Here is a 115,343-nt window from a genome sequence, read left to right as displayed (position 1 = left end):
ACGCGGAATGCCCCGACCGTCCCGCCACAATGCCCGCGGCCGATACAGCCGCTTCGCAGCGAGAACAGCGATCGCGGACCATCCCCGCAGCCGTGCGGCGCGAAGTATGGCGACGCGACTCCGGACGCTGCTGCTACGTAGACGCACGAGGACGTCGCTGCCGCGAGACGGGCAACATCGAGTTCCACCACAGAGCTCCCTTCGCGAAGGGCGGACCTCCTACGCTGGAGAACATCGAGCTGCGCTGCGCGGCACACAACCAGTATCAGGCGGACCTCGACTTCGGACATGCCTTCATGGACGCGAGGCGCGGCAATCTCACCGATGCGGGAACATTCCCCGGGGAATGTCGGGGGATGGCGGCTGCGCCGTAAAGGTGCGACGCGGCATCCGCACGCCGTCTCGAGGCTCCCATCGCCGGCGCAGTGGTCTGGGCCCGGAAAAACATGGACGCGAAGCGCGGCCATCTCGCTGAAACACGAACATTCCCCGGGGAATGTCGGGCGATGGCGGACGCGCCGTGAAAACGTCGTCAAAGGCTGGATGATCTTGGTCCGGGCCTGGAAATCAGGCTGGTTGCGCGCAGCTCACGACCTCGAAGCACCCGCACAAGCCCGCGAAGAGCCACAAAAAAAGCCCGCGCATGACGTATCATGCGCGGGCGACGAGAGTGGGTCAGATGCGAGGCGGATTCCGGCGTAGAGAGGGAGTCGTACTTCCCGTACGTCGACCGAACGAAGCCGGAATCCAACGAAGCAGATGGCCCGCTATCGTCGTCCGCCCCGCAATCGTGAAACTACCTACTTGAACTTGAAGAAGACGCTGAGGGTCATCGGGATCAGATCAAAACGATCCTTGCCGCCGATCACGCCGGTCATCGGCAGGATGTAGCCGGCTTCGAAGGAGACGCCTATGCGCTCGGTGATGAAGGCCGCGATTCCGAGGCCGAAGCGGCTCGCGAACGAGCTTTCATGGACCGATACGGACTGGCGGTCGGCCTGCACGTTGTACCAGCCGAGGCCGAACAGCGCGTAAGGCTGGAAGCGGCCGGTCAGCGGCGAAATTCGCCCGTTCAGGCTGAGCATGCGGGCTTCGACCGACGGCGCGCTGTTTCCGGTGACCGGGTCGAGCGCGTCGGTGTTGAAGTTGACCAGGGACTGCCATTCGACCTCGGCGGCGAACATCTTCGCGAAGCCATACCCCAGGCGCAGATCGTAACCCCCGCTGTTCTTGAGGTCGCCGTAATCAGGCTGGGCCGTGATGCCGCTGCGCAGGTCGCTGTCGTTCTGTTCGACGGCATAGACGGCGCCCGCGCTTACGTACGGCGCAGTTATGGCGAACGGCGATGCTTCATCGGCAGCTCCGGCTGTGGCGGTGGTCATGGCCGCGAATACCGCTGCCATTGCGAGTCCGAGGTGTCTTGAAGTCATGTCCTGGTTGCCTCCAGCCCGAGAGCCTACACGCTGAGGAAGCGCCACACAACGCAGCCGCCTGCGCACAACAATCGGGCACGAGTCCTGCGCCGGAGAGATTCTTCACGTCGCCTCGAGACCGTAACCGTGCATCCTCGCTCTCATTGCAATGATTCGCGGAGCTTTGGCAGGCATCGCGTGACATCCATGGAATCGGAGCCCGCGGCGATTCGATCCCGGCGACCCGCTGCAGTGACCAGGTCCGTCGGACCGCCGCTTGCCCGGCGTCGGCTGATCTTGCGGAGTCGCCCCGCACAGCACCCCGGTCGCATTGTCGAAGGATCCGGCCGAAGCCTGCGATGGGCCGAGGGCCGGTGCCGCCGCCCGGCAACGGGAAGCTCCTCGATCGGGGTGGAGGCAGCCTGTCCGGACGGCCGCGGGCCCTTGCAGAACGGCTGTTTTGGCCGGAAAGCGCAGGGAAAGTCTGTGGTGCCTCCCGGCGAACTCATATAGGTTTCGAGGCCTGCTGGGGGCAGGCGCCCGGATAGTTTGGTTGCTGATGGGGACGGGGGTCCTCCGTCGCGGGCGCAGACAGTGCAAAGCGGAGTGCGGATCGGTTCCGACAGGGAGGGATGATGAGACTTTTTGGCTCGAGGCTGTTCGTCGCCACATGGCTGGCGTTCGGACTGATCGCAATCTCGCCGCTCGACTCGCACGCCGTCGTCAAGTGCGACGTCCAGGGCGACGGTCAGATCACCGGCACCGAAGAATGCGATTCCGGAGCCTGCTGCAACCTCTCCAAGTGCCAGCTTCTCACTTCCACGTGCCGCGCGTCCGCCGGCATCTGCGATCCTCTCGAGTCGTGCGCAACCATTCCCGTCGGGACGATCGTTGCCGATTGTCCTGCCGATGTTTTTTCTACGGCGGTCTGCCGCTCCGCAGTCGGCGTCTGCGATCTCGCCGAAGTCTGTAACGGCTCGAGCGCGAACTGCCCTGCGAACGTGCTCGCACCGAACACGCTCGAATGCCGCGCTGCGGCGGGCGTGTGCGACGTTGCCGAGACCTGCACCGGCAGCACGACCACCTGTCCCGGAAACGCCCTGGCCACGACCTCTGTCGTCTGCCGTCCTTCGGGCGGCGTCTGCGATATCGCCGAGAGCTGCAACGGAACCGCGACGACGTGCCCCGGCGACACCAAGAGCAGCGCCGTCTGCCGCGGCGCGGCCGGCGTCTGCGATGCGATCGAAGCCTGCAACGGAACCAGCGACAACTGTCCGGCCGACGTGCTTTCGCCGACCACGGTGGTCTGCCGGGGCTCGACCGCGGTGTGCGATGCTGCCGAGACGTGTACCGGATCTTCGATCGCGTGCCCCGGCGACAGCTTCGCATCGACCGCGGTAGTCTGCCGCGCGTCGGGCGGCGTCTGCGACGTGGCCGAGAACTGTACCGGCGCATCGTCCGCGTGCCCGACCGACGTGGTCGTCGGCGCCGGCGTGCTGTGCCGATCCGCGAACGGCGTCTGTGACACCAGCGAAAGCTGCAACGGCACCGCCAAGTCGTGCCCGGTCGACGGTTTCCTTACCGGCACGCTGTGTCGCGAGTCGGCGGGCGTCTGCGATACCGCAGAAGTCTGCAGCGGCGCGAGCGCATCGTGCCCCGCCAATTCGCGCAGCACGTCGATCTGCCGCTCCGCCAACGGCATCTGCGATACGTCGGAGACGTGCACCGGCACGTCGGACAACTGTCCGGCCGACACGTTCGCGGGAACCACGCTGATCTGCCGCGGCTCGAACGGAGTCTGCGATGCGGTCGAGCGCTGCAGCGGCACCGCTCCGTTCTGCCCCGCGGATTCGTTCTCGGCGACGATCGTCTGCCGCAGCGCCGCCGGAATCTGCGACACCGCCGAAACCTGCAGCGGCACGGCGGCCACGTGTCCGGTCGACAGCGTGGCGCCGACGACGACGGTCTGCCGCGGCAGCGCAGGAGTATGCGACGCAATCGAGCGCTGCGACGGCACGACCAAGAACTGCGCCGCCGACAGCGTGCAGCCGAGCAACACGCCGTGCACCAGCGACGGCAACGTCTGTACCACCGACGTGTGCGACGGCACGCTCATCTCGTGCACGCATCCGGCCAACTCGAATACCTGCGACGACGGAGTCTTCTGCAACGGCACCGAGTCGTGCGGCGGCGGAACCTGCAACCACACCGGCACTCCGTGCGTCGGAGTCTGCAACAGCACCTGCGACGAAACCGCCGACACGTGCGCCGCACCGGCCGGAACGCCGTGCACGGACGACGGAAATCCGTGCACCGACGATACCTGCGACAGCTCCGGCACCTGCCAGCACACGTTCAACACCGCGCCGTGCGACGACGGAGCGTTCTGCACCGTGGATGAGCATTGCAGCCTCGGCACCTGCGGCGGCGGCGTCCCGAACCCGTGCAGCGACGGAAATCCGTGCACGACCGACGTCTGCAAGACCGCGGCCGGCGGAAGCTGCACGCACACCAACAACACCGGCTCGTGCGACGACGGCGTGTTCTGCAACGGCGCCGACACGTGCGCGAGCGGCGTCTGCGGCCACGCGGGCAACCCGTGCACGACCGAGTGCAACAACTCGTGCGACGAGCTGGCCGATTCGTGCGCGGTTGCTTCGGGAACTCCGTGCACGGCCGACACCAACCCGTGCACGCTCGACCAATGCAACGGCACCGGCTCGTGCGGCCATCCGGCCGGGAATGCGGGTACGGTCTGCCGCACCTCGGGCGGCATCTGCGACGTCGTCGAAACCTGCGACGGCGCAAGCACGGCCTGTCCGGCCGATGCGGTGGCGCCAACCGATGTGCTGTGCCGGGCGTCGGGCGGCATCTGCGACGCGAACGAGTTCTGCAGCGGCACGGCGAAGACGTGTCCGGCCAACACGTTCTTCACTTCGACGACGACCTGCCGCTCTTCGGCGGGCGTCTGCGATCTCGCCGAGCTCTGCACCGGAACGGCGGCCGGCTGCCCGTCCGATTCGAAGAGCACCGCGGTTTGCCGCTCTGCGGTCGGCTCGTGCGACGTCGTCGAAACCTGCAACGGCGTGACCGACGCCTGCCCGGCCGACGTGCTGTCGCCGACCACGGTGGTCTGCCGCGGCTCGGCCGGCGTCTGCGATACGTCGGAGATCTGCACCGGCAACAGCGGCGTCTGCCCGACGGATCTGTTCGCGTCGAGCGCGACTACGTGCCGCGGCTCGGGCGGCATCTGCGACGTGGTCGAGACCTGCACCGGAAGCTCGGCCGCGTGTCCTGCCGACACGTTCCTCAGTTCGACCACGGAGTGCCGCAGCTCGGCCGGCATCTGCGACGTCGCCGAAACCTGCAACGGCGCGGCGGCGACCTGCCCGGCGAACACTTTTGCGATTCTCGGCACGATCTGCCGCGGCGCGGCCGGCGTCTGCGACGCAGCCGAGACCTGCAGCGGCTCGACGTCGACGTGCCCGGCCGATGCCAAACGGACGACTTCGTTTGCCTGCCGCGCGACGGCCGGCAGCTGCGACACCGCCGAGGTCTGCAACGGCACGGCCGATGCCTGTCCGGCGGACGCATTCCTGGCGAGCACCGTCGTCTGCCGCGGTTCGATCGGCGTGTGCGACATTGCCGAGAACTGCACCGGAGCGGCGGCTGCTTGCCCGGCGAACGTATTCGTTCCCGCCAGCACCTCGTGCACGAGCGACAGCAATCTGTGCACGGACGATCTTTGCGACGGCGCGGGCACGTGCGCGCATCCGAACAACACGGCGCCGTGCGACGATGGTCTGTTCTGCACGGTCAACGATGCGTGCAGCGGCGGAACCTGTACCGGTGCAGCCAACTCGTGCACGGACGGCAACGTCTGCACGGACGACGTCTGCAAGGAAGCCAACGACAGCTGCACGCACACCAACAATACGGCGCCCTGCGACGACTCCCTGTTCTGCAACGGCGCCGACACGTGCGGCGGCGGCACGTGCGGTCACGCCGGCGACCCGTGCACGACCGAATGCAACAACTCATGCAATGAATCGACCGATTCGTGCGCGGTCTCGGCAGGCACCGCGTGCACCGCGGATGCCAACCCGTGCACGCTCGATCAGTGCAACGGATCCGGCGCGTGCGCGCATCCGGCGGGGAATTCCGGAACGCTTTGCCGGACGGCGTCCGGCGCATGCGACGTCAACGACTTCTGTGACGGCACGTCGACGGTCTGTACGAACGCATTCGTCGGAGCGGGCACACTTTGCCGCGGCGTGGCGGGCATCTGCGACGTCGCCGATTCCTGCAGCGGCACCTCGGCGGCCTGCCCCGACGTGTTCCTTACGTCGCTGACGACGTGTCGCGGATCGGCCGGAGTATGCGACACCGTCGAAACGTGTTCCGGCACTGCAGCCACGTGTCCGACGGATACCAAGCGCTCGACGACCTGCCGCTCGTCGACCGACGCGTGTGATGCGGTCGAAACCTGCACCGGTGTCGACAACGACTGTCCCGCAGATCTTGCGAAGACCGGCGGCACGCCGTGCCGCGCGTCCGGCGGCGGCTGCGACGTCGTCGAGACCTGCGACGGAACTTCGTTCGCGTGCCCGGCCAACCTCGTCGCGACGGCCGGAACACCGTGCCGCCTGGTGCAGGGCATCTGCGATCTCGAGGAAACCTGCAGCGGCACGTCGGCGGGATGTCCCGCCAATGCATTCGTCGCATCGGGCACCACATGCCGCGCGTCGTCCGACATCTGCGACGTTGCCGAAGCGTGCACGGGCACGTCCGCGGCGTGTCCCGTCAACGGATTCGCATCCACTTCGACGCCTTGCCGCTCCGCGGCCGGTGTCTGCGACGCAATCGAGACGTGCGACGGCGCGGGAAGCTGCCCGGCCGACGGCAAGAAGACTTCGGTCTGTCGCTCGGTCGCCGGAGTGTGCGACGTCGCCGAATCGTGCGACGGAACCTCCGACTCGTGCCCGGCCGATCTCGTCGCGAGCACCGCAACGACATGCCGGAGCGTGGCGGGCAGCTGCGACGTTGCCGAATCGTGCGACGGAACCGCCACGGCCTGTCCTTCCGACGCGTTCGTCGTTTCAGGTACCGAGTGCCGCGGAACTGCCGGCATCTGTGACGTCGCCGAATCGTGCACAGGCGCCGCCGCCGCATGTCCCACCGACAGCTTCGTGTCTTCGTCGACGACGTGCAGGGAATCGGCGGGAATCTGCGACACCCAGGAGAAATGCACCGGAGGCGCAGCCGCGTGTCCGTCCGATTCCAAGAGCACGGCCGTCTGCCGCGGCCTCGCCGACAGTTGCGACGCGGTCGAGACGTGCGACGGCACGTCGAACGACTGTCCGGCCAACGTTCCGGCGGCATTGGGAACGACCTGCCGCACAGCCGGCGGAGTCTGCGACGTGGCGGAGACCTGTGACGGGACCTCGATGGCCTGTCCGGCGGATGCCAAGAGCACGAGCGTCTGCCGTACGGTCGCGGGCGTCTGCGATACCCAGGAAACCTGCGACGGCACCAGCAACGCATGTCCGGCCGACGTGTTCCTGCCGACCAGCGCGCTCTGTCGGGCGACCGTCGACGTATGCGACGCCGCCGAGAGCTGCACCGGCCTGGCTGCCGCGTGTCCGGCGGAGACATTCGCTCCGAATACGACCACGTGCCGCAGCGCGGTCGCCATCTGCGACGCCGAAGAAAAGTGCACGGGCATGGCGACGGCCTGTCCAGCCGATCTGAAGAGCACCGCGGTCTGCCGCGGCGCAGCCGGTGTCTGCGACGTCGCCGAGACGTGCAGCGGCAGCTCCGACAACTGCCCGGCCAACGCGGTCGCGAGCGCGAGCACGACGTGCCGCGGATCGGGTGGAATCTGCGACATCGCGGAGAACTGCGACGGCTCGGCCGTCGACTGTCCGGCCGATGCCAAGAGCACGAGCCTGTGCCGCGCGGTGGCCGGCGTCTGCGATACTTCGGAGACATGCGACGGCGTCGCGAACGCGTGCCCGACCGACGTGTTCCGCCCGACGACGACTGCGTGCCGCACGACGGTCGACGTCTGCGACGTGACGGAAAACTGCAGCGGTGCGTCGGCGGCGTGTCCGGCGGACACGTTCGTTTCGAATACGGTCACGTGCCGAAGCGCGGTCGGCGTCTGCGACAGCGACGAAAAGTGCACTGGGTCGGGCGCGGCCTGTCCTGCGGACGCAAAGAGCACTGCAGTCTGCCGCGGCCTTGCCGGCGTGTGCGACGCCGTCGAGGCCTGTAACGGAATCTCCAACGACTGCCCGGCCAACGCCGTCGCGACGGGGAGCACGACGTGCCGCGGGTCCGCTGGAATCTGCGACATCGCAGAAACCTGCGATGGCTCGACCGTCGCCTGTCCGGCCGATGCGAAGAGCACGAGCACGTGCCGCCCGGCGGCCGGAGTCTGCGACACGGCCGAAGTCTGCGACGGTGTGGCCAACGCATGTCCGAGCAACCTGTTCGTCGCGTCGACCACTGTATGCCGCGGCACTACCGATGTCTGTGACGCGTCGGAGAACTGCACGGGCGCGTCCGCGGCATGTCCGGTCGATACGTTCCAGACGGTCGTGGTGATCTGCCGCGACAGTCTCGGAGTATGCGACCTTACCGAAACGTGCACGGGAAGCGGGGCGGCATGCCCTGCGGATGCGAAGAGCTCGGCAACTTGTCGCTCGTCCGCGGGCGGCTGCGACGTGGTCGAGACGTGCGACGGCGTGTCGGACGCATGCGGGTCCGACGTGGTTTCGAATTCGGGCACCACGTGCCGCGGCGTCGCGGGATCGTGCGACGTGGCAGAGACCTGTGACGGAACCGCGACGGCCTGTCCGCAGGACGATTTCGTTGCGGTGGAAACGCCGTGCCGGCCGTCCGCCGGCATCTGTGACCAGGGCGAATCGTGCACGGGGACCGCGGCGGCCTGCCCGACCGATGTCTTCGTTTCCTCGTCGACCACGTGCCGCGAGTCGGCGGGAGTCTGCGACAACATCGAGAACTGCACCGGCAGCACTGCCGCGTGTCCTTCGGATTCGAAGAGCACGTCGGTGTGCCGCCCGTCCACCGACTCGTGCGACGCGGTCGAGACCTGCAACGGTACACTCGACAACTGCCCCGCGGATCTCGCGCGCAGCGCCGCGACGACGTGCCGCTCGGCCGTCTCCATCTGTGACGTTGCGGAGAGCTGCGACGGAACCTCGTTCGCGTGCCCGTCGGACGGATTCGCAACCTCGACCACTGCGTGCCGCGGCTCGGGCGGCATCTGCGACGCCGTCGAGTTCTGCACCGGCGCCGGCACGGTGTGCCCGGCCAACGGGTTCCTCACATCCACCACGACGTGCCGTGCATCGGCCGGAGTCTGCGACGCGGCCGAGACGTGCAGCGGCACCGCTGCCGCGTGTCCCGTCCAGGCGTTCGTCCCGTCGACGACCGTCTGCCGCACGTCGGTCAGCATCTGCGACGTCGACGAGAGTTGCACCGGAACCTCGATCGCATGTCCGGGCGACGCGTTCGCCGCATCGTCGAAGTCGTGCCGCTCGTCGGCCGGCATCTGTGACAACGTGGAGAACTGCACCGGGACGTCGTCCGTCTGTCCGATCGACGCATTCCGCTCGGCGGCAACCACGTGCCGCGGCTCCGCCGGAGTCTGCGACACCGCTGAAACGTGCACGGGCACGTCGGCGCCGTGTCCGACCGACGCCTTCGTCGCCTCGACCGTAGCGTGCCGTTCGACGGCCGGGGTCTGTGACGTGGTCGAGCTCTGCACCGGATCGGCAGCGGCATGTCCGGCCGATACGTTCACCGCAACGACGACCACCTGCCGCAGCGCGGTCAGCACGTGCGACGTGGCCGAGACCTGCACCGGCACCGCCGCCGCCTGTCCGACGAATACGTTCGCCGTCTCGACGACGGTGTGCCGGACCTCGACCTCGGGATGCGATGCCGTCGAGAGATGCACCGGCTCGTCTTCGGTGTGCCCGGCCAACGGGGTTCTTGCGGGCGGAACGGTCTGCCGTGCGGTCGTCTCGGAGTGCGACAACGAAGAAGCCTGCGACGGTGTTTCGTCAGCGTGCCCGGCCGACGGCTTTACGAACGGCAACAAGATTTGTCGCATCGCGGTCAGCGTGTGCGACGTCGATGAACGCTGCACAGGCTCGCTGCCCACGTGCCCGACCGATGCGTTTTCCAGTTCGACGACGCCTTGCCGTTCGCTCAACGGACCATGCGATGTGGCCGAGAACTGCACCGGAACGGGTGCGGCCTGTCCTGTCGATTCGTTCCTGAGCAGCGCGACAGTCTGTCGCGGCACGTCCGGTATCTGCGACGTGGCGGAGAATTGCACCGGTACGTCGGGCGCATGTCCGGGCAACGCCTTCGTTGCCTCGACCACCGTCTGCCGTGAATCGGCCGGAGTGTGCGACGTCGCCGAAAACTGCACGGGGGGCGCCGCAGCCTGTCCGGCGAACACGTTCGTGAACTCGGCGATCATCTGTCGCAGCGCCGTCGACGTGTGCGACGCGCTCGAAACCTGCACCGGCACCGCTGCGGGTTGTCCGAGCGACCTGCTGCTGACTTCGGCCACGATCTGTCGCGGCGCGGCGGGCGTCTGCGATGCCGTCGAACGATGCACCGGCGGCAGCGTCGCGTGTCCGACCGATGTGCCTCTGACCTCCGCCACCGTGTGCCGCACGTCGGCCGGAGTCTGCGATCCTCTCGAAAGATGCACCGGCAACAGCAACACGTGTCCCGCGGATACGTTCGAGGCAACCACGACCGTCTGCCGCACCGCGAGCGGCGTTTGCGATGCGGCGGAGAACTGCACCGGTTCGACCGCTGCGTGTCCGGGCAACGGGTTCCTCCCGACGACGACGGAATGCCGCGCGGCTGCCGACATCTGTGACGCTGCCGAACGCTGCACCGGAACCGGTACGGCCTGCCCCGCAAACGCATTTGCCACGTCATCGACGGTCTGCCGCCCCGGCATCGGCGTGTGCGACGCGGTCGAGCTGTGCACCGGCTCATCCATCGCGTGTCCGGATGACCTGCTTCAGACGTCGGCCATCATCTGCCGCGGAACCGCAGGATCGTGCGACGTCGTCGAGCGATGCACCGGGATTGCCACGGATTGTCCGGCCGATGTGGTCGCGGCGTCGACGACCGTCTGCCGCACGTCGGCGGGCTCGTGCGACGTGGTCGAGAACTGCACCGGAGCGTCGCCTACGTGTCCAGCCGATGCGGTCCTGGATACCACCACGGTCTGCCGCGCCGCGATCGATGCGACGTGCGACTTCACGGAGTTCTGCACGGGGACGGCGGGGACCTGTCCGCCGAATTCGGTCGAGACGCAGGGCACCGCGTGCACCGACGATTCGGAAGTCTGCACGACCGACGTCTGTAACGGAGCCGGCGCGTGCGCGCACAACGCCAACACGCTTCCGTGCACCGACGACCTCTATTGCACAGGCGCCGACACCTGCGCCGGTGGCACGTGCAGTGCGCATGCCGGCAACCCGTGCCTCACCGGCACGAACTGCATCGAGGCGAGCGATACGTGCGATCCGTGCGCAGCGCTCACGCTGCCTGCCACGCAGAGCTGTTTCGTCGGACGCAGCTGCACCGTCTCGGTGGGGCTCGCCGCGGGCGGCCTGTCCGTGGGCGACGTTCAGACCGAGCTCGTCGGCGATCCGGCCTCGACATGTTCGACTTCGTGCACGGTTGGGACTGCGGCGTCGAACGGCACCTGCAGCATCGACGAGACGTGCTCGCTGCTCGTCGCCGACGTCACTCCTCCGCCGACCAATTTCTCCGACGGTGAGATCGCACGCGTGAACGTGCTCTGTTCGTCAGCCGGAAGCGGCACGCTCTGCATCGGCGACACGACGCTGGCTGCCGCCGACTCGAGTCCGGTCCCGGTCTGTACGGCTGCGGAGTGCGCCGACTACTCGTGCGCGGCCTGCGAGCCGGGTGATGCGAACACCACGCCGGGCATCGATGCCGGCGATCCGATCGCGGTCGTCCACTGCGTGGTCGGCGACGCCAATCCGCTGTTCGATTGCACGTGCGGCGGCGACTGCAACTGCCAGAACGGAACCGACGTCGCCGACGCGATCTGCGCGGTCAAACGCCTCGTCGGGACGTTCTCGCCGGATACGTGCGCGGGGGCAGGGCCGTCTTCGGCCCAGGACGTCGCCGCGTTCGTCGCGGTGCGCGAGCTGGCAGCGACCGAAGATGCCGACCGCTCCGTCGTGCGACTCAAAGGAGAGGAAGCGGGCGAGGTCGCAGGCCTGCATGTGACGCTCGACACAGGAACGGGTGCCGAGCAGGTGCGGCTCAGCCGCCGGCTCGTCAAGCGCGGCTTCCAGATCCATCAGATCGTTACCGATGGGCATGCCGGCGTCGTCGTGACGCCCGGGCTGCCTGACGAGAGCATCGGCAAGGGGCCGGTCCTCAGAATCCGTCATCACGGCGGCAACGTGCAGGTCGGCTCGACCGAATACGGTTCGACCGAAGGCCTGTCGCTGCGAGGCCAGGATCAGGCGCCACAGGATCAGCCGCAGGAAGAGGGACCGGCCGGAGACGGCACAGAATGATGACGAGCCGCGCCAATCTGCCGCCTTACGCATCGAACGCGGCAGTCGATCGTGCGTTTCCGCTGCGGCGGCACCGGGGTTCTTGGAGTACAGGCACGAAAGCTCGTATAGAAATCGGAGTCTGCGGGGAGCACAATTCTTGATTGCGCTGAATGCCGATCGGCGAGGGGGGCCCTCCGTCCGTGCGGGCACGCAGAAAAATGAGCCGGAACACGGGAGACCCGCTGGCCTGGGGAGCGGTTTCGACCGGGAGGGTGGATGAGAATTTTTGGCACCAAGCTGATCCTCTGCGCGTCGCTGTGCCTGGGGCTGGTCGTTCTCGACGGCTCCGCAGCGTTCGCCACATGTGTTGGCGGCGCTCCGGACGGCGTGCTGGCGGCCAGCGAGGAATGCGAGACGGGCCCGTGCTGTACCACCAACTGCACGTTCAAGGGGCAGAACATCGACTGCCGCGCCGCGGCCGATCCCACCTGCGACACCGTCGAGAAATGCGGCATTCAGAGCCGTGCGCTCGTGGCCAACTGTCCGACCGATGTCGTGACAACGGCAGGAACTCCTTGCGCATCCGATTCTTTCATCTGCACGGTTGATCAGTGCGACGGCTTCGGCAACTGCGCCCATTCCGCCAGTGCAGCCTCGGGCATCGTGTGCCGCACCAGCGCCGGTGTCTGCGATCCGGCCGAGAGCTGCGACGGTACAGCGACGACTTGTCCGGCCGACACCCTTTCCCCGACTTCGACGGTCTGTCGCAGTCAGTCGGGCGTCTGCGATGTTGCCGAGACCTGTACCGGTTCGTCGGCGGCGTGTCCCGGCAACAGTGTAGCGACCACCGCGGTCGTCTGCCGAACTTCCAACGGCATCTGCGATCCCGCCGAAACGTGCAACGGCGCAGCCGCGACCTGTCCGCTCGACGCGAAGAGCACAGCCGTCTGCCGCGCGTCGGCGGGCATCTGCGATCCGAGCGAAACCTGCAACGGGACCAGTGACACGTGCCCGGCCGACGTCCTGTCGGCAACGTCGGTAACCTGCCGCGCCTCGACCGCGATCTGCGATGCCGCAGAGAACTGTGACGGAACTTCGCCGGCATGTCCGGCCAACGGTTTCTCCTCGACGTCGGTGGCGTGCCGTGCGTCCGGCGGCGTCTGCGACGTCGTCGAAACCTGCACCGGCACGTCTTCGGTGTGTCCCGGCGATTCGTTCGCCACGTCTTCAGTTGTCTGCCGCGGTGTTGCCGACGTCTGCGACGTGGCCGAAGTCTGCAGCGGAACGGCGACCACCTGTCCCGCCAACGGTTTCGCGGCGTCGACGACGACCTGCCGCGGGGCGGCTGGAGTGTGCGATGCGGCGGAGAACTGTAATGGCACTGCCGCAGCGTGTCCCGCCGACGCCAAACGCACCACCTCGACGACGTGCCGCGCGTCGGGCGGCATCTGCGACGTAGCAGAGACCTGCAACGGCACCTCGGACAACTGTCCCACGGACGTGTTCGGCCCGACCACCGTGGTCTGCCGCGCATCGGGCGGAATCTGTGACACCGGCGAAACGTGCACCGGCGCTGCCGCCGCCTGTCCGGCCGACGCTTTTGTTGCGAGCACGACGGTCTGCCGCAGCTCGGGCGGTGTCTGCGATACCGCGGAGAGCTGCACCGGCAGCACGGCCACGTGCCCGGCCAACACGTTTCTCACCACGACGACCGAGTGCCGCGCGTCGGGCGGTGTCTGCGACGTCGCCGAAGTCTGCAACGGGACGGCTGCCGCCTGTCCGGCCGACGCGTTTGCGACGACGGCGACGAGCTGCCGCGCAGCCGGCGGCATCTGCGACGTAGCGGAGAGCTGCACGGGCAGCACTGCGACGTGTCCTGCTGACACCAAACGCACTACGGCAACGACTTGCCGTGCATCGGCAGGCGTCTGCGACCCGGCCGAAATCTGCAGCGGCACCTCCGACGCGTGTCCGGCGGATACGCTTTCCGGTACCACGGTCGTCTGCCGCACGGCGGCCGACGGCTGCGATGTCGCGGAAACCTGCACCGGCGCTGCTGCGTCGTGCCCGGCGAACGCTTTTGCTCCCACGACGACGAGCTGCGACGACGGCCAGTTCTGCACCATCAACGATGCCTGCAATGGCAGCGGGGCGTGCCTCGGCGGGCCGCCCAATCTGTGCAGCGACGACAACGTCTGCACCGACGACCTCTGCAAAGAGAACAACGACACGTGCACGCACAGCACCAACACGCTGCCGTGTGACGACGGCCTGTTCTGCAACGGCGCGGACACCTGCGGCGGCGGCACCTGCGGTCACGCCGGCAGTCCGTGCACCACCGAATGCAACAACTCGTGCAACGAATCCGTCGACAGCTGCGCAGTGGCGGCAGGCACGTCCTGCACGAGTGACGCGAACCCGTGCACGCTCGATGAATGCAACGGTTCCGGCACGTGCGCGCATCCGGCCGGCAATTCCGGCGCACTTTGCCGCGGCACGGCCGGCGTCTGCGACGTCGCCGAAGTCTGCACCGGAACGTCCACCACCTGTCCGGCGAACGGATTCGCCTCGACGACGACGAGCTGTCGTGCGGCCGCGGGGATCTGCGACGCCGAGGAGTTCTGCAACGGAACGGCGGCGGCCTGTCCGGCCAATGCGTTCCTCACTTCGGCAACGCTGTGCCGCGGATCGGCCGGCACCTGCGACGTTGCCGAGAGCTGTGCCGGCACCGCGGCCACGTGTCCGGCCGACGCGAAGCGAACGACGCTCTGCCGTCCGTCCGTCGACTCGTGCGACGCTGCGGAGACATGCAACGGCACCAGCAATGACTGTCCCACGGACGTCGTAGCGACCACGGCAACGACCTGCCGTTCGGCAGCGGGCGTCTGCGACGTTGCAGAGACGTGCGACGGGATCTCGACTTCCTGTCCGGCCAACGTTTTCGCCAGCACGTCGCTGACGTGTCGCGGCTCGGCCGGCGTCTGCGACGCTGCCGAATCGTGCACTGGAACCTCCGCGGCTTGTCCCGCCAATGGATTCGTCACGGCAGGTACCACCTGCCGCGGCGCCGCTTCGATCTGCGACGTGGCCGAATCGTGCACCGGTTCGGGCGCGGCCTGTCCGGCCAACGCCTTCGCATCGACGTCGACGCTCTGCCGGAGCTCGGTGGGAATCTGCGACAGCGCCGAGACCTGCAACGGTTCGGGAAGCTGTCCGGCGGATACGAAGAGCACGTCGCTGTGCCGCAATGCGGTCGGCGGCTGCGATGTGGCGGAAATCTGCGACGGTGCGTCCGACGAATGCCCGGCCGATCAGATCGCGGGCTCGGGTACGACGTGCCGCATCGAGGCCGGCAGTTGCGACGTCGCGGAGACGTGCGACGGCGCGTCCACCGATTGCCCGGCCGATGCTTTCGTTGCGTCGGGCACCGGATGCCGCGATTCCGCGGGAGTCTGCGATACCGCGGAAGCCTGCACGGGCGCCTCGGCCGCGTGTCCCGCGGACACATTCCTCGATTCGTCGACGACGTGCCGCGACTCGGCCGGCATCTGCGACAGCGTCGAAACATGCAGCGGAACCGCTGCAGCCTGTCCGGCCGATTCGAAGAGCACATCCGTGTGCCGCACGGCAACCGACGGCTGCGATGCGGTCGAGACGTGCGACGGATCCTCCGACAGCTGTCCGGCCGACGTCGTCTCGACGGTCGGCACCACGTGCCGCGGAGCGGGCGGCATCTGCGACGAAGCCGAAGTCTGCGACGGCACGGCCACGTCGTGTCCGTCCGATACAAAGAAGACCAGCCTTTGCCGCGCGTCGGCCGGCGTCTGCGATACCGAGGAAATCTGCGACGGATCGGCGAATGCCTGCCCGACCGACGCTTTCATCGCATCGGCAACGCCGTGCCGCCAGGCCGCCGACGTGTGCGACGTGACGGAAAACTGCACGGGATCATCGGCCGCATGTCCGACCGATGCGTTCGCGACGATCCTCGTCGTATGCCGCGACGGCGCCGGAGTCTGCGATCTTGCCGAGGCCTGCTCGGGCACGGCGGCCGCTTGTCCGACCGATGCCAAGAGCTCGGCCGTGTGCCGCGACGCCGCCGGCGGATGCGACGTTGCCGAGAGCTGCGACGGAACAACCGACGCGTGTCCCGCCGATGCGATCGCCGATTCGACAACCGTCTGTCGCAGCGCAGCCGGCGTCTGCGACGCCGCGGAGACCTGCGACGGCGCCGCGAAGGCGTGTCCGGCCGATTCGTTCGTCACATCGGGGACCACGTGTCGCGACGCTGCCGGAGTCTGCGATACGGCCGAAGCATGCACCGGCGCGTCGGCGAATTGTCCGACCGACGCATTCCTCGATTCGTCGACGACGTGCCGCGGCGCGGCCGGGATCTGCGATGCCGTCGAGACCTGCAGCGGCTCGGCCTCGACCTGTCCCGCGGATTCGAAACGCACGGCGGTGTGCCGCGCGTCGACCGACAGCTGCGATGCGCTCGAGACCTGCGACGGAACATCCGACAGCTGTCCGGCCAACGCCGCTTCCGCATCCGGAACGACGTGCCGGTCGGCGACCGGGGTCTGCGACGTTGCCGAAATGTGCGACGGCATCGCCTTCTCTTGTCCGGCCGATGATTTTGCGGCCGCATCGACGATCTGCCGCAGCGCCACCGGCATCTGCGACGCGGCCGAACAATGCAGCGGCACCGACGCGGTATGTCCGGGCGACACGTTCGAGCCGTCCGGCACGGTCTGCCGCTCATCGAACGGCGTCTGCGATACGGTCGAGAGCTGCACCGGCGCATCGGCCGCCTGTCCGACCGATGCGTTCCTCGACTCTTCGACCACGTGCCGCGACGCCGCCGGCGTTTGTGACTCTGCAGAGAGTTGCACCGGCTCCGCGGCCGCGTGTCCGACCGACACCAAGAGAACTTCTGTCTGCCGCTCCGCCACCGACAGCTGCGATGCGGTCGAAAGCTGCGACGGATCGTCCAACAGCTGCCCGGCGGACGGTGCAGCCACGACGGGTACGATCTGCCGTTCGGCAATCGCGATCTGCGATGTCGCCGAATCGTGCGACGGCACGGCATTCGCGTGTCCTGCGGACGGATTCGCTTCGTCATCGACGGTCTGCCGAAGCACGGCCGGCGTGTGCGATACGTCCGAGCAGTGCAACGGCACCGATGCCGTGTGTCCGGCCGACAGCTTCACGTCGACGGATACGGTGTGCCGCACCTCAGCCGGCGTCTGCGACACGGCGGAGAGCTGCAGCGGCAGCGCCGCGGCGTGTCCGACCGATCTGTTCCAGGGCTCGTCGACCACATGCCGCATCTCGGTCGACGTCTGCGACAGAGACGAGGTTTGCTCGGGCAGCGCGGCAGCGTGCCCGGCCGATACGATGGCTCCGACGTCGACGACCTGCCGCTCCGCGGCGGACGTCTGTGACGTCGCGGAAAACTGCACCGGAACGGCGATCGCGTGTCCGGCGGATTCGTTCCGGTCGTCGTCCACGACTTGCCGCTCGGTAGCCGGCGTCTGCGATACGGCGGAGAACTGCACCGGCACCGCGGCTTCGTGTCCGACCGATTCGTTCCGGTCGACCTCGGTGACGTGCCGATCCTCGGCAGGCATCTGCGACGTGATCGAGACATGCAGCGGTTCGGCGGCCGCATGCCCGGCCGATGCATTCGCTTCGACCAGCACGAACTGCCGCCTTTCCGTCAGCACGTGCGACGCAACCGAAACGTGCAGCGGCACCGGTGCTGCATGTCCGGCCAACACGTTCTCGGCATCGACGACAATCTGCCGCAACGCCGTCGACGTGTGCGACGCAGCCGAAAGATGCACCGGCACTTCGTCGGTCTGTCCTGGCGACTCGCTGCAGCCGAACACCACGGTGTGCCGTGCGGTCGTGTCGCCATGCGACAACGAAGAGACCTGCAGCGGCGCATCGACGGCGTGTCCGGCCGACTCGTTCACGAACGGCAACAAGGTCTGCCGCATTGCGGTCAGCGTCTGCGACGCGGACGAACGCTGCACCGGCACGGCGCCGTCGTGTCCCGGCGACGTATTCTCGGCATCGACGACGGCGTGCCGGCTCGCAGCCGGGGTGTGTGACGTGGCCGAGAACTGCACCGGCACTTCGTCGCTCTGTCCGGCCGATACGGTGCGCGATACGTCGACGCTCTGCCGCGGCGTCGCGGGCGTCTGCGACGTGGCCGAGAACTGCGACGGTTCGAACGCGGCATGTCCGGCCAATGCGTTCGCAGGGACGACAACCGGATGCCGTGCGTCTGCCGGCGTCTGCGACCCGGCCGAAGTGTGCACCGGAACCGCGGCGGCGTGCCCGGCAAACACGTTCGCATCGACGTCGACGACCTGTCGCGCAGCCGCGGACGTCTGCGACGCCGTCGAGAGCTGCACGGGCTCGACCGCGGCGTGCCCGACCGATGGATTCCGTTCGTCCGCAACGGTGTGTCGCAGCGCGGTCGATGTCTGCGATGCAGCCGAGAACTGCACGGGCGGCGCCGTCGCCTGCCCGAGCGATCTGCTGCGCACGTCGGCGACGGTCTGTCGCCCGGCTGGCGGGATCTGCGACGCGCTCGAGCGCTGCACCGGCAGTGACACGGCATGTCCGGCCGATGTTGTTCGCGACACGACGGTCGTCTGCCGCGCGAGCGCCGGAGTCTGCGACACCGGCGAGAATTGCGACGGGTCCACGAACAACTGTCCGGCCAATGCTTTCGTGGCTTCGGCGAGCGTATGCCGCGAGTCGACGGGCGTCTGCGACGCGACCGAGAGCTGCACGGGATCGACCGCCGCTTGCCCGGCCAACGCGTTCGTCTCGTCGTCGACGACCTGCCGCGATGCGATCGACGTCTGCGACGCCGCGGAGACCTGCACCGGCTCCGGGGCGGCATGTCCCGCCGATCTGCTCGAACCGACGACGACCGTCTGTCGCAGTGCCGCCGGCGTCTGCGACACGCGTGAGACCTGCACCGGTATCGCGGTCGAATGTCCGTCGGACTCCAAGAGCACGGGCGTGTGCCGTCCGTCGGCCGCCGGCTGCGATGCGGTCGAAACCTGCGACGGAACATCGGACAGCTGTCCGGCCGACGCCGTCGTTCCGTCCGGAGTCACCTGCCGCGTGGCAGCGTCGATCTGCGACGTCGCCGAATCGTGCGATGGAGAATCCTTCGCATGTCCGTCGAATGACTTCGCGTCTACGGCGACGGTCTGTCGCGGTGCAGCCGGCGTATGCGACATCGCCGAGAGTTGCAGCGGAACCGGCGCCGCGTGTCCGGGCGACGCATTCACGTCGACGGACACGGTCTGCCGCGGATCCGGCGGCGTCTGCGATGCAATCGAGAATTGTGACGGCAGCTCTGCGGCATGCCCGGTCGATGCGGTGCGCCCGACGACGTTCGCTTGCCGTCCGGGCGCCGGCGTCTGCGATCTCGACGAGAGCTGCGACGGCTCGACCCACGACTGCCCGACCGACGCGTTCGTCGCGTCGACGAGCGAATGCCGCGCGGCCGCCGGTGTCTGCGACTCTAGCGAGAGCTGCACTGGCTCGACTGCCGCTTGTCCGGCAGACGTTTTCGTCGCGTCCTCGACGACGTGCCGCGCCGCCGCGGATGTCTGCGATACGGCCGAGAGCTGCACCGGCTCGGGCGCAGCGTGTCCGACCGATGCATTCCAGTCGTCCGCGACCGTCTGCCGCAGTGCGGACGGTGTGTGCGATATTGCCGAGAGCTGCAGCGGAAGCGGCGCGGCATGTCCGGCCGATTCGCTCGCACTGTCGACGACTGTCTGCCGCGGAGCCGCGGGAATCTGCGACATCGCGGAAAGCTGCACCGGCGAATCGAACGCATGTCCGGCCGATGCCTTCGCAACGACCGACACAGCCTGCCGCGCCTCGGGCGGAATCTGCGACGTGATCGAGAGCTGCGACGGCACGTCGGCGGCATGCCCGGCCGATACCGTAGAGCAGACGACCGTCGTCTGCCGCGCGGGCGCCGGCGTCTGTGATCTCGACGAGCACTGCGACGGCTCGGCGTACGATTGCCCGAGCGACGCGTTCGTCGCATCGACCAGCGTCTGCCGCGACCCGGCCGGCGTCTGCGATGCGAGCGAGAGCTGTAACGGCACGTCTGCCGGATGTCCGAGCGACGGATTCGTTGCGTCCTCGCAGGCGTGCCGCGTATCGGCCGGCGTCTGCGATACGCCGGAGAGCTGCACCGGGTCGGAGGCGGCGTGTCCGTCCGACGTGCTCGAGCCGTCGACGACCGAATGCCGCAGCACGGCCGGCGTGTGCGACATCTCCGAGAGCTGCAACGGAAGCGATGCGGCATGCCCGACAGACGCGTTCGTCTCGACCGAAACCGTCTGCCGCGCGTCCGGCGGAATCTGCGATGCGGCCGAGAGCTGCACCGGCGCTTCCGCGACGTGTCCGGCCGATGCGTTCCTCGATACGACCATCGTCTGCCGTCCATCGATCGACAGCGCCTGCGACCCGACGGAGACCTGCACCGGAACCGCTGCCGGCTGTCCGGCCGATTCAGTCGAAGACGAGGGCACCTCGTGCACCGACGACTCGGAAGTCTGCACCACCGACGTCTGTGACGGCGCCGGCATCTGCACCCACAACCCGAATTCGGATCCGTGCACCGACGGCCTCTTCTGCACCGGCGCGGACACCTGCTCGGGAGGCTCGTGCAGCCTGCATGCAGGCGATCCGTGCCTCACCGGCACGGCGTGCGTCGAAGGAACCGCTTCGTGCGATGCGTGCGCGCAGCTCACGCTGCCGGCCACGCAGAGCTGTTTCGTCGGACGCAGCTGCACGGTGTCGGTAGGCCTCGCAACGAACGGTCTGTCGGTCGGAGACGTCGATACCTCGCTCGTCGGCGATCCGGCTTCGACGTGCGGCACCAGCTGCACGGTCGGCACCGCGGCATCCAATGGAACCTGCGCGATCGATGAGACATGCGCGCTGCTGGTCGCCGACGTGACTCCGCCGCCGACCAACTTCTCGAACGGCGAAATCGCGCGCGTCAGCGTGCTCTGTTCGGAAGCGGGAAGCGGCACGCTGTGCCTCGGCGATACCACGCTGGCCTCCGCCGATGGCGATCCGGTGCTCGTCTGCCCGGTCGAAGAATGCGCCGACTACTCGTGCGCCGCGTGCGAGCCGGGCGACGCGAACACCACGCCGGGCATCGATGCCGGCGATCCGATTGCGGTCGTGCACTGCGTGGTCGGCGACGCCAATCCGCTGTTCGACTGCACGTGCGGCGGCGACTGCAACTGCCAGAACGGAACCGACGTCGCCGACGCGATCTGCGCGGTGCGGCGCCTCGTCGGGACGTTCTCACCGGATACGTGCGCGGGGGCAGGGCCGTCGTCGGCCCAGGACGTCGCCGCGTTCGTCGCGGTGCGCGAGCTCGCAGCGACCGAAGATGCCGACCGCTCGGTTGTCCGCTTGAAGGGAGACGAGGCCGGTGCGGTTGCCGGTCTGCACGTCACGCTCGATACCGGTGCCGGCGCCGAGCACGTGCGACTGAGCCGCCGGCTCGTCAAGCGCGGCTTCCAGATTCATCAGATCGTTACCGATGGGCATGCCGGTGTCGTCGTGACGCCCGGATTGCCCGACGAGAGCATCGGCAAGGGGCCGGTCCTCAGAATTCGCCACCACGGTGGCAGCGTAAAGGTAGGGTCGACCGAATACGGTTCGACCGAAGGTCTGTCCCTGCACGGTCAGGATCAGGCGCAAGAAGTGGTTCCCGCGGAGGAGAACACGAAATGAAATCCATCAAGCCGTTCCGGATTGCCCTGGCCGCTGCGCTGGCTGTCTTCGCGAGCTCCTCGATCGCATCTGCAGGAGTGAGCTCCTGTCCGGATGCGCCACGCATCGTGCTGCAGAGCCGTGCGTGTCCGGTCGGGTCCGAGTGCACTTTGACGATCAATCTGGAGTCGGGCGGGTTCGACGTTGCTGGTGCGGCCGCGACGCTGAACGGCTCGGGCGCGTTCGACTGCCTCGACTATGGAAGCAGCTGCACGTCGGGCTCGGCTGCAACCAACGGCGGCTGCTCGGTCGATCCGAACACGTGCCGCTTCGCGATCGTCGACAGCCTGGCTCCGGTCGATCCGTTCACCGACGGGGACATCGCGCTGGTCAAGGTCAAGTGCCTCGCGAAAACCAGTGTCTTTGTGACACTCGATTCGACGTCGCTCGGTGATACCGGGGGTCAGACGGTCTCGCGCTGCACCGACGACAACTCGAGCTGCAGCACGAACGCCGATTGCACGAACGGCCAGTGCGTCGCTGCCTGCGGTGAGGGAGCTCAGATCAATTGCGGGTGCCTCAGCAACTCCGACTGCAACGACCAGAACGCGTGCACGCTCGACATCTGCGACACGGTGAGCGGCACGTGCAGCGCCGGCAACGCGGGCGCGACTTGTCGGACGGCAACGGCGCTCTGCGACGTCCCCGAAACCTGCAACGGAACCTCGACCACGTGTCCGGCCAGTGGAAGCACCGGTTTCGCACCATCGACGACGACGTGCCGCAGCGCGACGTCGCTCTGCGATGCGGCCGAGAAATGCACCGGATCGAGCACGGTCTGCCCGGCCAACGGTTTCCAGCCGAGCACGACGGTCTGCCGCAGCGCGACCAGCGTCTGCGACGCCGACGAACGCTGCAACGGAACCAACGCAACGTGCCCGGCGAATACATTCGCGCCGTCGTCGACGCTGTGCCGCGCGTCGGCCGGCAGCTGCGACGTCACCGAGAACTGCACGGGAGCGTCGGCGACGTGTCCCGCCGACGGCGTCCTTACGACGGCGACGGTCTGCCGCGGCTCGCAGGGCATCTGCGATGCCGCCGAAAACTGCACAGGGGCGAGCGGAGCATGTCCTGCGGACTCGCTGGCACCGACGTCCACCGTCTGTCGTCCGTCGTCCGGTGCGATCTGCGACGTCGCCGAACAGTGTACGAGCGGCACCGCCGCATGTCCGGCGGACGGGTTCGCATCCTCGTCGACCATCTGCCGCACATCGGGCGGCATCTGCGATCCGGCGGAGACGTGCACCGGCGCGAGCAACGTGTGTCCGGCCGACTCGAAGAGCCCGAACTCGACGGTGTGCCGTGCGTCGTCCGGTTCGATCTGCGACGTCGCCGAAACCTGTGATGGCAGCAATGCGACGTGTCCGACCAACCAGTTCGCGGCCTCGACGGTCCAGTGCCGCGCGTCGAACGGCTCGATCTGCGACGTGGCCGAGAACTGCACCGGAGGCTCGGCGACGTGTCCGGCCGACGGATTCGCGTCCTCGACCGTCCAGTGCCGCGCGTCGAGCGGCTCGCTCTGCGACGTAGCCGAGAACTGCACCGGAGCTTCGTCGACGTGTCCGGCCGACGGCTTCGCATCCTCGACGGTCGTGTGCCGCGGTTCGGCAGGCATCTGCGATGCCGCCGAAAACTGTACGGGAGCGAGCGGAACCTGTCCTGCCGACTCTCTCGCACCGACGGCGACGGTCTGCCGTCCGTCGTCCGGTTCGATCTGCGACGTCGCCGAGCAGTGCACGAGCGGCACCGCGGCGTGTCCGGCAGACGGGTTCGCATCGTCGTCGACGGTCTGCCGCTCGTCGGGCGGCGTCTGCGATCCTGCGGAGAACTGCACGGGTGGCAGCAGTACCTGTCCGGCTGACCTGAAGAGCCCGAACTCGACAGTGTGCCGTTCGTCGTCGGGTTCGATCTGCGACGTCGCCGAAACCTGTGACGGCAGCAATGCGACCTGTCCGACCAACCAGTTCGCGGCATCGACGGTCCAGTGCCGCGCTTCGAACGGCTCGATCTGTGACGTAGCCGAGAACTGCACCGGAGGCTCGGCGACGTGTCCGGCGGACGGATTCGCGTCCTCGACAGTCCAGTGCCGCGCTTCGAGCGGCTCGGTCTGCGACGTCGCCGAGAACTGCACCGGAGCTTCCGGAACGTGTCCGGCCGACGGATTCGCGGCGTCTACGGTCGTGTGCCGCGGATCGGCCGGCATCTGTGATGCGGCCGAGAACTGCACCGGAGCCAGTGGAACATGTCCTGCCGACTCGCTGGCACCGACGGCGACGGTCTGCCGTCCGTCTGGCGGATCGATCTGCGACGCCGCCGAACAGTGCACGAGCGGCACCGCGGCGTGTCCGGCCGATGGTTTCGCATCCTCGTCGACGGTCTGTCGCGCATCCGGCGGCATCTGCGATCCGGCGGAGACGTGCACCGGCGCGAGCAACGCGTGTCCGGCCGACTCGAAGAGCCCGAACTCGACGGTGTGCCGTTCGTCGTCGGGTTCGATCTGCGACGTCGCCGAAACCTGTGACGGCAGCACCGCGGCGTGCCCGACCAACCAGTTCGCAGCGTCGACGGTCCAGTGCCGCGCTTCGAACGGCTCGCTATGCGACGTCGCCGAGAACTGCACCGGAGCTTCGTCGACTTGCCCGGCAGACGGTTTCGCGTCGTCGTCCGTTGTCTGCCGCGGATCGGCCGGCGTCTGCGATGCGGCGGAGAACTGCACGGGCGCGAGCGCAACATGTCCGGGCGACAGCCTCGCGCCGACGTCCACGGTGTGCCGTCCGTCGGGCGGCGCGATCTGCGACGCCGCCGAGTTGTGCACCGGCGGCACTGCCGCGTGTCCGGCCGACGTCGTCGCACCGTCGTCAACGGTGTGCCGCGCGTCGAGCGGTATCTGTGATCCTGCGGAGAACTGCACCGGCGCCAGCAACACGTGTCCGGCCGACTCGAAGAGCCCGACGTCGACCGTGTGCCGCTCTGCCACGACGATCTGCGACACGGCCGAAACCTGTGACGGCAGCACGGGCGCATGCCCGGCCAACCAGTTCGCGTCGTCGACGGTCCAGTGCCGCGCGTCCAGCGGCTCGGTCTGCGACGTCGCCGAGAACTGCACCGGCGGTTCGGCGACATGCCCCGCCGACGGATTCGCCTCATCGTCGGTCGTCTGCCGCGGATCAGCGGGCGTCTGTGACGCGGCAGAGAACTGCACGGGAGCGAGTGGAACGTGTCCGGCCGACGGCCTGGCGCCGACATCCACGGTCTGCCGTCCGTCGGGCGGCTCGATCTGCGACGCCGCCGAGCTGTGCACCAGCGGCACCGCCGCGTGTCCGGCGGACGGGTTCGCATCGTCGTCGACGATCTGCCGCGCATCGGCGGGCATCTGCGATCCTGCGGAGAACTGCACCGGCGCGAGCAACACGTGTCCGGCCGACCTCAAGAGTCCGAACTCGACGGTGTGCCGTTCGTCCTCGGGTTCGATCTGCGACGTCGCCGAAACCTGCGACGGCAGCACGGCGACATGTCCGACCAACCAGTTCGCGGCGTCGACCGTACAGTGCCGCGCGGCCAGCGGCTCGGTCTGCGACGTCGCCGAGAACTGCACGGGAGCTTCGGCGACGTGCCCCGCGGATGGATTCGCGGCCTCGACGGTGCCGTGTCGCGCATCGAGCGGTTCGCTCTGCGACGTGGCCGAAACCTGCACGGGGTCTACGGGGTCGTGTCCGGCCGACGGTTTCGCATCCTCCACAGTCGTGTGCCGCGGATCGGCGGGCGTCTGCGATGCGGCGGAGAACTGCACGGGAGCGAGTGCAACCTGTCCGGCCGACAGCCTGGCGCCGACGGCCACGGTCTGCCGTCCTTCCGGCGGCGCGATCTGCGACGCCGCCGAGCTCTGCACCGGCGGCACCGCCGACTGTCCGGAGGATGTGGTCGCCCCGTCATCGACGGTCTGCCGCGCATCGGGCGGCATCTGCGATCCTGCCGAGAACTGCACCGGCGCGAGCAGCGTGTGTCCGGCTGACCTGAAGAGCCCGACGTCGACGGTGTGCCGCACGTCGTCCGGTTCGATCTGCGACGTCGCAGAAACCTGCGACGGCAGCACGGCGACGTGCCCGACCAACCAGTTCGCGTCCTCGACGGTTCAGTGCCGCGCTTCGAGCGGTTCACTTTGCGACGTGGCCGAGAACTGCACCGGAGCTTCAGCGACGTGCCCGACGGACGGCTTCGCATCGTCGTCCGTGGTGTGTCGCGGATCGGCGGGCATCTGCGATGCCGCCGAGCGCTGCACGGGCGCGAGCAGCACCTGTCCTGCCGACGGCCTTGCACCGACATCCACGGTCTGCCGTCCGTCCGGCGGCTCGATCTGCGACGCTGCCGAGCTGTGCACGGGCGGAACATCCGATTGCCCGGCCGACGGATTCGCGTCGTCGTCGACGGTCTGCCGCGCATCGGGCGGAAGCTGCGATCCGGCGGAAACCTGCACCGGCGCCAGCAACACGTGCCCGGCCGACCAGAAGAGCCCGACGTCGACCGTGTGCCGCGCGGCCACGACCATCTGCGACGCGGCCGAAACCTGTGACGGCAGCACTGCGGCTTGCCCGGCGAACCTGTTCGCACCGTCGTCGGTCGAGTGCCGCGCATCAAGCGGTTCGCTGTGCGACGTCGCCGAGAACTGCACCGGAGGTTCGGCGACGTGTCCGGCCGACGGATTCGCGGCGTCCACGGTGGTATGCCGCGGATCGGCGGGCGTGTGCGATGCGGCAGAGAGCTGCACCGGCGCGAGTGCCACGTGTCCGGCCGACGGCCTCGCACCGACGTCGACGGTGTGCCGCCCGTCGTCCGGTTCGATCTGCGATGCCGCCGAGCTCTGCACCGGCGGCACCGCCGCGTGCCCGGCGGATGTGGTCGCACCGTCGTCGACGGTCTGCCGCGCATCGGGCGGCGCCTGCGATCCCGCCGAAAACTGCACCGGCGCAAGCAACGTCTGTCCGGCCGACTCGAAGAGCCCGACGTCGACGGTGTGCCGCTCGGCTACGAGCATCTGCGATGCGGCAGAAACCTGCGACGGCAGCACGGCCGCGTGTCCGGCCAACCAGTTCGCGTCGTCGACGGTCCAGTGCCGCGCGTCGAGCGGCTCGGTATGCGACGTGGCCGAGAATTGCACCGGAGCTTCGGCGACGTGTCCGGCCGACGGATTCGCCGCATCGACGGTGACGTGCCGCGCGTCGAACGGCTCGATCTGCGATGTCGCGGAGAACTGCAGCGGTGCGTCGGCGACATGCCCTGCCGACGCGTTCGCATCGTCGTCGGTCGTGTGCCGCGGATCGGCTGGCGTCTGCGATGCCGCCGAGCGCTGCACGGGAGCGAGCAGCACCTGTCCGGCCGACGGCCTGGCGCCGACTTCCACGGTGTGCCGTGCGTCGTCCGGTTCGATCTGTGACGCGGCCGAGCTTTGCACCGGCGGCACCAGCGCGTGTCCGGCGGATGTCGTCGCGCCGTCGTCGACGGTGTGCCGCGCATCGGGCGGCATCTGCGATCCTGCGGAGAACTGCACCGGAGCGAGCAACGTGTGTCCGGCTGATCTCAAGAGTCCGACGTCGACGGTGTGCCGTTCGTCGTCGGGTTCGGTCTGCGACATCGCCGAAACATGTGACGGCAACAGCGCAGCATGTCCGGCCAACCAGTTCGCGTCGTCGCAGGTCCCGTGCCGCGCATCGAGCGGCTCGGTGTGCGACGTTGCCGAGAGCTGCACCGGTACGTCCGGCACCTGTCCGGGCGACAACTTCGCAAGCTCGACGGTCGTCTGCCGCGGATCGGCGAGTGTCTGTGACGCCGCCGAGACGTGCAGCGGAACCTCCGGCACCTGTCCTGCCGACGTCGTCAGCTCTTCGTCGACGGTCTGCCGCGGATCGGCAGGGCCGTGCGATCTCGCGGAAACCTGCACCGGTTCGACGGGCACCTGTCCGGCCGACGCCAAGAGCAGCTCGGTCTGCCGCACGGCGGCCGGCTCGTGCGACACGGCGGAATCGTGCGACGGAACGTCCAACACGTGTCCGACCGACGGCTTCGCGTCGTCGGCGACGACCTGTCGCGGCTCTGCCGGTATCTGCGATGTGGCGGAGCACTGCAGCGGAGCATCGGCTTCGTGTCCGGCCGACGCGAAGAGCACCGCAACATGCCGCGGAGCGATCGGCATCTGCGATACGGCCGAGGCTTGCGACGGCGTCGCGAGCGCTTGTCCCGCCGACACGTTCGCACAGTCCACGACCGTCTGCCGCAGCTCGGCAGGCGCATGCGATCTCGAGGAGACGTGCTCGGGCGCATCGGCGAGCTGTCCGGCCGATGCCAAGAGCACGTCGGTCTGCCGCGCGGCAGCGGGCGGATGCGATCTGGCCGAAACGTGCGACGGCGCGTCCAACGATTGCGGCGCCGACGAGCACAGGCAGGCCGAGACAGTCTGTCGCATCGCGGTGAGCGTGTGCGATCACACCGAAGTCTGCACCGGATCGGGAATCGACTGTCCCGCCGACGTCGTCGAAGGTGCGGGCACCACGTGCCGCGGATCGTCGGGCGTCTGCGACGCTCCGGAAAGCTGCGACGGAAGCTCCGGCGCGTGTCCTGACGATGCGTTCCGCGGCGCGGAGACGACGTGCCGCGGATCGGCCGGCGTGTGCGACTCGGCCGAGACCTGCAGCGGATCGGCCGCGACGTGCCCGTCGGATTCGAAGCGCACCGGCGTTTGCCGGGCCGGAGCCGGCATCTGCGATTCGTCGGAATCCTGCGACGGAACCTCGCTCGACTGTCCGGCCGATGTGCTGGCATCGCCCGCTACGACATGTCGTCCGGCCGCCGGCGCATGCGACAAGGAAGAGACGTGCAACGGTGCGTCGGCCGAATGTCCGGCTGACGTGTCTGCCGACAACGGCACGACCTGCAACGACGGCACGTTCTGCAACGGCGCCGACACCTGCAGCGGCGGAAGCTGCAGCAATCACGCGGGCGACCCGTGCCCGGGAGCGGACGGCGACAGCAACTGCAGCGAGTCGTGCAACGAAGGCAGCGACACGTGCAATGCAGCGGATCCGAACGGTGCAGCCTGCGATGACGGCGACGAATGTACTGCGTCGGACTCGTGTTCGGCAGGTGTCTGCGAAGGTACGCCTCCGGCGGAGCCTCTGCCGGGTTGCGTTACGACGACGACGATTGCCGACTGCCTCTGCGGCGACGTTACCGGCGACCTCAAGGTGAAGGCCGGCGACGCACTGATCACGCTCAACGTGTCGGTCGGAATCGGCGAGTGCCTGCCGTGCGCATGCGACTTCAACGGCAACGGGACGATCACGGCCGGCGACGCTCTCGGCATCCTGAGGACTGCCGTCAGCCTGCCGACCGATCCGAACTGTCCGGAAGCCGGCGCCGATCAGGCCGCGACGACGACGGTGCCGATAGTGACGACAACCACATCGGAGATGCCGTAGGCGCCGAATCGGTCGTCGGGCAACCGGCCACTTACGCGAGAGCGCTGGAGTGCCGGCGCCTCGAACGGGACACCGGCGAGACGGCCGGGCAGGCGACATTGGGTAGAAGCGCGTTCGAAGCACCGTGGTGCTTCGAACGCGCTTTACCGTGACCTTCCTTATTCCGAGACAACTCGCTGCGGCGGGATCACATCGTTGGCCAGGCCCGCGCCGCACGTCGTGCATCGCTGACTCGATCGCTGCGTAAACGGGCGAAAGTGTGCAGACTTTGTACCCCCACCATATGGCAGTGCGTCACCCTCTGTTGTATCGTCGCGCCTGGTTCGTGGCGACGGGGGTGCGCCGGTTCACGGAGGCACGCGTATGGGTGGGTCCCGCCGGGTGGGATCTCCCTCACAAAAAGGCTATCGAACGCAATCAGGTCATTTGAGCTCGGATCATTACCGGCGGAGCGTCGGTCTCTGCATTGGAGGGAACGTGAAAACCTTTGGATGGAAGTCATTTCTGGTCGGCGGATTGTTTGTGCTCACCCAGGCTGTCGGCGCGATGCCCGCGCACGCGGCCCCCTCGCTTTGCAACGGCCCTGCGAATGGAATTCTCGACGGCGACGAGCAGTGCGAGACCGGTCCGTGCTGCACCAGCAAGTGCGAGCTGAAGACCGCCGACACCGTGTGCCGCGCGAGCACCGATGCGGTCTGCGATCCGGCCGAAACCTGCGGTGAGCAGACTGCCGCGCTCGACGCCGCCTGTCCGGCGGACACGTTTGCGGACGAAGGCACGTCCTGCGACGACGGCTCGTTCTGCACGGCCACCGATGCGTGTGCTGCGGGCGCCTGCGTCGGAAGCGGCAGTCCCTGCGACGACGACGATTCGTGCACCAGCGACTCGTGCGACGAGAAGAAGAACAGCTGCTCGCACGATGCGGCGGCCGACGGCACGTCCTGCGACGACGGTCTCGCGTGCACAACCGACGACGCGTGCTCGGCCGGCGAGTGCACCGGCACCGCCGTCGTCTGCGACGACGGCAACGCCTGCACCGACGATGCGTGCAGCGAAGAGACCGGCGCATGCGCGTCCACCAACAACACGGCTTCCTGCGACGACGGCAACTTCTGCACGTCGGACGACGTCTGCGCAGGCGGCGTCTGCACCGGCGGCGGCGCGACGACCTGCGACGATGGCGATGCCTGCACGACCGATTCGTGCGACGAGAACACCGACAGCTGCACGCACGGCGCGGCGGCGGACGGAACCTCCTGCGACGACGGCCAGTTCTGCACCGCGAATGACACCTGCGCAGCCGGCGTCTGCACCGGCGGCGGCGCCACCGACTGCGACGACCAGAACGACTGCACGGCCGACTCCTGCATGGAGTCGAGCGACAGCTGCAGGCACACCAAGGCAGCCAACGGCGCGTCGTGCGAGGACGGATCGGCCTGCACCGCCGACGACACCTGCAGCAACGGCGTCTGCGTCGGCGGCACCGCCACGGTCTGCAACGACGACAACCTGTGCACCAACGACTCGTGCGACGCCGCGTCGGGCGGCTGCGTGTTCGAGCCGAACACCATCCCGTGCAACGACGGCTTCTTCTGCACGACCGGCGACCGCTGCGGCGGCGGCGTCTGCGTAGGCGGAACCGCACCGAACTGCGACGACGGCAACCTCTGCACCACCGACTCCTGCGACGAAGAAACCGACAGTTGCTCGGCCACGCCGGTCGAGAACAACCTCCCCTGCGACGACGGATTCCTCTGCTCGATCCAGGACAGCTGCCAGGACGGCAAGTGCGTCGGTGGGGCGATCAACCCGTGCGACGACGAGATCCAGTGCACGCAGGACTCGTGCAACATCGGCCTCGACGAGTGCAAGCACACGCCGATGAACAACAACGAGCCGTGCGAGGACGGTTCGTTCTGCACGATCAACGATTCGTGCCGTGTGGGCCAGTGCATCGGCGATGCGAGGCCTTGCGACGACGCGAACCTGTGCACCACCGACAGCTGCAACGAGATCACCGATCAGTGCGACAACGCCAACAACACCCTGCCGTGCGACGACGGTCAGTTCTGCACGACCGGAGATACCTGCGGCAACGGAACCTGCTCGGTATCGACCCCGACCTGCAATGACAGCAACGTCTGCACCACCGACTCCTGCGACGAAGCGGCGGATACCTGCAGCAACGTGAACAACACCGATCCGTGCGACGACGGCCTGTTCTGCACGACCGCCGACACCTGCGCGGCCGGAGCCTGCGTGGGCGGACCCGCCAGGGACTGCGGCGACAACAACGTCTGCACGAACGATTCGTGCAACGAGACCACCGACGTCTGCGACAACGTGAACAACACGATCGCGTGCGACGACTCGCTGTTCTGCACGGTGAACGACACGTGCGCGAACGGTGCCTGCAACGGCACCGCGCGCGACTGCGCCGACACCAACCTGTGCACCACCGATACGTGCAACGAAGCCACAGACGTCTGCGACAACCTTAACAACACGGTGCCGTGCGACGACGGATTGTTCTGTACGAAGGGCGACGCGTGTGCGGGCGGTGTCTGCGTCGGCGGTCCGGCGACGACCTGCGACGATGCCAATGCCTGCACCACCGATACCTGCGCCGAAGAGACCGATTCGTGCAGCAGCGTGAACAACACCGCGCCGTGCGACGACGGCCTGTTCTGCACCAACGGTGATGTCTGCAGCAACGGTGCATGCGTGGCAGGTCCGGCGCGCGACTGCGGCGACGCGAACCCGTGCACGACCGATGCATGCAACGAGACCAGCAACGCCTGTGAGAACCTCGCCAACACGCTGCCGTGCGACGACGGGCTGTTCTGCACGACCAGCGATGCGTGCTCGGGCGGCTCGTGCACCGGCACGGCGCGCTCGTGTGACGATTCGGACGCCTGCACGACCGACACATGCAACGAAGCCGGCGACGCGTGCTCGAACGTGGCGATCCCGGGCTGCGGCGTGACGACGACGACCGAAGAGTGCCTGGTCTGCGGCAACTTCTTCGACGATGACTGCGTGCTGACCGCCAGCGACGCACTCGGCGTGCTGCAGTCGGCCGTCGGCCTCCACGAGTGCAGCCTGACGGTCTGCGACTTCAGCGGCGACGGCCACATCACCGCGCTCGACGCGCTGGCGGTGCTGCGTGCGGCGGTCGATCTGCCGTCGAACCCGAGCTGCCCGGAAGACGACTCGACGACGACCACCATTCCGTAGTCGTCAGGCCGAGATCGAAGCCGGCGGGAGCCGCCCGGTGCTTTTGCGAGCACCCGGCGGCTCCCGCTGCGTTTGGGCTCCGGTGATCGCCGTGCTCGAGCCGTTCCTCCCGGCTTGCCAGAGCTTGGTCCAGAGGGAACGGTCAGACGCGTCAGGGCGGCGACTCGAGTTGAGTTTTCGCACCGGCACCGCGACACGAAGGACGTCCGGGGAGACGGCGCGCCGTAGCCGTCGGGTTCGAGGAGGGCATGTGAACAACCATCGATTTCGTACGTTTCTGGTCTCTGGGCTGCTGATCCTCGCCGCGGCCGGCCGCGCCGGCGCCGCACCGTCGCTCTGCAACGGCGCGCCGAACGGCATCCTCGACGGAGACGAACAGTGCGAGTCCGGACCGTGCTGCACGGCCAAGTGCGAGCTGGCAAGCGAGTCCACGGTCTGTCGCACGAGCACGGATGCGGTCTGCGATCCGGCCGAGACGTGCGGCACGCAGGCGCCGGCCGCGGTGGCCGCCTGCCCGGCGGACGCCGCCGCCCCCAACGGCACGACCTGCAATGACGGCCTGTTCTGCACGGTTGGCGAAACCTGCACCGGCGGCGAGTGCGGAGGCGGCCAGGCGAACCCGTGCTCGGATGACAACTCGTGCACGGCCGATTCGTGCAGCGAGAACAACAACACCTGCAAGCATGACAAGGCGGCCGACGGCGCCTCCTGTAACGACGGCTCCGCATGCACGGTCGGCGACACCTGCTCGAACGGATTCTGCACCTCGGGCGAGTCTCGCGTGTGCGCCGATACGAACGCATGCACCGACGATTCGTGCGATCCGGACACCGGCGACTGCGTTTTCGCGAACAATACGGACCCGTGCGAGGACGGGCTCTTCTGCACGGCCGGAGACGCGTGCAGCGGCGGCGCGTGCGTCGGCGGCGCGGCGAGCGGATGCGATGACGGCGAAGGCTGCACGATCGACTCGTGCAACGAAGAGACCAACAGCTGCACGCACCAGACTGCCCCGGACGGAACCTCGTGCGAAGACGATTTCTTCTGCACGACCGGCGACACGTGCACGGGCGGCGTCTGCACGTCGGGACCTCCGTCGTCGTGCAACGACGACAACGACTGTACCAAGGACGCCTGCGACGAAGACACCAACGAATGCTCGCACAGCGCGACCAACAACCAGGGCCCGTGCTTCGACGGCTCGCTGTGCACGACCGACGACACGTGCCACAACGGCGTCTGCGAGGGCGGGCCGGCAAAATTCTGCATCGACGGCAACCCGTGCACCGACGACTCGTGCGACGAGACCACCGGCGACTGCGCGTTCACGAACATCGGCGGCCCGTGCTCGGACGGCCTGTTCTGCACGACCGGCGACACCTGCACGGCCGGAGTCTGCGTGCCGTCGGGCGTGAGCTGCGACGATGGCAATCCGTGCACGATCGATTCGTGCGACGAAGGGCTCGATACCTGCAGCAACGTCAACAGCAACGACCCGTGCGACGACGGCTTCTTCTGCACCGACGGTGATACCTGCAGCGGCGGATCGTGCGTTCCGGGGCCTGCCCGCAACTGCGGCGACGGCAACGCGTGCACCGACGACACCTGCAACGACACGACCGACGCGTGCGAGCACCAGAACAACACCGCGCCTTGCAGCGACGGCCTCGGTTGCACCACGGGCGACGTCTGTTCCGGCGGCGAGTGCACCGGAGCGCCGAAGGACTGCGGCGACGGCAACATCTGCACGACCGACTCGTGCTCGGAGCCGACCGGCCTCTGCAGCAACGTCAACAACACCGCGGCGTGCGACGACGGCGAATTCTGCACGTTCCCCGACGCGTGTGCGGCTGGTGCGTGCGTGCCGGGACCGCTGCGCAACTGCGACGACACCAACCAGTGCACGATCGACTCCTGCAACGAAGGCAGTAACGCGTGCGATCACGCGCCGACCACCGGCGAGTGCGATGACGGCCTGTTCTGCACCGAGAACGACGCGTGCAGCGGCGGCGTCTGCACCGGAACGCTGCGCAACTGCGCCGACGAGAACGGCTGCACGACCGACGCGTGCAACGACATCACCAACGAGTGCGACCATCTCGACAACACGGCGCCGTGCGACGACGGCGTGTTCTGCAACGGCAGCGACAGCTGCGCGGGCGGCAGCTGCAGCGTGCATCCCGGCGACCCGTGCGACGGTCCCGACGACGACTCCGACTGTACGGAAACCTGCAACGAGCAGGCCGCGGCCTGCTCGGCCTCCGATCCTGACCAGAGCGCGTGCAGCGACGGCAATTCGTGCACGGTCGGCGACCAGTGCGTGGCCGGTGTCTGCGTGAGCGGCGCGAGCGAAGGCGAGGGCTGCGTGCCGACGACCACGACGACGACGCTCGAGGCGACGACCACGACGACCATTCCGGGTGCGACAACGACGACGCTCGAGCCGGCCACGACGACGACGCTTGCCCCCGCGACGACGACGACGGTGGAAGGTGCCACGACGACGACCCTCGCCGGTGCGACCACGACGACCGTTGCGCCCGAGACGACGACGACCCTCGAAGCGGCGACCACCACGACGATCGCCGTCGTGACGACCACGACGCTCGTCAGCGGCACCACGACGACGACGCTCGAGAGCCCGCTGTGCGGCGACTTCACCGGCGACGGCGAGCTTACGGCAACGGACGCGCTCGGCGTACTGCGCGCGGCGACCGATCTCGAGGAGTGCGACCTGTCGGTCTGCGACTTCACAGGCGACAGCAAGATCACCGCGATCGATGCGCTCGCGGTGCTGCGTGCGTCGGTCGACCTGCCGTCGGACCCGAATTGTCCGGCGGCCGCGGTCGCTTCTGCGCTTGCGTCAACTGGTGCGCGGCGAGTCTGAACCGGCCGGAGCGAACGATGTCATCCTCTGGCGCAAAGAGCCCCGCGACGCGGGCAGAGCGGGTCGAGAAGCCATGGGGCTACGAGATCATCTGGGCGCACACCGGGCGCTACACGGGCAAGATCCTGCACATCAATGCAGGACACGCGCTGAGCTACCAGTTTCACCGCCAGAAGGAGGAGACGATCTACGTGCTGTCGGGCACGCTGCTCCTGCACTGGTCGGAAGACGACTCGCCGCCGCGCGTCGAGGAATACGGTCCGGGGATGGTATTTCACGTGCGCACGGGGCTCCGGCACCGCTTCGAAGCCACCGGCGACGTCGAGCTGCTCGAGGCATCGACGCCGGAGACCGACGACATCGTCCGCCTCGACGACCGCTACGGCCGCGCAACCTGAAGCGGACGTTGCCAGCGACGCGCCAGCGGTGCGGAACATCCAGATGACGCGCCGGCGCACGCGGAAGTTGCGATGACTCGCCGGCGCACCGCGGCCTGCGTCGTCACCGGCTTTCTCGGCAGCGGCAAGACCACGCTGCTTCGCGGCCTTCTCGAACGCGATCCCGCGCGCGATCGGATCGCGGTCATCGTCAACGAGCTCGGCGAGATCGGCATCGACGGGCGCGTGCTGACCGGCTTCGAGTTCATCGAAAACATCGTCGAGCTGTCTTCGGGCTGCGTGTGCTGCAGCATCGACGAGTATCGCTTCGACATGGCGGTCGAGGAGCTGGTCCGCCGCGTGGACCCGCGCCTCGTCGTGCTCGAGACGACCGGAGTCGCCGATCCGTGGCCGACGCTCGAACGGCTGCGGCGCTGCGGGCTCGGCGTGGACTCGGTGACTACGGTGGTCGACGCGACCGCATGGACCGTCGCGTGGCGCGTCAGCGCGACCGCGCGCCGCCAGATCGCAGCAGCGGATTTCATCGTGATCTCCAAGTGCGACCTTGCGGGCCCGGCAAAGCTGCGCCGGCTTCGCAAGCGGCTGGAGCGCTCCAACCCGAGGGCGATGGTGCTCGAGTCGTCCGGGGGCCGCGGGTTTTCCGGCTCCGCGCTGCTGCTCGCGACCAGCGCGGCGCGCGCGTCCGTCCGGCCGGACGCTGCCGAACCGGAGCTTGCGCAGCAACGCCGCGCCGCATCGGTCCATTCGCAGCATGACGCTGCCGCATCGGCCGAAGCGCAGCATGAGGCCGCCAATGCCGCAGGCGATGGGCATCATCTCGAAGACGAAGGCTTCGAGTCGCTGTCGTGGCGCACCGCCGCTGCCGTCGACCGCCCGGCGCTCGAGCGCGCGCTCGGTGCACTTCCGCGCGTGGTCCTTCGCGGCAAGGGATTCCTGCGAAGCGAGGCCGGAGCGCCCGGATATCTGTTCCAGCTCGTCTGCGGCCGCGTCGAAATCACCGGCTTCGAGCCGGGCGCGTCGTTCGGTCGCGGCGCAGAGGGCGTCTTCATCGGTCGCGGCATCCTTGCGATGCGCGAACAGATCCTGGCGCGCCTGGCCGAATGCGAGTCAGAGGCACGAGGCGACGACGACGCCGCGCGGCGTTGACCCGGAAGACCGACCGCGACTGCAGCCGCGGTGACGTCCCGGGTTGAGACGAGCGCTCCAACCGGGCAGGCTAGGCCGCAGATGGCTACCACCACGGACGCATCCAACGGGAACGGCAACGGCGGCTTCATCTCGAGCGGCCTCGACGAGGCGCTGCTGAGCTCCGGGAAGGTCTCCGGCGACGACCTTCGCAAGGTCAGGCGGTTCTCCGCCGAGAAGGGCGAGCGCGTCGAGCGCATGCTCGTCGACCTCGGCTTCCTGTCCGAAGACGACCTGCTGCCCATCCTCGCGAGCTACCACGGCGTGCCGATGGCGCGCGCGTCCGAAGTGCCCGACGAGCCGCCGGCCCTCGAGCACGTGTCGGTCGACTACATGCGCTCGCTCCGCATCCTTCCGATCTCGATCGTCGACGGCACGCTCCGGCTCGCGATGGCCGATCCCGGCGATACCGCGACCATCGAGGTGCTCGAGCAGGTGACCGGCCTCGTGGTCGATCCGGTGCTCGTGCGCCCGCGCGATCTTCTCGAGCGCTTCGAAACGATCTACGGCGAAGGCGAAACCGGCGGCGAGGGAGACAACGAAAGCGGCATCGAGATCCTTGCCGACGACGAAGCCGACGTCGAGCACCTGCGCGACATGGCGAGCGAAGCGCCCGTCATCCGCCTCGTCAACCAGACGCTGTCGCGCGCGGTCGAGCAGCGTGCGTCGGACATCCACGTCGAGCCGTTCGAGAACGAGCTGCGCGTGCGCTTCCGCATCGACGGCGTGCTGCACGACCAGGATCCGCCGCCGAGGAATCTTACGGCCGCGATCATCTCGCGCATCAAGCTGATGGCCAAGCTCAACATTGCCGAGCGCAGGCTTCCGCAGGACGGACGCATCAAGCTTCGCCTGGTCGGCCGCGAGATCGATCTTCGCGTCTCGAGCCTGCCGACGCTTTACGGCGAGAGCGTGGTGCTTCGAATCCTCGATCGCTCGAGCGTCGTCGTCGACCTCGGACGGCTCGGCATGCCGACCGACATCCTCGAGAACTTCTCGCACATGATCTCGCAGCCGCACGGCCTGATCCTGGTCACCGGGCCGACCGGCTCCGGCAAAACCACGACGCTTTACGGCGCGCTCGACAAGATCAATTCGCCCGAGCTCAAGATCATCACGATCGAGGATCCGGTCGAGTACCAGTTGCGCGGCGTCAACCAGATCCACGTCAAGGCGCAGATCGGTTTGTCGTTCGCGGCCGGTCTCCGCTCGATCGTGCGACAGGATCCGGACGTCATCATGGTCGGCGAAATCCGCGACGCCGAAACGGCGGAAATCGCGATCCAGGCCGCGCTGACCGGACACCTCGTGTTCTCGACGCTGCACACCAACGACGCGGCCGGCGCGATTTCGCGCCTTCTCGACATGGGCGTCGAAGACTACCTGCTCGCGTCGTCGCTGATCGGCGTGATGGCGCAGCGTCTCGTGCGCCGCGTGTGCTCGAAGTGCCGCCGCGCGATCGACGCGTCTCCGGAGTTCCTGAAGGAGCTCGGGCCGAAAGGAGCGGGCACGGTCGTCATCTACGAGTCGGAAGGCTGCAGCGAATGTGCCGGCACCGGCTATCTCGGTCGCGGCGGCATCTACGAGCTGCTCGTCTGCGACGACCAGATCCGCAACCTGATCGTCTCGCGCGCGACCGCCGATCGCATCAAGGCGGATGCGGTGTCGCGCGGCATGCGCACGCTGCGCATGGACGGTTTCTGGAAGGTCGCCGAAGGCATGACCACCGTCGGCGAAGTTCTGCGCGTTACCCAGGACCAGTACTGAAGCGGCCGGGCAGGACGCCGACCGTGCCTTGCGTTGCCGTCATTCCCGCCCGACGCGCCGAGCGGACGATCCGCCAGACGCTCGAATCGCTGCGGCTCGGCAACGCCGATTTCGTCGAGCGCGTGCTGGTCGTGACGTCGTCGGACGATCCGACGTGCGCGGTGGTGCGCGAGTGGGCGCGTCGCGACGCGCGCGTCGGGCTCGTGCTTTCGGATGCGGTGCGCAGCGCCGGCGCGGCACGCAACGACGGGCGCGAGGCCGTTCGGCGCAGTTACGGGCATGCTGCGCACGACGTCGAGCAAGACGTTGCACAGGATCGCGAGCGGCGCATCGAGCAGGATATCAAGAGGGATATCAAGAGGGATATCGAGCACGGCGTCACGCCGCTGCTGCTGTTCGTCGACGCCGACTGCCGTCTCGAGGCGGGCGGCGCCGCAAGGCTTGCGTCGGAGCTCGAGCGAAGCGCCGCCGCAGCCGTGACTCCGCGCATCGTCGGCACCCGCGGCCTGGTCGCGCGTGCGCGTCACATCCTCGAATTCAAGGAAGCCGCGTCGATGCGGACCGCGCCGTTCGCGTGGCTGCCTCCGTCGACCGTGATGCTGTGCCGGACGCACGCGTTCGACAGCGCCGGCGGATTTCCCGACCTGTGGCCGGGCGAAGACCTGGTCTTCACGCAGGCTCTGCGCGATGGCGGCGGCGTCGTGCGGCGAACATCGGACGTTGCCGCCGTGCACGATCATCCGCGCGGCGTCCTTGCGATGCTTCGCCATCAGTGGCGTCTCGGACGAACGGCAGCAATCGCGCGCAGGATGCGGCCCATGCCGGGCTCGGCGCTCGCAAAGAGCGCGCTTCTCGCGCCGCTTCTGTTTCCCGCGCGAACGATCCGCATCGCGCTGTGGCAGTTTCGCGAAGGGCCGGCGCCGCTCGCGTGGACGCTTGCGCTGTCGCCGCTTCTGCTTGCCGGACTGGCCGTCTGGACGAGCGCGTTCACGGCGCAGGTTGCCGCCGGTGTCGTGGGATCTGCGAGCGCGCCGGTTGATCGCTCGGCGGCAGTCGTTCGGCCCGGCGAGGCGGCCGCCGCGTGAGAGCCTGCGCCGCAACCGGCGAAGACTCCGGTTTCGACAGCAGCGCTCCTTCACTTCGGCGGGTCGCCGTGATCGTGCCCGTCTACAATGCGGTGTCCGCGGACCAGTCGCTGCTCGAGCGCTGCCTCGATGCGCTCGTCAACGCCGCGCCGGACTCCGCCACCGGGAAATCTTCCACGGAGATCGACTGCGGCATCGTCGTCGTCGACGACGGCAGCAGCGATGGAAGTGCCGATGTCGCGCAGCGCATCGAAAGCGCATCGGGAGGTCGGATCCGGCTCGTCCGCCTCGAGCGCAATCTCGGGTTTGCCGCCGCCGTCAATCGCGGCGCCGATGCTGCGCTTGCAGGCGATCACGCGCCCGACATCCTGGTGCTCGTCAATCAGGACTGCATCGTTTCGCCGGGATGGCTCTCGCCGCTGGTCTGCGCGCTCGACGACCCGGGTATCGCGGTGGCCGGCGCGACGCTGTTCGACAGCGACGGCAGGACGCTGCAGCACGCCGGTGCGCGCATCGAAGCCAACGGCCTGACGACGCATCTCGGACGCGGATCGCGCGATGCAGCCCGATGGCGCGAGGATCGCGACGTCGACTACGTGTGCGGTGCGCTGTTCGCGCTGCGCAGCCGGACGTGGCGCCGCTTCGGCCCGTTCGACGAGGGCTACGCGCCCGCGTATTTCGAGGAAGTGGACTTCTGCGCGGCGGCGAGGCGCGCCGGCCTGCGCGTCGTTTACGTCGCGGCGAGCGAAGCCCGCCATCTGGAGGCTTCGACCTGCGGCGCGGGTTCACCGATCTTTCTTGCGCGCTATCACAGAAGCCGCATGCGCTTCGTCGTGCGCCATCTGCTGACAGGACGCGCGAGCCTGCGATGGGTCGTCGCCGAGCTGTCGTGGCTTGCCGGCCTGCGCCGGTGGAGCGAGGCTGCTCCGGCTGTCCGCGCGTACGCGTCGATTCCGTCGCTGGTTCTCGAGCGGATGCGCGAAGGTGCATTGGCGCGGCGGACCGCATCGGCTCCTGCGGTGATGAGGACCGGGGCTTGAGTCGAATCCTCGTGATCGGAGTCGGCACGCCCGGCTTCCTCGAATCGCGCTTTCATGCCGGGCCGGGGCTTCGCAGCCAGCATTTCGCGGCTGCGCTCGCCCGCGAAGGCCACGACGTGCTTCTGCTCGCGGTGCTTGCCGGGCACGACCCGCGCGAAACCGACCACGCCGGAAAGCGGCAGACGGTCTACGCTCCCGGTGCGCAGCCGATCGACGTCGAGCTCGTCCGCGAGCAGGACCTGCTGCAGCCGGCGATGCGGCGTCGCATCGAAGCGTTCGCACCGGACGGCGTCGTCGGTGTGACGGTCTACGCCGCGGCGCTTGCCGCGCGCCTGCGGCTCGAAGCGCCGCTGTGGGCGGACGTCTTCGGCGACATCATGGCCGAGGCCCAGGCGAAGGCCGCGCGAACCGGAAGCGACTGGTCGATCGTGCATTTCTGGACGCTGCTCGGGCCGGTGCTCGAATCGGCCGACCGCTTCTCGGCCGTCTCCGGTGCGCAGGCGTTCGCGCTGATCGGCCAGCTCGGGCTCGCCGGACGCCTGTCGCTGCGCACGGCCGGCGAAGAGCTGGTGGCGACGATTCCGTGCGCCGCCGAGCCGCCGCCGGTGCGCGCCGATCGCCGGGCGGCGCGGCGCGATCTCGCGTTCGACGACGAAGACTTCGTGCTGCTGCTCTCGGGCGGCGTCAACACGTGGTGCGACGTCGAAACGATCGCGTCGGGCATCGCGCAGGCGTTCGCGATCGAGCCGCGGCTTCGCGTGGTCGTCACCGGCGGTGCGATTCCGGGTCACGACGAAGCCAGCCATGCGGCGCTTGCCGCCGGCCTGGGCGCCCTCGGCCCTGCGAATCCGCCCGCAGCGAACCGCACCGGGCGCGTGGAAGAAGAGGCCGCGTCGCGCGTGCGCATCCTCGGCTGGATCGATCGTGCGGATCTCGCCGGAGTGTATGCGGCGTGCGATCTCGCGCTGCACATCGAGCGTCCGATGTACGAGCGCACGCTCGGGGCCGAAAATCGTGTCGTCGAGTGGCTTGCCCACGGCTTGCCGCTGGTCACCACGGCGCTCAGCGAGACGACTGCCGATCTCGCGCGCCGCGGGATCGCGTTTTCGTGCAAGCCTGGCGATGCATCCGACCTCGCAACCGAGATTGTTCGTCTCGCGCATGAGCCGGAGCTACTGCAGCAGGCAGCACGTCGTGGGCGCGATTGGGTCGAAACGGAACGCGGATACTCGCGCACCGCCCGTCCGCTGATCGAATGGTGCGCGGCGCCGCACGCCGCGCGCGATCGCGACGGCGCACGACTGATCCGTCTCGGCCTGCTGTCGCATCCGGAAACCAGCGTCGACCTGCTCGAAGCCTACGTTGCCGGCCTGCCGGTGCGCGAGCTCGCCCGGCGAGGCGTGCGCTGGGTCTGGCAGCGCGCATGGAGCGCGACGTCACGATCATTTGCCGCCGCATCCCGGACGGTTCTGCAGCGACTCCGCGCCGGTCGCAGCGACGCGTCCAAGGTCCGCTTGCCGTCACTCGTCGCGCTTCTGGCGGCGGCCTTCTCGCTGACTGCCAGCGGCTGCAACGGAGGCTCGCAGACGCAGACGATCGAACATCCGAACATCCTGCTGATCTCGATCGATACGCTGCGCGCCGATCATCTTGGCGTGTACGGTTATCGCGTGGTGCCGTCGCCGACGCCGTCGATCGACCGGCTCGCGGCCGCGGGCGTCGTTTTCGAGCACGCGATCTCGAGCGCACCCGAAACCGCGCCGGCCGTCGCGACGTTGCTGACCGGCGTCTACCAGGACCGCCACAACGTCGTGTTCAACCGTGCGCATCTCGGCGACGAAAGCATCACGCTTGCCGAACGGCTCAAGGAAGCCGGCTACGCGACGCGCGCGTTCGTCGCCAACTGGATCGTCGATCCGGATCATGGTTTCGGCCAGGGCTTCGATTCGGTCGAGATGATTCCGGGAGCGATCCCGGGCGCAGCGCTCGCGTATCCGAGCAGCGACGATCGTCTGGCTGCAACCGTCGCAGGCTTCCTGCGCACGCCGCCGGCGTCGCCGTGGTTCGCGTGGGTGCACATGATGGATCCGCATGGCCCGTACAATTCGGCGTCGCCGTGGTGGAGCAGGGATTTCGACTACAAGGATGCGCCGCCCGCGCGCGACGGTGAGTTTGCGGTCTCCGACAGCAACTTCGGGCTCGGCGTGATTCCGGCGTACCAGAAGCTCGAAGGCGCGAAGACGCTGTCGGACTACGTGCGCCGCTACGACGGCGAGATCCGTTACACCGATACGCAGCTCGGCTGGATCCTCGCGGCGCTCGCGGCGAGCGATGCGTCCGGCGAGACGATCGTGGTCGTGACCGCCGATCACGGCGAGAGCCTCGTCGAGCACGACGAGCTGCTCCAGCACGGATGGTTCGCGTACGACCCCACGGTGCGCGTTCCGCTCGTCATCGCATGGCCGGGCGGAGCGGCGCGGCCCGGTGGCGCGGCGCCGAAACGCGTCGCGGACGAAGCGTGCAGCGTCGACATCGTGCCGACGCTGCTCGACCTTGCGGGCGCTGCGGCCGGCGAGGATCTCGACGGCCGCTCGCTTGCGTCCGAGCTCGGCTTTGCGGCGCACCCGGCGTCTTCCCACGCCGGCGAGCTGCGCGGCGCCGGATGCTACGCTGTCGGTCCGCGCCCGAATCATCCGATCGCGCTGCGCACGTCGAAGCTCAAGGCCATCGTGACGCCGGCCGGCGCACCGACCGATCCGCGCACGCCGAAAGGCGAGCGTTCGAGCGAGCCCGAACGCGTCGAGCTCTACGACCTCACGGCCGATCCGTCCGAAAACGAGAACATCGCCACATCCCGAATGGACGTGGTCGAACAGATGAAACCGGAAATCGAAAAGCTGCGTGCACGATTTCGCGCCAACGGCTGGCGCTGGTAAGGTCCGCTCCGCGCATCGCGCGGGTTCTCCACGACATGGCAAAGCGAAATCGCGTTCTCGTCATCGGGCTCGACGGCGCTCCGTTTCCGCTGCTCTCGAAATGGGCATCGGAAGGGCGGCTGCCGACGCTCGCCGGACTGCTCCGGCGCGGCGTAGGCGGCATCATGCACTCGACCATGCCGCCGACGTCCGGACCGGCGTGGACGTCGTTCTCGACCGGCATGAATCCCGGCCGCACCGGCGTCTACGACTTTCTCTACCGCCGCGCCGGCAGCTACGTATTCCCGCCGGTCAACGCGAGCATGCGCAGCGGGCGCACGCTGTGGAGGCTGCTCTCGGATGCCGGCCTCAAGGTCGGTGTCGTCAACGTGCCGATCTCGTATCCCGTCGAGCCCGTCGAAGGCACGTTCATCAGCGGCTGGATGACGCCGTACTTCGCGAAGGACTACACGTGGCCGCCGACGCTCGCCGCCGAGATCGAAAGCAAAGTCGGCGACTACCGGATCTATCCGTCGGAGACGTACTCGGAGCGCGGTCGCAAGGCGTTCTTCGACGCGTGCGACGAGCTGCTCGAGCTGCTGACGCGCACGAACCTCTACCTGATGGAGCGCGACGACTGGGATTTCTTCATGACGGTCTACTTCGACGTGGACCGCATCCTGCACCAGCTCTGGCATGCATTGGACCCCCAGCACCCGTGGCACAAGGGCAGGGACGTTGCGGGCCGCGCCGCGCTCGAAGCGCAGGTGCTGCGGTGGTTCGAGCGCCTCGACGCCGACATCGCGCGCGTGATCGCAAAAGCCGGCGACGACGTGACCGTGCTGATGATGAGCGACCACGGCATGGGACGTGCGTCGCGCTTCGTGGTGCTGAACAACCTGCTGCTCGAGCTCGGCTATCTTCAGCTCGACCAGGATCCGGCCACGCGCATGAAGGCGTTCGCGCTCCGCCACGGCCTCAGCCTTCGCAACGTCCATCGCATCGTCGACCGCCTCGGCGTCGCCAAGCATGCCGAGTACAAGAACGTCTACTCGTTCGATTCGGTGCTCAAGCGCATGTTCCTGTCGTTCCACAACGTCGACTGGAGCCGGAGCCGCGCGTACTCGTTCGGCCGCCACTACGGATCGCTGTTTCTCAACATGCAGGGAAGGGAGCCGCACGGCAGCGTTGCGCCGGCCGACTACGAGCGCACGCGCGACGAGATCGCGGAGAAGCTTCTCGCATGGCGCGATCCCGAGCTCGGGCGGCCGCTGATCTCACGTGCCATCCGGCGTGAAGAGATCTGGCACGGCCCGCGCATCGAGGAAGCTCCCGATCTGATCCTGCTGCCCGAGGACGACGGCGACATCTTCTACGGTCTTTCCGATTTCGGCTCATCGCGGATCTGGGACGAAACCTATCGCTACTCCGGCATGCATCGTGACAACGGACTGCTGGTTGCCGCGGGGCCGAACGTGCGAAGGCCGGACGCCGCGTCCGTGCCGGCGCCGTTCCCCGGCGCTTCGATCATCGATCTGGCGCCTACGATTCTTTATCTGCTGGACCAGGAGATTCCGGACGACATGGACGGCCAGGTGCTGACGTCCATCCTCGACCCGGAGCTCGTCCGCACGCGCCCGATCCGTCGCGGCGCCGGCGGAAGCGATGCCGGCCGCGGTCCTCTCCAGGAATACTCCGCCGAAGAAGAGGCCGAGGTCATGCAGCGACTGCGCGACCTCGGCTATCTGAACTGAGAAGCGGCCTTGATGCAGGCGATCGCCATTGTGCTGCTCGTGGTGCTCGCGTGGCTGCCCGGGGCGATTCTTCATCGCGTCTTCCAGGTCGCGCGCGGGCCGTGGGGAACCGGGGTGCTCGCGGTCGAAGCGGCCCTGTCGCTCGCGTTGCTGTCGCTCGTGCTGCTTCCGGTTTACGTCAGCGGAGCGCCGGTCGCTGCGGCGACGATTGCCGCGGGCGCGGGACTCGCCGTGCTGCTCGTCGCGGCCATCCGGCGCACGGCGCGCGATCCCGAAAGCCTGCTCCGGGACGAAGACGCATCGACGCCGGAGATCGTATGCTTCGCGCTTGCGATCGCCGTGCTGCTGCCGGCCACGCTCCGCTACAGCGGCGCGAACGTGGACGACTGGTGGGATCTGTCGTTCGTCAGCGGCTGGATTTCGGGCGGGCATTTCGACTTCGCGCAGTTGGCGCTGTCGCCGGATCCGCAGACCAACGCTTCGGCGGTGCATCCTCGTTTCCTGTGGAGCGTCTGGCTGATGCTGCAGGCACTCGTCGCGTCGCTTTCCGGCGAGCCCGCATGGAAGATCCAGGCCGGTCCGCTCGCCGGATTCACGTGTGTGATGGTGGTGTCGGCGCAGGCGGCGCTTGCGCGTGCGCTGTTCGGCCACCGCGCGCGTGCGCGCCAGCTCGCGACGGCCACCGTCGTGATGACCGCCGCATGGATCTGGGGCACGGATGCGCTGCCGCTGTTCGTGCGCGGCTACCAGGACAAGCTGGTCGCCGCGTTCGTGCTGGCGCCGGTGCTGATTGCCGTCGTTCTCGATTCGAGCCTGCGCGAAGACGACTACGACGTAGAGCCGACCGACCGGCGGCCGGCCGCGCTTGCGGTCGCATGCATCGCGCTCGCCACGGTCTCCGTGCACAGCCTCGTCTACACGATGGCAATGTTCGTGTGCGCCGTTGCCGTGCTCGCGCGTCTCGGCGTCGAGACACCGGCGTGGCTGCGGCGCAATGCGGGCGTTGCCGTCGCACTCGCGGTGGCGGCGCTTTATCCGCTCGCCCAGGCGCTGATTCTCTCTTCGACGTTCGGGGAACAGGGAATTTCGCTCGCGACGCGCGACAACCCGGTCGTGCGCGCGCACCTTTCGCTCAACCGTCTGCTCGGCGACGTCGGGCCGGGATGGATCGTGCATCCCGGCGCGGCGTTCGGGCCGGTCTCGCTGTTTGTCGTCGTCGCGCTCGTGATCGCGTGGCGCCGGCGTCGCTACGACGATTCGGCGCGCATGCTGCTGGCAACGACGGTCGTTCCGGCGCTTCTGCTGTTCGTACCGGGCCTCGCCGCACTGGCTGGAAAGCTCTGGGTGCCGTGGATGCTCTACCGGCTCGGATGGCTGGTGCCGGTCGCGCCGGCACTCGGTTATGCGGCGGTCTTCCTGGTCGTCGACGCGCGCCGGCGCGAGCGGCCGCTCGCTGCGGGCCTGTTCGTCGCATCGGTTGTGATCGTGGCCGCGGCCACCGCCGGCGACCGGCTCAGGCGCGACATGCACGAGCATCCCGCGCCGCCGCCGGGAGCGCCGACCGCGTCCGCGCTTCGCGTTTACGAGTTTCTCGCCTCGCAGCCGGGCCGCAGCGCCGTGCTCGCGCCGCCGAATTTTTCCGAGCTGGTGCCTGCGATTTCGGGCAAGCCGGTCGTCGCGTTCTCCGAACGCGGCACGCTGGTTTTTTCGACCGGCGAACGCGGCGCGTACGAGCGTCTTCGCGATCGTGCGACGTTCTTTGCGAGGACCACCAGCCTGATCGAGCGCGATCGCATCGCACACCACTACGGCGTGCGCTGGGCAGTGCTGCCGCGCACGCTCGTTTCGAGCAGCAACGAGCGCGCATGGATGGCGCGCTTCGGTCCCGAAGCGTTCTCCGCCGCGCGCGCCGCGGATCGGGACTCCGAGGTTCGCTGCGCTGCGGGCACGCCGGGTTGCAGCGGCACGTGGTGGAGCCGTACGCCCGCGAGCGCGCGTGCGGGCCTGACCGGTGCGTGGTCGATCGTTCTCGAAACGCGCGACTATTTCGTCGCGGAGCTCGAGCCCGGACGCGAGAACGCGCTGCCGCGCGCGCAGCCTCCGCCGGAAGGCGATGCGTCGTCGCTGCCGTGGCTTCGCCCGTTCGCACTGACGGCGCCCGAAGTCATGCCCGAGCCCGCCGGCATTCTCGCAAGCGCCGCCGACGCTCCCGGCGCGATCGTTTCGTACGACGTGCCGCCGCGGTTCGTGCAGCCGGCGCCTCTTCCGATCTGGCTCGAAGGACCTTCGCCGTGGGAAGACGTTCCCGCCGACGTCATGATCACACTCGACGCCGGGGTTGCGTGCCGCTTTTCGGCGGTGGCCGTCATTCCCCATCTTCCGCACGAGCGCCGCGACGTCCTCGAGATCGCCGTCGACGATCGCGTGGTGCGAGCGGCCGCCCATCACGGCGTGCCGGTCGTAGTCGGCGTCGACGCGTCGACCGAGCGCTCGAGCATCGCCGTTCGCGTGCGATCGCTGATCGGCAGTCCGGTTTCGCTGGCGGATGTGCGCGTGCTCGGAGACCGTTCGACGTGCGCAGCGGGCTGGCCGTCGGTGCGCACCGCACGAACGCCGCAGCTGGAAGTTCCCACTACCGATCTGCTCGCGCTTGCGGCTGCGTTGCCGGCGAGCGGCCGGCCGCTGGTCGCGCTGGCATCGACCGCACTTCGCGACCGCGGCGGCGACGCCGATATTCCGCTGTTCGAGGAAGCGACCGTGCGCGAGCCGGCGCTCGCCGAAGCATGGCTCGATCTCGGCTTTGCCAAGGACCGTCGCGCCGAGGCCCTGGCCGCAAGCGGCGACGCCGATGGTGCGAAAGCCACGCGCAAGGCGGCGCGCGCAGCGTTTCGCGCCGCGGTGCGCGCCGATTCGCACAGTGCGTGGGCCGTGGGCGCGGCGGCGTGGTCGGACCGGCGCGCAGGACATCCGCTCGCGGCGATCTGGAAAGCACTCGGCGCCGCCAGCATCGATCCGTTGTACGGCGACTCGTGGACGATCATCGCGTATGCGTTGAGCGATCTTCATCTCCCGTCGCTCGCGGAGAAATCACTCGCACTTGCGCAGAAGGACGATGCCGATCGCAACTGGCCGGTGCTGGCGCGGGCTGACATCGCGATCGCGATCGCCCGCCGCGGCTCGAGCGGCGCCCACGATGCGATCGAAGCCGCACGCACCGCGCTTCGCGTGTGGATTCGCGATCATCCGTTCGACCAGGCGGCGCGCGACAAGATCTCGGAGCTCGCCGCCGTCGATCGCGAGCAGTTGCCCGCCGTCCGGCAGCCGGCCACCGTCGAGCAGCGGCAAAGCGGCGAGCAGAGGCAGAGTTCCGAGCAGCAGCACAGTGACGGACGGCCCGACAGGTGAGCGCGCTCGCGCTTGCCGATGTCGTGATCGTCGGGCCCGCGCCGCCGCTGCGGGGAGGAATTTCGCAGCACACGGCGCGCCTCGTCGAAGCGCTCCACGCCGAGGGGCTTTCGGCAGCGGCGGTTTCATACCGGCGGCTCTATCCCGCGTTGTTGTTTCCCGGGCGCAGCCAGCGATCCGGCACGCACGTGCCGCCGTGGTGCGAAGAGATGCTCGACGTGCTGCGCCCCGCCAGCTGGTTCGAGTTGAGGCGGCTGCTCGCGGCGTCGCGCGCGCTCGTCGTGCTGCAGTGGTGGCATCCGGTCGTGGCGCCGGCGCTCTTCGTGGCAACGGCCGGCATCGATCGGCAACGGCTGGTTGCGATCTGTCACAACGCGCTGCCGCATGAGCCGGTCGCTGGTTCGGCGGTTGCTGCCCGCGCCGTGCTTGGCCGATGCGGCCGGATCGTTTTCCACAGCGAGTCGGAACGGCAGGCCGCACGGGCGCTCCTCGGCCGGAAGACCGGCCCGAGCGCTTCGGACCGCCGTCAGCTCCTCGAAGTGGTCCCGCTGCCGTGTCTGCTCCCGGAAGGCCTTCTCGACGCGGTCGCAGCTCGGGCGGCGAGGTCCGCGCCGGATCGGATGCGCACGACAGGGGACATGAAACAGACAACAGAGGATGAGGCCGGGCTGCCGGAGCTCGACGACCTTCCCCCGTCGAGGCGCATCGTCGCGGCCGCCGGTCACACGCGGTCGTACAAGGGAACGGCTGTTCTTCTGCAGGCCTGGAAAGCCGCCTGGCGCCCGGCCGATGCGGTTCTCGTCGTCGCCGGCGAATCGTACCTCGCCGGCCGCGAACGCCGCGAAGTGCGGAAGATCGCCGATGTGGATGCGACGATTCGCATTGTAGACCGGTATCTTGAAGACCAGGAGCTCGTGTCATTCCTTAGCAGAGCCGAGGTCCTCGTGCTGGCCCATGTCGCGGCGTCACAGAGCGGACTCGTACCGATCGCCCGGTCGCTGGGGGTGCCGTGCATCGTCAGCGATGCCGGAGGCCTGCCCGAACAGATCGGCCCGGAGGGCGAGGGCAACGAAGTCGTGCCGCGCGGCGACGCCGCTGGACTGGCACATGCGCTCGAACGCCGGCTCGCCGGCGCTGCTCCTGCGGTATCGTCTCGCAAAGCGTCCCGTCTTCACGCGCTGGATCGGGCGGAAGGCGCTTTTCGGGCCGGCTGGCGGCAAGTGGTTGAAGCAATCGGAATCGCCGATCGTCCATGACCCGCCGTGACCCGATTGTGGCAGACACTGACGGCACGCGTTCGTGCGAGCGGGCCGCGTGGCCAGCGATTCCGTCGATGTATATGATGCCGCGTTCCATTCCCGCTTCCTGTGCAGGAGCACGATGAAGCGCACGATGAAGATGGATGGGGATGTCGGGTGCGCGCCGCGGGGCGCGTCGAAAGGGTTCGCTGGAGAGGCATGACGGCATACGCATACCGGGCTTCGACCCGAGACGGCCGGGTGGTCGAAGGCAGCATGGAAGCGAGCGGCGAGGCCGCCGTGGTCTCGATGCTGCGCGCCCAGGGCCACCTGCCACTGTCGGTATCCGAGGGCTCGGCCTCCAAGGCCCGCCGCGCACTGTCGCTCAATTTCGAGCTGCCGTGGCGCCGCGCGCAGAAAGTGCGCGGCCGCGACCTGATGCTGTTCACACGCGAGCTGTCGACACTGCTGCACGCCGGCCTGCCGCTCGACCGCAGCCTCGGTAGCCTTTCGTCGCTGACCGAGAACGCGACGCTCAAGCGCATGGTCAGCGAGATTCTCGGGCGCGTGCAGGAAGGCCGTTCGCTCTCGCAGGCGCTCGGCGAGTTCCCCGACGTCTTTCCTCCGCTTTACGTCAACATGGTTCGGGCCGGCGAAGTCGGCGGCGTCGTCGAGACCGTCCTCGAGCGGCTCGCCGAGTACCTCGAGAGCAGCGAGAAGACGCGCGAAGAGATCAAGTCGGCGATGGTCTATCCGATCATCCTCGCCACCACGGCGAGCGGCGCGATCATCATCATGCTGACATTCGTGCTCCCGAAGTTTGCCGACATCTTCGCGGATCTCGGCACGGCGATGCCGGCGCCGACGCGCTTCGTGATGGGGATCAGCGACTTCGTGATCGGCTACTGGTGGGTGATTGCGCTCGTCATCGGGGGCATCTGGTACGGAGTGCGCCGCTGGCTTGCGACTCCGGCGGGACGCGAGCGGTTCGATCGTTTCAAGCTCGCGGCGCCGGTCGTCGGCGATCTGGTGCGCAAGCTTCAGGTTGCGCGCTTCGCGCGCACACTCGGCACGATGCTCAAAAGCGGCGTTCCGCTGATCCAGGCCCTCGAGATCGTGCGCGCCGTCGTCGCCAACGTCATCATCACGCGCGCGCTCGCGGTCGTCCAGCGCGAGGTCAGCGAAGGCAAAGGCCTTTCCGGCCCGCTCGAGAAAGCAAAAATATTCCCGCCGCTCGCGCTGCAGATGGTCGGCGTCGGCGAAGAAACCGGGCGCCTCGACGACATGCTGATCGTCGTCAGCGACCACTACGACAGCGAAGTCAGCCATGCGATCGCGCGCACGATGGCGCTGATCAGCCCGCTCGTGCTGGTCGTCATGGGCGCCGTCACAGGGTTCATCGTCTGGGCGATGGTCTCGGCGGTATTCAGCGTCAACGAGGCCATCAAGTGAACGCCGTCCGCGCACGCACGCCGGCATTCGGAAACGCCGGAAAGGGACAGCCGCCGGCCGGCACAGGAGAACACATGACCAATCGAAACACCGACCACCAGCAACACGACGACAGACACGACCACGACAGGCGGCGCCGGCAGTCGGGCTTCACGATGATCGAGCTGCTCGTCGTGATGGTGATCCTCGGGCTGCTCGCGGCCCTCGTTGCGCCGAACTTCTTCCGGCAGGGCGCCAAGGCCCGCGTCAAGACCGCCAAGCTGCAGATCGCGAACATCGCCACGGCGCTCGATGCGATGGCGCTCGATACCGGTCGCTATCCGTCCGAGCAGGAAGGGCTCAACGCGCTGCTGACCGCGCCATCCGGAATGGAAATGTGGGACGGGCCGTACCTGAAGAAGATGCCGAAGGACCCCTGGAACCACGAATACCAGTATCGCGGCCCGCAGGGCGGTCACGACTACGAAATTCTCAGCATGGGCGCCGACGGCAGGCCGGGTGGTGACGGTGACGGCGCTGACATCAGCAACCTCGACTGATTCCGCGAAGCATGCAGCCGCCGGCGGCGCTTTTCGACCGCTGGCGGCAGCTTCGCCGGCGCGACGGCGCGGGTCCGGCTCGCGCGGATTCACGCTGCTCGAGATCATCATCGTCGTCGTCATCATCGGCATCATTGCGATGATGGCGATGCCGGCCATGCAGGCCGGCTCGCGTCAGGCCGCGGTGCGAAGGTCCGTGCGTGCGTTCATTTCGGCGGCGCGGCAGGCTTCCGCGCGTGCGGTCAGCACGCGAAAACCGACCGCGCTGATCGTGTGGCCCGACGACGGCGCGTTCGGCGTCGAAGGCATCGAGACACGCGTCGAGCTGCCCGACTTCGCCGAGTTCGGCGAGATCAAGGGCGGCAGCGAAGGAGAAGGCGACGACGAGATCCGCTTCAATTTTTATCCCACCGGTTCGTCGGTAGGCGGAAGCGTCGAGATCGAGTTCACGCCCGCCGATCGCCGGCAGTCCTACACTCTCGTTCTGGATCCGCTCATCGGACGCGTTCGCATCGAGGACAATTCGTGAGACTGCAGAAAGGCTTCACGCTGCTCGAAGTCATGATCGCCGCATCGATCATGGCCATCGGCATCGTCGCAGCGCTCGAGCTTTTCGGCGGCAGCATGAACCTGGCCGGCGAGGCCGATCACCAAAGCAAGGCCACCGTGCTCGCCAACGCGCTGATCGACGAGGAGCTGTGGCGCGACGTGCTCGAGGCCAACGAGCGCACCGGCAGCGAAGGCCAGTTCAACTGGAAAGTGGTCACGCAACCGATCGAGCGCGAGCTCGTCGGCGAGAAGGAGGACCAGAGCGACCTGCACAAGGCGACCGGCGAGCTCGGCCTGTGGCTGATCCAGGCCGAAGTGCGCTGGCAGGCGCCGCTCGGTGAGAAGACGATCCTGCTCGAAACGGCGCGCATCGGAGAGGTATCGAGCGATGCCGACTTCTGAGCAGGCCTGCGCGAGCGCGCGGCCGCCGGGTATCGGCGCAGGCCGCGGTCAGCGCGGCTTTACGCTGCTCGAGCTGATCATCGCGATGGCGGTGTTCGCGCTCGTCAGTCTCGGCATCTACGGGGTGCTCGTGCTCGGCGCGCGTTCGGCAGGCTCCGGCGAGCGCATCACCGAGCAGGCCCGGCGCTACCGCATGGCGAACGAAGTGCTCTCGCGGCAGATCGCCTCCGCGGCGCCGCTGTGCCTGCCGAAGCAGAAAGATGACGACGAGCTCGGCTTCGAGGACAATCCCGGCGGTCACAACAACACGCCGACGACGACCGACGAGGACGACGACTCAGGCGGCGACGATGACGGCGAGGACGACGAGGACGGCGCGCGCTCGACGGAGCCGTTCTTCTACGGCGACGTCGAACGCCTCGAGTTCATCACCACCGCACCGCAGCGGCCCGACGCGAGCGGCATGGCGATCGTCAGCTACTGGCTCGAGGACGGCACGCTTCGCATGAGCGAACGGCCGGTGTTTTCGGCCTACCAGAGCACCAAGAAACTCGACAAGGACCTGCCGGACGACACGATCTCGACGATCCTTCTCTACGACGTCGAGTCGCTCACGTTCGCATACCAGCGCGAGAGTGACAGCGAGGAGTGGCTGGATACCTGGGACGCGAGCGACGATGACCAGCTGCCGGCGACCGTGCGCATCGACGTCAAGCCGTCGGCCGTCGGAGGTCCTGACTTCTACCACGAAGTGGCGGTGATGGTCGGCACGTTCAACCAGATCGCGGATGCAGATGGCGAGTTTCGTTGCTCGGGAGGCGGAGGATAGAAGGCGGCGGCGTCCTCCGGCAATCAGGATGTAGTGGAAACGGAACGCCTGCATGCGGCGCTTCCGCATAAAGACGAAGAGAGGAAATCATGACGGGATCGAGCGAGTTTTCGGAAGAGGTAGTGCCTGGCATGGCGATGCCGGCGATTACGGTGGGGCAGTCGCAGCAGTTCTTCGCGTCGCCGGGAGGCGATGAAGACGACGTCGAGGAAGACGATCTCGACGAAGACGACGACGACGACGAGGATGATGACGACGACGAGGACGACGACGATCTCGACGAAGACGACGACGACCTCGACGACCTCGACGAAGACGATCTGGACGAAGACGACGACGACGAGGATGACGACGACGAGGACGACGAGGACGAGGAAGAGGACGACGAAGACGACGTCAAATAGCACCCGCGCGGCCGGACGCCGCCAGCGCGGCGTTGCGCTCATCCTGGTCCTGTGGACGCTGGCCGCTCTCGCGGTGCTTGCGGCGGAGTTCGCTCGCGCGATGCACGACGAGGCGGCCTCGACGCGCAACTTCAAGGAGTCCACGCACGGGCGCCTCGTCGCGCTGGCCGGCATCAACGAGGTGATCCTCGCGCTCAAGGCGAGGCGCGAGGCGCCCGAAGACCAGATCGAGAGCCAGAACGACATCGACAATCCGGACCAGGTGCGGTCGCTTTCGCAGGGCGACGGGCAGTGGGTCAAGGCGACCTTTCGCGGAAATGCGTACGAGGTGCGCGTCCTCGACGAGGCCGGCCGCATTCCGCTGAACAGCTCGAAGACCGATGCGACCCTGCTGCGCCTCATCTTCGACCATCTGGAGATCGATGAGAGCGAGGCCGAGATCATCGCCGATTCGATCGTCGACTGGCGCGACGAAGACGACCTGCATCAGCCGAACGGCGCCGAGAGCGAGTACTACGAAGGCCTCGAACGGCCATATGCCGCCAAGAACGCCAGCTTCGATACGGTCGAGGAGCTGCTGCTGGTTCGCGGAGTGACGCGCGAGATCTTCTACGGACACGACGGCATTCCGGGTCTTCGCGAGATCTTCTCGGTATTCAACAGGAAGGCGGTCGATCCGCGGACGATGCCGCCGGCAGTCATCCGGGCGCTGACGGGACTCGAGAGCGACGAGGCCAATGAATTCGCCGTCAACCGGCGCGGCTCGGGCGGCGACGCTGCTCTCCAGCAGCTCAAGGACACGCTCGCCGCAGCCGGCGTCACGTCGCGCGCGACCGGTGAGCCGAAACCCGTCGAGATGACGATCGAAGCGCGGGTTTTTGATGCAACCGGTCAAGTGGTGCTCAGTCACATCGGGGCCGAGCTGCACCTGTCCGGCGACGGCGACGGGTTGAAGCTCAACAGGTGGTATGATTCCATCTTCGATGAATCCGATCGTTCAGGTGCCGCAACGGCCGCCGCGGGCACCGAAAATTCACAAGGTTGAGTAACAGGTAGTGGAGACGAGGGGCCTCATACGGCGCATCGCCAAGGCGGACTTCGCCGACGTCCTCGGCGTCGCGATCCGCGGCGACGTGCTCGCGGTCGCCCACGTGCGGAAAAGGGTCAACGTCGTGCGCGTGGTCGAAATCGGCCACCACCGGCTCGAAGGCCCGCCCGAATCGCGAATCTCCGAGGCCGCGGCCTTCCTTCGGGCATTTACCGTGCGCTCGGAGCTCGAGCCGGCGCGGGTCGCGATCACGATCGACCGTTCGGCCACGCTGATGGCCGCGGTCGCGATTCCTGCCACGGCGGCCGGAAATGCCGCCGACGCCGTGCGCTACGATCTCGACCGGCTGATCCCGGTGCCGTCCGATTCGATTTACTGGACGCTGACGACGCGTCCCCTTGGAACCGTGTCCGAGCGCATCGCCGTCACCGTCTTCGCGTCGCCCAAGCCGGCGGTCGACGAAGCCGTCGAGATCGTGCGCGAGGCCGGCCTTCCGATCTCGGCCGTCACCGTCGAGCCCGCCGCGATCGCCGACTATCTCTGTTTCGTCGGCGTGCCCCTGGCAGCGGTCGCGACCAGCAGCGGTTCGCGCGAGTTCCTGACGCTGTGTGCGAACGGCCTCGTCGTCTCCAGCCATCATCTCGATCGCCGGCGCACGTTGCTCGAATCGGCGCTGCGCGAGATGGAAAGCTCGCTGCCCGAACGCACCGGCGAGACGCCGCTGCTGATCCGGGCGCGCGCACTCGAGGAAGGCGAGCACTCGCTGGCCGCCATCGCGCCCGCCGATCTTTTCCCCGTCGATGCGATGATCGGCGAGCCCGAAGTGCTCGCGACCGGAGCGGCGCTCGGCGTCGTCGGCGAGTCGCGCCAGAGCGTCAACCTTCTGCCGCCGTCGATGGTGCAGACCGCTGCCGGATTCGGCATTCGCGAGCTCGCGCTGTCCGGAGCAGTTGCCGTGATGGGGCTGCTTCTGCTCGCGAGCATCACCGCCAAGAACCTCTCGATCAGCGGCGCGCTGGCCAATGAAGTCGACGAGCTCGAGCCGCGCGTGGAACAGGCGCTCAAGCGCGAAGACAAGAACCGCGAGATGCTCGCGATGGTCGAGCGGCTCGAGTCCAAGAGCAGGAGCCGCGTGCTGTCCTACCTCAAGGCCGTCACCGAGCTGATTCCGCCGACCGCCTATCTGACCACGTTCCGCTTCCGTGAAGACAAGATCGAAGTCGACGGCATCGCCGAGAAGGCGAGCGACCTGATCGCCATCCTCGAATCGTCGCCGTATTTCACCGGTGTCGAGTTCACCGCGCCGACGACCAAATACCTGACCAACCAGGAGCGCTTCTCGCTTCGCATGAGGCTCGAGCAGTGACGCCGCTCGAACGCTGGAACGCGCTTTCGGGCCGCGAACGCGCGCTGGTCGGCGGCGCGCTTGCCGTCGCGCTGATCGTCGTGCTCCGCTACGGAAGTCTCGGCGGCGACGAAGAAGTCGAGAGCGGCTCGGTCGAAGCACCGTGGGTGCAGGTCGCGAAGATCGAAAACTACCGCCGCGTGCTCGCGCGCTCCGCGGCCATCGAGCGGCAGACCAGCGAGATCGAGGCGCGGCTTCACGCCCAGCAGGAACGCCTGAGCGGTGGCGCCACGGCCACGCAGGTTGCAGCCGAGCTCCAGGGCACCGTCAGCCAGATGGCGTCCGACGCGGGCCTCAACGTGCTCAGCTCGCAGATCCTCAAGGAAGAGGAGGCCGAAGGCTCCAAGCGCGTCGGCGTGCGCCTTACGCTGAGCGGTGAGCTCGCCGGCGTTGCCAAGCTGCTCGCGTCCGTCGAAGGCGGACAGAAGGACCTCGTCGTCTCGCACCTCGAGATCAACCGCAAGCTCGGCTCGACGAGGCGCCCGAACACGGTCACCGCCAAGACGACCGAGGCCGTGCAGCCGCCGCTGACCGTCAGCGTCGAGATCCGCACGTTCATGAGGCAGGGCGCATGAAGCGCGTGCTCCAGGGGCTCGCGCTGCTCCAGCTGCTGCTCGTGATCGGCATCGGCGCGCGCATGGTTCAGGTCTGGTCGACTCCGCTTCCGGAGTTCGGAGAGATTCCCGAGCTGCCGGCGCCTGCGCCGCTGCCGCCGCCGAAACCCGTAGCGAAGATTTCCGATGCGACCACCGAGGCGGTCGTCGAGCACGATCTTTTCGACGACCAGCGCGGACAGGGAAAGACCGAGGAAGTCGCCGGCGGAGTCGAAATCGAGGCCGCACCGGTGCCGCCTCCGTCCAACGTCCAGCTGATGGGCGTGATGGCGGTCGGACAGGAGCCGGTTGCGATCCTTCTCGACACCAGCGTGAACCCCGAGCAGAAGTCGGTTCGCAAAGGCGACATGTTCGGCGAGTATCAGGTCGGCGATATCGCGTCGTCGGGTCTTACGCTGCTCGGCACCGGCGGACAGCAGTTCCAGATTCCACTCAAGGTCGGCGCCGCATCCGGTGGAGTTCCAGGGGCGGGGCCGCACGTGCCGCCGCCGCCGCCCGGCGGCGCAGCAACCCGTCCGGTACCAGGCGCGAAGCCGGTCACCGCGCGGCCGGTACCGCCCCAGCGTCCGGACCAGCCGCCCGACGCCGGAGAACAGAAGGCCATGAGCGCCAGGGAGCGCGCGCAGGCGATTGCCCAGCGCAATGCAGAGCTGCGCAAGAACAAGGGCGGAGGCGGAGCGGCCGGCAATCCTGACAAGGAAGGCGGCAAGCCCGATCCCGTCCAGGCGCGCCTCGAAGCACTCCGTCAGCTTCGCGAGGCGGCCAAGAGCCGCTAGTATCAGGGGACCCGATGAAGCCAGGCCATTTCATGTCGTCCGCGGTCGTACTTGCGGCAGCGCTCGTTTCGCTCACTGCGAGTCACGCCGGGGCAGCCGACTTCGGCCTGCGCGGGCGCAGCCACGGCAAGGACAGTCCGGCGACGGCGCCTGCAGCACCTGCCCCGGTCGTAACCACGCCCGTCGTCGTTCCCGGTCCCGCCGTGCGCGCGCCTGCCGTCATCCAGGAGACGACCGAGACTGTCACTCACGAGAACAGCGGCGACGACAGCATCGTGCTCAACTTCGAGAACGCCGACATCCGCGAGGTCATCTACAGCCTGGCCGTCGCGATGAACATCAACTACTGGATCGATCCGCGCGTGCAGGGACAGGTCACCGTGCGCACGTCGGGCAAGCTCGAGCGCGCCGATCTTTTTCCGATCTTTCACCAGTTGCTGCGCAACAACGGTTTTGCGGCGGTCAAGACCGGCGATCTCTATTCGATCGTTCCCGCCGAGGATGCCAAGACCAAAGTCATCCTGCCTGGCAGCCCGCTCGCGGCCGAAGGTCACTTCGTCATGAACGTGATCAAGGTACGCCACGTGGGCGCCGACCAGATGGCGCAGACCGTGACGCCGTTCGTATCGCCGGGCGGCGACGTGATCTCGTTCCCGCGCTCGAACCTCGTGATCGTCACCGACATTGCGCGCAACGCCGACCGGCTCGAAGAGCTGATCCGCACGTTCGACACCAACACGTTCGCGGAGATGAACGCGAAGATCTTCAAGGTCGAGCACGCGGTGCTCGAAGACCTCACCGCCGAGCTGCAGTCGATCCTCGAAGCGTACCATGCGGCCGAGACCGGAAGCGCGGCCGTGCTGATTCCGCTCACGCGCCTCGGCGCGATCGCCGTGATCGCACATGATCGCGCCGTAGTGATGGCGGTCGACTACTGGGTTTCGGTGCTCGACGTCGAAGCCGAGGCCGGCGGACGGCGTCAGGTCTACGTATACCGCGTCGAGAACTCGAAGGCCGTCGATCTCGCCGGCGTGCTGAGCGAGGTCTACGGCGCATCGACGAGCGGCGGCGGCGGCGGGCGGCGCGCGCGTTCCGGTGAAGCGGCCGAAGCCGGTCTCGGTCTCGGCGGCGGTCTGGCAAACTCGCGCAACTCCGGCAGCAGCAACCGAAGGAGCTCGAGCTCGCGAAGCAGCGGCGGGCTCGACGACAACGATTCGTCGTCGTCGTCGATGAGCTCGACCGGAGGCTTGAGCTCGTCCGGCGGCGGTAGCTCCGGCGGCGGCCTCAGCAGCTCGGGTCGCGGCACGACGCGTGGAGGAAACCGCGGCGGACGTTCCGGTACAGGCCGTTCGAGCGGCGGCGGAGGCGGCGGCGGCGGCGGCGGTGTCGTGCTCGGCGGCGAAGGCCAGAATGAAATCTTCGAGCAGGAAGTCCGCGTCGTCGAAGACGAGACCACCAACTCCCTCGTCATCCTCTCGACGCCGCGCGATTATGAAACGCTGCGCACCGTCCTGCGCAGCCTCGACGTCGTTCCTCGCCAGGTGCTGTTCGAGGCGCTGATTGCAGAAATCTCGCTGACCGAAGGCGATGCGCTGAGCATCATGCAGTCGCTGCAGGGATCGAACGCCGACACCACCGGAAAGACCGGCGACCAGGGCGGCACGTATTTCGACGCGTTCGGCGAAGAGCTTCGCCTGATCGGAGCGATCGGCTCGGGCGGCCTGCTCGGTGCAGTCACGGCGTATCGAAGCGGCATCGAGATCTACAAGGGCGTGATCAATGCCGCTGCCAACCGCGGCAAAGCCAAGATCCTGTCGCGCCCGAACCTGATGACCAGCGACAACCAGGAAGCCCGCCTGCTCGTCGGACAGGAAGTTCCGATCCTGACGACGCAATCGAACAGCACGGTCCAGAACAACTCGACCACGCAGCTCCTGCAGAGTGTCCAGTACCGCGACACCGGCCTCGTGATCCGCGCGCTGCCGCAGGTGAACTCCGAAGGCCTCGTCAACCTCGAGCTGTCGCTCGAGATCAGCGAAGTCGCTCCGGGGCAGAGCGCCGGCGGCATCCAGTCGCCGACGTTCACGACGCGCAAGGCCGAGACCACCGTCGTCGTCAACAGCGGCGAGACGCTGATCATCGGCGGAATCATCGCCGACTCGAACAATTCCGACAAAGAAGGCGTGCCGTACCTGATGGACGTTCCGGTCCTCGGCCGGCTCTTCCGCAGCGATACGAATACGCGCCGGCGCGTCGAGCTGATCGTGCTGATCACGCCGTTCGTCGTTCGTGATCGCGACGAAGCGCGATCGGTCACTGCGGACTTCCGCCGCCGCGTCGACAGCGTCCTCGAAGACGTCGAGCTCATCGAGACGAAAGATCCGTCGTCGCACACGCTGATTCTCGAAGCGCCGAGCGGCTTGACCGGTCCTCCGCCGCTGCCCGCGTCGACGCGGCCACCGGTCGCTCCGCCCAACGGCGGGCCGATCCCATTGGATTTTCGGGAGACCCGCGGTTAAGCGCCGCCGAACGCTGCGCGCGTCCGAAACAGAAGCGCGCGGCGACCTGTCGAAGTGAATTCGTGCGCAGCGTCGCAATCACCAGCATCGAAACCGAGTTGCCGCGCGACGTCGTCGACGATGCGAAGCTGGCGGCCGAAACCGGCATCGAGCCCGCCGTGGTTTCGCGCTGGTCCGGCGGACGCGAGCGCCGCGAAAGTCCCGACGGCGAAGGCCCTTCGGCGCTGGCCGCACGCGCGGCCGCGCGTCTTCTCGCCGCAAGATCGCTCGATCCGGCCGACGTCGACTTCATCGTGTTTGCGACCAATACGCCGGACATGTTCTTCCCCGGATCGGGATGCCTCCTGCAGTCGGCGCTCGGCTGCCGGCCGGTCGGCGGGCTCGATCTGCGCTCGCAGTGCACCGGGTTCCTTGCAGCGCTCGATGCAGCGTGGCGCTTCGTCGCGACCGGCATGTACGGGCGCGTGCTGGTTGCCGCCGCCGATACTCCGTCGCATTTCAACGCGCGCGACGGCCGCACCCCGCATCTGACGTGCGCAATGAGCGACGCGGCGGCGGTTGCTCTTCTCGAAGCCGGATCCGGCGCCGGCGAGATCCTGTCGATCGCGGTGCGAACCGACGGCTCGCGCCACAAGGACTACTGGTGCGAGTATCCGGCCAGTCGCTTCCGCGAAGGAACCACGCTGCCGGAGCGCAATCGCCTTCCGCTTTCCAAGGTCGAAGCAGGCCTTCACTATCCGGTGGCCGACCTCGACCGCCTTCGCGAGGTCGCGCTCGAGCGAATCCCGGAGGTGTTTTCGGCTACGCTCGCCAGAGCGGGGGCGGCATCCGTCGACGCGACGCTCGTCGCGCATCTCGACCGGCGCGTCGAAGCCGAGCTTCCCGCGCGGCTCGGCAAACCCGCGGGGCGCATCCTCGTCTCCGAATCTCTTTACGCAGGAGGATCGACTCTGCCGCTGATGCTCGCACGCGCGAAGGCGGCAGGAGATCTCGAAAGCGGCCAGACGGTTGCAATGGTGACGTCGGGCGCCGGCGTGAGCTGGGGCTGCGGCGTCGTGAGGGTACCGTGACATGACGACGTCCAGCGCAAGCAACGATTCCCTGCCGGCCCGTTCGCATATCCTCGGCGCCGGATTCGAAGTTCCGCGCACGGTGGTCACCAACGACGATCTGTCGAAAATCCTCGACACCGACGACGCGTGGATTCAGCAGCGCAGCGGCATCCGCGAGCGCCACTACGTGGACGACGCCGAAGGCAGCGCTCCGCTGGCCGAAAAAGCCGCACGCACGGCCATCGCGAAGGCCGGCATCGAGGCGGCTGACATCGACCTGATCCTTTGCGGCACGCTCAGCCCGGACGTCGATTTCCCCGGCAACTCCGCCTTCCTTCAGGAGCGGCTCGGCCTCGCCGGACGTCCCGCGTTCGACGTGCGCAACCAGTGTTCGGGCTTTCTGTACATGCTCGCGATTGCCGACCAGTACATCCGCACCGGCGGCGCACGCTACGTGCTCGTCGTCGGCAGCGAAGTGCATTCGAGCGGTCTCGAGTTTGCCGACCGCAGCCGTCACGTCACCGTGCTGTTCGGTGACGGTGCAGGCGCCGTCGTCGTCGGCCCGTCGCCGTCGCCCGATCGCGGGCTGCTCACGATCAATCTGCACAGCGAGGGGGCGTACGCCGAAAAGCTCTGCCTGCTCGGACCGGGCTCGCTGCACAAGCCGCGCCTGGCGGCAGACTGGACGCCCGCCGACATCTACGGCTGGCCGCAGATGGACGGCCGTTTCGTGTTCCGCCACGCGGTCACGCGCATGACCGAATGCATCGAGGAAGCGCTCGCCGCTGCCGGCAGGACGAAAGAAGACATCGCGATGATTCTTCCGCATCAGGCCAACCTGCGCATCAACCAGCTCGTCGCGATGGGTCTCGGCTTCGACGACGACCGCATGGCCAACAACATCGACCGTTACGGAAACACGACCGCGGCGACGATTCCGATTCTTCTTACCGAGACGTGGGACGCGGGCCGTCTGCACGAGGGCGACCTGGTGTGCCTTGCAGCGTTCGGCGCGGGCTTCACCTGGGGCGCCGCGCTTTATTCCTGGTAGCGGCGGTGGCCGTAGATTTGCGAACGACCGTCGGCGATCTCGAGCTTGCGACGCCCGTGATCGCGGCATCGGGAACGTTCGGTTACGGCGTCGAGTACGATGGGCTCGTCGACTGGCCGCTGTTCGGCGGCATCTCCGTCAAGGGCCTGTCGGCGGATCCATCCAAAGGCCATGCCGCTCCGCGCATGGTGGAAACTCCCGGCGGCATGCTCAATGCGATCGGCCTTCAGAACATCGGAGCCGAGGCGTTCCTTCGTGACAAGCTGCCGCGCCTTCGCACGTTCGGTCCGCGCGTCATCGTCAACTGCTGGGGCAACACCACGGCCGACTTCGAGCGCGTCGTCGACGCGCTCGGCTCGGCCGACGGCATCGATGCGCTCGAGCTCAATCTGTCGTGTCCGCACAAGCACGAGTGGGGCGGGGTGCTGGCGGCCGATCCTGCAACGACGCGCACGGTGATCGCGGCGGTGCGAAAGCGCACGCGCCGAAGACTGTGGGTCAAGCTTTCGCCGAACGTGACCGACATCGTCGAGATCGCAAAAGTCGTCGAAGGCGAGGGCGCCGATGCGGTCACGCTCATCAACACGCTGCGCGGCCTCGCGATCGACGTCGACAGCCGCCGGCCGTCGCTGGCCAACGGGAGCGGCGGACTCTCGGGGCCCGCCATCAAGCCGGTCGCGCTGTACATGGTCTGGCAGACTGCGCGCGCGATCGGGATCCCCGTGATCGGCGCCGGCGGCATCGTCTGCGGCCGTGATGCGGCAGAATTCCTGATGGCCGGCGCGCGCGCCGTCGAGATCGGGACCGTGTCGCTCTACGAGCCGAATGCCGGTGCCCGCATCGCGCGCGAGCTTGCCGACGTCGTTGCCGGGCTCGGCGAGCCGTCGGTCGCTGCCATCATCGGCTCGCTTCAGGCCTGATTCGCTCGCTTTGCTGGTGATTCGGCGGGCTGGTGTTCCGCTTGTTTCGCTGCTGGTCGGGCGCCGCGCCGAGCTTCGGCAGAGCTTACGCTCGCCCCGGTCATACATAAGAGAGTTTGACCCAGCAAAGGAGCGCCGCTAAACTTCGCGAGCTTTTTTCTGTGCTCGAGCGAGGAGGCGTACAGTTGGAATACAAGGTCGGAGACAAGGTCGTCTATCCCGCTCATGGGGTCGGAATCATTGAGGAAGTCGAGACGCGCACCATCTCGGGGAACAACGCGATGTTCTATTCCCTGCGCATCATCGACTCCGACATGAAGATCATGATCCCGACCAGCAAGTGCAAGTCGGTGGGTCTTCGCCGGGTGATCGGCAAGGACATGGTCACCAAGGTCTACAAAGTCCTTCGGGAAAAGCGTGTAACCGTCGACCAGGCCACATGGAACCGGCGCTACCGCGAGTACACCGAGAAGATCAAGACCGGCTCCGTCCTCGAGATCGCCGAGGTCCTTCGTGACCTGTTCATGCTCAAGGGCGACAAGGAGCTGTCGTTCGGCGAGCGCAAAATGCTCGACACCGCCCGCAATCTCCTCGTCAAGGAACTCGCCATCGCGAAGTCCAACACCGAGGAGAACATCATGGAAGAGCTCAAGACCATCTTCGGTCACTGAAGCTCGAACCGCTCGATCACGTTTCAAGCCGGGAGCCCGTCAGGACTCCCGGCTTTTTATTGGCCGTTGCCGTCGTGCGGAGTCGAGAAACGACGGCACCCACTCATGCCGGACACAAAGGTCCGCAGCGAGCGGACGACTGTTGACAAAGAAGCGGCATGAGCCGATCACGAACGAGCTTCAGGCCAACCTCGGAGGGACCCATGAACGCATCCCGATTCGCATTCGCCGCCGCCATCGTCTCCGTTGCTGCTTCGTGGTCGTTTGCCGAGATGCCCGGCGTCGTCACGCCGACTCCCGGCCAGGCCGCGAACGCGGCAGCAGCCTCGGCCAGGGATTCCGCAACCGGTGCTGCAAACGCCCAGGTCCAGAGTGCGAAAGATGCGGCGGCAGCGAAGGCGAGCACGGCCACGCTCGGTGCAGCGGCACCGGGCACGCCCGCCGGTGTTCCGCCTGCGGTCGGCACGGCAACAGGCGCGGCCACGCTCGGCGCGGTGCCGCCGACGGTCGGCTCGGTGAAAGAGTCGGCGACCGGCGCAGCAAACGCACAGGTGCAGGGCGCAAAGGATGCGGCAGCCGCAAAAGCTGCGGGCGCAGCCGCCGGTGCAGCGCCGGGAGCCGCAGAGAAAGCCGCAGCGGCGCAGGCCAAGGCCGACCAGGCCAAAGCTGCGGCCGACAGCGCCAAGGCCGCCGGCGACTCGATGAAAGCGCTCGGGCACTGAGGGTGAGCGAGGCCTGCGCGCTTACGGAAGCTCGTCGCCTGCTATAGTCCCGCGGCGTGAAAGTCGCGCTCATCGTTCCTGCGGCCGGAAGCGGCGAGCGACTCGGTCGCGGCGCTCCGAAGGCGCTCGTCGAAGTCGGCGGCGTGCCGCTCGTGCGGCTCACGCTCGAGCGGCTTGCGAGCTCGGCCACGTTCGTCGAAACCATTGTGCTCGCTCCCGCTCCGGCTCTCGAAGCTCTCGAGCGTGCGATCGCCGATCTGCCGCCTTCGCTCGGGTCGGTCCGCGTGCTGCCCGGCGGCGCTTCACGACAGCTGTCGGTGGCTGCCGGCTGCAGGGCGCTGGCGGCCGGCGCCGAGATCGTCTGCATTCACGACGCCGCCCGTCCGCTGGTTTCGCGCCGCACCGTCGTCGATGTGCTCGACGCGGCGTTCCGGTCCGGGGCCGCAACGGCGGCGTGTCGCCCGTCCGACAGCGTGCGCGAAGACCTGCCCGGCGGATCGTCGGTTGCGCGCGACCGGTCGCGGTTGTGGCTCGTCGAGACTCCGCAGGCGTTCCGCCGCGGGCTGCTTCAGAAGGCGCACGAAGCAGCGGCCGGGCAGAACGAATCGTACACCGACGACGCTTCGCTCGTCGAAGCCGGCGGACAGCCGATTCACATCGTCGAATCGATCGGACGCAACCTGAAGATCACGACGGCCGCGGACCTGATTCTCGCGGCGGAACTGCTGAATCGATCGTCGTCTTCGTGAGCGCGTCGTTCAGGCTGCCGGAACGAAGCGGACGATCCGACAGCACGACGTCCGCGAATCCTGCCGCCAGCACCGCCGCACGCACGCGATCACGCGTCGACGGATCGCCGAGTCGCGCGACTTCCGGCGCGGAGACTTCCACGCGCGCCGTGCTGCCGAGGTAGCGAACGCGCAGCTCGAGGAATCCGAGCGCACGCAGCGCGGCTTCGGCCGCCGCAACCTGCGCGAGTCCTTCCCGGGTGATGGCCGTGCCGTACGGAAAACGCGACGACAGGCACGGCGATGCAGGCTGGTCCGCGGTCGGAAGACCGTAGTGCCGTGAAAGCTCGCGCACCAGAGCTTTCGACAGGCCCGCTTCGACGAGCGGATGGCGCACGCCGTGCTCGACGGCGGCGGCGAGCCCCGGCCGATAATCCTTGAGGTCGTCGGTATTGACGCCGTCGGCAATCCACAAAAACCCTTCGTCCGCCGCGATGCGCGCGCACACCGGATAAAGGGTCTGCTTGCACAGGTAGCATCGGTTCGGCGGATTTTCCGCGTAGCCCGGCGTCGCGAGCTCGTCGACGTCGACGACGATGTGGCGTACGCCGATGTCCGCCGCCAGCCGCGTCGCATCGGCGACTTCTTCGTCGGTGTTGGTCGACGAGCTCGTCGTCAGCGCGACGAACTGAAAGCCGTGCACGTCGGCGGCGGCGCGCACGAGCAGCGTCGAATCGACGCCTCCCGAATACGCGATCACCGCCGAGCCCATCTCGGCGAGGATCTCGTGCAGGCGCATTCGTGACGCCGCAACTTCGCCCGCGATCATCGTTCGTCTTCGCCTCGGTGCATTGTGCTCATAGGCCGCCGCGCTCGAACAGCTTCGTCGTCAGGTAACGTTCACCGCTGTCGCACAGCATGCAGAGCACGATCGCGTCGGCGGGCAGCGTGGCGGCGACACGCACGGCGGCAATCGCCGCCGCACCCGACGAAATGCCGACCAGGATTCCTTCCTCGGATGCGAGGCGCCGCGTCATCGCTTCGGCGTCGTCGTCGTCGACGGCAATGATCTCGTCGATCAGCCGGCGGTCGAGGTTCGCCGGGACGAAGCCGGCACCGATGCCCTGGATGCGATGAAGGCCGGGCGTTCCGCCCGAGAGCACGGCCGACGCCGACGGCTCGACAGCGACGATTCGCGCGTGCGGTCGCTGCGCCTTGAGCACGCTGCCGACGCCGGTGATCGTTCCGCCCGTTCCGACTCCGGCAACGAACGCGTCGATGCGCGGACATTGCTCGAGGATTTCGCGCGCCGTGGTGCGCCGGTGCGCTTCGGGATTGGCGGGATTCGAGAACTGCGCCGGCATGAAAAACCCCGGGTTTCGTTCGGCGATGCGGTGGGCTTCGTCGATCGCCGCCGTCATGCCGTTTTCGTCGGGCATCAGCACGAGCTCGGCGCCGTACGCACCGAGCAGGCTGCGCCGCTCCTCGCTCATCGTGTCGGGCATCGTAAGGATCAGCCGATAGCCGCGCGCCGCTGCGACCATCGCCAGCCCGATCCCGGTGTTGCCGCTGGTCGGCTCGACGATCGTTCCTCCGGGAAGGAGCCGGCCGTCCTGCTCGGCGGATTCGATCATCGCAAGGCAGATGCGGTCCTTGACGCTTCCGCCCGGATTGAACGATTCGAGCTTTCCGAAGATCTGCGCGGACGAAGGATCCGAGATGCATGCGAGCTCGACGACCGGACTGTTTCCGATGAGCTCGAGTGTTCCGGCGGCAACCTGACTGGGGAGAGGCATGAAAAGGCCGCTCGGTCCGAGGTGCGGCGCTGGATGATAGGAATGGCGTCCCAGGCTGTCAAAACTCTCACATCGACCTCGTCCGGGGCTTTCCGCCCGGTCGACGGCCTCTGCAGCACCGCGGATGAAGCCCCGAACTTCTTCTGCTAGCTTCCGGCGATGATGCCGAGGAGGTTCGCAGGCCGTGTCACCGCAAAACAGTCCGAATAGCCCGGAAGGCGGTGCGCCGCCGATCACGTTCTCGAGCTTCGTGATCGGGCTGGCGACCCAGGCGCTCATGTTTCTCGGCGCCGCGCCGAGTCCGGCCGGCTCGAACATCGAAAAGAACCCGGCCGAAGCCCAGGTCATCATCGGTGTCATCGAGATGCTGGCCGCCAAAACAAGCGGCAACCTGAGCGAAGACGAAAGCAAGCTCGTCGAGGAAGTGCTCTTCGAGCTCCGCATGCGCTACGTCAACGAAACCCGCAGCACGGCCGCGCAGAGCGGAAAGACACAAGAGGACAGCAAATCATGAAACCGACGAGATCGTTGTTGCTTACCGGCCTCGTCGTGGGAACGCTGGTTGGTGTCGGAGTCACGATGACGGCGCGGCGCGAGAACGTGCGCGTGGTCGAAACCGAAAGAACGGACGAACGCGCGCAGCTCGGGGCACCCACCGAAAAAACGGAAAGGCCCGGCAGGCCCGAGAAGACGGACAAGTCCGACAAGCTGGAGAAGCCCGCTGAAACTCGCGAAGAGCCGGCCAAGCCTTCACCGGAAGACGGCCAGCCGCCGCCGCTGATTCCGCCGTCGCAGACCGCATCGCGGCCGCCGTCGCTTCCCGTATCGCTTCCCGAAGGATCCAAGGGCGCCATCACCGGGCTTCCGGATTTTTCGTCGATCGCGCAGGCGCTCGCGCCGTCGGTCGTCAACATTTCGACCGAATCGGAGAGCAAGGAGCCCGAGAGCAAGGGCGGCCGCTCGCAGGATCCGTTCGACGGGTTCATGGGGCCGCGTCGCAGTCTCGGTTCCGGATTCGTCTTTGACCAGGAAGGCTACATCATCACCAACGCCCACGTGATCGAGGACGCGACCAAGATCGTCGTGCGGCTGCATGACGAGCGCGAGATCGAAGCCAAGGTCATCGGCAGCGATCTCAAGACCGACATCGCCGTCATCAAGATCGAAGGCGCCGAGAGCCTGGTTCCGGTTTCGCTCGGAGATTCGGACTCGCTGCGCGTCGGCGAGTGGGTGCTGGCGATCGGCAACCCGTTCGGGCTCGACCACACGCTGACGGCCGGCATCGTCTCGGCCAAGGGCCGCCGCATCAGCCGCAGGAACCCGTACGACGACTTCATCCAGACCGATGCGGCCATCAATCCGGGCAACTCCGGTGGTCCGCTGGTCAACCTGGCCGGCCAGGTGATCGGCATCAACTCGGCGATCTTCTCGAGCGGCGGAGGCAACATCGGCATCGGCTTTGCGATCCCGATCAACATGGCGCGCGAGATCGTTCCGCAGCTCAAGCAGGAAGGCCATGTGACGCGCGGCTGGCTCGGCGTCAAGATCCAGCCGGTCGACGCCGACATCGCGAAATCGCTCGGCCTTGCCGAAGCCAAAGGCGCGCTCGTTGCCGAAGTGTTCCCCGACAGCCCGGCTTCCAAGGCCGGCGTGCAGCTCGGCGACGTGATCGTCAACTTCGACGGCAACGACGTCGTCAAGTCGCAGGATCTTCCGGCGCTGGTCGCGAGCACACCGGTCGGCAAGTCGGCCAAGCTCGTCGTGCTGCGCGGCGGCGACAAGCTGACGATCGAAGTCGAAGTCGCCAAGCTCGCCGACGATGCGGAGACGGCGAAACCGGTCAAGGCCAACGCGCTCGGGCTTTCCGTGCAGGACGTGACTCCCGAGATGGCGCAGGAGCTCGGGCTCGAAAAGGGCACGACCGGTGTCGTCGTGATGTCGGTGAGCAAGGGTTCGCCGGCGGCGGCGGCCGGTCTCGAGTCGGGCGACATGATCGTGTCGGTCGGCAACGAGCCGGTGACAAGCGCCGAAGCGTTCCGCAAGACGCTCGAGAAGGTCTCGCCGGATCGCGGAGTGCTCGTGCTCGTCAAGCGCGGCGACCAGACGCTGTTCCGCGTGCTCAAGCCGTCGGCGAAAGACAGCAAGCCCGACGAACAGGAAGAAGAAGAGGAAGGGCCGGGCCGGGTTCCGCACTTTCCGGGGGATGAGAGGTGAAGAGAGCCGTCGTCGTTCGTTTTGCAGTTGCACTCGCCGTTCTGACCGTCCGCCCGCTCGCATCTTCGGCCGCGCCCGTCGACGTCGCACCGCGTGCTCCGATCACGGCGCAGGTCTACGGCGCTTCGTACTCGGTGTTTCCGAGCCTTCGCGTCGATACCGACGCGTTTCGGCGGCGGCTCGAACGCCTCGGTTATGCGAGCGCCGGCGGCACGCCGTCGCGCCGGGGCTCGTACAGCTTTTCGCGCAGCAACCATTCGCTCGCGATCTATCTGAACGCGTTCGACTATCCCGATCGCCGCGAAGCCGGCCGCCTCATCGAAATGTCGCTCGATGCCGAAGGGCGGGTCATGTCGATCCGCTCCGACGGCCGCGAGATGGCGGCGTTCGATCTCGAACCGGCGATGATCGGCGGGCGCGGCATGACCGCGCCGCACTTCGTCGACTTCGTCTCGCGCGAGCTTTCGCGCCGGTTCCCGGCGCGCGTCGCCCAAGGCGGCATCGACCGCATCTTCACGACGCTCGATCCGGAAATGCAGGAAACCGCCGAAGCCGTCGTCGCCGACAACGTCGTCGAGATGGAGCACGACATCGGCGAAGCGCTCGCCAAAGCCGGCGAGCCGCTGCAGGCCGCCCTGATCGTGATGGATCCGCGCACCGGCGAGATCCGCGCGATGGTCGGAGGCCGCGACGAGAACGGGCAGTTCAACCGCGCGATCGACATGCGCCGCCAGCCGGGATCGACGTTCAAGCCGATCGTTGCGCTTGCCGCTCTCGGCAGCGAGCGGGTCGGCGCACAGCACTTCCGCACCACGTCGACCGTCATGGACGAGCGCATGCAGTGGGAGTGGCAGGGCCAGGTATGGTCGCCGCGCAACTACGAAGGCGAGTTCTACGGCCTCGTCACCGTGCGCGAAGCCGTCGAGCATTCGCTCAACTCTGCAGTTGCGCGCATCGCCAAGGACGTCGGCGTAAAACCGATCCGCGATCTCGCGGTGCGTCTCGGCATGACGCCGGACCTCGGCGTGTATCCGAGCATCGTCCTCGGCGGCCAGCCGGTGCAGGTTCTCGACATGGCCAAGGTCTTCAGCGTGTTCGCCAACGGCGGCATGCGCGTCACGCCGCATTCGATCACGAGCATCGTCGAGTCCAGCGGCCGTGTAGAGGAAGGGAGCGGTCTCGAGATCAGGCGCATCGTCCCCGCGACCGACGCCTATCTGGTGACGCACATCCTCGAAGGCGTCATGGAGCGCGGCACCGGAGCCACCGCGCGCCGCAAGGGTTTCAAGCATCCGGCCGGCGGCAAGACCGGCACGTCGAATGATTACAAGGACGCGTGGTTCGTCGGCTTCACGCCGGTGCTCGAAGCTGCGGTCTGGGTCGGCTTCGACAACAACTCGAGCATGGGTCTTCCCGGCTCCGAGGCGGCGCTTCCGATCTGGACCGATTTCATGCGGCAGGCGCTCGCCGATTCGCCGCACGACAGCTTTCCGATTCCGCCCGGCATCGCGATCGTCGACGTCGACAAGAAAGACGGGCTGATCGCCAGGCCGGAATGCCCGAAGCAGATCCGCGAGGCGTTCATCGAAGGTGAGGAGCCGCATTCGATCTGCAACGAGCACGGTGGCACCTGGCATTAGCAGCGCTGCCGTCCTGCTGTCGGCATCGTTCGCCGTCGCGGTGATCTCGGCGATGTCTGCGGGATGCGCGGTCGGACCGGAGGCGCGTCCGGACCGCGCGCCTCCATACGAAGACTCGCATCGAATCGCAGAGCCGTCCCGCCGTGAGTCGTCCCGAGTAGAGCCGTCCCACGCGAGACAGGCGCGCCCCGCGGCGCTCGACTTCCGGCAGACCGGCGCCGCTCTCGACGACGAAATCGATCGCCGCGCGAGCGATCTTGCGAGCGGACCCATCGGCAACCGTGCAGCCGAGCTTGCAAGCCTGCGGCTGGTCGCGAGCGCGCGCGATCTTCTCGACTCGGGCTCGCCCGACGGCGCCCGCGAAGCTCTCGAGCGCGCGGTTTCGCTTTACGGTCGCAACGGCTACGCGTACCTGTGGCTTGCGTACGTCGAACATCTGCAGCGCCGTCCGCACTGGGAGAATCGCGCTGCGACGTTGCTCGCCGATGCGCGCCGCGATCTTCCTTCGGCAAGGAAAGTGCGCGCCGAGCTCGAGGAGCTCGAGCACGCCATCGGCGCACGATGACGGCGGCTGCGCGCACGCAAGCCTGCGCAGGCATTTCCCGATGAAGATTCTCGCTATCGAAACTTCGTGCGACGACACATCGGTTGCGGTCCTCGACGGCCGCACCGTGCTATCGAACGTGACCGCCTCGCAGGACGCGGTGCACGCGCCGTACGGCGGCGTCGTGCCGGAGCTCGCGGCGCGCCGCCACCTCGAGACGATCGAAGAGGTCATGCAGCTGGCGCTCGCAAGGTCGGGCACCGCGCTCGCCGACATCGAGTTGCTCGCTGTCACGCGCGGCCCGGGGCTCGTCGGCTCGCTGCTGGTCGGAGTCTCTGCGGCGCGCGGCCTCGCGCTTCGCACCGGCCTGCCGCTCGTCGGCATCAATCATCTCGAAGGCCACGCGCTGTCGCCGCTCGTCAACGCCGAGATCGCGTTTCCGTTCCTGTCGATGGTCGTCTCCGGCGGCCACAGCTCGCTCTACATCGTGCGCGAGATCGGCGAGTACGAGGAAGTCGCCGCGACGCGCGACGATTCGGCGGGCGAGGCGTTCGACAAGGGCGCCAAGATGCTCGGGCTCGGCTATCCGGGCGGCAAGGTCATCGACGACCTCGCGAAGAAGGGTAACCCGCGTGCCGTCGCGTTCCCTCGCGGACGAGTGAAAGGCGATCCGCTCGCGTTGTCGTTCTCCGGGATGAAGACCGCACTGTCGGACTACCTGAGCACGACGGTGGAGTGCGCCAGCACCGAGGACGTCTGCGCGTCGTTTCAGGAAGCGATCGTCGACGTGCTCGTCATGCGCGTCCAGGTTGCGATCGAAAAGACCGGCATCGATCGCGTCGCCGTTGCCGGCGGCGTCTCGGCCAACAGCCGGCTTCGCCAGCGCATGCAGGAAGCCGCGCCGGGTGCGGTCTTCCCGCCGATGAGCCTGTGCACGGACAACGCCGCGATGATCGGCCACGCCGCGGCGAGGCGTCTCGAACGCGGCCTCGTCTCCAGCGACCTCGAAGTGCGCTCGCGGCTTCCGCTCGGCCGCCGCGTGAGTCTGACCGACCCGTCGCCCGTGCTGCGCGCGGCCGGCTGACGATGGGCTCGCGCGTCCGCTGGGGCCAGTGTTTTCTCATCGATCGCGACGCGGCCCGGCGAATCATCGACTGGGCCGCCATCGAAGGCCGCGCGGTCGTTGAGATCGGACCGGGCCGCGGCGCGCTGACCGGGCTGCTGCGCGAGCGCGCCGCTTCGCTGACACTCGTCGAGATCGATCCCGAGCTCGCGGCTGAGCTTACGCGCACGTACGCCGGCGATCCTCGCGTAACGGTGATCGAAGGCGACGCGCTGCGCGTCGACTGGATCTCGCGCGTCGAGGCAGGCTTTACCGTCGTTGCCAATCTTCCGTACGAAAGCGGCACGGCGATCGTTTCGTCGATCCTGAAGCGCCGCGATGTCGTGCGCGAGATCGATGTGATGCTGCAGAAGGAAGTCGTTGCGCGCCTCGCGGCCGCGCCCGGCAGCAAGGTCTACGGCGGGCTGTCGGTCATCGTGCAGATGCTTGCCGACGTCGAGCGCGGCATGGTCATCGCGCCGCGCTCGTTCCGGCCGCGGCCGCGTGTGGAATCGCAGATGGTGCGGCTGCGGCCGCGCGCCGAGGCGCGCTTCGAGATCGGGGATGAGGCCGAGTTCGTCGATCTCGTGCATGCGGCGTTCGGGCAGCGCCGGAAGATGCTTCGCAACAATCTGGGGCGCTACGTTGAATCGCGGTTTGGTGAAGGCGCGGCGGAGCGCGTGCTGGCGGCGGCGAACGTGCCCGGTGATGTGCGGCCGGAGGATCTTGGGCTGGCGGAGTTTGCGGCGCTGTCGCTGGCGGTCGTTCGCGGGCGTGATGCGCAAAGTCCCCGCCTGGAGCGCGCGGAGAAAGAGCTCGTCCACGAGGATGACGCCGGTGTCGACAGCGCACCGGAGAGGAAGGGGAGTGCCGGAGCTTCCTGAGGTCGAGACGATTCGTGTGTCACTCGATCCCGTCGTCGTCGGCCGGACCGTGGCGCGCGTCGAGCTTCGCACTGCGCGTCTTCGTCACGCGCTCGATGAGTCGCTTGCCGCAGCGCTCGTCGGCCGCCGCATCACGGCGACTTCACGCCGCGGCAAGTATCTGCTTTTCGAGCTCGACGACGGGCTCGCCTGGTTCTTTCACATGGGGATGAGCGGGCGGCTCCATTTCTCGGACGAAACGAGGGCCGGCGGCCTGCACGACCACGTGCTCGCGCACTTTCGTGAAGGCGGCACGTTGGTCTTTCACGATCCGCGGCGCTTCGGTCTGTGCGTGGTCGAGGATCCGGGCGCTTCGAAGCTGCTGTCGCTGATGGGACCGGAGCCGCTCGACGAGGCTGCTTTTCACGCCGCATACCTGAGCGAGCAGCGCCGCCGCACCGTCCGCACGATCAAGGACGTGCTGATGGACCAGCGCGTCGTCGCCGGCCTCGGCAACATCTACGTCAACGAGATTCTGTTTCGTGCGCGCGTTCGGCCGAGGCGCCGGATGTCAAAGATTACGATCGACGAATGCGCGAGAATCGTCGACGCGACGCGGATCGTGATTCGCGATGCGATCGAGCATCGGGGGTCGACGATTTCGGATTTTCTCGACGGGATTGGACGGCGGGGCGGGTATCAGGGGAGTCATTGCGTGTACGATCGGGAGGGGAAGCCTTGTTTCGTCTGCGGCGCGCCGATCAAGGCGGTGGTCGTGGGGCAGAGGTCGAGTTTTTATTGTCCCGCCTGCCAGCGGTAGTCAATCGGCGATTCGAATCGGGTATTAACCGCACAATCGTTGGTTCGTGAGCGTAATAATGGCCTCGCTAAGTAACTCGCATCCCGCGGCGAGTGTCTGACGTGTCGCCGTGCGCCACATGCCGCTGCGATTGCACACCGCCCCCTCGCCGGAATCGCAGACAGGCGAGTGGACGTCGGTATGCTGCTCGATGACGCTATTGCCTCTGATTCACGTCACCCGGCCATGAGACCTCTCCTCTGTCATTCCCACGAGCGGCGCCACTGTTGCGATTGATCGAGGGCTTCCGTCTTCTCTTCGAGAACGCGCAACTCCTGGCGGGCATCCGAAGCGCGCGAGCGGTGCCCGGTCAGCCTGGACGCAAGCTCGAACTGGCGCAGGCCGCGCATCAGAAAGGAGAGGTGGTCGGCCGTTGTGCCTTTGCGCAGCCGCTCGAGCCCCTCCTGCATGAGGGCGTATCCTCGCGAGATACTCTCTGTCACGATCAGACAGAAGCCAAGGTCGACCATGCCTTCGCCGGCGCTTCGTGAGTCGTCCCCGTGCCTTTCGATGCGAAGCGCAAGTGACCGTGTGAAATCGTCCTTCGCTTCCCACATTTTCGAGACGTAGCCGAGTCGAGCAAGCCGCATATAAGCGTGACCGCGGATGGAGCGGGACCCTTCCTCACTGGAACTGCCACTCTCAAGGGCTTTCGTCGCGAGCGTCGCAGCTTCCTTGTAGTGGAAGACCTTGCGCTCTCTCCGCAAGACTCTCCCTGCAATGGAGAAGACGGCGCTCGCACGCGGTCCGGCAGGATCGCGGATATCGGTAGTCGCCTTGAATGCGGGCTCGGTCGCAAACTTCTCCCGCAGGGCGGTTTGGCCGTTTACCGCGGCAAGAGGACTCATCCAGGCATGCCCATGCAGGCCAAACCACGAGGCCTTGCCGGCCCACAGTGTCCGTTACTCCGACGCCGCCGATGGTCCCGTAGGTCGCAGCGCCAGCGGCTCCGCCGGCCATGGTCGCCGCGGCTGCGTTTCTTACATCTTTACGCCGGAGTGTTGTCAACGTCGCAATGGGGCTCTCTCCGCTAAAATCGAGGGCTTTTCTGAAGCGGGAATTCTCAGATTTCAGCAGTATCATTTTGCTGCTCATCGCGTTGATTCCAGCATCAGCAGAAGCGGTACCGTTAATTTCGCGCTGCGTTTCCACGGCTACTGAGCCGGGCCTTTGTCCTTCGTCGGCTGCACTCACTCACAGCTGCACTGCTGGCTCGGTCGACGTGATAGCAGGCTCGGTCTTAAACTGTTCGGATATAGATGTTAGCGTTTCTGGTCAGGTCAATGTTGCCGACGGAGTCGTGACTTTACTCGCACGCAATCTGACCATCGGCCAGAACTACAAAATTCAAGCCGCTAGCAGTCAGACGTTGCTGACGGGGATTGACATCGAACTGACAGGGTCTCTGACCCTTTCTGGAACCTTACGAGCGCAAAATGCAGGTGGCGGGAGCTTCGTGGCAGTGGATGCTCAGGGGGCGATCTCGGTTAGCGGTACTTCGCCAGCGATCGATACACAAGGCGTTCAGCAGGCCGCCAACGGCGGGGACATCTATCTCTCCAGTGGCGGCACCGTCACGGTAGGAAGCGATTTATATCTGAATGGTCAGGATGGTGGGACAGATTCCAACATAAACTCCGGCGGGTCCTTGGCGCTACAAGCCGCCCAAAATGTGTCGATAAACGCAGAGGTCCGGGCGTTCGGACGCATGTTCTCCGGTGGCGATATCATGATTGCTACGCCCGGAATGATTTCCGTCAATTTCGATGCGGTATCGGGGGGACCGAAAGGAAAACTCACGGTTGAAGGGCACGGGATTTCGGGTTGGGGCGGAACTGTGGAGCTCTACGCCGGCGACGAAATCCTCATTAGCGGTCCGATCTCAGCCGCGGGCGGAATAGGAAACACGGGCGGGGATGCGCCCGGTGGTCAGATTACCTTAAACGCAGGGTGCGGCGGTATTGTTCTCGAAGATCTAATAGACGTCACCGGCGGGTCGTTCGATGGTGGTGATTTGGATGCGGAGGCTGCTGGGCCGATAACTGTCTCCTCAACGATCGATGCGAGCTCTCGGCGAGCCGGAGGTTACGGGGGAACTGTCGGGTTGGTTTCTGGACGATTGCTGACGCTCATTGAGTCGGCGAACGTCAACGTCAATGGCCATGATGGTTCTTCCGCAGACGACCACGGCGATGGCGGGCTGGCTCTGCTCGCCGGCTGCACTTTGGATGTTCGGGGAACTGCGAGCACACATGCGACAGTAACTGCCCTCGGAGCGCGCGGGGGCGCCATGTCGCTCGAGGCATCGCAATCTACGGTGCCGACCTCACAGCCTTCTTTGCGAATCGCTGCGAGCGCAGTGCTTGATACTACAGGATCGGCTTCCAGCGGCGCTATCAGCCTCCAAGCGGCCGTTAAAAGAGTCGGATATTGCAGCAACAACACGACCGTAGCCTGCACAGTCAACTCCCAATGTGTTCTGGGCGGCTGCAACTCCGGTACGTGCACGCTCCCACCGCCGAACCCCGATACGTCGGGCGTCGCTACTCAGTTCCACCCTGCGCCGACCATCCGACAGAACCTAGCCCTTTCGCCCTGTTCTGCGTGTAGCTGAGAAAGTCCGGAACGGGCGGTAGAAAGATTTCTCGAGCCGCGAGGTTTCCATGCAAGTCAAATCAAACCGAAAGATCGTCTGCGCTATGCTGCTCACGACATGTACCGTCTTAATGACACATACTGTCGTCTTTAGTCAGACGGTGACTCGGATCGAGTCATGCGCAACAAAAAACCGAAAAGCGACAGCGCAATTTTTTAAGTCGTATCTGTACTGCCATTCAAAAGCGTACAGTAAGGGCGTTGAGGTAGATCAGCAATGTTTGGATGCAGCAATCGCACATCTTCTCGCGACGATAATAGAGACTGCGTCGATTTGCCCAGCAGATAGCTTACTGTTTGACGATCTCGACAATTGTGTTGCAACGATGATCAATGACATTTCCGGCGACAACGATTGCGCAGGCCGATCCATGCGTATTGTGGCAAAACAAGCTAGAAATTTGATGAGATGCGCCGCCTCGGCAATCACGACGAATGGCGCGCTACAGCTGTGCAAGGCTAAGTTCCACGACGGAACTGTTGCGGGACTTCTCGATACCGCAGGCGGCTGTACGTCGCCCGACATTCTGCCAGATCTTGAACGGTACTGTATCGATCGCGTTCTGACCGAGCTCATGCCAGCACTCCTGCCGACTGAAGGCAGCCTGCCACCGCCAGAGGTCACCGTCGGAGTCACAGAGACCTTCGTTAACGGCAACACCACGTATCAGTATGAGGTCCGAAATTGCTCAGGCGAAGCGCTCGTGGGGTTGGAAATCGGCTATGACTACTACCATGGCATCACTGAGCTCGACGTCCCTCCCTTCAATTGGACCTACGCCAATGGTGCGCCAGCCACTAGCATGTTCGGTTCTACTGGATGGACATCGACCGCCGTCTCACAGGAAGAATCGCCGACAATGGCCGTTTCCTGGAATAGCAGCTCGTCGGCAAGCGATCTGCCTTCGGGAGGTGTGCAAAGCGGTTTTACAGTCGTCGTCCCTGGGACGGGTGACCCGAGCTATTCAAGCGGTCACTTTAATGCGATTCTCGGCGACGGTTTTCAGGTAGCGGGAGAGATCGCGGGGCAGGTGGCAACCGAATGTCCACCTCTGGAAACCGGGATGTCTGTCGCGTTAACAGCTGATGACCCGGTTCCTCCTGCGGTAAGCAAGTGGTCGGATGTCGGAATAGGTTATGTAACGGGTTCGGGCGACAAAGAATGGCACATTGGTCGGTGGGACACGGAGTATCCCTACGACGATCCGTTCTACAAGCCCGAGCTTCCTGGCGTTGAACCAGATGGCCTAAGCATGGTCGCCGTCACGATCGCTGTGAATGACGGTGGGATTCTTAACTTCCAGTACCGATCGGAATCTTACGATACTGGCGTTTGGGACTATTTCGATGTTTACATGAGCCCACCAGGTGAAGCGACAGTAACGGTTGTGGACCACCTATCGGTACCGGGTGAGGACTACGGGCATTATTGGGATAGCGGGCGTGTGGAAGTGTCGAAAAAACTTACGAAACCCTCGTGGAGAAATCAGACCGTAATCCTATTCTTCGCGGTGGAGCAGGATGGCTGGGGCGATCAATCTGTCGGCGAGATCTACAATTTACGCTTTGACACATGCCCGGTGTCTCCGCTTACGCCGCTATCGGACAGTGTCGCAAGTAGCCTCGAGACGCAGGCTATGGCCGGTCAGGATCCGGTAGATCTAAGCGGCCTCTCGCCAGATATCGCCGCCCACTTAACTTGCATGCAGTCGGCCATTACTGCCGCTGGCGGATCGTCACATGTCACTTCAGGATATCGACCTGCCGAATATCAAAACCACCTTGTGGAGGTTTGGGACAAGTGGAAACGGCTAGAGAATTTACGCACGCCGGAGTGTCAAGATCTAAGAACCGAACTACAAAACGAATTCTCGCATCATTTCCCGGGCCGATCTGATCGGCCGGTACCCACGTCCAATCATATGAGTGGAAATGCATTCGATCTGTCTATCAGTGGTCTAACCGACGCGCAGATTGCAACAATAGCACAACAATGCGGGATGCATCGTCCGCTACCAGTACGTGACCCGCATCACTTCAACCCAATCCCAGCTCAGAATTGACGAAATGATTCTAGCGTTTCTTATTATGCTGTTTGCGAACGAGGCATTCGCTGCTCCGTCAACTGTGAATATCGAGGTCTCCGAGACAGTCGACTCCGGGAACACCACGTACGAGTACACCGTCCGCAACACCAGTTTAGAAACGATCGTCAAAATCGAACTGGGATACCGCTGCGAATCGAAGCTCGCGGAGCTAGATAACGAACCCGTGGGCTGGACGTACGACGAACGTTCAACGAGTGCAGTAACGCAGCCGGAGGGGTGGACGTCCGATGTGACACCCATGGAGGAAACGGGAAAGCTTATCATCACATGGAGTAGCACCGACGAGAAATACGAGATTACGCCCGGCGCAACCCGTGACAGCTTTCGAGTTCGAGTTCATGATAAATCTTTCGTGTATGCGGCTGCGCCCTTTAGAGTGATAACAAACGGAAAGACCAATTACTTTTGTGGGACCGTTTCGCGGAAAGCTTCGGACGCTCCTAGAGGCGACGTCAATTGAGGGTTGGACCGAAAACCGAACGAGAGGCCATGCGAACGGTGCTGCGCATCGTGGAGCGCGAAGGAACAGTAACTCCTGGTACACCCCTTCGGTAGTTCTCGATTCGACGTCGCGCGTCGGCGACGTTTACAAACCAATTCTCGTTCAGGCACTCGTCTCGAAATTTGCCGTTGAAACTCTCGATGTAGCAATTCTGCGTCGGCTTGCCGGGCTGAATGAAGTGGAGCTCGACGCCGTTCTCGTGCGCCCAGCGGTCCATGGCCAGACTCGTAAACTCCGGGCCGTTGTCCATGACGATCTCGGCCGGCTTGCCACGCTCGGCGACGATCCGCTCGAGTACGCGCACGACACGCTGACCCGGCAGCGACGTGTCGACCTCCATGGCCAGCGCCTCTCTCGTGCACTCGTCGAGCACGTTTAGAGTCCGAAACCGCCGCCCGCCGGCGACGTCACTCAGGAAATCCATGCTCCACCTCTCGTTCGGCCTAGTTGCGATCCGCCTCGGGTTGCACCGCGCGCGGGCCAGCCGCTTCCGCTTCCTCTTGCGTACCTGCAGGTTTTCCTCGCGATACACGCGGTAAACACGCTTGTGGTTGCAGCCGGTCGAGCAGCCGCGGAAATCCGTACCGGGTCTTCTGTGCCGCCAGCTCACGCATGCGCGCACGCAACCCCTCGTCGCCCAGTCCCTTCGCTTCGTGTCGGTACGTCGAGCGCCACAGCCCGACCAGCCGGCAAGCTCGCCTCTGTGAGAAACCGGCCGCGACGATCTTCGCGGCCGCCTCTCGGCGCGCTGCCGGCCTTACACATTTTTTCCGAGGGCAACCTTGAGGGCGTCGATGTCGAGCGCCTGGTCGGCGACCATCCGCTTGAGCCGCCCGTTCTCGTCCTGGAGCTGCCTGAGCGTCTGCGCGTCGCTTACATCGAGACCGCCGTACTTCTTCTTCCAGCGGTAGATCGTGTACTGATTGACGCCGAGCTCCCGCCCGACGTCTGCCGCGCTCATGCCGGCATCGACCCGCTTGATCGCCTGGAGGATCTGTTCGTCGCTGAACCTGCTCTTTCGCATGTCCTCTCCTGACTCTGCTTAGCCCGGAGGACTGGCTCTTCAAGCGGTCGCTTCTGATGGGGGAACGTCAACCGGCCCGCATAACTGCTGCAAGACAGCCTAGAGAGTTACGCAGGCTGACAAAAAGGGCTCGGGTGAGTGCCGTCACAGGCGTAGACGGAGTCGTTCCGTTCGAGCCGAAGAGGTCTTATCTTCGACGGGGATTGATTTCCGGCGGTCGACGACGTCGTGAGTCCCGTTCACTGGGCGGACGCGATAGCCGGTGTGGATGAGACGGGGAAAGGCGTGGGGCAAAACCGCGCGCAGCGGCGTGCGGCCAAATGGGCGCTTAGAATGGGGACTCGCAGATTTCTCTCTGAGCACGCGAGTCCGGCCTTGCAGTTGGAACGTTGCATAGGGTCAGTCGCTGCTGCGCCCCTTGCCCGTTGCCATGACCCAAAATATGCGACAGAGACCGAACGCTGAAAGCGCGTCCGCTGAGTCGAAGACGTCGCGCTTTGGAAGAGGAATTCTGGATTGAGCGACGTCCCGACGACACACAACCCAACCGTAGCGGTCATCCTCCCGACCCACGCCCGCCCGCATACCATCGCCTATTCCATCCGCTCCGTGCTCCGCCAGACCTGGCCGCACCTCGAGCTCCACGTCGTCGGCGACGGCTGCGACGAAGCGACGGCAGAAGTCGTCCGCTCGTTCGACGACCCGCGCGTCATCTTCCACCCGTTCCCCAAAGCGCCCGGCTACGGTTACGCAAACCGCAACCTCGTGCTGCGGTCGCTCCGCAGCGATTACGTAACCCACGCGAGCGACGACGACCTGTGGTTTCCGGACCATCTCGAGCACGCGATGACGGCGCTCGACGGCGGCAGGCTCGACTACATCGTCACGCGCTCCGTGCACGTGCGAAGCAGCGGCGAGCTCGACCCGCATTTCTTCGCGTTCGACTGGCGACTGCCGCTGGTGAGCGGCTTCCTGCACAACTGGTTTGTCGGTGCGACCAATGTCGTCCTTCGCCGCGCGGTGCTCGACACGATCGGCTACTGGAACGAGGCCCTGATGCGTTTCGGCGATCGCGAGCTTTATGAGCGCTGTCGCACGGCGCGTCTTGCCGGCGAGTACCGCAACCATCCCACGATTCTGCGCTTTTACGCCCAGGACTGGGATCACCTCTACAAAGGCCTCGCCGAACCGCCGCAGGCACGATTTTTTGAATTGCTGGGCGACCCGGCATGGTGCAGCTTCGTACGCAGCCAAGCGGCGCCGGGCCGGCGCTCGCTTGCCGCGCGGCGGCGGCAGTGGCTCGACATGCTGCGGTTCACACGCGTATCGGGCCCGAAGTTTGTAAGGTTCCAGATCGAGCGCTGGAGGAAGCCATGCTGAAGGAGGCCGTAAACTTATCCGACGACCGACCTGGCGGCGCAGCGCCACGCCTACCCGCGGATACGACGCTGACGCGGCTCGCTGCCCATGCCGACGAGCGCGGCATGGTCGCCGAGATCTTTCGCGCGACGTGGCCGACCGGCATCGCACCGGTTCAGTGGAGCACCTGCATCTCGCGCGCCGGAATCCTGCGCGGCATGCACGTGCACATTCGCCACGACGATTACCTCTGCGTGGTCCAGGGTCGCCTGTTCGTCGCGCTGTGCGACCTGCGTTCCGGGTCGCCGACCGAGCGCATGCCCTCTGCCTTCGAGCTCAGCGGTGAGAATCTTTCGTCGCTGGTGATTCCTCACGGAGTCGCGCACGGGTTCTACGCGTGCGAGCCGACGACATACGTGCTCGGTACGTCGCATTACTACGACATCGATGACGAGCTCGGCTTTCACTGGACTGATCCGGGCCTCGACCTCGCGTGGCCGGTCGAGTCGCCCGAGCTGTCGCAGCGCGATGCGGCGCTCGGAACGCTCGAGGCCCTGCTGCCGAGGATCCGGCCCTGGCATCACCAGTAACGTCACCTTCGATTGCACTCGTCGGTTGCGGGAGGTGGGGTCGCCACATCCTGCGCGATCTGGTTGCGCTCGGCTGCGACGTCACGGTTGTCGACGTCGACGAGGCCGCTCGCGAGAATGCGTGCGCGAACGGCGCTCGCAAGGCCGTCCGGCATTTCGACGAAGTCCGCGCGGCCGACGGAGTGATCATCTCGACCCCGGCTGCCACGCACGCCAGGCTCGCGAGCGAAGCTCTCGAACGCGGCGCTGCGGTCTTCTGCGAGAAGCCGTTCGTACTGTCCGTGGCCGAGGCCGACATGCTCGCAGAAAAGGGCCGCGGCCGGCTCTTCGTGATGGACAAGTGGCGTTACCACCAGGGCATCGAAGCGCTGCGCGCCCTCGGCCGTACTTCGGCGGCCGGCGAGATCGTATCTCTCGAGACGACCCGCATCGGCCAAAGTCCCGACCAGGTCGATGTCGATCCAGTATGGACGCTTGCGCCGCACGATCTTGCGATCGCGCTCGAGATCCTCGGCGAGATTCCGGAGCCGGTCGCTGCCAGCGCCGAGGTCCGCGAGGGCAGGGCGGTCGGCCTCACGGCGACGCTCGGCGCGAGGCCGCTCGCCGTGATCGAGGTCCACGGCGCGTCACCGGTCACTCGCCGCGAAATACGGCTTACGTGCGAAGGTCTGGTCGCGACGCTTCCCGGCGCGATGTCCGATCATCTTCTGATCGCGGATGGTGAGGATCGAAATTCCGGCGGTGACAGCGTAGAAACGAGACTCGCGATCGGGACCGAAGCTCCGCTGATGCGTGAGCTGCGCGCGTTCCTCGGGCATCTGGCCGGCGGTCCTCCGCCGAAGAGCTCGGCGGACGATGCGGCGCGCGTGACGAGGGTACTCTCGAACTTGCGCGCGATGGCCGGCCTGGATCCGTGAGCGCGCATGGGAATTGCGAGAATGATGTCGTGCCGGGACGCCGCCGAGTGACGTCGTCTGACGAAACAGCCGACGCACAGTCGCTGACCGGCCGCCGCATTGCGCTGGCCGTCGCAATCGTGCTCGCGATCGTCGTACGCGTGCTGTTCCTCGACGCCAAACCGTTCTGGCGCGACGAAGCGTGGGTAGCGATGCTTGTCGACGAGCCGTCCCGTGCAATCGCCGACGGCCGCGCGGTGCCGTTCGGCTTCCTGTGGCTCGTCCGCATGACGCGGGCGCTCGTGCCGGCGCCGCCCGAAGTCAGCTATCGGATCATTCCGCTGCTGGTCGGCATTGCATTCGTGCCGCTGCTGTCACGCGCGGCAAAGACATTCGGGGCGCGTCCGTGGGTCGGTGTGCTGGCCGCGTGGTTCGCGGCCGGCCTTTTGCCGCTCATCTATTACTCCCGCGAGCTCAAGTCCTACGACATCGATCTTTTCGTGGCGCTCGCTTGCCCGATGCTCGCGGTGGCAGGCTTCGACGGCAGCGCACCGAAACGCGGGGCAAGGATCGCGCTGATGGTGCTCGTCATCGTTGCACCGTGGGTCAGCTATGCATGCATCTTTCCGATCGCGGCGCTGCTGGCGTGGGGCTGGCTTGCATGGGCGCTGCGCGCGACGCCGGAGCTTCGCCGCGACCTGTTTCTGTGCAGCGCGGCGTTCACGGCATCGTTTGCGGCAGCGTATTTCCTGACGATCTCGTCGCAGGTCGCCAGCCCGCGCCTGCTTTCGTACTGGACGCCTTACCTGCTCGGCGGTGGACCGTCGCTCGGGAGCCGGATCGTCAAGGGAGTTACCGAATACTTCCGCGCGTCGACGATGTATTTCTTTTCGAGCCAGTGGAAAGTGCTCGTTCCGATCGCCGCGCTCGGCGCGCTCACGTGGCCGCGCGCGCAGCGCTCGTTCCTTCTGTGGATGTACTTCGCTGCCGCTGCACTCTGCATCGTCGCTGCGCTCACCAATCACTACCTGATCGCGCACGGCCGGCATCTGCTGTTCGCACTTCCACCGCTGCTGCTATGGGCGGGGCAGGGGCTGTGGACGTTGGCGCGGCCGCTTGGTCCGCGATTTCGGCCTGCAGCCCTGGCCGTCGTGGCCGCGTTTGCGCTGTACTCGGGTTACGATTCGGTGCGCACGCGCATCGTCCCGTATCACACCAACCGGATGGAATTTTTCCGCCGCGACGTTCTTCAGGACGTCGACCAGGCGATTGCGGCGCTCGAGCCGCTCGTCGCGCCGGACGACAGGGTGATTCTTTCGCTGCGCACGGCGTACGCGTTTCAGTTTTACCGTCACGGCCGCCTGCCGCGTGCGATGTACTGCGAGCGCGCGTGTCCCGACTGGGACAGGCGCGCGAGAGACTGGCTGGCCGTGGTCCCGGGTCGCGCCTGGCTGATCCTTGCGGACGAGGAAGCCAAAAGCATGAAGGATTTCTTTCTGCTTACGACGTTTACCGCCGAAGAGCGCATCGTACTGCGCGGCGTGAGTATCTGGGAGCTGCATGAAGACCGGCCGCTCGCGGAGATCGCCGAGCGGCGCCGTCTCATCGATGAGGAGCGCATGAAGCGTGCGCTGAAGGAGCTTTCGCCGTCCGCCAGGGCCGCCTACGAAGAGCGGGCGAGCAGGAAAGAGTCGAACGCACCGGACTACGGCAGGGCAAACAGAAAGGTCGAACGCCGCGCCAAAAAGAATGCGGCCCGCCAGCCATAGTCCTGCGCCATACGGCAGCAGCCGGCGTTGCGGGAACGATGCCGTGCGATCGCACTCCGAGTTTCGGTTGCGCGCTGCCTGCGCTTGAATCAGCCGCATGGCCGAATCGAACCTGCCGGGTGAGGTGGCGGCCCTCATGGAAAGCGAACGGGTCGCGGTCGCGCGGCGCAGGCGCCAGCTGGCGATTGCTGCCGGAGCGCTGGTCATTCTCATGGTCGTCCTGTGGCGCCCGTTTGCCGGCGGCAGCGACGGCACCGTCAAATATCGCACGGAAAACGCGACAACCGACCGGCTGATCGTAACCGTCAACGCGACCGGGACGCTCCAGCCGACCAACGAAGTCGACGTCGGAAGCGAGCTGTCCGGCATCGTCGACACCGTCGAGGTCGACTACAACGACCACGTCACCAAAGGCCAGGTGCTCGCGCGCCTGGATACGCTCAAGCTCACGGCCGAATCGCTGCAATCCAAAGCCGAGCTCGCGGCGGCGGAGGCAACCCTCAACGAGCGGCGCGCGTCGGTCGTCGAATCCGAGGCCGAGATGAACCGCATGAGCGCCGTGCGCACGGCCAGCGGCGGACGGGTTCCGTCGCAGCAGGATTTCGATACGGCCAAGGCCACGCTCGCGCGCGCGAGGGCACAGGTTGCCAGCGCCGAAGCCGCCATCGACCAGGCGCGCGCCAAGCTCGATTTCGACATGACGAATCTCGCCAAGGCCGAAATCCGCTCGCCGATCGACGGCGTCGTGCTGACGCGCGACGTGGAGCCGGGCCAGACCATCGCCGCGTCGCTGCAGGCGCCGAAGCTCTTCCAGCTCGCCGAGGATCTTGCGCAGATGGAGCTCGAGGTCGACGTCGACGAAGCCGACGTCGGACAGGTCCGCGAAGGACAGGCCGCGACGTTTACGGTCGACGCGTATCCGGACCGGACGTTCCCGGCGCACATCACGCAGCTTCGCTATGCGTCGGAAACCGTCAACGGCGTCGTCACGTACAAGGCCGTCCTCGAAGTCGCCAATGCCGACCTCGCGCTGCGTCCCGGGATGACCGCGACGGCCGACATCGTGATCGCGACCATCGACGCGGCGCTTGTCGTCCCGAACGAAGCGCTGCGCTTCGTTCCGCCGGTCGAGGCACGCGACGACCGCGGGCTGCTGCAGAAACTGATGCCGTTCGGCCGCCGCTGGTCCGAGCCGCCGGCCAGTCAGGCGCGGCACGACAACCGGCGGACCGTCTACCGCCTCGAAGACGGAAAGCCGGTGGCCACGCCGATCCAGATCGGGCTTACCGACGGACGCCGCACGCAGGTGGTCGAAGGCGAAGTGCACGACGGAACGCCGCTGGTCATCGATGCGACGGTCTCGGGCGCGAAATGACGACCGCGCAGCGACCGGCGCCCGGCAGCACAGTGTTTCAACAGCCCGCTTCGCTGGTGCGGCTGCGCGGGGTGACCAAGGTCTACGGAAGCGGGGCGGCCGCGATGCATGCGCTGCGCGGCATCGACCTCGATATCGCAGAAGGCGAGTTCGTCGCCGTCATGGGACCGAGCGGCTCGGGCAAATCGACGTGCATGAACATCCTCGGATGCCTCGACACGCCGACGGCGGGCAGTTACTGCTTTCGCGACGTCGAGATCACGACGCTTACGCGCCGGCAGCGGTCCTTGCTGCGGCGCTCATGGCTCGGGTTCATCTTCCAGGGCTACAACCTGCTGCCGCGCACGTCGGCGCTCGAAAACGTGGAGCTGCCGCTGATGTATCGCGGAACTCCGCCGGCCGAGCGCGCCGCGATTGCGCGCCGCGCGCTGGCCGACGTCGGTCTTACCGGATGGGAAAGCCATACGCCGACCGAGCTCTCCGGCGGACAGCAGCAGCGCGTCGCGATCGCGCGCGCGGTGGTGTCGGGGCCCGCGCTGCTTCTGGCCGACGAACCCACGGGAAATCTGGACAGCGCGCGCAGCGTCGAGGTCATGGAGCTGCTCTGCCGCTTCAACCGCGAGCACGGCATCACGATCGTGATGGTCACGCATGAAAGCGAGATGGCCCGCTACGCGCGCCGCGTGGTTCACTTCGTCGACGGCCACGTCGCGTCCGATGAGGTGACCGGCTGATGTGGCGCGACGTGCTCGTGCTTGCGCTTCGCGAGGTCCGTCGCAATGCGCTGCGCTCGTTCCTGACGGTTCTCGGAATCGTGATCGGCGTCGCAGCGGTGATCACGATGGTGACCGTCGGCGGCGGTGCGACGGCCAAGATCCGCGCGGACATCGCGAGCCTCGGCAGCAACATCCTTTACGTGATTCCCGGCCAGCATCGGCGTCCCGGCCGCGGCTCGGGAGCATCGAAGCCGTTCGAGATCGCCGACGTCGACGCGGTGACCGATCAGGTGAGCTCGCTGCGGGTAGTGGTGCCGACCGCGTCGCAGGATGCGACGATCGTCTACGGCAACGCGAGTCGTTCGACCGGGGTCACCGGAACGACCGATGCGTTTCTCGATGCGCGCCAGTGGCCGCTTGCGAGCGGCCGGGCATTCAACGACGCCGAGCTGCGCGGCGGCAAAGCCGTCTGCCTGCTCGGAGCGACCGTGCGCCGCGAGCTTTTCGGCGGACAGGAGCCGGTAGGCGAAACCATCCGCGTCGGCAAGATTTCGTGCCGCGTCATCGGACTGCTCGCGCCGAAGGGCCAGTCGAGCATGGGCTCCGACCAGGACGATACGCTGCTGATGCCGCTGCGCACGGTGCAGCGGCGGCTGACAGGAAAGCAGGACATCAACGCGATCATGGTTTCGGTCTCGTCGGAAGCGTCGACCGAAAAAGCCAAGCGCGACATCACTCTGCTCATGCGCGAGCGCCGGCACATCTCCGCCGGCGAGGAAGACGATTTCACCGTCCTCGACATGAAGGAGATCTCGGCTGCGCTGACGGGCACGACGCAGATCATGACGATGCTGCTCGGAGCGGTTGCCGCCGTCAGCATGCTGGTCGGCGGAATCGGCATCATGAACATCATGCTGGTGTCGGTAACCGAGAGGACGCGCGAGATCGGCACCAGGCTTGCGATCGGCGCTCTCGAAGGCGAGGTGCTGACGCAGTTCCTCGTCGAGGCAGTCGTGCTCGCGTCGCTCGGTGGGCTCGTTGGCGTCGGTGTCGCGATGGTCGCGACGGTCGCGATCTGCCGCGCGATGGACGTGCCGTTCATCCTCAATCCGGGAATCATCGCGGTAGCCTTCCTGTTCTCGAGTACGATCGGCGTCGTGTTCGGGTTCTTTCCGGCGAGACGGGCGGCCAGGCTCGATCCCATCGAAGCGCTTCGCCATGAATAGGCGCCGCTCATCTCTCCCCGTGCTTAGCCGCGCGGCGTTCACCGTACGCAGCCGCGGCGCTGCTCTCGCCGTGCGCCTTGCGCCCGCGCTGCTCGCTTCGCTTCTTTGCGCTTCGTGCCTCGTCGGCCCCGATTACAAGGCGGCCCGGACGACGCTGCCGGCAGGCTGGAGTGCCCGGATGGAAAACGGGCTCGAGATCGGGAGTGAGGAATCGCTCGCCGTCGATCGCGCGTGGTGGCAGACGCTCGGCGATCCGCAGCTCGATGGTCTCGTCGCGCGCGCAGTCGAGAACAACCTCGACGTGCATCGCGCGATCGCACGCATCCGGGAGGCGCGCGCAGCGAGGCAGGTCGCGAGGGCTTCGTTCTTTCCGACGGTCGACACCGAGGCCGGCTACCAGCGCCGGCAGACAACCGGCACCCGCTCGTCGAGCGATGCTTTCTCCGCAGGCTTCGACTCGTCGTGGGAGATCGACCTGTTCGGCGGCATCCGGCGCTCCAGCGAGCAGGCCACGGCCGAGTTCGAAGCGGCGGGCGCCGACCTCAGCAATGTCCTCGTCAGTGTCGTTGCCGAAGTCGCGCGCAACTACGTCGACATGCGTTCGCTGCAGGCACGCGTCGCGATCGCCGTCGACAATGCGGAGAGCCAGAAACATACGCTCGAGATTGCCGAGTGGCGCTACCGGGCGGGACTCGCCGGCGCGCTCGACGTCGAGCAGGCGACGTACAATCTCGCGCAGACGCGCTCGCGAATTCCGGCCCTCGAGATCGACCTTGCGGCGGCGAGGAATCGCATCGCCGTGCTGCTCGGCGCGAGCGCGGGCTCGCTCGACGCAGAGCTCGCCGTGCGCAAGCCGGTTCCCGTGCCGACCGCGACGGTTGCGGTCGGGCTACCCGTTGATCTGCTCAGGCGCCGGCCCGATGTCGCTGCGGCCGAACGGCGCCTTGCTGCCGCGACCGCCGCGATCGGCGTGGCAACCGCCGACCTCTATCCGAAGCTTACGCTGACGGGAACGTTCTCGGTTGCCGCTTCCGACTTCGCATCGCTGGATTCGGCTGCTGCGCGCGGCTTTGCGGTCGGGCCCGCGCTGCGGTGGAACCTGTTCGATGCGGGCCGTCTTCGCGGCATCGTCAAGCAGCGCTCGGCGGAAGCCGACGCTGCGCTGGCCGACTGGCAGGCGGCTGTTCTCAGCGCCGGCGAGGAAGCCGAGAACGCGCTGGTCGCGTTTGCCAAAGAGCAGCAGCGTCGCGACCGGCTGCGCGAAGCCGAGCTCGCCGCGAGCAAAGCCCAGGACCTCGCGCGGCTCCAGTACCAGAACGGACTCAGTGATTTTCAAACGGTGCTCGAGGCCGAGCGCTCGCGTCTGGTCTTCGAGGAGAGCCTCGCGGAAAGCGAAGCTTCGGTCACCACCAACCTCGTGGCGCTGTACAAGGCGCTCGGCGGCGGCTGGCAGGTCGCGGACTGCACCGACACCGGCTGTCGCGACCTTGCGACCGACGTCGAGCCGGCGCAAATACGAAGCGCAACGCAGGCGACGCGAAGCGGAACGTAAGCAAGCGAGCTGGCCCGCCAGCGAGCGCAAACCGGCACGCCGGCGCGATTATGAACTGAGGTAAAGCTGCAGCGGCGCGCCGCGGTCACACCTGCGCAAAAAGCCGCGCGACCGCGAGCATCATGCCGACGAGGCCGCCGACCACCGCACCGTTCAGACGAATGTACTGAAGATCGGCGCCGACGCGGTCTTCGATCTGCTGGACGAGCCGGTCGGTCTCGAGCGCTTCGAGACTCTCGCGCACGGTAAGGCCGATCTGGTGGTGATGGCGGCTGAGCAGCTCCTGCGCGGTCGTACGCACCCACTGGTCGAACGTCGCACGACGGTCGGGATGGTCGAGCAGCTGCAGCACGCTGGCCTGGAGCTTCCGTTCGATGAGCTGCGACAGCGTGCCTTTGGGATCGCCGAGATCCCTTTCGATCTGTGCGCGCAATCGCGAGAGGACATCGCGCACGAGCGGGCCGGCTTCGAGGCTCTCGACCAGAGCCGCACGCACGCCTTCGATTCGCGCAAGCGCCTCGGGATCGCCGCCCTCGACGCGCTCGGCGAAACCTCCGAGCGTATCGAGCGCGTAATGTCGCAGCGGATGGTCGAGATCGTCGGCCGCGTCGCGAAGCTCGGCGGACGCAAACTCGCACGCGGCCTCGACGATCTTTTCGCGCACCGTCCGTCGCCGCAGCAGGAACGGCACGAAGCGGCGCCCGCGCGCATGCAGCGCGGTGGCCGATTGCTCGAGCCACCAGTGGAGCTGCTCGGACGTTCGCGGCCGCGACGCGATATTGGCAAGCGACGTCGCAAACGCCGTGAACGCTGCGTCCGCAGTCGGGCTTCGAACGATGCGGGCCAGCCACTTCCCGGCGGTCGCGTCGATGCGCAGGTCGGCGAGCTGACCCCGCAGCGTGCGCTCGGAAAAATCGACGACCTCGCGCTCGGTCAGCGTGCGCGCAAGACCGCGCAGAAGGTCGCGCAGCGGGGCGGCCACACGCTGCGCGTGCGACGCATCACCGAACCAGTCGACGACGGCTTCACTCGGCGACAGGCGCGCGAGCCGCTGGCCGATCACTTCCGGTGACAGCCATTCCTCCTCGACCATGTTCACGATCGCTTCGGTCATCTTCGCGCGGCGCGCAGGAATGATCGCGGTGTGCGGAATCGGAATGCCGAGCGGATGCCGGAACAGCGCCGTGACCGCGAACCAGTCGGCAAGGCCGCCGATCACAGCCGCTTCGAAGCCGGCGCCGACGATGGAGAGCCACGTGGACTGCGGCACCAGGCCGAGGCGCGGCCCGAAATGCGCCGCCAGCGCGCCAAGGATGGCGATCGAAAGCGAGATGCCTCCGACGCGGTTTCGCCTCGACGCTGCCATGCGCATGCAAAGTCGACGATGGTCCGCAGGAACTCAAGCCGGGGCCGGCGCTTTGGCGCCAGTGCCGGCTGGCTGCCGCCGCATCCGCGAGTTTTTCTTCCGGCGCGGCGAAGAAGCGGCGGGATCGAGCCGAAAGCATGTCCAGCCGCCCTCGCGGAAGCGCGGCATCTCCGACAGCGCGTAGCGGTGCTCGAGCCGCTTCAACAATTCTCGTTGGCGCGCCGACGTTTCGTCACTGTCGGCGTACGTCCACAGATATCCGATCCGGGTGCGGGCTTCTCGCAGCGATGCCAGCCTGACCATCGGGTCCTCGTAGCAGCAGCTGTGCGTGCACTTTGAGCGGCGAACGTGCGGAAACGGGCATCCGTACGGCAGATCGCAGAACCGGCAGGTCACGACGAGCTCGCGGTCGTTGTCGTAACGGCCGAAATAACGCAGGAACCTCGCGTAGAAGACCGATGGATCGGTATGGTTCTCGTCGGCTCCGCGCGGATAGTTCAAGACCAGGAACGCGTTTTCGTCGAAGCGCTGCCGGCGCATTTCCCGGATCCGTTTGTTGACGTCGTGGCGGACGACGCCGTCGGCCGTATCATAATCAAACACCGGCGTGTGATTGTGCTGATGGCTCACGCGCAACACGGAATAGACATAGTAGCCGTTGGACAGAGCCAGCACCGCAGCGAGCTGTAGGAAGAAGGAGCGCGGAACGATCCTGCGGATGCGTTGCCAGCTTTCGAACAGCGCGGCGACGGTGAGCGCGAGAAAGACCTCGCCGAGGAATGCCCGCTGGCTTTTGCTGCCATGGATCGCCGCAGAGTATCCGAGCGCAAGCAGCAGGCCCCACGCGCCCGCGCGCGCGATCAGCCGTGGGAACGAGGCTGTGCCTCTTCGCAGGATTTCCAGCGCGATCAGCCCGAGCAGCAGTCCGCCCTCGAAGACGAGGAAGAACGGAAAGAACCCGCCCGACGAGCGACCGTACGGCAGGCTCGACCCCATGGCCTCACGCAGAAAGCGGTGAGCCTTGATCAGCGACGGAAATGTCACTTCGACGCCCTGCCTATCGCGCGCAGTGCGCGACACGAGACCGATCACCCTGCGCAGATACTCGCCGGAAGATGCGACCTCGACGATGGCCATGCATGCGGCGATGGCCGCGCCTGCAATCAGGAAATTGCGGCGACGCGCGCCGGACGCTGCCGGCTCATCCAGCGCGAGCATCATGCTGCGCGAGACGAGCCATGCGCCGCAGTAGAGCGGCAGAAAGAACGTGAGCCCGTACGCCTGCGAAATCTGCACGAATGCGACGCCGACGAGGCCCGCACCGAGGATGGCCCGGCTGCGCAGGATGAATTCCACGCCCGCGATGGCGGTAAGGATCGTGGCAAAAGCCTGCGTATCGAACGCCGAAATCGACTGGAACGTAAGGAGCACGGGCGACATCGCCATGCACGCCCACGCCGTCCGCCGCGCATCCTCGCGGCGAAAGACCGACTGCACGATCACGTACAGCGCCGCGAGCAGAATGCAGTCGTAGACCGCCAGCACCATCGCATTGGACCAATAAGGAAACAGCCGCCCGATCGAGCCGTGCAGCAGCAACGACAGCACCGATTCCGTACCCGTGTTGTACGTGGGAAAGCGGAACGGCTGGAGGAAATGAACCTGCGGCAGCGACAGCAGCTCCCAGCGGCTGCGGAATGCCTGCGCGTTCAGGAGCGCGATCAGATCCCAGTTGTTGAACTCGTCGTTGTCGGCGATCAGGCGGAAAACGATCAGCGCGGCGAAATGAAACACCAGCAGCGGTTTGACCCAGCGGGCTGCGGCGCCACCGGACGCCGTGGGTTCATCCGCTCGCGAAGGTGGAGAAGCGCCCACTATTCGCGCACGTCCAGCGCGTCGCGAAGCGCATCTCCAAGAAGCTGAAGGACAAGCACGAACGCAGTGATCGCAAGGCCCGGCCCGACCACCAGATGCGGCGCTTCGACGACGAAGCTGCGGGCTTCGGCGAGCATCGATCCCCACGATGCCGACGGCAGCCGTACGCCGAGGCCGAGGAACGAGAGGCTCGCTTCGGCGACGACCGCGGCTGCGGCTCCGAACGCCGCCTGCACGACGAGCGGAGCGGCAATCAGTGGCAGCACGTGGCGCGTGACTACGTGGCGCGGCGCGACACCGAGCGCGACGGCAGCCCGCACGTGCTCGAGAGCGCGCACGCGGCGCACTTCGCCGCGCACCAGCCGCGCGTAGCCGGTCCATCCGAATGCCGAGAGCGCCACGATCACGTTGCCGATGCCGGGGCCGAGCATTCCGGCCAGCGCGATCGCGAGCAGAAGCCCGGGAAACGCGAGCAGCACGTCGACCATGCGCATGAGCAGCGTGTCGGTGATCCCGCCGAGGAACCCGGCGGCGGCGCCGACGAGCACGCCGATCGCGACCGACACGGTCACGCTCGCGAGCGCGACGGCGCACGAGATGCGCGCTCCGGCGAGCGTTCTCGCAAAGACGTCGCGGCCGAGCTTGTCCTGCCCGAGCGGATGCGCGAGCGCCGGCGGCCGGAGCCCTTCGGAGAGCTCGATTCGCGAGCCGGCTTCGGGCGCAATCACGCCTGCGGCCATCGCGACGAACGCGCCGCCGGCGAGCAGGCACAGAAGGACGACGACGCGCCGGCGAGGTCCGCTCACCGTGCGTCTCCCGCGTCACCGATGCGCGGATCGACGAGCGCCTGCGCGATCTCGGCTGCGAGGTTGGCAAGCACCGTCGTCGTTGCGACCACCAGCACGGCGCCCTGCACGACCGGATAGTCGCGAGCCTGGATCGACTCGACGACGAGCCGTCCGAGGCCGGGCCACGCAAAAATCGTTTCGGTAACGACCGCTCCCGCGAGCACCGCGCCGAGCTGGAGACCGAGCACCGACAACACCGGAGTAAGCGCGTTCGGCAGCGCGTGCACGAACAGCACGCGCATCGGCGACGCACCTTTGGCACGTGCCGTCCGCACGTAGTCGTCCGACAGCGTTTCCAGCAGCGACGCGCGCGTCATGCGGATCAGGATCCCGCTCATGCCCGCGCCGAGCGTGATCGCCGGCAGCACCAGGTGCGCGGGCGTTCCGCTTCCGGCAACCGGAAGCCATCCGAGCGCGACCGACAGCAGCAGCACCAGCATCGGCCCGGTCCAGAACGTGGGCGTAGCCACGGCGGCGAGGCTCGCCGCGAGCGCGAAGCGGTCGATTGCGGATCCTCTGGTCGCTGCCGCAGCAGTCCCGAGCGGAATTCCAATTGTGACCGCGACGATCAGCGCCGCCACTGCCAGCAGCGCCGTTGCCGGAATTCGCGCGGCGACGAGCGACGCCACCGGCTTCCCGCTGCGGATCGAGCTTCCGAGATCGCCGTGTGCGATCGCCCCGAGCCACCGGGCGTACTGCACGCCGAGCGGCTCGTCCAGGCCGAGCCTGGTGCGCAGCTCGGCGCGTGCAGCGGGAGCGGCGCTTTCGCCGATCATCACGTCGACCGGATCACCCGGTACGACGTGCAGCAGCAGGAATACGAGCGTGGCCACGCCGAACAGTGTCGGCACGAGTGCGCCGAGACGGCGCAGGATCATGCGCAGCAGGATCACCGGCGCCAGTGCCCTGCATACGATCTCGTGACGGATCTCGCGACCGATCCATGCGGCGGGATCAGCACGCGCAAAGCAGCCCCGCAGGATGTGTGCTCGCGGCACGCGTCCGGTTGCGAAAAGGCGCCGGTGACGGCTTAAACGCCGGAGGCATCGAAGTGCAGGGAGTATTCAAGCAGCTGAGGACGGCGCTCTGGTCGGAGCCCGAGGCCGAAATGCCCGTGTGGCGCCGCCGGCTCGTCCACGTCGGCCAGGTGCTCTGGCTCGCCGTCGAAGGCTTCGAGGGTGACGCGTGCTCGATGCGCGCATCGGCGCTCACGCTGGCCAGCATGCTCGCGCTGGTCCCGGCGCTGGCCGCGTCTTTTGCGTATGTGCGCGGCCTCGGCTGGACCGGCCAGCGGCTGGAGTCGCTGCTGCTCGAGCGCGCGACGATTCTGTCTCCCGAAGCGGTCTCCACGGTCGTCTCCTGGGTAGACAATATCAGCATTGCCGGGCTTGGTCTGATCGGCGCACTGATCGCGATCGGAAGCGCAGCCTCGCTGCTGATCCAGATGGAGGATGCGATCGACGCGGTGTGGGGAAGTCCGCACGGCCGCAGCGCGGTCCGGCGTGCGGCCGACGCGCTGATGCTGCTCATCTTCGCGCCGCTGATGATCGCCGTGGCGGCCAGCTCGGAGGCCGCTTTCCGAAGCTCGGCCGTGATGGTCTGGCTCGAAAGCTTCGGAGGCTTCGAGCTCCTCATCCGCATGGGCTTTTCCGTCGTCTGGTACGCGCTGGTCTGCATCGCGTTCGCGGCGCTGTACATGTTCCTCCCGGCGGCGCCTGTCGACCGCCGCGCCGCCTTGATCGGCGGCATCGTCGCCGGCGTCGCGTGGCAGCTCGCTCAGGGATTCTACATCGCGTTCCAGTTCGGTCTTCAGGGATACAACGCGGTGTACGGCACGCTCGCGCAGCTTCCGATGCTGGTCGCGTGGATGTGGACGAGCTGGGTCATCGTGCTCGGCGGCGCCGAGCTTTCGGCTGCGATCCAGAATCTTGCCGCGTGCGGGCGACATTACATTCCGAAGCTGGTCGGCGTGGCGGCGCGCGAACGCCTGGCGATCTCGATCGCGATCGAGCTTGCACAGGCCGCGCACGCGCGAAGAGCCGCGCCGACGCTCGCCGAGCTCGCCGTCATCCTGAAGACGCCGGTGCGAAGCGTGACGGAAATGTTCTGCGTGCTCGCCGAAGAAGGCCTCGTGCACATCGGCGGCCGCGACCAGCGCCAGTGCTTCCTGTCGCTGTCGCCCGGAAGCATTCCCGCCGACCGCGTCGTCGCCGCCGCCAGAGGAGAGAATCTCCTCGACGCCGGCACCGCGCGCCCGCCGGTCCTGCGCATGCTCGAGACATTCCAGCAGGCCCGCCGCGCCGCCCTCGGCAACGCCACCCTCGCCGACCTCGTCGATCCCGTCGCGTAAAAGGGGACAGGTACATTTAAATTTCCCCTTATTTTTCGCGGCGGCCATTTTGTTCTGGACGCCGTTAGAAAAATCCGATAATCAGATTTTCATGAGTGGCGCGAAGAAGCCGGTCGGCAAGGCTCGTAACTCAAGCCCGCTCCCGCCCAGATACGAAATCGCTGCATCAGGTTCGGGCCGCGTTGCAGCGCCGGAGCCATCGTATGTCTCGGCCTCGGCGATGTCCGTCGTCTCCGCAACCGAAGCGGCACGGAGCTTTTCCGATCTCGTCAATCGAGCCTGCTACCAAGGCGAAACGTTCGTCATCGAGCGCGGAGGGCGCCCAATCTGTCAGCTCGGGCCGCTGCAGGGCAGCCGCTGCACCGGCGCCGATCTCCTTGCGCTCTTTTCGAAGCTGCCCAAACCCGACGAAGAATTTCTCGACATCGTCGAGGCGCTGAGTCGGGCGCAGCCCGACGTGGAGCGGTCACCTTGGGACAAGTGATCGATTCGAGCGTCCTTATCGCAGCGGAGCGCGGGCTTCTCGACCTCGGGGCAGCGCTCGGCGATCATCGCGACGAAACGTTCGCCATCTCTGCCGTAACCGCATCCGAGCTGCTGCACGGCGTTCATCGCATCTCGTCCCGCAAGCGTGCAGCCACCGAAGCTTTCGTCGAAGGATTGATCGAACGACTGCCGGTGTTTTCGTTCGATCTGCGAAGCGCGCGCATCCACGCCCGACTCTGGGCCGATGCTGCCGTGCGCGGTGATCGCATCGGAGAGCGCGATCTGCTGATCGCCGCCACTGCGATTGCCCACGATTGCGGAGTCATCACGCGCGACGAACGAAGCTTCCGGCGAATCCCCGGCCTGACGGTCACTCGCTGGTAGAACTGTGAACGTCTCGCCGGTAAGACCATGATGATTGCCTCGACAACGTGCAGTGCATTTCTCGCGGCGCTGATTGTGATTGATGCCGGGAATCCGGGCGCCGTGGCGGCCTTCGAATGCCCGATAAGCCAACCAGCTGATACCGCGGCTGCGATGCCGTTCGTATGGGTATGGCTACAGGCGGCGAATTCCATAAATTCTGTGGTTGGCATTCAGCTGCGGACGCAGCCCATCGAAGATGTCCGAATGACACTCGACGAGGCGGAGACGCTAACGGACTGTGTCACGGAGCAACTTGTTTTGTACCAAAGCAGCAAGAACAAAAAAGTTGCAGAACTCTCGAAGACTCTCAGGGACAGCTCCATCATTCTGCGTGGGCTTGCCCAGCAGAATACTGCAATGTTTCAGAAGTACATCGGCGATCGCGGGTCGAAAGGCAGTATCTCGGCAGAGGAATGGAACCAGTTCTATGTTCAGGTTCCGTGTCTAACGGATGCGCTGGCCAACGCGACACTGGATCTTAGATCCGTGCTGGCGCCAATTGATAAGAACGATTTAGTAATTTCGCGAAAGGATCGAGACGAGCTCGTTAGTTACCTTTCGAGGGTAACTTGTTCTGGGAGTTATCAGGAGGAGCATCGGCTCCGCGCTAACCCACTTCGAGAATCAATGTGCAGTTTTTTGAGTTGGCTAAAGAGCGCGCGTACCCGAAACGTCGCCCGTCATATGTAGAGAGCTTTAAGACCGTAAATCAGTGTCTGTCCCCGATTTCACCGAGATGCGCGTGCGCCAGCGCGGACAGATCTCCTGACGGATGCGGCGTGAACCCTTCGAGCCGGCTCGACATCACGACCACGTTCTTCGGCCACCACATCGGAATGTACGGCAGCGCACGCGCCGACGCGCGCTGCACACGCGCATAGATCGCCGTGCGCCGTGACGGATCGGTTTCCGCGCGGCCGCGCTCGGTCAGCCGATCGATGCGCGCGTTCGCGAAAAATCCGCGATTGCTGCCGGCCGGCGGCGTCATCTTCGAATGAAAAACAACGCGCAGGAGATCCGGATCACGAATGCCGATCCACGCGAGCGAGTAAAGGTCGTAGTTCCCGCGCGCGATGTCCTGGAAGAACGTTCCCCACTCGTAGCTTTCGATCGAGATCTCGATCCCGACTTCGCCGAGCTCGGCAGCAATCACTTCGGCGATGCGCCGGCGAAGCTCGACGGTGCTCGTCGTGTAGCGCAGGCGAAGGCGTGGAAGTGGACCGTCGCCGTCGGGATCCGGATAACCGGCCGCATCGAGAAGCCTCCGTGCACGTGCCGGATCATAGGCGTAACGGCGAACGTGCGGCTCGTAGCCGGCGTGGTGCGGTGGAATGAGTCCGCTTGCGACCTCGGCCTGGCCGGCGAGCACCCAGGTCACGATCGCATCGCGGTCGATGGCATGTGCGATCGCGCGCCGGACACGAACGTCGGCGAGCGCGGGATGGCGGTGATTGATGCCGAGATACTGGTAGGCATCGTACGGCGTGACCGACACGCTCAGCGCGACGCCGCGCTGTGAAACTCCGCCTCGTTCTCTCTCCTGCAGATGCCGAACGGCATCCGGCTCGAGCGCGTTCTGCACCAGATCGAGATCGCCGCTTTCGAGCTGAAGCGTGCGCATCACGGCGTCGGGCACGACGCGAAACTCGATCGCCGCAAGCGTCACCGGCCCGCCGAACCATCCGTTCACCGCACGAAGCAGGATCGAATGCGGATCGATCTCTGCGGCTTCATACGGCCCGCATCCGTTCGCACCGGTGGCCTCGTCGCTCTGCGGCCCGGCCGCGACGCGCGCGGGAAGGATTCCGACGGTCGCGCCGTCGAGCAGCGCCGCGTTGGCCGACGAAAGCTCGAAGCGCACGCGATGCTCGCTGTCGGCCGCGACGCGGGTCACCGACGACAGCGCGGCGCGCTTCGGCGACGCGGTCTTCGCATCGAGGACGGACCGGTAGGTGGCCACGACGTCGTCCGCAGTCACCGGATCGCCGTTATGGAACCGTGCGTCATTTCTGAGCTCGAAGACCCAGGTCTGAGCGTCCGGCTGGCTCCAGGCGGTCGCGAGCGCGGCCCGCCAGCCGCCGCGGTCGTCCGGTTCGACGAGCGAGCAGTGCATGAGGCCGGCGATGCGGCTGCTGTCGGCATCGGCCGCAAAACGCGGATCGAGGCTGGTCGGAGCAGCTTCGATCGCGATTCGGAGCGCGCCCGCAGCGTCTGCCGGGCCGTGGTGACCGCAGCCGGACGTCATCCGCGCAGCCAGAAGCACCGCGGCAATTGCCGCGCTGCGGCTGCGGAACGGCCGAAAAACGGCCTTTCCGGATGGCGGCAAGAGGCCGCCTTTGCTACCTTTAGCGTTCCTTTTGAACAGGCGAGGCAGGCGGGGAAGCCGTCCTGAGAGGTGAGGGATGCGGGAACGTGACAAGGTGGGAACAGAGGTGAGGTCGGTCCGCCCGGCGACGCGATCGGGTCGGAACACCGGGCTCCAGACACTGGCAACGGCCCTTTCGACTGCAGCGGCAGCACTGATCCTGTCTGCCGCACCAGCCGCACCGGTCGCATGCACCACAGCCGCAGCGCTGGTCCTTGCTTCCGCTTCGACGGCTGCCGCGACGCCAACTCCGGGCAACACGCATTTCCCCCGGTACAAAGAGCTCGAGCCCAACGTCGCGTTCTGGAGCGACGCGTTCACGAAATGGACGAGCCACCAGATCGCATTCCACGACGTCGAGCACTTAGAGCTTGTCTATTCGGTCCTGTCCATTGACGACATCGTCGCGCGCCTTCCCGAAGGACAGGTCGACGCCGCGATCCAGGCGCGCCGCAAAGCGGAAGGCGAACGCATCTCGGCGATGCTGGTTTCGATCTCCGAGGGACACGCGCGCACCGAAGAAGAACGCCGTATCCTCAAAGCCATCGCGAAGATCGGCTACGAGCCGTCGTACGCGATGACGCTGTCCGAGCAGGTTCGCTCGCAGCGCGGTCTCGGCGACAAGTTCTGCGACGCGGCTGCGCGCGCGCAGGCGTACCGTCCGATGATGAGCGAGATCCTGCAGAGGTACGACGTGCCGCAGGAGCTGCTCGCACTTCCGCTCGTCGAGTCCGGATACAAGATCGGCGCGCGTTCGTCGGCCGGCGCTTCGGGCATCTGGCAGTTCATGCCGGCCACCGGCCGTCTGTATCTCGAGGTCAATGGTTCCTACGACGACCGGCGCGATCCTCGCCGCTCGACCGAAGCCGCAGCAAAGATGCTGCGCAAGACTTACGAGAACCTCGGGTCGTGGCCGCTGGCGATCACGTCGTACAACCATGGTCCAGGCGGAATCGCGCGCGCGGTAAAGGACATGGGCACCACGCACTTCGGCGTGATCTCGAGCCATTACAAGGGAAAAAGCTTCGGATTCGCGTCGCGCAACTACTACGCCGAGTTCCTTGCCGCGGTCGACGCGATGAACCGTGTGCCCGAGCTCTGCGGGCAGATCAGCGCCCCGACCTACCAGCCCGACGAAGCGATGATCTCGACGAGCGCGTCGATCCGCGATCTGGCGCGCGCGGCGCGCACCAGCGTCGACCAGCTTGCCGACCTCAACCCGGCGCTCAGCGACGGCGTCCTGCGCGGCAGCGCGAAAGTTCCGCGCGGCTATCGCGTGAATCTTCCGCACGGCACGCGGAGCGAATTCGAAGTCGCGTTCGGCCACGTCGACCACAGCTCGCCATCTGCTCCGGACATCATTGCCCGCGATTCCGGCGGGTCTTCGGCTTCGGCTTCGGCCGAGACCGTCGAGGCAGAGGCATCGCCGCCGCCGAGCAAGCCGATCATCCATCGCGTGACTCGCGACGAGACCCTCGGGCAGATCGCGCGCCGCTTCGGCACCACCGAGACGACGCTGCTGTACATGAACAACCTGCGCAATGCCTCCGCGATGAAAGTCGGAATGAACCTGAAGGTTCCGGCGGACCGCGTCACCACCCCGGTCGCGATCGCAGCAGCGCAGGTCGAGCATCCGCCGATGTCGCGCAACATGACGACCAACGCCGGCATCATGGCGGCCAGCCAGGCTGGCCAGGCCGCAGCGCTCGCCGCACGCACGGCGGTGGCCGCAGTGCCGGCGGCAGTGATTCAGAAAGACGATGTCACGAAGCCGGATTCTCCTGCAGTCGTGCGCGTCGAGCCCGCCGTGATCGCATCGGTTCCGAAGGAAGCTCCGCCTGCAGCCAGCGCTTCGCCCGCGGCAGCTACCGCGAAGGCGTCGCCGGCGAACGACAAGAACGACGATGGGCAGGCCGAGCCCGAGCTCACCGCCGAGCACAAGGTCGGCCGCGGCCAGACGCTCGTGCAGATCGCGTCGATGTACCACACGACCGTCGACGATCTGATGAAGCGCAACGGCATCACCGATCCGACTTCGATCCAGTCCGGCCAGACGCTGAAGGTTCGCGCGAGCGGCAGCGAGATCGTCTCGGGCTCGACCGTCGGCCGCACATACAAGGTTCGCTCCGGCGACACGCTCTCGAAAGTCGCGCTCGCCAACGACACGTCGGTCGAGACGCTGAAGCGGCTCAATCCGAAGATTGCGTCGGAAGGTCTCAAGGCCGGTCGGACGATCAAGGTTCCGTCGGCGGGTGCGGTCGCGGTCGCGTCGGCGGCGCGCAACGACGACGACGACGACATGCCGAGGTCGGCGTCCACGTCGCGCGGAAAGTCGGCCTCTGCGGCTTCGGCCAAGACGGCGTCCGCGAAGTCGACCAAGACGTCTGCGAAATCGTCGTCTAAGACGGCCGTTTCGAAGTCTTCGTCGAAGTCGGCGGCGAAAGTTGCGTCGTCGAGCTCGTCACGGTCGAGCTTTCGCAGCCACCGCGTGCAGAAGGGCCAGACGCTGACCAGCATCGCCCAGAAGTACCGGACCTCGGTCGACACGCTGAAGCGCATCAACGGCATCCGTGACGCGCATAACGTGCAGGTCGGAAAGACCATCAAGGTTCCGCTCTAGCTTTCCGTGTAAACGCTCGGACGCCCTTCGGTTTCCGCGGCATCGCGTGATAGAGCCGAAGGGTGCGTGGCTACCCGGTCTTCCTCGATCTTGCGGGACGGACCTGCCTTGTCGTCGGCGGCGGAAGGGTCGGGCTCGGCAAGGCGCGTGGCCTCATCGATGCCGGGGCGACGGTTCTCGTCGTCGATCCGGCGCCTTCGGACAAGCTTCTCGATCTCGAGCGCGCGAGCGCGCTGGTGACCATCGCGGCCCGGCGCTTCGAGGCCCGCGATCTCGACGGCGTGCTGCTCGCGTTCGCATGCACCGGTGAAGCGTCGGTCAATGCGTCGGTCGTCGAAGCGGCCGCCGCGCGCGGTGTGCTCGTCTGCGACGCAGGCACCGGCCGCTTGCCAGGCGGCGGTTCTCCGGCCACCGAATTCGCCAGCGCCGCGATCGTTCGTCGAGGCGATCTCTGCGTCGCCGTCTCATCGGGCGGTACGGCTCCGGCGCTCGCCGCATACGTGCGGGACCGCATCGCGAGCCAGCTCGGCGACGAAGCGGGCGAGGCCGCGACGCTTCTCGGCGAGCTTCGCGAGCGCCTGATCGAAACCGTCGAGGACGGCGGCACGCGACGGCGTGCGATCCGCCAGGTGCTCGACAGCGGTTTCGTCGAGATGCTCGCCGCGGGCCGGCGCGTGGAAGCCGCCGCGCTCTGCGACGCCGCGGTCGCCGGCGCACGGACGCCGAGCGCCGCTCAGGACCACCGTACGAACGCAAAAGAGGACACATGCACTCGCTGATGCTTCTTGCCGCAGCCTTCGGCTACGTCGCCGCATCGATTGCGTTCGCGCGCACGTTTTCGAGCCGCACGGCGCCCGGCGAGAGCCGCGCGCCGATGTTCCTGCTTGCCGGCGCGTTCGCGCTGCACACGCTCGACCTTGCGCTCGAGATCGTCCACGCGGGCGTGCTTCCCGTGGCAACGTTTGCCGGCGGCTTCTCGTTCTTCGCGTGGCTGCTGGTCGGCGTATATCTCGCCGTACAGGGGCGCATGAGCCTTGCGGTGGTCGGTGTTCTGGTCAGCCCGCTCGCGTTTCTTGCGGCCATTGCCGACCTGCTGGTGCGCGGCGACGACGTTGCGGTGCCCGCAGCGCTGCGCAGTCCGTGGCTGACCGTGCACGTCACGCTCGCGCTTCTCGGCAATGCCGTGTTCGCACTCGCGTTCGCCGTGAGCGCCGCGTTCCTGCTGCAGCAGAACATGCTGCGTTCGAAGCGCGGTGGCGCGATCCTCCACCGGCTTCCGGCTATCCAGACGCTCGACCGCATGAGCCTGGTCTTCCTGCTGTGGGGCTTTCCGCTGCTCACGCTCGGGATCGTCACCGGCGGGTTCTGGTCGATGTCGGCAACCGGCCACTTCTGGTCGTGGGAGCCGCGCGAGACGCTCGCGGTGCTGACGTGGCTGCTTTATGCGGGTCTGCTGCAGCTTCGGCTTCTCGGCGGGCTGCACGGACGCAAGGCGGCCGAATGGACGATCGCAGCGTTCACGCTGCTGCTCGCGTCGTATCTGCTGGTGAACCTTCTCCAGCTTGGCAGCCGGCACGGAGGGAGTCTCGGGGAGCAGGCCGCCGAAAGCGTGCAGAGCGGCCAGGCCGGAAAGGAAGCATCGTCCGGGGACGGCGGGCGGTGAAGGGCATGGCGGAGCAGAAAAACGACACCGCTTCGCGCGAGCTCGTCGTCGTCGGCATCAGTCATCATACGGCGCCGGTCGAAGTCCGCGAGCGCGCGGCGGCGGCGTGCGCGGATGCTCCGGCCTTTCTGCGCTCGATGACGTCGATCCCGGGTGTGCAGGAAACGGTGCTGGTCAGTACCTGCAACCGTTTCGAAGTGGTCGCGTGCTGCAACGGTCAGCCGGCGACTGCCGATGCGATCGGCGGTTTCGTCGCCGGCGCGGCCGGGCTCGACAGCGGTTCGAACCTCGTGTTCGTGCTGCGTGGACGCGAAGCCGTGCGTCACGTGTTCCGCGTTGCATCGAGTCTCGACTCGATGATCGTCGGCGAGCCGCAGATCCTCGGCCAGCTCAAGCAGCAGTTCGATGAATCGGCCGCCGGAGACGCGGCCGGGCCCGTGCTGTTCCGGGTCTTTCACAAGAGCTTCTCGGTCGCCAAGCGCGTGCGTACCGAAACTTCGGTTGCGTCGAGGTCCGTGTCGGTTGCAGCCACGGCCGTCGATCTTGCCTCCAGCATCTTCGAATCGCTGCAGGGCCGCGTCGTGATGCTGCTCGGCGCCGGCGAGACCGGTGAGATTGCCGCGCGCCATTTCCTTGCGGCCGGAGTCGGTCAGATCATCGTCGTCAACCGCACGTTCGAAAGTGCGGTCGATCTTGCGCGCGAGCTTTCTGCGACGCCCGTGCCTCTCGATCGTTTCCGCAGCTATCTGCCGCTCGCCGACCTGGTCGTCGGCTCGGCCGGCGGCGGGCTGCTCGTGACGGCCGACGACGTGCGCACGGCGCTGCGCGAACGGCGCGGCAATCCGATGTTCTTCATCGATCTTGCCGTCCCGCGAAACTTCGACGCTGCGATTCCGCAGCTCGACGGTGCATACCTGTACGACATCGACGACATCGCGGCGGTCGTCGAGGACAATCTCGACGAGCGCCGGCGCGAAGCCGTTCGTGCCGAAGCCATCGTCGAGGCCGAAGTCGACCAGTTCTGGCAGTGGTTCGAGCGACTCGACGTGGTGCCGACGATCGTCGAGCTGCGCGAGTACGCCGACAGCATCCGCCGCGGCGAGGTCGAAAAGGCTTTGTCGCGCATGCCGTCGGTGACCGAAGACGACCGCGAGCGCATCCATCAGATGACGCGCGCGATCGTCAACAAGCTGCTGCACCATCCGACCCAGGTTCTTCGCGGCGAAGGATCGACTGTCGAAGAGTCGCGACTGCTGTCGGCCGTGCGGCGCCTGTTCGGCCTCGGAGACGGCGAGTGACTTCGCGAGCGCTGCGCGTCGGCACGCGCCGTAGCCCGCTCGCTCTTACGCAGACGCGGCAGTCGATGGACGAGCTCGTACGGCGCTCGGCTGGCGCAAGCTACGAGCTCGTCGAGATCACGACCACCGGCGACCGCATCGTCGACCGGCCGCTGCGCGAAGCCGGCGGCAAAGGGCTTTTCCTGAAAGAGCTCGACGAGGCCCTGGTTTCCGGCCGCATCGACTGCGCAGTGCACTCGCTCAAGGACGTGCCGACCGAGCTTGCGGCCGGGACGACCATTGCAGCCGTGCTCGAGCGCGCGGATGCGCGCGATCTGCTGGTTACCACCGGGGGACTTGATCTGTCGGCGCTGCCTACCGGTGCGGTCATCGGCACGACCAGCCTTCGCCGCCAGGCGCAGGCGCTGGCTGAAGCTCCGCATCTCAATATCCGCATGCTGCGCGGCAACGTCGAGACCCGGCTTCGCAAGCTCGCCGACGGCGAGTACGACGCGACTTTCCTCGCGGCCGCAGGACTCGGACGTCTCGGGATCGATCTGTCTGCAGGTGGACCTGCGCGTGCGGTTGCGCTCGACCCGTTCACGTTCGTTCCGGCGGCGGGGCAGGGTGCCGTTGCGATCACTGCCCGCATCGATGACCGGCCGACGCGCGAGCTGCTCGCGCGTCTCGATCACGCCGCATCGCGAATCGCTGCCGCCGCCGAGCGCGGATTCGCGCGCATGTTCGGCGGCGGCTGCAGTCTTCCGCTCGCGGCTTACGCCGAGTGTCGCGCCGGCGAGCTCGTGCTTGTCGGGCTCGTCGTGTCCCCCGATGGTCACGAGCAGATTCGCGACCGGACGTCGCTCGAGCTTCCGGACGGATCGCTTGCCGGTGCCGACGCGCGCGCGGAAGAGCTCGGCCGGTCTCTGGCACGCTCGTTTTTCGAACGCGGAGCGTCGCGCATCATCGATGCGGCGAACGCTGCCGAGATTCCGCGATGAGCGCGCGGTCAAGCAACCACGCGTCCGGCAAGGTCCAGCGCACGCGCGGTCGCGTGTTCCTCGTCGGCGCAGGTCCGGGCGATCCGGGACTGCTTACGCTTCGCGGCCGCGACGCGCTCGCTCGCGCCGACGTCGTTCTTTACGACGCGCTCGCCGACCCGAGACTGCTCGCGCACGCGCCGGCCGCTGCGGAAAAAGTGCTCGTCGGCAAGCGCCACGGCCGCGAGAGCATCTCACAGAAGGAAATCGAAGAGCTTCTGGTTGCGCGTGCCGCCGAAGGAAAGAACGTCGTGCGCCTGAAAGGCGGTGATCCGTTCATCTTCGGCCGCGGCGGAGAGGAGGCCGAAGCGTGCCGGCGTGCGGGCATCGACTACGAGGTCGTGCCGGGTGTCACGTCCGCAATCGCAGTGCCGGCGTGGGCGGGAGTGCCGCTGACGCACCGCGAGCATTCCTCGCTCGTCACGTTCGTCACCGGGCAGACCGGAAGCGAGCGCGACGACATCGACTGGGCCGCGCTCGCTGCAACCGGCGGCACGCTGGTGTTCCTGATGGCGATGACGCGCATCGAAGAAATCGCCGCGCATCTGATCGAGGCCGGCATGGCTCCGGAGACGCCCGTGGCCGGCATCCGCTGGGGCACGCTGCCGCGCCAGAAGAAGATCCTGAGCACGCTCGCGCGCATCGGCCGCGACGCCGGCAGCGACCTGGTTCGTCCGCCCGTCGTGTTCGTCGTCGGTGCGGTGGCAGGCCTTGCCGCTGAGCTCGAGTGGTTCGAGCGCCTGCCGCTGTTCGGCCGGCGCATCGTGGTCACGCGCGCGCGCCATCAGGCGGCCGCGTTGTCGGACCGTCTCGAACGCTCCGCGGCCGAGGTCGTCGAGTTTCCCACCATCGAGATCCATCCGATTGCTGTCGAGCCTGCCGTGTTCGATGCAGCGGGCGGCTACGACTGGCTGGTTCTGACGAGCGTCAACGGCGTCGAGAGCTTCTTCGGCCAGTTCCTTGCGGGCGGACGCGATCTTCGCGAGCTCGCCGGCGTGCGCATTGCCGCGATTGGACCGGCGACGCGTGCAGCGGTCGAGTCGCGCGGCCTCAAGGTTGCTGCGCAGCCCGGCGAATATCGCGCCGAGGCGCTTCTCGAAGCCCTCGGCGACGTAAGCGGACGGCGCATTCTTCTTGCTCGCGCGCAAATCGCCCGCGAGGTGCTTCCCGACACGCTCCGCGAGCGCGGCGCGGTCGTCGACGTGGTCGCCATCTACCGGACGACCGTCCCGGACGTGGACGGAAGCGGCGCGGACGCTGCGCCCGAATCGCGTCTCGGAGCGTTCGATATGATCACGTTCACGAGCTCGAGCACGGTGACCAACTTCGACCGGCTCGTCGGCGGGCGCGCACGCGAGCTGCTCGCCGGCAGAAGCGTCGCGGCAATCGGACCGATCACGCGGCAGACGCTTTGCGATCTCGGCATCGACGTCGACGTGATGCCCGACGAGTACACGGTCGACGCGCTTGCGGACGCAATCGAGTCGTTTTTTGCAAATCGGCAACCGCTCCCCTAGCATCGCGCCGTGGCATTCCCCGCAAGCCGGCCGCGCCGTCTGCGACGCACGGAAACGATTCGTCGCATGGTGCGTGAGACCCGGCTCTCGCGCGAAGACCTGATCCTTCCGCTGTTCGTCGTTCCCGGCTCCGGCATCGAGCGCGAGGTCGGCTCGATGCCAGGCGTCTTCCAGCAGTCGGTCGACCGCGCGACCGACTTGGCGGTGCGCGCCCGCGACCTGGGCATCCCGGCGGTGCTGCTCTTCGGGCTCCCCGAAAACAAGGACGCACGCGGCTCGGAGTCGGCACGCGAAGACGGTCCCGTGCAGAATCTCGTTCGCGCGATCAAAAGCATCGCGCCCGACATCTGCGTGATCACCGACGTCTGCCTTTGCGAGTACACCGATCACGGGCACTGCGGCGTCATCGAGAATGGCGATGTCGCGAACGATCCGACGCTCGAGCTGCTGGCCGCCGAGGCGCTGTCGCATGCGCGCGCCGGAGCCGACATCGTCGCGCCGTCCGACATGATGGATGGCCGCGTGGGGCGCATCCGCCGTGCGCTCGACGGCGACGGGCTTGTCGATGTCGCGATCCTTTCGTACGCCGCGAAGTACTGCTCCGGATTCTACGGTCCGTTTCGCGAAGCGGCCGATTCGGCGCCGCAGTTCGGAGATCGCCGCGGCTACCAGATGGATCCCGGCAACGCCGCCGAAGCGATGCGCGAAATCCAGGCGGACCTCGACGAGGGCGCCGACATGATCATGGTCAAGCCCGCGCTGCCTTATCTCGACATCGTGCGCCGCGCGCGCGAGCGGTTCGACTGCCCGCTGGTCGCCTACCAGGTCAGCGGTGAGTACGCGATGATCAAGGCCGCCGGCCGCGCAGGCTGGATCGACGAAACCAGGGTCGTTGACGAAACGCTGACGTCGATCCGCCGCGCCGGCGCCGATCTCGTCATCACGTACTTCGCGCTCGACGTGGCGGCGGGGCTGTAGCGATGAGGCCGGTGATGCCCATGCGACGAGCGCTCGCCGTCGTCCTCGCCACGGCAGTCGCGTGTCCGCCGTTCGTCGTCGCGACGGCTACCAGCGCGCTCGCGTCGGTCGCGGAGGAGAAGAAGCTCGGCGCCGAATTCGTCGACGAAGCGGTTGCGCACATGCCGCTCATCCATGACTACGAGCTGGCCGGGTATCTGCGCGACATGGGCAACAAGCTGGTCGTCGCGCTCGGAACCACGCCGTTCGAGTACGAGTTTTTCGTCGTGCGCGACGACGACATCAACGCGTTCTCGGTGCCGGGCGGAAAGCTGTTCGCGAACGCGGGGCTGATCTCGCGCGTCGACAGCGACGACGCGCTGGCGGGCGTGATCGGCCACGAGGTCGCGCACGCGGCCGCCCATCACCTGGTGCGGCAGCAGGAGAAGGGTGCGGCGGCAAGCTACGCGTCGCTGCTTGGGCTTCTGCTCGGAATCGTCAATCCCGGGCTCGCCATTGCGTCGCTGGCTGCCGGACAGGCGGCGCAGCTCAAATACCAGCGCGACTTCGAGCGCGAGGCCGACTATCTCGGCATCGGCTACGCGAAGAAGGCCGGCTACGATCCGGCGGCGATGATGGGCCTGCTGCACAAGATCAACGACGACCAGTCGCTCAATCCGACGCGCATTCCGCCATACTTCCTGTCGCACCCGCTGAGCGGTGAACGGCTGACCAACCTCGAGGCGGTCCTCGGCCGCCACGAGTGGGACCCGTCGAAATCGGTGCCGTCGCTGCGGCTCAAGCGCGCGCAGGCGATCGCCCGCGCGTATTCCCAGAGCCGCGACCAGTGCGTGCCGGAGTACGAACGTGCGCTTGCCGCGGCCAAGCCGGCCGACCGGCCCGAGGCGCTCGAGCTGCTTGGCATCCTCATGTCGCACGGCGAAGAGTACGTGACGGCCGACAAGTACCTGCGCGAAGCGGAGGCCGCGGGCCGCAACGTCGATCGCGAGCTCGGTCGCACCGCGTTTCGCCGCGGCAACTTCCCGGAGGCGAGAACGCGCCTGAACCGCGTACTCGTCAAGACTCCGGCCGACTGGGACACGCTCGCCGATCTCGCGGCGATGGATACGCAGGAGGGCAACTACGCGGCTGCTGCCGAGAAGCTCGAGCGTTCGGTCGCCGGGGAAGCATATCGCGCCGACGTGCTGCTCGCGCTCGGCCGCGCGCTCGGAAAGTCGTCGCGCGAAGGCGAAGGCTTCTACTGGGTCGGCCGCGCGAGCGAAGTGCAGGGCAACCCGCGCCAGGCGGTCGAGTATTTCAAGCGTTCGCTTGCCGCGCTGCCGAAGAACGATCCGAACATGGACAAGATCAGGCAGGACATGATCAAGCGCTCGGAAAGGCTCGGCGAGGAGATTCACGACAAATCGGTCGAAGCCCAGAAGCAGGGCCAGCGCACGGCTCCCGACGGCACTCCGATCGGCCCCGCGCCCCAGCCGCACTGATCCAGGCAGGCGCACGGATCCGACCGGCCGCGTGGATACAAAAGGAGAACCCGATCGATGGCACCATCCTCACGCGGACCGGATCTCGTCTCGCGCCGCATCCGCGAGACGGCGGGCTATACACCCGGCGAACAGCCGACCGACCGCTCGCTGATCAAGCTCAACACGAACGAGAACCCATATCCGTGCTCGCCGCTGATTGCCGAGGCGATCGAGACCGAAGCGCATCGGCTCAATCTCTATCCGTCGCCGATGGCCGACATGCTGCGCGTGCGGGCAGCCGAGACCTACCGCGTAAAGCCTTCGCAGGTGCTGGCCGGCAATGGTTCGGACGAGCTGCTCGCGATCCTGCTGCGTGCGTGCACGGAGCCGGGAGAGGCGATTGCGTACCCGGTGCCGACGTACTCGCTGTACCGCGTGCTCGCCAACCTCGAAGGCGTGCGCGCGATCGAAGTTCCTGCCGACGGCAATCCGATTCCGCGTGCTCTTGCCGAAGCGCCGTCCCGCGTGACGTTCCTTTCGACGCCGAATTCGCCGACCGGTCTCGCGCTGCCGCTCGACGCGATTGCGGAGTTTGCGCGAAACGTCTCCGGCGTCGTCGTCGCCGATGAAGCCTACGTCGACTTCGGCGGCGCGAGCGCGCTCGCGATTCTCGCGGATCATCCAAACCTCGTCGTCACGCGATCGTTCTCCAAGTCGTTCTCGCTCGCGGGGCTTCGCCTTGGGCTACTGTTCGCTCACGAGGATTTCGCAGCCGAGCTCGCCAAGGTGAAGGATTCGTACAACGTCTCGCGCCTCGCGATCGCCGCCGGAGTGGCGGCGCTCGAGGACATCGGCTGGATGCAGAACAACGTGGCGCGGATCCGGGCCACGCGCGTGCGCGTGACGGCCGCGCTCCGGCGCGCCGGCTACACGCTCGAAGACTCGCAGGCCAATTTCCTGTGGGTCGACTGCACGGCCAAAGGCGGCGGGCGCGGCGTCTACGAGAAGCTTCGCGACAGCAGCGTGCTCGTGCGGTTCTTCGAAGGCGACGGGCTGGCCGCAGGAATCCGCGTCAGCATCGGCACCGACGACGAGATGGACAAATTCCTCGACGTCATGTCGCGAATCTGAAATCGGGGACAGACACCGATTTCCGGAAATCGGTGTCTGTCCCCGATTTTCTCATGACGTCATTGCGTCCGCGCGACTGCCGGGGAATGTTCCGCGCCGTGCGACGCTTCCGTGCTTCGATTCTCCTGGCGATTCTGCCGGCCATTCTTGCTGGCTGCGCTCCCGAGCATCCGACGGTCACGCTGCTCGACGCGGTGCGCTCCGGCAACGCCGAGCAGGTCCGGTTGCATCTGTACTGGTGCCGCAAGGACGGCGGCTGCGACCTGAACTCGCACGTCGAGGCCGATGCGACGCTTGTAGAGGTCGCGGCGCAAAAAGGACGACCCGACATCGCGCGCATGATTCTCGACGCGGGAGCCGACGGCGGCGCGAAGGACTCGCGCGGATCCACGCCGCTCACCAAAGCCGCCGAGTCGGGCGCAGACGCTGTCGTCCAGGCTCTGCTCGATGCCGGCGTCGATCCGAACACGCGCGACGCTGCCGGGTGGCCGCCGCTGCGCTGGGCACTGTTTCGAAAACACGCCGCGATCGTCCGCATGCTGGTCAAAGCAGGGGCCGATGCGAAGATCCGCGACGAAAACGGAGGCACGCTGCTGGCGGAGACGGTCTATCGCGGCGACGTCGAGATGACCCGGCTCCTGATTGATGCCGGAGTGGATCCGAAGGCGGCGGACTCGAAAGGCTTTACTCCACTCTTCTGGGCGCGCAGCGCGGAGATGGCCGGGCTGCTCCTGGATGCGGGTGCGCAGGCCAATACGCGCAACGCCAACAACGACACGGTGCTGCACTTCGTGGCGTGGGTCGGAGAAACGTCAACCGCGAAAACGCTCGTCGACCGCGGAGCCGTCGTCAACGTTCGCGACAACGACGGATTCACGCCGCTGTCGTTCGCGGTGGGCAACAACAAGGTCGAATGCGCAGCGCTCCTCAAAGGTGCGGGCGGAGTCGAATAGCCGCAGAGCGCCGGCATCGTGGTGCATGCGCGGCCAGCGGCCGCGTGGTCGGCCGGATCCCGCTCAGAATCGCCAGGTGAGGCCTCCGCGAATGCGATAGTCCGCGACGATCTGACGCCCGGTGTTGTCCTGCTCGAGCGGCGCTTCGATGACGAGGCCCGCATGCAGTGCATCGGTCCACGTCACCGAAGCGCCGGGCCCGAGATAGACGGCCGTAATCGCAGTATCGTCCTGAAGCTCGCCGTGCTGGTGGTCGCGGCCCTTGTTTTCTCCGCTCGTCGCCAGCGCGAGAGAAGCTGTCCATCGGTCCGCCGCGACCACGTAGTAGCCGATGCTGGCTTCCCACGTCAGGTCGTTCGCATACTCGTAGGAAAAGTCGCCATTGCCGCGTACGACGTACTGCGCGGCGAGGTCGCCGAATAGGCGCTGCCAGCTGGCGTGCACCGACGCACCGAACAATCCGTCGACCGATCCGGAACCGAGCGTGAGATCGTGCCCGTGCACGGCGCTTTCCTCATGCTCCTCGTGCTCTTCGTGATGCGGCGACGGCAACGCCAAAGCCAGCGCTTCTTCTTCGTCTCCTCCGTCTTCGTGCTCGTGCTCTTCGCCGAGCCGGTGGCTGCTGCCGGTCGGAAGCTTGAGGCCCGCGAGCAGCTCGGTGTTCACCAGGAGCTGGCCGATCGCGCGGCTGAACGGGCTTACGCGGCCGACAATGGAAAGGTCGCCGAGCCCGCCCACGTCACCGCGCGCCTGGGACCCTTCCTCGAGCCGGCGGTACTGCCGCGAGATCAGCGGGACGTTCATCTGGACACCGATGCGCGGCGTGAACGTGTAGCCGACGAGGAGTTGCGTGATCGAGCTGTGCACCCACTCGTTGGCCTCGTTGGGAACCTTCTTGCCGTCGACGCGGACCGTCCCGAACAACGTGTACTGCTCGGCTACGCCGAGAAGCAGTCCGGTCTTGTGCTGCTGCAGCAGCGAGCCGGTGTAGATCGAGCACAGGTCGCACGCGCGCGCCGGCAATGGGCTGGCCAGAATGGCCGCAAGCGCGAACAGCGATTGCGCGAAAGCGCGTTGCCAATGGTGTGGGAGATGCATGGCGTGAACCGGGCGGACGTAACCCATGCATGAACGGACTGCGAGCCCTTCCATAAGCTGGACAAGGACCGGGTATCAGATCGGCATGATGCCCGCGCGGGGTTTTTCGGTGCCCCAGCTTTCGTCGGTGAGCGGGGCGTGAATCTCGCCAAGGGCAGCCCGCTGCGAAGCGATCGGGGTCTTGATGCAGAGCTGTTCGAACGGCGCGAGGGCCCGGAATCCGCCGGTGGCAAGAATGCGGTCGATGAGGCCGGCGGTTTTCGGCCAGCGCGACGCGTCGACGGCGTAGCGGCAGAACGCGGCGTTGCGGAAGAACACAGCGATCGAGATGTCGGCAATCGACAGCTGCCCGCCGAACAGGAAGCCGCCGTCCGGAGCCTGCGTCTCGAGATAGTCGAGCACCGACGGAATGTCTTCGTCGACAGCCTTGCGGACGACGTCCTTGTCGGTCGGGCGCCCCCAGACCGCCGGTCCGATCGCGACCTGGTTGAACAGCCGCCAGATGAACACGTCGCCCATGCGCGTATCGGCAAACTCCTCGAGCCAGCGTGCGTGCGCGCGCGCGGCAACGTCATCGGGGTAAAGAGCCTGCGACGGAAAGGCCTCCTCGAGGTACTGGCAGATCACCGACGAGTCGCACAGCGTGACGCGCTCGTCGATGTAGACCGGAACGCGCCGTATCGGACTTGCCGCAGCGAAGCGATCGTCACCGAAAAACGGCACGATCGGATCGATGCGATAGTCGATCCCTTTCTCGTGCAGCGCGACGAGAACCTTGCGCACATAAGGAGAAAGATAGCTTCCGACGATGCGGACCGGTTGGGACATGACGGGCTTTCCTGCCGCTAAGCGGGCTTTTTCATCGCGTGGTCGAAGAGCGACCGAAGCTCGGCTTCGGTCGCGATTTCGGCCGTCTCGAATCTTCGCAGCGTCTCGATCCATGATTCGGGCAGCCCGTGTTCGGCCGCACCGGAAAGCAGAAGCTCCATGTATCGCGCAGTGGGGCGAAGCGACGGATCCTCTGTGCCGGATGTCAGCGTTACGGCGCGAACCGTGGCGGCGCCGTCCTCGTCCCAGCGTTCCACCGGCTCGACCACGACTTCGGTTCGTTCGTAGTGGCCGATCTTTACGCCTTCGGTGAGCTCGAGATGCTCCAGGTCGTCCGCCGTGATCTCGTAGAGCA

78 protein-coding genes (2 of these 78 cut by a window edge) are annotated in these 115,343 nt (G+C 66.8%); 64 read left to right on the top strand and 14 right to left on the bottom strand.

Features of this window, described 5'->3' with window-relative positions; translation table 11 throughout:
* Positions 1-374: the end of a hypothetical protein gene (locus VN634_18070; GenBank protein HXC52797.1), read on the top strand. It extends 979 nt beyond the left edge of the window; only the last 374 of its 1,353 coding nucleotides appear in the window; its start codon lies off the left edge, out of view; its stop codon occupies positions 372-374.
* A 426-nt stretch (positions 375-800) separates the two neighbouring features.
* Here the strand turns inward: VN634_18070 and VN634_18065 are convergent, their stop codons facing one another.
* Positions 801-1,430 (bottom strand): porin family protein, encoded by a 630-nt coding sequence (locus VN634_18065; protein HXC52796.1) that lies wholly within the window; start codon positions 1,428-1,430, stop codon positions 801-803.
* Between the two features lie 617 nt (positions 1,431-2,047).
* Between VN634_18065 and VN634_18060 the strand changes: the two genes are divergently transcribed.
* From VN634_18060 to ispD, 31 genes are all read left to right on the top strand, one after another.
* Entirely contained in the window at positions 2,048-12,031 is a 9,984-nt protein-coding gene (locus tag VN634_18060; protein HXC52795.1) for a hypothetical protein, read from the top strand.
* A 258-nt stretch (positions 12,032-12,289) separates the two neighbouring features.
* Entirely contained in the window at positions 12,290-21,814 is a 9,525-nt protein-coding gene (locus tag VN634_18055; GenBank protein HXC52794.1) for a hypothetical protein, read from the top strand.
* Positions 21,811-29,322 carry a hypothetical protein gene (locus tag VN634_18050; GenBank protein HXC52793.1) on the top strand — a complete coding sequence of 2,504 codons (7,512 nt, stop codon included), beginning with the start codon at positions 21,811-21,813 and terminating at the stop codon, positions 29,320-29,322. Before VN634_18055 ends, VN634_18050 begins: the two co-directional genes overlap by 4 nt.
* Positions 29,323-29,799: 477 nt before the next feature.
* The gene (locus tag VN634_18045; GenBank protein HXC52792.1) at positions 29,800-32,559 is read left to right on the top strand and encodes a hypothetical protein; all 2,760 of its coding nucleotides are present in this window, start codon (positions 29,800-29,802) and stop codon (positions 32,557-32,559) included.
* Positions 32,560-32,809: 250 nt separating this feature from the next.
* Positions 32,810-35,446 (top strand): dockerin type I domain-containing protein, encoded by a 2,637-nt coding sequence (locus VN634_18040; GenBank protein HXC52791.1) that lies wholly within the window; start codon positions 32,810-32,812, stop codon positions 35,444-35,446.
* 17 nt (positions 35,447-35,463) lie between these two features.
* Positions 35,464-35,844, top strand: a complete 381-nt coding sequence (locus VN634_18035) for a cupin domain-containing protein (protein ID HXC52790.1) — start codon at positions 35,464-35,466, stop codon at positions 35,842-35,844.
* Positions 35,845-35,916: 72 nt separating this feature from the next.
* Complete coding sequence (locus tag VN634_18030; protein HXC52789.1) at positions 35,917-36,990, top strand: GTP-binding protein; 1,074 nt, start codon at positions 35,917-35,919, stop codon at positions 36,988-36,990.
* A gap of 81 nt (positions 36,991-37,071) precedes the next feature.
* Complete coding sequence (gspE, locus tag VN634_18025; protein ID HXC52788.1) at positions 37,072-38,796, top strand: type II secretion system ATPase GspE; 1,725 nt, start codon at positions 37,072-37,074, stop codon at positions 38,794-38,796.
* 23 nt (positions 38,797-38,819) lie between these two features.
* Positions 38,820-39,881, top strand: coding sequence for a glycosyltransferase family A protein (locus VN634_18020; protein ID HXC52787.1), 1,062 nt, complete (start codon positions 38,820-38,822; stop codon positions 39,879-39,881).
* Positions 39,878-40,921 (top strand): glycosyltransferase family 2 protein, encoded by a 1,044-nt coding sequence (locus tag VN634_18015; protein ID HXC52786.1) that lies wholly within the window; start codon positions 39,878-39,880, stop codon positions 40,919-40,921. Before VN634_18020 ends, VN634_18015 begins: the two co-directional genes overlap by 4 nt.
* Positions 40,918-43,857, top strand: coding sequence for a sulfatase-like hydrolase/transferase (locus VN634_18010; protein ID HXC52785.1), 2,940 nt, complete (start codon positions 40,918-40,920; stop codon positions 43,855-43,857). Before VN634_18015 ends, VN634_18010 begins: the two co-directional genes overlap by 4 nt.
* A 35-nt stretch (positions 43,858-43,892) precedes the next feature.
* The gene (locus VN634_18005) at positions 43,893-45,590 is read left to right on the top strand and encodes an alkaline phosphatase family protein (protein HXC52784.1); all 1,698 of its coding nucleotides are present in this window, start codon (positions 43,893-43,895) and stop codon (positions 45,588-45,590) included.
* A 12-nt stretch (positions 45,591-45,602) separates the two neighbouring features.
* Entirely contained in the window at positions 45,603-48,995 is a 3,393-nt protein-coding gene (locus VN634_18000; GenBank protein HXC52783.1) for a DUF6077 domain-containing protein, read from the top strand.
* A complete protein-coding gene (locus VN634_17995; GenBank protein ID HXC52782.1) occupies positions 48,992-50,251 on the top strand; it encodes a glycosyltransferase family 4 protein in 1,260 nt (419 codons plus the stop codon). Before VN634_18000 ends, VN634_17995 begins: the two co-directional genes overlap by 4 nt.
* A 201-nt stretch (positions 50,252-50,452) precedes the next feature.
* Entirely contained in the window at positions 50,453-51,685 is a 1,233-nt protein-coding gene (locus tag VN634_17990; GenBank protein ID HXC52781.1) for a type II secretion system F family protein, read from the top strand.
* Positions 51,686-51,759: 74 nt separating this feature from the next.
* On the top strand, positions 51,760-52,224 hold the full coding sequence (gene gspG / locus VN634_17985; protein HXC52780.1) for a type II secretion system major pseudopilin GspG: 465 nt from the start codon (positions 51,760-51,762) through the stop codon (positions 52,222-52,224).
* The gene (locus VN634_17980) at positions 52,193-52,753 is read left to right on the top strand and encodes a prepilin-type N-terminal cleavage/methylation domain-containing protein (protein ID HXC52779.1); all 561 of its coding nucleotides are present in this window, start codon (positions 52,193-52,195) and stop codon (positions 52,751-52,753) included. The genes gspG and VN634_17980 overlap by 32 nt, the downstream gene beginning before the upstream one ends.
* Positions 52,750-53,175 carry a type II secretion system protein gene (locus VN634_17975; protein HXC52778.1) on the top strand — a complete coding sequence of 142 codons (426 nt, stop codon included), beginning with the start codon at positions 52,750-52,752 and terminating at the stop codon, positions 53,173-53,175. Before VN634_17980 ends, VN634_17975 begins: the two co-directional genes overlap by 4 nt.
* Positions 53,162-54,004, top strand: a complete 843-nt coding sequence (locus VN634_17970; protein HXC52777.1) for a type II secretion system protein GspJ — start codon at positions 53,162-53,164, stop codon at positions 54,002-54,004. The genes VN634_17975 and VN634_17970 overlap by 14 nt, the downstream gene beginning before the upstream one ends.
* Before the next feature lie 89 nt (positions 54,005-54,093).
* Positions 54,094-54,408 (top strand): hypothetical protein, encoded by a 315-nt coding sequence (locus VN634_17965; protein HXC52776.1) that lies wholly within the window; start codon positions 54,094-54,096, stop codon positions 54,406-54,408.
* Positions 54,350-55,453, top strand: coding sequence for a hypothetical protein (locus VN634_17960; GenBank protein HXC52775.1), 1,104 nt, complete (start codon positions 54,350-54,352; stop codon positions 55,451-55,453). The genes VN634_17965 and VN634_17960 overlap by 59 nt, the downstream gene beginning before the upstream one ends.
* 10 nt (positions 55,454-55,463) lie before the next feature.
* Complete coding sequence (locus VN634_17955) at positions 55,464-56,822, top strand: PilN domain-containing protein (GenBank protein HXC52774.1); 1,359 nt, start codon at positions 55,464-55,466, stop codon at positions 56,820-56,822.
* Positions 56,819-57,436, top strand: a complete 618-nt coding sequence (gene gspM, locus VN634_17950) for a type II secretion system protein GspM (GenBank protein HXC52773.1) — start codon at positions 56,819-56,821, stop codon at positions 57,434-57,436. The genes VN634_17955 and gspM overlap by 4 nt, the downstream gene beginning before the upstream one ends.
* Positions 57,433-58,251, top strand: coding sequence for a hypothetical protein (locus VN634_17945; GenBank protein ID HXC52772.1), 819 nt, complete (start codon positions 57,433-57,435; stop codon positions 58,249-58,251). Before gspM ends, VN634_17945 begins: the two co-directional genes overlap by 4 nt.
* 14 nt (positions 58,252-58,265) lie before the next feature.
* Positions 58,266-60,770, top strand: coding sequence for a type II secretion system secretin GspD (gene gspD, locus VN634_17940; protein HXC52771.1), 2,505 nt, complete (start codon positions 58,266-58,268; stop codon positions 60,768-60,770).
* Between the two features lie 62 nt (positions 60,771-60,832).
* Positions 60,833-61,840, top strand: a complete 1,008-nt coding sequence (locus VN634_17935; GenBank protein HXC52770.1) for a 3-oxoacyl-ACP synthase III family protein — start codon at positions 60,833-60,835, stop codon at positions 61,838-61,840.
* 1 nt (position 61,841) lies between these two features.
* Entirely contained in the window at positions 61,842-62,873 is a 1,032-nt protein-coding gene (locus VN634_17930) for a beta-ketoacyl-ACP synthase III (protein HXC52769.1), read from the top strand.
* Between the two features lie 5 nt (positions 62,874-62,878).
* The gene (locus VN634_17925) at positions 62,879-63,793 is read left to right on the top strand and encodes a dihydroorotate dehydrogenase (GenBank protein ID HXC52768.1); all 915 of its coding nucleotides are present in this window, start codon (positions 62,879-62,881) and stop codon (positions 63,791-63,793) included.
* A 185-nt stretch (positions 63,794-63,978) separates the two neighbouring features.
* Positions 63,979-64,464 carry a CarD family transcriptional regulator gene (locus tag VN634_17920; GenBank protein ID HXC52767.1) on the top strand — a complete coding sequence of 162 codons (486 nt, stop codon included), beginning with the start codon at positions 63,979-63,981 and terminating at the stop codon, positions 64,462-64,464.
* Positions 64,465-64,667: 203 nt separating this feature from the next.
* On the top strand, positions 64,668-65,186 hold the full coding sequence (locus VN634_17915) for a hypothetical protein (GenBank protein ID HXC52766.1): 519 nt from the start codon (positions 64,668-64,670) through the stop codon (positions 65,184-65,186).
* A 56-nt stretch (positions 65,187-65,242) separates the two neighbouring features.
* Positions 65,243-65,935 (top strand): 2-C-methyl-D-erythritol 4-phosphate cytidylyltransferase, encoded by a 693-nt coding sequence (gene ispD / locus VN634_17910; GenBank protein HXC52765.1) that lies wholly within the window; start codon positions 65,243-65,245, stop codon positions 65,933-65,935.
* Here ispD and larE read toward each other — a convergent pair.
* Entirely contained in the window at positions 65,874-66,743 is an 870-nt protein-coding gene (gene larE, locus VN634_17905; GenBank protein HXC52764.1) for an ATP-dependent sacrificial sulfur transferase LarE, read from the bottom strand. The two genes, ispD and larE, sit on opposite strands and share 62 nt — an antisense overlap.
* A gap of 28 nt (positions 66,744-66,771) precedes the next feature.
* A complete protein-coding gene (cysK, locus tag VN634_17900; protein ID HXC52763.1) occupies positions 66,772-67,710 on the bottom strand; it encodes a cysteine synthase A in 939 nt (312 codons plus the stop codon).
* A 184-nt stretch (positions 67,711-67,894) separates the two neighbouring features.
* Between cysK and VN634_17895 the strand changes: the two genes are divergently transcribed.
* From VN634_17895 to mutM, 7 genes are read left to right on the top strand one after another with little or no spacing between them, the layout of a single operon-like run.
* A complete protein-coding gene (locus VN634_17895; protein ID HXC52762.1) occupies positions 67,895-68,224 on the top strand; it encodes a DUF1844 domain-containing protein in 330 nt (109 codons plus the stop codon).
* Positions 68,221-69,924, top strand: a complete 1,704-nt coding sequence (locus tag VN634_17890) for a DegQ family serine endoprotease (protein ID HXC52761.1) — start codon at positions 68,221-68,223, stop codon at positions 69,922-69,924. The genes VN634_17895 and VN634_17890 overlap by 4 nt, the downstream gene beginning before the upstream one ends.
* The gene (locus VN634_17885; protein HXC52760.1) at positions 69,921-71,564 is read left to right on the top strand and encodes a penicillin-binding transpeptidase domain-containing protein; all 1,644 of its coding nucleotides are present in this window, start codon (positions 69,921-69,923) and stop codon (positions 71,562-71,564) included. The genes VN634_17890 and VN634_17885 overlap by 4 nt, the downstream gene beginning before the upstream one ends.
* On the top strand, positions 71,548-72,129 hold the full coding sequence (locus VN634_17880; protein ID HXC52759.1) for a hypothetical protein: 582 nt from the start codon (positions 71,548-71,550) through the stop codon (positions 72,127-72,129). Before VN634_17885 ends, VN634_17880 begins: the two co-directional genes overlap by 17 nt.
* 40 nt (positions 72,130-72,169) lie before the next feature.
* Entirely contained in the window at positions 72,170-73,192 is a 1,023-nt protein-coding gene (gene tsaD, locus VN634_17875) for a tRNA (adenosine(37)-N6)-threonylcarbamoyltransferase complex transferase subunit TsaD (protein HXC52758.1), read from the top strand.
* A 2-nt stretch (positions 73,193-73,194) separates the two neighbouring features.
* The gene (gene rsmA / locus VN634_17870) at positions 73,195-74,094 is read left to right on the top strand and encodes a 16S rRNA (adenine(1518)-N(6)/adenine(1519)-N(6))-dimethyltransferase RsmA (GenBank protein ID HXC52757.1); all 900 of its coding nucleotides are present in this window, start codon (positions 73,195-73,197) and stop codon (positions 74,092-74,094) included.
* The gene (gene mutM, locus VN634_17865; protein ID HXC52756.1) at positions 74,078-74,893 is read left to right on the top strand and encodes a bifunctional DNA-formamidopyrimidine glycosylase/DNA-(apurinic or apyrimidinic site) lyase; all 816 of its coding nucleotides are present in this window, start codon (positions 74,078-74,080) and stop codon (positions 74,891-74,893) included. Before rsmA ends, mutM begins: the two co-directional genes overlap by 17 nt.
* A gap of 242 nt (positions 74,894-75,135) precedes the next feature.
* On the opposite strand, the gene VN634_17860 is transcribed toward mutM, so the two are convergent.
* Positions 75,136-75,780, bottom strand: coding sequence for a hypothetical protein (locus VN634_17860; GenBank protein HXC52755.1), 645 nt, complete (start codon positions 75,778-75,780; stop codon positions 75,136-75,138).
* A 110-nt stretch (positions 75,781-75,890) separates the two neighbouring features.
* Between VN634_17860 and VN634_17855 the strand changes: the two genes are divergently transcribed.
* The 3 genes from VN634_17855 to VN634_17845 are packed head-to-tail and all read left to right on the top strand — an operon-like array spanning position 75,891 to position 80,155.
* The gene (locus VN634_17855; GenBank protein ID HXC52754.1) at positions 75,891-77,546 is read left to right on the top strand and encodes a hypothetical protein; all 1,656 of its coding nucleotides are present in this window, start codon (positions 75,891-75,893) and stop codon (positions 77,544-77,546) included.
* Between the two features lie 49 nt (positions 77,547-77,595).
* Complete coding sequence (locus tag VN634_17850; protein ID HXC52753.1) at positions 77,596-79,650, top strand: hypothetical protein; 2,055 nt, start codon at positions 77,596-77,598, stop codon at positions 79,648-79,650.
* Between the two features lie 4 nt (positions 79,651-79,654).
* Positions 79,655-80,155 carry a hypothetical protein gene (locus VN634_17845; GenBank protein HXC52752.1) on the top strand — a complete coding sequence of 167 codons (501 nt, stop codon included), beginning with the start codon at positions 79,655-79,657 and terminating at the stop codon, positions 80,153-80,155.
* On the opposite strand, the gene VN634_17840 is transcribed toward VN634_17845, so the two are convergent.
* A complete protein-coding gene (locus VN634_17840) occupies positions 80,148-80,807 on the bottom strand; it encodes an IS3 family transposase (GenBank protein HXC52751.1) in 660 nt (219 codons plus the stop codon). The two genes, VN634_17845 and VN634_17840, sit on opposite strands and share 8 nt — an antisense overlap.
* Before the next feature lie 147 nt (positions 80,808-80,954).
* Entirely contained in the window at positions 80,955-81,221 is a 267-nt protein-coding gene (locus VN634_17835; protein ID HXC52750.1) for a transposase, read from the bottom strand.
* A 516-nt stretch (positions 81,222-81,737) separates the two neighbouring features.
* On the opposite strand from VN634_17835, the gene VN634_17830 reads away from it, so the two are divergent.
* From VN634_17830 to VN634_17795, 8 genes are all read left to right on the top strand, one after another.
* Entirely contained in the window at positions 81,738-82,601 is an 864-nt protein-coding gene (locus tag VN634_17830) for a glycosyltransferase family A protein (GenBank protein ID HXC52749.1), read from the top strand.
* Entirely contained in the window at positions 82,595-83,170 is a 576-nt protein-coding gene (locus tag VN634_17825) for a dTDP-4-dehydrorhamnose 3,5-epimerase family protein (protein ID HXC52748.1), read from the top strand. Before VN634_17830 ends, VN634_17825 begins: the two co-directional genes overlap by 7 nt.
* Positions 83,074-84,087 carry a Gfo/Idh/MocA family oxidoreductase gene (locus VN634_17820; protein HXC52747.1) on the top strand — a complete coding sequence of 338 codons (1,014 nt, stop codon included), beginning with the start codon at positions 83,074-83,076 and terminating at the stop codon, positions 84,085-84,087. Before VN634_17825 ends, VN634_17820 begins: the two co-directional genes overlap by 97 nt.
* Before the next feature lie 47 nt (positions 84,088-84,134).
* On the top strand, positions 84,135-85,835 hold the full coding sequence (locus VN634_17815; protein ID HXC52746.1) for a hypothetical protein: 1,701 nt from the start codon (positions 84,135-84,137) through the stop codon (positions 85,833-85,835).
* Between the two features lie 97 nt (positions 85,836-85,932).
* Positions 85,933-87,210 (top strand): efflux RND transporter periplasmic adaptor subunit, encoded by a 1,278-nt coding sequence (locus VN634_17810; protein HXC52745.1) that lies wholly within the window; start codon positions 85,933-85,935, stop codon positions 87,208-87,210.
* A 32-nt stretch (positions 87,211-87,242) separates the two neighbouring features.
* Positions 87,243-87,944: an ABC transporter ATP-binding protein gene (locus tag VN634_17805; protein ID HXC52744.1), complete on the top strand. Its 702-nt coding sequence runs from the start codon at positions 87,243-87,245 to the stop codon at positions 87,942-87,944.
* Complete coding sequence (locus VN634_17800; GenBank protein HXC52743.1) at positions 87,944-89,152, top strand: ABC transporter permease; 1,209 nt, start codon at positions 87,944-87,946, stop codon at positions 89,150-89,152. The genes VN634_17805 and VN634_17800 overlap by 1 nt, the downstream gene beginning before the upstream one ends.
* Entirely contained in the window at positions 89,145-90,704 is a 1,560-nt protein-coding gene (locus tag VN634_17795; GenBank protein ID HXC52742.1) for an efflux transporter outer membrane subunit, read from the top strand. The genes VN634_17800 and VN634_17795 overlap by 8 nt, the downstream gene beginning before the upstream one ends.
* 85 nt (positions 90,705-90,789) lie before the next feature.
* Here VN634_17795 and VN634_17790 read toward each other — a convergent pair whose 3' ends face one another.
* The 4 genes from VN634_17790 to VN634_17775 form a co-directional block, all read right to left on the bottom strand.
* Positions 90,790-92,070, bottom strand: coding sequence for a DUF445 domain-containing protein (locus VN634_17790; protein HXC52741.1), 1,281 nt, complete (start codon positions 92,068-92,070; stop codon positions 90,790-90,792).
* Between the two features lie 33 nt (positions 92,071-92,103).
* Complete coding sequence (locus VN634_17785; GenBank protein HXC52740.1) at positions 92,104-93,864, bottom strand: hypothetical protein; 1,761 nt, start codon at positions 93,862-93,864, stop codon at positions 92,104-92,106.
* Positions 93,865-93,944: 80 nt separating this feature from the next.
* Positions 93,945-94,751 (bottom strand): ABC transporter permease, encoded by an 807-nt coding sequence (locus tag VN634_17780; GenBank protein HXC52739.1) that lies wholly within the window; start codon positions 94,749-94,751, stop codon positions 93,945-93,947.
* On the bottom strand, positions 94,748-95,791 hold the full coding sequence (locus VN634_17775) for an ABC transporter permease (protein HXC52738.1): 1,044 nt from the start codon (positions 95,789-95,791) through the stop codon (positions 94,748-94,750). Before VN634_17775 ends, VN634_17780 begins: the two co-directional genes overlap by 4 nt.
* 53 nt (positions 95,792-95,844) lie before the next feature.
* Here VN634_17775 and VN634_17770 point away from each other — a divergent pair, with 53 nt between their 5' ends.
* From VN634_17770 to VN634_17755, 4 genes are read left to right on the top strand one after another with little or no spacing between them, the layout of a single operon-like run.
* A complete protein-coding gene (locus VN634_17770) occupies positions 95,845-97,143 on the top strand; it encodes a YihY/virulence factor BrkB family protein (GenBank protein ID HXC52737.1) in 1,299 nt (432 codons plus the stop codon).
* A gap of 49 nt (positions 97,144-97,192) precedes the next feature.
* Positions 97,193-97,627, top strand: a complete 435-nt coding sequence (locus tag VN634_17765; GenBank protein ID HXC52736.1) for a hypothetical protein — start codon at positions 97,193-97,195, stop codon at positions 97,625-97,627.
* Entirely contained in the window at positions 97,624-98,013 is a 390-nt protein-coding gene (locus tag VN634_17760; protein ID HXC52735.1) for a PIN domain-containing protein, read from the top strand. The genes VN634_17765 and VN634_17760 overlap by 4 nt, the downstream gene beginning before the upstream one ends.
* 27 nt (positions 98,014-98,040) lie before the next feature.
* Entirely contained in the window at positions 98,041-98,745 is a 705-nt protein-coding gene (locus VN634_17755) for a hypothetical protein (protein ID HXC52734.1), read from the top strand.
* A gap of 19 nt (positions 98,746-98,764) precedes the next feature.
* Here the strand turns inward: VN634_17755 and VN634_17750 are convergent, their stop codons facing one another.
* Positions 98,765-100,381 (bottom strand): ABC transporter substrate-binding protein, encoded by a 1,617-nt coding sequence (locus tag VN634_17750; GenBank protein HXC52733.1) that lies wholly within the window; start codon positions 100,379-100,381, stop codon positions 98,765-98,767.
* 106 nt (positions 100,382-100,487) lie between these two features.
* Here VN634_17750 and VN634_17745 point away from each other — a divergent pair, with 106 nt between their 5' ends.
* From VN634_17745 to VN634_17700, 10 genes are all read left to right on the top strand, one after another.
* Entirely contained in the window at positions 100,488-103,040 is a 2,553-nt protein-coding gene (locus tag VN634_17745) for a LysM peptidoglycan-binding domain-containing protein (protein HXC52732.1), read from the top strand.
* A 62-nt stretch (positions 103,041-103,102) separates the two neighbouring features.
* On the top strand, positions 103,103-103,819 hold the full coding sequence (locus VN634_17740) for a bifunctional precorrin-2 dehydrogenase/sirohydrochlorin ferrochelatase (GenBank protein HXC52731.1): 717 nt from the start codon (positions 103,103-103,105) through the stop codon (positions 103,817-103,819).
* A complete protein-coding gene (gene ccsA, locus VN634_17735; protein ID HXC52730.1) occupies positions 103,807-104,703 on the top strand; it encodes a cytochrome c biogenesis protein CcsA in 897 nt (298 codons plus the stop codon). Before VN634_17740 ends, ccsA begins: the two co-directional genes overlap by 13 nt.
* 5 nt (positions 104,704-104,708) lie before the next feature.
* Positions 104,709-106,001: a glutamyl-tRNA reductase gene (hemA, locus tag VN634_17730; protein HXC52729.1), complete on the top strand. Its 1,293-nt coding sequence runs from the start codon at positions 104,709-104,711 to the stop codon at positions 105,999-106,001.
* A complete protein-coding gene (hemC, locus tag VN634_17725) occupies positions 105,998-106,981 on the top strand; it encodes a hydroxymethylbilane synthase (GenBank protein HXC52728.1) in 984 nt (327 codons plus the stop codon). The genes hemA and hemC overlap by 4 nt, the downstream gene beginning before the upstream one ends.
* A complete protein-coding gene (gene cobA / locus VN634_17720) occupies positions 106,978-108,537 on the top strand; it encodes a uroporphyrinogen-III C-methyltransferase (protein HXC52727.1) in 1,560 nt (519 codons plus the stop codon). The genes hemC and cobA overlap by 4 nt, the downstream gene beginning before the upstream one ends.
* Before the next feature lie 9 nt (positions 108,538-108,546).
* The gene (hemB, locus tag VN634_17715; GenBank protein HXC52726.1) at positions 108,547-109,515 is read left to right on the top strand and encodes a porphobilinogen synthase; all 969 of its coding nucleotides are present in this window, start codon (positions 108,547-108,549) and stop codon (positions 109,513-109,515) included.
* A gap of 14 nt (positions 109,516-109,529) precedes the next feature.
* On the top strand, positions 109,530-110,996 hold the full coding sequence (locus VN634_17710) for a M48 family metalloprotease (GenBank protein HXC52725.1): 1,467 nt from the start codon (positions 109,530-109,532) through the stop codon (positions 110,994-110,996).
* A 57-nt stretch (positions 110,997-111,053) separates the two neighbouring features.
* Positions 111,054-112,109 (top strand): histidinol-phosphate transaminase, encoded by a 1,056-nt coding sequence (gene hisC, locus VN634_17705; protein HXC52724.1) that lies wholly within the window; start codon positions 111,054-111,056, stop codon positions 112,107-112,109.
* 53 nt (positions 112,110-112,162) lie between these two features.
* Positions 112,163-113,062 carry an ankyrin repeat domain-containing protein gene (locus VN634_17700; protein HXC52723.1) on the top strand — a complete coding sequence of 300 codons (900 nt, stop codon included), beginning with the start codon at positions 112,163-112,165 and terminating at the stop codon, positions 113,060-113,062.
* A gap of 63 nt (positions 113,063-113,125) precedes the next feature.
* On the opposite strand, the gene VN634_17695 is transcribed toward VN634_17700, so the two are convergent.
* The 3 genes from VN634_17695 to VN634_17685 form a co-directional block, all read right to left on the bottom strand.
* A complete protein-coding gene (locus tag VN634_17695; protein ID HXC52722.1) occupies positions 113,126-114,160 on the bottom strand; it encodes a hypothetical protein in 1,035 nt (344 codons plus the stop codon).
* Between the two features lie 75 nt (positions 114,161-114,235).
* Positions 114,236-114,988, bottom strand: coding sequence for a glutathione S-transferase family protein (locus tag VN634_17690; GenBank protein ID HXC52721.1), 753 nt, complete (start codon positions 114,986-114,988; stop codon positions 114,236-114,238).
* A gap of 17 nt (positions 114,989-115,005) precedes the next feature.
* Positions 115,006-115,343 carry the 3' portion of a gamma-glutamylcyclotransferase family protein gene (locus tag VN634_17685; GenBank protein HXC52720.1) on the bottom strand. Its footprint extends 211 nt past the window's final position, so the window shows 338 of its 549 coding nt (coding positions 212-549); the start codon falls outside the window, past its right edge; it ends in the stop codon at positions 115,006-115,008.

This window comes from Candidatus Limnocylindrales bacterium (assembly GCA_035571835.1).
GTDB lineage: Bacteria > Desulfobacterota > Binatia > UBA1149 > CAITLU01 > DATNBU01.
Note: the sequence above shows the minus strand (reverse complement) of the source record. Positions and strands in the feature narration are given on the sequence as shown.

Coding starts and splice junctions, on each gene's coding strand:
- VN634_17700 (HXC52723.1), top strand. CDS start 112,163: ATGACGTCATTGCGTCCGCGCGACTGCCGGGGAATGTTCCGCGCCGTG.
- VN634_17855 (HXC52754.1), top strand. CDS start 75,891: ATGGTCGCCGCGGCTGCGTTTCTTACATCTTTACGCCGGAGTGTTGTC.
- VN634_18035 (HXC52790.1), top strand. CDS start 35,464: ATGTCATCCTCTGGCGCAAAGAGCCCCGCGACGCGGGCAGAGCGGGTC.
- tsaD (HXC52758.1), top strand. CDS start 72,170: ATGAAGATTCTCGCTATCGAAACTTCGTGCGACGACACATCGGTTGCG.
- cobA (HXC52727.1), top strand. CDS start 106,978: ATGAGCGCGCGGTCAAGCAACCACGCGTCCGGCAAGGTCCAGCGCACG.
- VN634_18030 (HXC52789.1), top strand. CDS start 35,917: ATGACTCGCCGGCGCACCGCGGCCTGCGTCGTCACCGGCTTTCTCGGC.
- VN634_17915 (HXC52766.1), top strand. CDS start 64,668: ATGAACGCATCCCGATTCGCATTCGCCGCCGCCATCGTCTCCGTTGCT.
- VN634_18065 (HXC52796.1), bottom strand. CDS start 1,430: ATGACTTCAAGACACCTCGGACTCGCAATGGCAGCGGTATTCGCGGCC.
- VN634_17790 (HXC52741.1), bottom strand. CDS start 92,070: ATGGCAGCGTCGAGGCGAAACCGCGTCGGAGGCATCTCGCTTTCGATC.
- VN634_17930 (HXC52769.1), top strand. CDS start 61,842: ATGACGACGTCCAGCGCAAGCAACGATTCCCTGCCGGCCCGTTCGCAT.
- VN634_17710 (HXC52725.1), top strand. CDS start 109,530: ATGCCCATGCGACGAGCGCTCGCCGTCGTCCTCGCCACGGCAGTCGCG.
- VN634_17850 (HXC52753.1), top strand. CDS start 77,596: ATGCAAGTCAAATCAAACCGAAAGATCGTCTGCGCTATGCTGCTCACG.
- VN634_17890 (HXC52761.1), top strand. CDS start 68,221: ATGAAACCGACGAGATCGTTGTTGCTTACCGGCCTCGTCGTGGGAACG.
- VN634_18000 (HXC52783.1), top strand. CDS start 45,603: ATGCAGGCGATCGCCATTGTGCTGCTCGTGGTGCTCGCGTGGCTGCCC.
- VN634_17755 (HXC52734.1), top strand. CDS start 98,041: ATGATGATTGCCTCGACAACGTGCAGTGCATTTCTCGCGGCGCTGATT.
- VN634_17970 (HXC52777.1), top strand. CDS start 53,162: ATGCCGACTTCTGAGCAGGCCTGCGCGAGCGCGCGGCCGCCGGGTATC.
- hemA (HXC52729.1), top strand. CDS start 104,709: ATGGCGGAGCAGAAAAACGACACCGCTTCGCGCGAGCTCGTCGTCGTC.
- rsmA (HXC52757.1), top strand. CDS start 73,195: ATGGGCTCGCGCGTCCGCTGGGGCCAGTGTTTTCTCATCGATCGCGAC.
- larE (HXC52764.1), bottom strand. CDS start 66,743: ATGATCGCGGGCGAAGTTGCGGCGTCACGAATGCGCCTGCACGAGATC.
- gspG (HXC52780.1), top strand. CDS start 51,760: ATGACCAATCGAAACACCGACCACCAGCAACACGACGACAGACACGAC.
- gspE (HXC52788.1), top strand. CDS start 37,072: ATGGCTACCACCACGGACGCATCCAACGGGAACGGCAACGGCGGCTTC.
- VN634_17960 (HXC52775.1), top strand. CDS start 54,350: ATGACGACGACGAGGACGACGAGGACGAGGAAGAGGACGACGAAGACG.
- VN634_17795 (HXC52742.1), top strand. CDS start 89,145: ATGAATAGGCGCCGCTCATCTCTCCCCGTGCTTAGCCGCGCGGCGTTC.
- VN634_17800 (HXC52743.1), top strand. CDS start 87,944: ATGTGGCGCGACGTGCTCGTGCTTGCGCTTCGCGAGGTCCGTCGCAAT.
- ccsA (HXC52730.1), top strand. CDS start 103,807: ATGCACTCGCTGATGCTTCTTGCCGCAGCCTTCGGCTACGTCGCCGCA.
- VN634_17990 (HXC52781.1), top strand. CDS start 50,453: ATGACGGCATACGCATACCGGGCTTCGACCCGAGACGGCCGGGTGGTC.
- VN634_17695 (HXC52722.1), bottom strand. CDS start 114,160: ATGCATCTCCCACACCATTGGCAACGCGCTTTCGCGCAATCGCTGTTC.
- VN634_18050 (HXC52793.1), top strand. CDS start 21,811: ATGAAATCCATCAAGCCGTTCCGGATTGCCCTGGCCGCTGCGCTGGCT.
- VN634_18060 (HXC52795.1), top strand. CDS start 2,048: ATGAGACTTTTTGGCTCGAGGCTGTTCGTCGCCACATGGCTGGCGTTC.
- VN634_17810 (HXC52745.1), top strand. CDS start 85,933: ATGGCCGAATCGAACCTGCCGGGTGAGGTGGCGGCCCTCATGGAAAGC.
- gspD (HXC52771.1), top strand. CDS start 58,266: ATGAAGCCAGGCCATTTCATGTCGTCCGCGGTCGTACTTGCGGCAGCG.
- VN634_17945 (HXC52772.1), top strand. CDS start 57,433: ATGAAGCGCGTGCTCCAGGGGCTCGCGCTGCTCCAGCTGCTGCTCGTG.
- VN634_17825 (HXC52748.1), top strand. CDS start 82,595: ATGCTGAAGGAGGCCGTAAACTTATCCGACGACCGACCTGGCGGCGCA.
- VN634_17845 (HXC52752.1), top strand. CDS start 79,655: ATGATTCTAGCGTTTCTTATTATGCTGTTTGCGAACGAGGCATTCGCT.
- VN634_17860 (HXC52755.1), bottom strand. CDS start 75,780: ATGAGTCCTCTTGCCGCGGTAAACGGCCAAACCGCCCTGCGGGAGAAG.
- VN634_18005 (HXC52784.1), top strand. CDS start 43,893: ATGGCAAAGCGAAATCGCGTTCTCGTCATCGGGCTCGACGGCGCTCCG.
- VN634_17835 (HXC52750.1), bottom strand. CDS start 81,221: ATGCGAAAGAGCAGGTTCAGCGACGAACAGATCCTCCAGGCGATCAAG.
- VN634_18055 (HXC52794.1), top strand. CDS start 12,290: ATGAGAATTTTTGGCACCAAGCTGATCCTCTGCGCGTCGCTGTGCCTG.
- cysK (HXC52763.1), bottom strand. CDS start 67,710: ATGCCTCTCCCCAGTCAGGTTGCCGCCGGAACACTCGAGCTCATCGGA.
- VN634_17690 (HXC52721.1), bottom strand. CDS start 114,988: ATGTCCCAACCGGTCCGCATCGTCGGAAGCTATCTTTCTCCTTATGTG.
- hisC (HXC52724.1), top strand. CDS start 111,054: ATGGCACCATCCTCACGCGGACCGGATCTCGTCTCGCGCCGCATCCGC.
- VN634_17965 (HXC52776.1), top strand. CDS start 54,094: ATGACGGGATCGAGCGAGTTTTCGGAAGAGGTAGTGCCTGGCATGGCG.